Origin of the sequence: Rickettsia monacensis (assembly GCF_000499665.2) — a bacterium.
Lineage (GTDB): Bacteria > Pseudomonadota > Alphaproteobacteria > Rickettsiales > Rickettsiaceae > Rickettsia > Rickettsia tamurae.
In genome coordinates this window covers 115,343-230,685 of record NZ_LN794217.1, presented here as the reverse complement: position 1 = coordinate 230,685, position 115,343 = coordinate 115,343, and the positions used below count along the sequence as shown (strand labels likewise).

Here is a 115,343-nt window from a genome sequence, read left to right as displayed (position 1 = left end):
CAATGTATTACCGATGAAACATTATACACTGAAGCTATAGCCAAAAATGAGGAATATTTTCCTGAAGAATTAGTACAAAAAATCCTGGACGGTGAAAATCCTATTAAAGTTTATCGTGAATATAGAGGGTTATCTCAAGAACAATTAGCTATTAAAATCGGTAAAACTAAGCAATATATATCATCTATTGAAAAAGGATTACGAAAAGGCATAATAGATACACTAAAAAAACTAAGTACCGTTCTAAATGTTGATTTAGATATGTAATAATTCATTAAATTATTACTAATAGCAAATTACTTATGTAATTTGCTATTAGTAAGTGGATTTTTAGAAATTTACTTTAAGTCTTAGCGTACCGGATTGAGCATAGTATTTTTTAGCTAAGTTCAACCCGTAATGCACTCCGTACTCCATTCTGCCTTTCTTAAGTACTACCCCTGCTCCTAAATCATACAGCATTTTAGTAGGTTTAGGTGACGGTACCGGTAGAGGCTCATTAAGACCGTTAAGATCTGCAATGATTGCCGGTGTTTTACCTTTAAAGTCGTAATTAATAAAGGCATGAACTTGCGGTCTAATTATGAACTCATCCTTATAGAAAGTTGTTTTAATTTCACCGCCGAGTATACCCTCAACCTTATTATATTGACGCTTCTGAATAGTTAGATTTTGGAAAGAAGTATCGTATTCCTGATAACCGAAATCTTTAATCTTAGTAAGTCTTAAACCTGCCATCGGTGCAAATGAAGTTTCTTTCCATAGATAATTATAACCCCCAACTACTTGACCGCTATAAGAAGTTGAATGATACTTACCGTGTGCCGTTTCATAACCGCCTATAATATTACGTAGTTCATTAGTTTTAATATCGCTTCGTGAATAGGTAGTTACGCCTTCTACAAACCAGTTATTTATAAAGTTATATAAACCGTATATAGAACCCATGTTAGTTCCGACCTTAGTAGTATTACCGGCTTTAGCATTTTGGTAACGTAACTTCGTATCGACTCTAGTATAAGCAGCACCAAGAACTATATTATCGTTTATAACGGTATCGACCCCGATTGAACCACCGGTAGATTTAGCTTTATACTAAGTCCGTTAAAGGCTTTTTGTACCGCTTTGCCGTAATATGGGCTAACCCATACTCCGTAAACGGAATTATTAGCATTACCTTCATCGAGTTCACTGTTTGTCCTCCAGCTAGTGCTTCTATAATCAATTGTGAGCCAGCAGTAGCTATATTAATCGTACCTCCTAAGGCAAAATTTCCTGGAACGGTAACCGTAAACTCTCCGTCGACCGGACCTACAACATTACCTATATTAATTGTTGCAAGTGTTCCGATACTCGCATTAGTAGCAAGAAGGTTAGTATAAACGTCTAATATACCATTATTAGCCTGAAGAACCGGACTTGCAAAAGTATAAGGATTTATGCCTACAGCACCGTTAAATTGAAGTCTAGCTGCTGCATTGTTATAATCAACTCCTGCTGTTGCAGTTAATGTTCCTCCTACTGCAGCTATCCCATCACTAGTAAAATTAAAGTTATTAACTGTAACATTACCTCCCAAATCAACAGCTGTAGTATTATGTATTAATCGCATTATTGGCTCCTATATTTCCGGTAACCGTACTACCCGGCAAAATTTAATGTATTATTTCCTTCGGCTACGGAATTAATTATATTCCCACCGGTAGCTCCGCCGACATTCGCATCGGCAGCTATTGTTACTTGTGCGGCAGTACCTTTAAAATCTATATCAGAAATTACGCTTTTTTGAAAGCGTGTTAACGAGTTGTGCGTAAATTGTACTAACCCTCCATTTCCTGTATCAATTCCCGTTTCCCAATCTACACCATAATGGGTGTCACCTCCAACAAGAGGCTGATACTGGTTTCCTATCTGAATAGTTTGTGCAAAGATAGTTCCTGTAATTGTAACCGGATTTTGATTTAGAAGTTGTCCCGGCTCATCGGCTATCCCATCGGTACTAAATATGTTAAGCCTTTTTGTTCCCCCTGTTCCGTTGCCACTACCTGCATCAAGTGCAATTTCTCGTTTACCAGAAGCCACGTGTACTCCTAATTGACCCCATAAATCCTGTGCCGGAATTAGTTTCACAGTAGCTATAAATTTTGCTTCATTTTTGATCCATTACTTACTATATAACTAGAATTTGAGCCGGAAAAATTGATATTTTTTGTAGGTTGTATATCTACAACTTCATTTCCTGGGGAGTAAACTGAAGTATCGGTTGCAAGATTATATCTTGATCCATTAAGGTTACCAATATTAATAGCATTCGCTTTATTCCAATTTGGATTTTTAACAACGAATGGCGTATTAGTAGCTATTGTAAGATTATTTTGACCCTGAACATCAGTTATAATAGTGTGTTCATCCAAGTAAACGGTAGGATCAGCAGGAGCAACAACTGTAGAAGAAAGTACTAACAGTGTTGTTAAAATTCATATTATTAACGTAATAAGTGTTACCTGTTAAAGTTAAAGCCGCCCCGTTATTAGGACAATCGATATTTAGTCCACTTCCGGCACCGTAACATTACCGAGATTTATTGCGGTATTGGCCGGTACAGTCATAACTGCGTTATTATTGGCACCTATATTTAAAGAGCCAATTGAAACATTAGCAGTGAAATTAAACACTCCTCCAAGTGCTAAATCATCCCCTGGGGCAAAAGGCGTTCCACCATCAAGGTTAAAGCCTGTGGATAACACAGCATTTGGACCTATGACGGTTCGAACCCCGAGTGCACTTGTGCTAGCAAGCATCACTGCCGCAGTTGATGCGAACATGCCTTTTTTTATTAAATTTTTTAGAGTATTTTTTCGTTGACTTGACATAACATCTCCTAAATTTGGACTTAATTTTCTAAATTATAAATTTGAGACTAGTATTCATTAACAAATATAAATTTTATGTATTTTTGGAAGATTTTTAAAAATCTTTAGTTAAATGAGATTAAGATAAAAATTCTTAATATTTTCGTTATGTTGCACTTTTAAAAAAAGTTAATAATAAAATTAAATTTTTATTCAGGTCTTTAATTAATATTAAATAATAAAAGAGGGTAAGAAGAAATGATTAATAATTATTAAAAGAACAAAAAATTTTCTAACTTATGATTTTGTTATATAAATAACACGTTACTTTTAGTTAAAAAACATTAATTAAATACTAAAATATCTATAAAAATTATAAAATAAAGTATTTTCTACATATAGAAAGTAATCATAAGTTACTTTTCTTGTTTAAAATAAATTAAACTTTATATATTGTTTATAGAAATTCAGTAAATCGTATATAAATATAAAACTTAAGAAATACACATGGACCATAAAGCACGCTCGGTGTCATACCATGGCTTGACCACGGTATGACACCGAATGCGTTTTTCGATCCACGCAACAATGTCTGCTCGCAATGACGATATCTTTCTTTATTGAGCAAAATCTATAAATTTTTACATAAACAAATTGATTTGCTACGAATAATAGAGTATATATTATAGACATAATTAATTCTCGGGGCGTAGCGCAGCCTGGTAGCGCATCTGGTTTGGGACCAGAGGGTCGGGAGTTCGAATCTCTCCGCCCCGACCATAAATATAAATTTAAACCTAATGTCAAAAGACGACCTCATTCAGTTTACAGGTACAGTACTTGAACTTTTACCTAATGCTACTTTCAGAGTAAAGCTTGAGAATGATCATGTAATTATTGCTCATACTTCCGGTAGGATGCGTAAAAATCGTATCAGAATATTACTAGGAGATAAAGTTATGGTAGAAATGACTCCTTATGATTTAACTAAAGGGCGTGTGATTCATCGTCACTAGTCTTTATAAGTATGAAGCAGAACAAAAAAAACCTACCGATTATATTAGCATCAAGCTCTCCTGCAAGAATTGAATTACTACACCGAATAAGAATTACTCCTTCACAAATTATTCCAGCAGATATAGACGAAACACCTAATTTGCGTGAATTACCCGCTCCCTTAGCCATAAGACTTGCTTACGAAAAAGCTATAAAAGTTGCATCTCAAATAGAGGAATCAGCTATAATTATAGCTGCCGATACCGTAGCGGCAGTAGGTAGAAGAATATTGCCGAAAGCTACTACTTACGAAGAAGTCAAGAATTGTATTAAGATGTTATCCGGACGTCGTCATCGTGTCCATACCGGTTTATGTATTATCAAAAAAGAGAATGATCAGCTTACAGTTAGACAAAAAATAGTTCAGACTATTGTTAAGTTCAAAAAATTAAGTGATGAAGAGATTAATTTTTATTGTTCTTTGGATGAGGGAATAGATAAAGCCGGCGGGTGCAAAATTTCCGGTTATGCAGAAGCTTTTATCTCATTTATTTCCGGCTCATATTCAAATGTTATGGGATTACCTTTATTTGAAACGGTAAATGCTCTAACTTCTTTAGGTTTTAAGGTATATAAACGCTAATAGTCGTGAACATTGTTGCGTGGAGACAAAATCGTCATTGGCGAGCGGTCAAAGACCGCGTGGCAATCTAGAAAAATAATAAAAATGCTACGCATTTTAGTGGATTGCTTAGTCGAAACTTATAGTTTCTTCTCGCAATGACGACTCAGTATCCACTACATAAATTACTTAGCTAACCCCGATTATGGATAAGGAATAGAGAGGAAGGAAGGTTGCAAGAGTTATTAAACCTTATATAAATAGGGCACTGAAGGAGTAAAATAAAGGTTTAATAACATGTGTAAATATACTACAATATTTTGTATAGTAGATAAATTTTGTAAAATTTATGAGAAATGGGTAAAACATCAATTGCTGAAAAGTAATAAGCAAAGATTTAGAGAAGGTAAGCTTTCCTTAAGTGAAGAACTCTCAATAATGATTTTTACCATTTTAGTGCATATAAACATTTAAAAGCTTATTACCAAAACTTTATTATTAATGGTAATTTGTTCAGGAATCCACCTTGTTATGAGAGATTTGTTCAGCTTATTCCTTCATTATTTCTGCCATTGATTGTGATGTTACATTACTTAAGTGGGAAAAGAACGGGAATTTATTATGCAGATTCCACACATTTTGCAGTATGTAAAAATATCAGAATTAATTCTAACAGAACTTTTAATAATCTTGCAAAAATGGGACGTAGTTCTGTCGATTGGTTTTTTGGATTCAAGCTTCATATGATAATCAATGATAAGGGAGAAATTATTGCTGTTAAAATTACCAAAGGTAATGTTGATGACAGAATTGCATTTGAAGCAATGGTTATCAAAAAGGTCTAAAAGGTAAGTGTTATGATGATAAGGGGTTTATTTCAGAAAAAATGTTTACAAAACTTTATAAGCAAGGTTTAATAAAAATTACCGGAATAAGAAAGGATATGAAAAACTATTTATTACCTCTTTTGGATAAAATCCTTTTAAGGAAGAGATTCATTATCGAAACCATTTTTGGCTACATAAAAGAGAATTTTAATATTACTCCTTCCAGACATCGATCACCTATTAATTTCTTTACTTCTCTATTCTCTGCTCTTATTGCTTACCAACTTAAACCTAATAAACCATGTATTTCTTATCCATAATCGGGGTTAGATACTCAGTTTCCAGGCGCATCCAAATGACTTCTCTCATAATTTTCATGACGCTCTTGAGCTTCAATACATAATGCAGCAATAGGTCGTGCTTCTAATCTTTTTATACCTATTGGGTCGCCTGTTTCTTCACAGTAACCATATTCCCCATTTTTAATACGTGATAATGCTTCTTCTATTTTACTCATTAATTTACAATATCTATTTCTACTACGAAGCTCAAAAGCTCTTTCTGTTTCATGAGTAGCACAATCGTTAAGATCGGATTCTTTTAAATTTTCTTCCTTTAAATGATCTAAAGTCTCTTGAGATTCCTTTAATAAATCCTCTTTCCATCTTAAAAGTTTTTGTCTAAAATATTCTAGGTGATTAGGACACATATATTCTTCATCTTTAGAAGGTTTATATCCCATAGGTAATTTAGGTGTTTCTAACATATTAATATCTCAATATTAGCTTTAATATATTATGTTTATAAGGTTTTTAAAATAATATAATATATAACTTAAAATTAACGCAAGAAGATTATGAATATTAATATATTTTATTTTTTAATTGGATATGCGGTAGTATATACAGCCTCTAAATGCTTTATACTTGTTTTAGTATAATTTTGTGTAGTAGATAAACTTTTATGACCTAATAGCTCTTGAATAGAGCGCAAATCTGCACCATGCTCAAGCAAATGTGAAGCAAAACTATGTCTAAATGAATGAGCAGTTAAATGCTGCGGTAAACCATAAAAATGCTTTAATTTAATTAATTCACGATTAAATACCGGTGGCTGCAATTTCTTACCCTGCTTTCCTCTAAATATCGGTTCATTATCCCCTAGCTTATACGGCAATATTTCTAAATATTTGGTAATTAAATTTTTAGTAATCGGTAACCACGGAATTATTCTTTCTTTACTACCTTTACCTATTATTCTTATAAATTCTAGATTTTGTAGATGAAGTTTCGTAATTGATAATGCCTCCGATATACGTAGACCTGAAGCATATATAAGAACAAGTAGGGCTTTATTTCTAAGTTCTACCCACTTAACATTCCCATATTCTTCAATATGTTCAAGTGATATTACTACATCATCCTCCGATAAAGCTTTTGGTAACAATTTAGTTTTTTTAGGAGATTTTATAGAAAAAATTATATGACTATTTAATTGTGTTGTTTTCTCTAAAAACCTATAAAAATTTTTTACTGCAGATAAACCACGTGAAATTGAAGAAGTGGTAAAATTATCACAGTTACGTTTTGCAAGCCAACTTCGGATTAATCTTATATCTGCGGTTTTAATATGATTTATCGTTACAAGCTCTGAATTATAATAATTCATAAACTCAAGGAAATGCTTAAGGTCATTATTATAAGAAATTACTGTATGATTAGAGTAATTTCTTTGCAAAACGAGGTATTTTTGCCACTTATTTATTAATTCTTGAATTGATATATCTAACATTTATAAAAACTTAACTATTTTCAATATTATTCTTAATGCTAACAATTATTGACTCATAATTTTATAAATGTTAGCATGAATTGAGGGTTTATGTTTACATATACGTAACCTATAAAACACAAAAAATTTTTTAAGTAAAAAATTTAATTTATTTTAGGAGAATGAATAATGTTAAATAATACACAATTTTTAGATTTAATGAAATCCTATTATGAATCCGGAATTTTATATGAGTTCTATGAAAAATATCCCTAGTGTAGATCTTTCATCTATCACAAATACAATGCAAAGAGCTATGAATATTCTTTTAACAACTAACCAAATTGCTACAGAAAGCATGCAATCTTTGCTTAAGAAAAATTCCGAGATTATACAAAATAATGTTAATACTATTTTGAATACTACTAAAGAAGCAGCAAATTCTAAAGATTTCAAACAAGCTAGTAAATGTCATCAAAAATGTTTAAAATCTATTTATGAAACATCTATGGATAATTCTAAGGAATTAGCAAGTATTGCTTATGAGTCTTCAACCAAAATATTAGAAGCCGCAAATAAGCATATTGCCGAGAATGTTCATCATGCTTCTAATAATATGCAGAATATGGCAGAACAAGTACAAAAAAACTTCAATAAGAAATCTGCTTAATTTTCAACGTCATTGCGAACGACTGAAGGCATTGTTGCATGGATCGAAAAATGCGTTTGATGTCATTCCTGCGAAAGCGGGAATCCAGAAAAAAGCGAAATTATTTGAGCTTTTAATATAAAAAATTAAATATATTTATATCTTTTATTACTAGATTCCTGCTTTCGCAGGAATGACATCGTGGAAATCTCCTCTCAGTTGCTCGCCTTTCTGTTTAGCCAATTTTGTAAATAAGACTCTGCTAGTTCTTGATCTTCTATAACAATCACATTTTCAGCATTACGTTTATCGGCAGCAGCCGTGAAATTAAACGAACCGGTTATTACTTTCTTTTTATCGATAATTATAACTTTATTATGAGCGATTCCGGGTACTTTATCTATACCTACATCAATTTTTGCTCGTTGTAATTTGTGTAATTTAGAAAATTTTTGCTTTAAATTACTACGATCAAGTAATATTCTAACTTTTACTCCTCGCATCTGTGCATTAATAAGTGCAGTAGTAATTAACGCATCGCTCATACCGTATGCCTGCATATAAATAGATTCTTCAGCTTTATCTATCTGATTGGCTATAAACTTTAGTACAACCGGCAGGCGGAGTTAACTTTACTTCTTGAAAGCTCTGAAATATTGTAATGCTTTATTTGAGGTGCAGATAAAGCTAATGATTTTTGATTTATTAGATTAGTAAAATAATCCGGATTCTGTCCATAAATACCTAAAGCAACTCCCAAGATAAAGGCAATAGATATTTCTATAAATTTATTATTTTTTCTCTTCATGACTTATTTATATTTTAGGCGTTATCTGCATGGTTTGCATTCCGCTATGTCATACCGTGGCTTGACCACGGTATCCATAAAAAAATAAAGAAGAAGACTGGATACCGCGATCAAGTCGCGGTATGACAATAAAAAGATCCAACACCTATCTTCTTACATAACTTCCCGGTGCTTCTTCAATAGCCTTTAGATTCTGATAATCTAAAGAATCTACTAGCTTATTATCATTATTTTTTATAAGCCAATCAAGCCAATAATTCCACCATGAGCCTTCATATTCCGTAGGCTTTATAAGCCACTCATGACTACTTAAACTTAAGTCGTCATTTAAAGCCGATAATTATATTTAGCAATCGCAGGAGGATTAACTACACCTGCTACATGCCCTGAATCCGTGAAACAAAAAATCTTATGTCCGTTTAATAATTTTACTCCATCATATATTGAACGCCATGGAGCTATATGATCTTCTTTTGCGGCTACAAAAAAAGAGTTACAATCAACTTTTCCAAGATCTATTTTTGTTCCGAGCGCCTCTAAATTATGAGACTCTTTTAGCAAGTTATTGCAATATGTATTTTGTAAATATTCCTCATACATTTTTGCCGGCAAGTTAGTAGAATCCGCATTCCAATATAGTAAATCAAAAGGCATCGGTTTTTTACCGAGTAAATAATTATTGACAAAAAATGTCCAAATTAAATCATTAGCCCTTAGCAAACTAAAACTATTTGATAAATACTGCCCATCAAAATAGCCTTTTAGTTTTATATCTTCCTTAATGTAGTTAATCGTAGCTTCATTAAAAAATATTCCAAGCTCATCGGGATGAGTATAATCAAGCAAAGTAGTAAAGAAAGTAGCACTATGAACGGAATCTATTTTCTTTGCTTTGAAGTATGCGATAATTATAGCAAGGAATGTACCTCCCATGCAATATCCGACAAAATCAATTTTTTAAAAACCAAGATTTCTCACATACTCAAAAGGTGCTAAAATACCGTCTTTTAAGTAATCCTCGAAGCCTTTTTCCGATAGAGAGATATCAGGGTTAACCCATGAAATAAGAAAAACTTGAAAATTATTTTCTACCAAAAAAGATACTAAAGAATTATGCGGAGATAAATCGAGTATATAATATTTATTTATGCATGGCGGAATAATAAATATCGGAATCTTATGAACTTTCTTTTTCGGTTCATAGCATATTAATTGCATTAAATCATTTTGAAATATGACTTTTCCTTTTGTTGCAGCAATATTCTTACCGAGTTTAAAAGCAGATTTATCAGTAGTTTTGATATTTAATATATCACCGGAACTTTTTATATCTCTTAAGAAATTTTCTAATCCCTGTACTAGATTTTGACCGCCGCTTTCTAATGTCTCACGTAAAACTTTTGGATTACAAAAAGCAAAATTTGAAGGTGAAAAAGCATCGATAAAATGTTTAGTTACAAACTCTAAATGTTGCTTGAGATCATTTGATAGCTCATACTGTTCTATATTCTTCTTAAGCCACTCACTAGATAGTAAATAATATTGTTTAACAAAGTCAAAATAAGCATTATCCTCCCATGAAGAATCTTTAAATCTTTTATCTCTATTATCCGGAGAAAATACAGCTTTTGCCGGACTACCGACAAATTTTGCAAAGCTACTTGCTGTAAGCTCTCTTAACTTATCAATATATTCAATATTAAGCAAAATTTTTCAGGATTTACCCAAAACTGTTCTACCATTAAAGAAGCTATAATTCTGTTTTTATCACTATCAATTAGGCTCCTAGGGATCATACTCCCCCTACCTTGCATGAAATGTAAAATAAGCTCTTGATATTTTTTTGAAATTATTAATTATCGTCTCGTTCGGGAATGTTATACATGTTTAGTTCCAAGATACTTCTAAAAAGTTAACAATTAATATAAACGTAGACGAAGTTTAATTTGGAAAAAGCAAGGCGTTTTATATTTTTTGATCCTCACGTACATACTATGTACGTGAGGATCAAAAAATATAAAACAACGACGCCAATTTTTCAAATTAAACGAGTATACCTTATGTCATTAAACTATTCCATATACTATCAACCTTGTCGATAACTTCCTGACTCATTTCTATTTTTTTACCCCATTTTCTATTTGTCTCAGGGTATATTTTATCGGTTGCATCTATTCCCATTTTACTACCAAGCCCTGAATCAGGTGATGCAAAATCCAAATAATCTATCGGGGAATTATCTATGAAGCTCGTATCACGCCTTGGATCACTTCTTGTTGCTATTGCCCAAATTACTTCTTGCCAATTACGAACATCAATATCGTCATCTACAACGATAATAAATTTACTATACATAAATTGCCGTAAGTAAGACCAAATCCCAAGCATTATTCTTTTAGCATGACCGGGATAGGATTTTTTAATCGATACTACTGCAACTCTATATGAACAACCTTCAGGTGGAAGCCAAAAATCGACTATTTCCGGAAATTGTTGCTGCAAGATAGGAATAAAAATTTCATTTAATGCTTCACCTAAGATTGACGGCTCATCAGGCGGTTTTCCAGTATAAGTACTTAAATATATGGGATTTTTCTTCATCGTTATTGCCGTTACGGTAAATACCGGAAACTCCTCAACATCATTATAATATCCGGTGTGATCTCCAAAAGGACCTTCAGGCAAATACTCCTCTAAACTTACATAGCCTTCCAGCACTATTTCACTATGTGCAGGTACTTTGAGGTCAATAGTTTTGCATTGCACCAGCTCTACTTTTTCATTACCGAGTAAACCTGCAAAATGATACTCTGAGATATTCTCAGGTATCGGCGTAACCGCTGCCAAAGTTACCGCCGGATTTGCCCCAATAACGATAACAGCAGGAAACGGTTCTTTTTTTGCTTCTTTCCAACGTTTATGATGCTCTGCTCCACCTCGTAACTTTAACCAACGCATCAATAGCTTATTTTCTGAAATAACCTGCATTCTATATATGCCAAGGTTGTAATTATCGATTTTATCTTTTGTTGGTCCTTTAGTAACTACTATCCCCCAAGTAATTAAAGGCGAAATATCATCAGGCCAACATCTTTGAATCGGCAATATATTGATATTCGGTTTGTCAATGACGATTTCATGAAAAGCTGCTTTTGATACGGTTTTAGGAGACATAGCAAATATACGCTTAGCTAGCGGTAGCATTGACAATGTTTCTTTAAAAGATGCGGGAGGTTGCGGCTGTTTAAGGAATGCTAGTAAAATACCAAGCTCTCTTAATTCTTTGGGTGACTTAAGTTTAAGCCCCATACAAATACGATTTATACTAGCATAAAGATTAGTTAGAATAGGTATGTCGGACTTAATGCCGTCGGCTTTTATAACATTTTCAAAAAGTAATGCAGGTCCGCCTTGTGCTAATACTCTTCTACTAATTTCAGTAATTTCTAGGTCAGTTTTAACTTCAACAGAAATACGCTTTAACTCACCGTTTTTTTCTAAAAATTTTAAAAACTCCGGTAAATCTTTAAAGCTCATAGTTCTATTTTTTTGTTTATAATGTGCGGCTTATTTTATAGTCATTGCGAGCAAGGCGTAGGCTGCATGGCAATCTCATCAAATATCATGAGATTGCTTCGTCAATTACTTCGTAATTTCCTCGCAATGACGATACGGTATGACTCGATGGGTTTCCCTACTTACTAAAATTAGCCTTTACCTGGATATCATTCTGAATAATTGTGTAGTTAATTAGTTCGTCAATTACAGAATTTTTAATATTATATATTATATTTTTTTCTGAATTGACATGAATATTTTTAGCCGTTAATTCATCTATACTTCTAGATTTAATATGTGCAAAATATACTTCATCACCTACTTGGAATACAGGCGTATTACTTCCTATTTTAGTATTAAAAATTGATAATAATATTTCAGGAGCTAGTGTTAAATCATTTTCCATTTCGGATCTAATATAATTTTTTTTGCTTATTTTTATTCCGTTAGCTTTAAGCTCTTTTATATTCTCTTGCTCTGAATTATATTCCTTTGCTAAATCCTTGATAATCTTTAAGTTTACATCTGCGATATTCTGCTTTATCCAAACTTTATTTACCTGTTCTTTAATAGCATCAAATTCAGGTATTTTTGCTGGCTGAATAGATTTTAATTCTACCAATATAAGATAGCTTTTATCTTCTGCTTCTATAGGATAAGATAATTCTCCTTCCGAAAGCTCAAAAATACTATCGGCATTTTCGGCAATTATTTTATCTTCAATAAGTTCTGCATAACTGACATAGTTAATGTTTTGTATCGGTAGCTTATATTTTTCGGCAATTTCAACTAAGCTAGAACCAGCTGCCGTCTCATCTTCCAGCTTTTTAGCAAACTCCATATTAAGTATGTCGATTTTTTGAGCCTTTAATAAATCATGTAATTGTTTTTGTACCGATTCAAAACTTTGATTCCCAAACTCATCTTTATTTTCATTATAAAATTCTAACAACTCATCTTGAGTAACTGAGACTTTTAAATCCTTAATATTAGCTTTAATATAAGAAAAGCTGCGTTTCTCAGGTACCTCAAACGAGGTTTTATTATCTTGGTAAAAATCCTTTAATTGCTGATCGGTAGGAGTAGGGATTTGTAAATCTTTTGGTTTATTTTGTAAATCTATTTGTATTAATTCTACCTCTCTTTTTTCAGCCATATAATCTACTATATTGTCAATCATAGCTTTAGGAACATAGAAACTTTCTACAAAAGTACCGACAAAAATATTTTTTAGAGCTTTTTCTTTGAAGTTTAATAAATATTTTTCTTCATCCATATAAGAATTTCTAAAATAAGTTTTAAAAATTTTTATATCGAAAACACCTTGCTCATTTTTAAAAACCGGTGATTCTTTAACTAAAATTTTAACTGTATCATCACTTAGATCTAAGTCATAATAGCTAACTAGATAATCTAAGACATTATCATAAACAAGCCTTTTTAGGATTCGGTTATCAATATTTAACTGTGCTATTTCTTCATCGGTTAAACTTGTTCCCGTTTGCTTACTTATAGCATTAATTTCTAAAGATTTTGCTCTCAAAAAATCTTCCTGGGAGATATTTTTCACATGAGAAAAAGTAACAATATCACCGCTTCTTCTTCCGTTTAATACATCTTTAATACCAAAGCCGACAAAAGCAAAAGCTATCATTGCGAATAAAACCCGCATTATAAAACTATCGGCAGTTTTTCTAATATTATCTAACATAATTTTTTATTTAAGATCCTCAGTGTCATCCCGTGGTCAAGCCACGGGATGACACCAAGCATATTAGAAGTTCACACGAACTTTTACACTACCTTGCTGAGCGAAATACTTACTTCCGATATTTGTATCGTAGTTAATACCGTATTCCATCATTTTGTGCTTAGCAGTAATACCAACGCCGACATTAAAGCTTGTTTTGCTTTGCTTAAAGCTGTTGGTTGGGAAAGGAGCAGTCATACCTTGTAATCTTGCATCAATCGCCGGAACTTTATTCTTGAATGCATAATCAACCATTGCGTAAAGCTCAGGTGTTAGCACTACTTCACCTACATTGATATTACTTGATACTTTAGCACCGAGTAAACCGTCGAAAGTGTTATAGTTCTTGCCTTTAACGGTAAGATTTTGGTAAGTAGTACCCGTTTCTTTATAGCCCTTATCTTTGATAGTCGAATATCTAAGCCCAGCTAGCGGTGTTAAGTTAATGTTCTCAGGCATTGCATAAGTATAACCAGCCATTAACTGACCTGTATAGCTTTCGGATTTATACTTACCGTTTGCAGTTTGATAAGCAGTAGTCGCTAATGCCGTTGCAATAACACGTCTTGATTTGCTTCTTATCTTATTATCCGAATAAGATGCTATAGCTTCAACGAAAAGATTTTCATAAGGTACATTATATAAACCGTATACGGAATAGATGTTACTCTCTACCTTATTATCGCCCGTCTTATTATTTTTCAGTTTGATATCAGTATCGGCTCTTGTATATGCAAGCCCGAGTGCTAGATCATCGTTAACTAAGCCGTCAAAACCTATAGTGCCACCAGTTGTATCAGACTTATAACCGCTTATATTGTTACGCATCTTCTGCGTTGCATTACCGACAAACGGACTTATCCATGCACCAAACTTAGCATCTCTGTCCTCATCACCGGCAGCTACAGCAACCGGCTGTATTGCATCCATTCTAGCATTTAGATTAATTAAGCTACTTGAGATATTACTTAGTATAACTTGATTATTAATAGCAGTTATAGTATCGCTAGGTTTTACAACGTCTTGCATGAGGTGAGTTACAGCATCTGCTTCTTGGATTGGAGTCAGTTTTCCCCAGTTACCGAAAGCTAAACGTGCATCCGAACCGATTTGTGCTTGCTCCATTAACTCAAGCGATTTCTTTACATTTGCAGCATTTGGGATATTTGTAAGTGGCCCGCCCGGTTTGAAGTTGTTATCTATCACTTCTTGAGATACATCCTTCGCAAATAGCGTTAAAGTTGATGCATCAAAAGTAAAGTTGACAAAGCGGTTGTCATTATTAACGGTTACTTTAACATTATCTGCGGGAGTAGGCTTTAAACCGCCTGCTGTTTCTGCAGATATTACCGTATATTTGGTATTTGGATCTATATTATTAATGTCGAAATTAGTAGCAGTAACAACAAGTGCTAAAGTTGAAACACCTGATAAATCAAGAGTACTGCCTGATTTAATTAAGATATTACCGCCTGACTTAGCTGCTCCGTCAAAAGTAGTATTTAAGGTTAGCATATCGGTAAAGCTACCGGTGCCGGTATATGTTACTTGATTTGCACCTAAAGTAAGTGTAGTACCGCTACCTGTTATATTACTATTAAAGGCTAGGCTATTGCCGAAATTAATAGTAGCACCGTTAGCTGCAAAGCTGGTAGCCGTTACATTTTTAGCAAAATTAGTGATAGAACCTTTGGCTAAAGTAACAGCACCTGTATTAGTAAATGTATCGGCAAAACTTGTAGTACCGCTGAGCGTCGCCGTACCTTTTGCGTTAACACTGCTTGCAAAACTTGTAGCACCTGCTGTTGTGATATCACCAACCGAATTAGCCGCAGTCCCTACAACACCACTAACACTGCCACCATTTGTGAAGTTTAGCTTCAGAGCCTGACCGCCGGTTTTATTTATGCTGCCTGTTAAGTTAAAGTTTGCAGGTAATGTTAAGAGTGCAGTACCGTTACCTTGGATCTCGGTGATGCTAGTATTACCGCCTTTGATTATGCTTACAGCTCCTGCACCGACTTTTAACATAGCAATCCCGTTTACACTATTAAGATTACTTGCACCTAAAGCTATTAACGTACCGTTAGTACCACCGGTATTTTGGACTGCTCCCGCAACATTTACATTGTTATTTAATGTTACCGTACCGTTTTTTGCATTAAAATCTAAGAAACCGCCAATATTACCGGTTTGAGTTAACTGAACGGCATCATTAATTAATGTTACATTCGCCGTAGTAGCTCCAAGCTCTAGCACCCCTGTAGTATCAAGCTCTATATTTGCTGTATTAAAAGTGATACCTACTGTACCCAAATTTCCTGCTCCTTGAAATTTTATAGCTTGTAACCTCTTAGCTCTACCGAATGTAACCCCTCCGTCTATTGTTAATTTTCTTCCTGCGTTTACGGAATTTAAGGTTACTATACCTTCATCATCATTATTAGGATCTATATCTGCACCTAATGTGATTGTACGGTCATTTGCATTTGAACTATTTTGTAATACTAACTCTGCATCTGCATGGGCAAATTCAATATTTGCTGCCGGTACATTTAAATCACCGCCATTTGCATCAATCCTATAAGTAGCATTGTTTATTTGTATAGCATCAGCATTAAATGCTGTACTACTAGTAAAATCTGCATTATCGTTAATAACCAAGTCATGTATACCTAAATTTACATCGTCGGTTATTGTAACCACATGATTAATAAATAAATTTTCAAATTTATTACCGCCTGCATTACCAATATTTCTAACAGTACCTGCTACATTACTTCCGATATTCAGTCCATTAACCCCACCATCAAAGATTAACTGACCTTCATTGGCACCAGGTGCCGCTAAATCAGCTGCTAATAATATATTATTTACTCCGCCTCCGGTTAGGTTAGAAAGAGTTAAAATAGAATTTGCATCTTCAAAAACAATCGCTTGACCATTTAATATGGTAACATCACCGGCACTTGCATCAAATGCAAAATTATTATCGGCTTTAATATTGATTGTTGCGATTGTTCCCGCAGTTGCATCATATGCTATAAGTAACTTTGTATTAACATTTAATGTAGCATTATTACCGTTTACTATAGCTCCTTTAAACCCATAAGTAATTATGTTACCACCACCATCAAGAGGACCGTTAAACTCTAACGTACTGCCTGCTCCAAAATTTATATTATTTGTAATTAAGTTTCCTCCGGCTTGTAATGTTATTCCTGCTCCTACACTTAACTCTGCTAATGAGTTTGTATTACCTATATTCCCGGTTACCGTACTTGCTCCGGTAAATGTTGCTACACCGTTACCAGCATTACCAGTATTATCTATCGCTCCGGTCACTACTACAGGATTCGTAAATGTCACTGCTGACGCATTATTCGTTAAGTTTATTGCATTCGCTTTTACTACTCCACCTTGTATTTGTAGCAAACCTGCTCCTACACTTAACTCTGCTAATGAGTTTGTATTACCTATATTCCCGGTTACCGTACTTGCTCCGGTAAATGTTGCTACACCGTTACCAGCATTACCAATATTATCTATCGCTCCGGTCACTACTACAGGATTCGTAAATGTCACTGCTGACGCATTATTCGTTAAGTTTATTGCATTCGCTTTTACTACTCCACCTTGTATTTGTAGCAAACCTGCTCCTACACTTAACTCTGCTAATGAGTTTGTATTACCTATATTCCCGGTTACCGTACTTGCTCCGGTAAATGTTGCTACACCGTTACCAGCATTACCAATATTATCTATCGCTCCGGTCACTACTACAGGATTCGTAAATGTCACTGCTGACGCATTATTCGTTAAGTTTATTGCATTCGCTTTTACTACTCCACCTTGTACTTGTAGCAAACCTACTCCTACACTTAACTCTGCTAATGAGTTTGTATTACCTATATTCCCGGTTACCGTACTTGCTCCGGTAAATGTTGCTACACCGTTACCAGCATTACCAATATTATCTATCGCTCCGGTCACTACTACAGGATTCGTAAATGTCACTGCTGACGCATTATTCGTTAAGTTTATTGCATTCGCTTTTACTACTCCACCTTGTACTTGTAGCAAACCTGCTCCTACACTTAACTCTGCTAATGAGTTTGTATTACCTATATTCCCGGTTACTTGACTCAATGCACCATTTAAATTTAAGACACCTACATTATCACCGCCTGTGGTGTTATCAATAGCACCTGTTAATACTGCATTTGCATTTGTAAGGGTTAATACCGACGCAGCATTTGTTAAGTTTATTGCATTCGCTTTTACTACTCCACCTTGTATTTGTAGCAAACCTGCTCCTACACTTAACTCTGCTAATGAGTTTGTATTACCTATATTCCCGGTTACCGTACTTGCTCCGGTAAATGTTGCTACACCGTTACCAGCATTACCAATATTATCTATCGCTCCGGTCACTACTACAGGATTCGTAAATGTCACTGCTGACGCATTATTCGTTAAGTTTATTGCATTCGCTTTTACTACTCCACCTTGTATTTGTAGCAAACCTGCTCCTACACTTAACTCTGCTAATGAGTTTGTATTACCTATATTCCCGGTTACCGTACTTGCTCCGGTAAATGTTGCTACACCGTTACCAGCATTACCAATATTATCTATCGCTCCGGTCACTACTACAGGATTCGTAAATGTCACTGCTGACGCATTATTCGTTAAGTTTATTGCATTCGCTTTTACTACTCCACCTTGTACTTGTAGCAAACCTACTCCTACACTTAACTCTGCTAATGAGTTTGTATTACCTATATTCCCGGTTACCGTACTTGCTCCGGTAAATGTTGCTACACCGTTACCAGCATTACCAATATTATCTATCGCTCCGGTCACTACTACAGGATTCGTAAATGTCACTGCTGACGCATTATTCGTTAAGTTTATTGCATTCGCTTTTACTACTCCACCTTGTATTTGTAGCAAACCTGCTCCTACACTTAACTCTGCTAATGAGTTTGTATTACCTATATTCCCGGTTACCGTACTTGCTCCGGTAAATGTTGCTACACCGTTACCAGCATTACCAGTATTATCTATCGCTCCGGTCACTACTACAGGATTCGTAAATGTCACTGCTGACGCATTATTCGTTAAGTTTATTGCATTCGCTTTTACTACTCCACCTTGTATTTGTAGCAAACCTGCTCCTACACTTAACTCTGCTAATGAGTTTGTATTACCTATATTCCCGGTTACTTGACTCAATGCACCATTTAAATTTAAGACACCTACATTATCACCGCCTGTGGTGTTATCAATAGCACCTGTTAATACTGCATTTGCATTTGTAAGGGTTAATACCGACGCAGCATTTGTTAAGTTAGTCGTAGTGGCTTTAATAACCGCCCCTCCAAGAGAAAGGGTACTTGCCCCAACGCTTATTTGAGCTGCTGGATTAACATTACCTATTGTTCCGTTAATGGCAGTATCTGTATTGGCAGTTATTATACCTCCTCCATCTATATTTCCTGTAAGTGTTATCTTTGCCGGAGTTGCAGATTGCATAATTAGTTCAGCATTCGCTCCCCCTAAAGTTATATTTCCTAAACCCGTATAAGTATCAGCAAAAGCACCAACACCATGACGTGGAACAAACGCAGCAGTACCGGTTAAAGTTAAACTTTTGCCGGCAGTAATATTAACAGGCAACAAGTTATGATCTGTAACAATAGAACCGACGCTGGTATTTTCAGCAATCTTTAGGCCTATAGGATTAGTAGCCGCAACATTTATAGCCGTAATAATACGACCGACTTTATCTGCAGTGATAATATGACGACCACCGTAAGTAAATGCCTTATTGTCTTGAGGACCGTTAACAGAAGTACCATTAGCTACTCCTCCAGCCGTTATCTTATTCCAATTACCGGCAGCAGCAAGATCACTAAATGCTGCATCATTAATAGAAATAACACCCGCAGCAACACCCAACGCCCCGCTACTACTCAGCATTAATGCTGCGGTTGAGGTGGTGAATAAAGCGGTTTTAAGACCTTTTTGAATTGCCTTTTGAAATAATTTTGGAGAAATATTCGCCATATGTAAACCTTAATAAAAATTAAATAACTTATAAAGTGTTATAATTTAATACAATTTTTTAAATATGTCTATGTATAATTAATAATTTAGATGATATTTTTACAAATTTAGTATGAATATGTGGCATTTGTATAGATTATATGTCATTCGTTGCCTGCGTGGACCGGCCTTCGTCATTACGAGCAGACCTTGTTGCGTGGACCGAATCGTCATTGCGAGCGAACGTAGAGAGCGTGGCAATCTCGTCAAATATCCTGAGATTGCTTCGTCAATTACTTCGTAATTTTCTCGCAATGACGACTCGGTAGTATCCACACAGGCAATACCTCTTGCAATGACGATTAGTATCCGTACTCTCTCTCCCTAACACCTTAATAACATCATCTTCTTTAAAAGGTAATTTTGGATGAGTTTCATCAATTAAAAACTCATAATCATAACCCATTAAACTTATAGCAATTTTAAATGTTGAGCATGGAGCATAACGAGACTCGCAATTACCTTCCCGTTTAATAAATTTATCATTTTCTTTAACTAAAAAACAATCCGCTTGAGTTATAAAAGGTACAGTAAGTGATATTAGGGCAGTTAGGTGTAAAATAATTTTTTTCATATAATTAAAATTCCAAATAAATGAATAAGTAGGTAGGTAGCTTTGTTGTATGGATCAAAAAATGTATTTAGTGTCATACCGTGGCTTGACCACGGGGTCCAGAAAACAACTTAAAATACTAATAATTTTAGTATTTTAAACTGGATCCCGCTACAAGCTTGCGGGATGACAGAGGGAAATATTGATCCATACAACAATGCTGTACGAGAATGACATCCACTTAAACTAAGTGTATACAATTTAATAAATTTCTTGAGACTGATCTTCCTTACTCGGTACATAATCAAAAATATCATTATTATTGTGATTATCGATCATATCTTCATTCTCAAGCATCTGAAAATTATTGACTTTAAATGCTTCTATAACCGTGCCGCTTGGCGTAATTTTACCGGTTGCTCTATCTACTGCTAATAATTTTATTGAATCAGGAACTTTGAAAGGCAGCGACGGTTCATCCTTATAAGCATTACTCATAAAATCAATAAAAATCGGCAATACTACGTTTGAACCTGTTGCTCTTTTTCCAAGCTCTTTCGGTGTATCATAGCCAACATAACTGCCAACTACTATCTTGGGCGTAAAACCTACAAACCATGTATCTTTACTATCGTTACTAGTACCGGTTTTTCCACCGATAATTTTCCCTAGCTTCTTCGCAGCATAACTGGTACCTCTATCTATTGCTCCGGTTAAAAACGAAGTAATTTGATAATCACTAGCTTCATCCGTAACTCTATAGATATATTCTTTCGGTATTTCTAATATTGCGGTATCTAAATTGCTATCTGAAACATTACAAGAAAGACATTCTCTATCATCTCGCCTATAAATAATTTTACCGTTACGGTCTTTAATTAATTCTACAAAATGAGGCTCAACTTTTTTACCGCCGTTAGCAATAATTGCATAAGCATTAGTCATTCTGCTAAGTGTGGTTTCAATTGAACCAAGTACCATAGAGTAAACTTTTTTCGGTTCATTATTAATACCGAATCGCTTAATTATATCAACGATTTTTGTAAGCCCTACAGTAGTCGCAACTCTTACGGTTATGAGATTACGAGATTTTTCAAGCCCGGTACGCATAGTGATTTCACCTAAAAACTTACCTTCATAATTTTTAGGACGCCAGCTAGGCATACCCGGACCTTGCAAAATCTCAATAGGTCCATCGTTAAAAATCTGATTCGGCTTAACACCGTTTTCAAGGGCTGCTAAATAAACAAAGGTTTTACTCAAAGAACCCGGTTGACGAAGTGCTTGAGTTACTCTATCAAATTTACTTGTGGAAAAATCATACCCCCCGACGCTTGCAAGTACCTGTCCGGTATTTGGGTTCATAACCATAATAGCCCCATTTACTTCAGGAATCTGACGAAGAGCATACCCCTCTTTTATAGCCTCAACCACTATCACGTCACCTTTTTTAAGCAAAGCCTTAACTGATTTAAGGTTACTTCTTGCCCATTTCATTTCAGCAATAGGAATTTTAGATTTGCTGCCGTCTATAAGTCCAATCTCTGCATGGTTATCAGTCACATCTAGAACTACAGCTAATTTATATTCTAAAAGCGATTGAGGTGTAGGTAATTTTTTAAACTCTTCCCAATTATCAAGAGAAATATTGGCAATAGGTTTTCTAAAACCACGCTTCCTATCAAACTCCCTAAGTCCTTTTCTTAGAGAGTTTTCGGCTAATTGCTGCATCTTTGCATCTAAAGAAGTAATAATAGTAAGACCTCCTGTATAAAATTCCTCTTTACTATTTAGCATCTTAATTACTTCTTCTCGCACCTGCTCGGCATAATAATCAGCCGTAACAGTTTCTTCTTTAGCTCGTTTACGTAAAACTATCGAGCTATCCATAGCTTCTTTCGCAGTATCTCTTGTTATATAACCATCTTCAAACATACGCATTATTACGTAATCACGACGAGCTTTTACTCTAGCGTAGTTTCTCTCCGGATTAAGTTTGGAAGGGGCTTTAGGCAGTGCCGCAATAAAAGCTGATTCTGCAATGGTAAGTTCCTCTACGGATTTATTAAAATAATTTTGTGCAGCTGCCGCAACACCGTATGCACCGCGACCAAAGAATGTTTGATTAAGATATAATTCTAAGATTTGATCCTTAGTAAATACTCTTGAAATCATATAAGAAAGAATCGCTTCTTTAATCTTACGTTCAGGAGAAACCTTGTTAGTTAGCAGAAAATTTTTAACCACTTGCTGAGTAATGGTAGATGCTCCTTCCATACGCCTATGATGTAAATAATTAGATATATTTAAAAATGCCGCTCTAACTATTCCAAGCAAATCAACGCCGGGATGGTTATAGAAATTCTTATCCTCAGCTGCAATAAAACTTTCTATTAGCGAACTCGGTACGCTATTAATCGGTACAAATACACGATGTTCAAAAGCGTACTCCTCCATTAATTTGCCGTCACGGGAATAAATACGCGTTACCGACGGTGGATAATAACGTGCAAGCTGTGAGTAATCAGGCAAATCACGTGAATAGTGATATATTATATAAGCAGTAATCCCGCAACCTATTAAAATAAGGAAGGCAAAAATTTTTAAACAAAAAAATAGAGATTTATACATGACTTATAATATTTTGCCGGTTAAACTATTAAGTGAAGCCTTAGTAATTTTTACATCAATGATTTTACCAAGTAAAGATTTATTAGGGTTTTGGATATATACGGACTGCATGTATGGAGTTTTACCTATTATCTGGTCGTCGAATTTACCATCGCGATCAAATAGAACTTTCATAGTACTACCAACACAACTTTCATTAAAAGCTAGTTGCTGAGCCATAAGTTCTTTTTGCAATATAGTTAATCTCTCTGATTTTATATGTTCAGGTATTTGGTCGGTTCTAGTTGCACCAGGTGTGCCGGGACGTGGGCTATATTTAAACGAATAGCACTGACCGTATTTTACTCTGCGGACCAAATCTAAAGTATCCTCAAAATCTTCATCTGTTTCACCGGGAAAACCGACAATAAAATCAGAGGATAAAACTATATCGGGTCTTGCTTCTCTTAAGCGATTAATTATATCAAAATAATATTCCCGATCATGTTTGCGGTTCATGGATTTTAATATTTTATTTGAACCTGACTGCACCGGTAGATGTAGAAACGGCATTAATTTAGGTTCGGTGCCGTGCAGTTTTATTAGATCATCATTCATATCTATCGGGTGTGAGGTAGTATAACGTAATCTCTCTAAATTTGGAATTTGTGCTAGATGTTTGAGTAAATCAGCTAGACTAAATATTTTATCTGCAGGACCTTTACCGTGATATGCATTGACATTTTGTCCAAGTAACATAATTTCTTTAGCACCGCTACTAACTACTTTTAGTGCTTCTCTGTAAACTTGCTCTACATTCCTTGAAAATTCAGCACCTCTTGTGTAAGGCACTACACAGAAAGTACAAAATTTATCGCACCCTTCCTGTACCGATATAAAGGCACTTGTTCCTTGCGGATATAATTGCTCAGGTAACTGATCAAATTTTGCTTCTTCAACAAAATCAAGATCGATTAAGTGCTTTTCGTGTCTAACGACTTTTGAGATTAATTCCGGTAGGTTATAATAAGATTGCGGACCGACAACAATATCAACATAAGGAGTTCTTGTGAAAATCTCTTCACCTTCCGCCTGTGCAACACAACCGGCTACAACTATTATTGCAGAGTTTAAGCCTTGTTTTTTTCTGGTATCTTGTATTTTCTTAATACGACCGAGTTCAGAATAAGTTTTCTCGGCTGCTTTCTCTCTGATATGACAGGTATTTAGAATAATAACATCAGCATCTTCAATATTTTCCGTGGGTTCATAGCCAAAGGGGTAAAGCAAATCCTGCATCTTAACGGAGTCATAAACATTCATCTGACATCCGTAGGTCTTAATATAAAGCTTCTTACTCATAAAATTTTTAATATTATAAATAAGTTCTATACTATATTTAGATAATTTTATCAAATTTTAAATAAACCGAAAGCACTATCCATCTGCTTTTCTTAACTTAATTAATTCATCTACTAGAGAAATTTTTTCTCCTGTAGTATCTATATAATCTTGCACTTTTGCTTGTAATTTTGCTAAAGCTTGATTTGAAGTGTAGTACAAATCATACTTTCTTTTTTATGAGCCTTATCTTTTATTTTCTTTTTTACCATATTAATAATACTTGTATAATGATTGAGCGTTTTTTAGCAAAAGATATTAAATCTTTTTTAAATGAGTTTTCAGCTGTAGCTATTTTAGGCCCAAGACAAGTGAGAAAAACTACTTTGGCAAAAGAAATAGCCGCACAAATATCCCCTACCCCTTTATATTTAGACTTAGAGAAGCCTTCAGATTTGGCAAAATTATCTGATCCTGAGCTTTACTTTCAAACTCATTCTAACCATTTAGTTATTATTGAAGTTTTACGTAGCGTTATTGATGAAAGACGTCAGCAGGGGCAAAAGGTTAAACAATTCTTACTTCTTGGTTCTACTTCTAAAGAATTATTAAAGCATTCCTCAGAATCGTTAGCAGGTCGTATAATTTATACTCAGCTTTGTGGTTTTAATATTCAAGAAGTTAGAAAAGCCGGATATATTGATGATAATTTATTATGGCTTAGGGGCAGCTTTCCCGATAGCTTTCTTAGTGCTTCGGATAATAGTAGTATGAATTGGCGGCAATCTTTTATCATGACTTATTTAGAACGTGAAATACCGCAACTCGGCTATAATATATCTACAGAAGTTTTACGTAGAACATGGACTATATTTGCTCATTGTCAAGGCGATTTACTCAATGCTAGCAAAATAGCAGCAAGCCTTGGGATATCAGTCCCTACTATAATGAGATATATCGATCTCTTTGAGGATTTATTCCTTATAAGATTGCTAAGACCTTGGTCTAGTAATGTAAAGAAGCGATTAGTCAAAGCCCCCAAACTATATATTCGTGATAGCGGTATCCTACATGCATTATTAAGTCTTAGAGCTACTCGGACATTATATTCTCGGAGGAAGTTTTGAAGGATTTGTAATAGAAAATATTTTATTTAACCCTGATTATGGATAAGAAATACATGGTTTATTAGGTTTAAGTTGGTAAGCAATAAGAGCAGAGAATAGAGAAGTAAAGAAATTAATAGGTGATCGATGTCTGGAAGGAGTAATATTAAAATTCTCTTTTATGTAGCCAAAAATGGTTTCGATAATGAATCTCTTCCTTAAAAGGATTTTATCCAAAAGAGGTAATAAATAGTTTTTCATATCCTTTCTTATTCCGGTAATTTTTATTAAACCTTGCTTATAAAGTTTTGTAAACATTTTTTCTGAAATAAACCCCTTATCATCATAACACTTACCTTTTAGACCTTTTTGATAACCATTGCTTCAAATGCAATTCTGTCATCAACATTACCTTTGGTAATTTTAACAGCAATAATTTCTCCCTTATCATTGATTATCATATGAAGCTTGAATCCAAAAAACCAATCGACAGAACTACGTCCCATTTTTGCAAGATTATTAAAAGTTCTGTTAGAATTAATTCTGATATTTTTACATACTGCAAAATGTGTGGAATCTGCATAATAAATTCCCGTTCTTTTCCCACTTAAGTAATGTAACATCACAATCAATGGCAGAAATAATGAAGGAATAAGCTGAACAAATCTCTCATAACAAGGTGGATTCCTGAACAAATTACCATTAATAATAAAGTTTTGGTAATAAGCTTTTAAATGTTTATATGCACTAAAATGGTAAAAATCATTATTGAGAGTTCTTCACTTAAGGAAAGCTTACCTTCTCTAAATCTTTGCTTATTACTTTTCAGCAATTGATGTTTTACCCATTTCTCATAAATTTTACAAAATTTATCTACTATACAAAATATTGTAGTATATTTACACATGTTATTAAACCTTTATTTTATTCCTTCAGTGCCCTATTTATATAAGGTTTAATAACTCTTGTAACCTTCCTTCCTCTCTATTCCTTATCCATAATCGGGGTTAAATAGATTAATAATATTTCCCAATGCCTAATTACAAATCAGAGGAATATATAATATATTAGACCAAACTTTATCCCAACCTTTTGCATGAGAAATATTAGGAAAAGTTTGTTTTTTTACACATAGTGAGTTACTTGTTTTTACGTAAAGTTCTGCTATGAAAGGCGGGACTCTTTTGTCCTCCATGCCGGAGAGATGTAATTGAGGGATATTATTAACCTGCTTTGCATAATTTATCGGGTTTAACGATTTAACTAAGTAACCACGATAATTATGATATTTATCAAATTTTTCAGTATCTAAATTACCGGCAATCGTTATAATATCTTTAACATTACTATTTTGAGCGGTAATTAATATTGTAAGCCCGCCGCCACCGGAGAAGCCGACTAAGCTAAATTTTTGTCCGTTATTGATAATATTTATGACATTGTTAATTGAATCTACGACTTCCTGCCCCATTCTTTTATCTAACCAATAATCGCTAATGCATTTTGAGTTCATTTCTAAAGGAGTATATTGGCAAGGTCTTGCTATATAAACAATATTCGGTCTTTTATCCATTGTAGCAAGCTTTAAGAGCATCGGATTAACGGGAGTAGGGTTGTTGGAATTAGCAGATCTATCCGCAAGATGTCCATCTCCCTCAATATAGAATACAAAAGGTAGGTTACGGTCGGTAATACGCTGATAAGTCGTAAGAGTAAAATCACCTCCGTTTACTAGCTGCATCTGAAAGTTATTTTGAGTTGCTATATCTTGCGAATGCTTTACCCTACTAGCTACATCATTGGTAGTAGAACACCCTGAAAGAAATATTGATGTAAGGAATATTATACAAAGAAGTTTTTTCATAATATTTAAGGTTATATTTGGTAGGAGTTATTTATATGGCTTTAATGACATTCCTGTGTGGACATCAAATCGTCATTGCGAGTGGGCATTGTTGCGTGGATCAATTGCACCTCTGTCATCCCGTGGCTTGACCACGGGATGACACAGTGGATTTTGTCGAACCACGCAGGGCAGGCAATACCTGCTCGCAATGATGACAGAAAATAATTAAAACGGTATTTCGTCGTCTAAGTCGCTATGATCAAAGGAATGATTTTTAGTTTCAGGATGTTTATATTCGCTATGCCCTGAATCTTGAGTATGATTATTAGAGTTTTTACTATCTAATAATATTAATTGTGAATTAAAGTTTTGTAACACAACTTCCGTGGTATATTTTTCTTGACCTGAATTATCATTCCACTTACGGGTTTGCAATGAACCTTCAATATATAATTTACTACCTTTTGTGACATAGCGTTCTACAACAGATACTAACCCTTCACTAAATATCACTACTCTATGCCATTCAGTTCGTTCTTTTCGTTCGCTGGTAATGCGATCTTTCCAAGTTTCGGTTGTTGCTAAGGAAAGATTAATGATTTTTTTCCCTTCGCCCGTAGTTCTAATTTCCGGATCACGCCCTACATTACCTATTAATATTACTTTATTTAAACTACCTGCCATAGATTACTACCTATTTTAAAATATTATTATTGCAATAATAAAATAAAAGAGCCTATAATACTACAGGTTTTTTAAAAAATATCTCAAAAATTTTGTAGTGAAGTGATTATGAACCAAGAATATATTAAGGTACGCGGTGCTAAAGAGCATAATCTAAAAAATATAAATGTTGATATTCCAAGGAATAAATTTGTTGTTATCACCGGTCTTAGCGGTTCAGGCAAGTCTTCTTTAGCTTTTGATACTATTTATGCAGAAGGTCAAAGGCGATATGTTGAAAGCTTATCTTCATATGCAAGGCAATTCTTACATTTACAAAATAAACCGAATGTGGAATCTATTTCCGGATTATCGCCTGCTATTGCAATTGACCAAAAAACTACTTCTAAAAATCCTCGTTCTACGGTTGGAACTATAACGGAAATTTACGATTATCTTAGGTTATTATATGCAAGGGTGGGTATTCCTTACTCTCCGGCAACCGGTCTTCCGATACGTAGCCAAACGGTTTCCGAGATGGTAGATATAATTAATGAACTACCTAAAGGTACGAAAGTATATTTACTCGCTCCTATTGTTAGAGGACATAAGGGTGAGTTCAAACGTGAAATTATGAATCTGAAAAAACAAGGCTTTCAGAAATTAATAGTTAACGGTGAGGTTTGCGAAATTGATGATTTACCGAAACTTGATAAAAATAAGAAGCATAATATAGAAGTCATCGTTGATAGAATAGTTCTAGACGAAAGTTTAGGTAATAGGCTTGCAGATAGCTTAGAGAGTTCGTTAAATCTTGCCGAGGGTATTACTTATTTGGAAATTGTAGAATTGCCGCCGGCAGTTAAGACCGAGTTTGAAAAAAATCAGCATATTATTTTTTCCGAAAAATATTCTTGTCCGGTATCGGGTTTTCAGCTTACTGAAATAGAGCCTCGAATCTTTTCTTTTAATAGCCCTTTTGGAGCATGTCCTAAATGTGAAGGAATAGGTAAAGAGTTTTTCTTTGATAGAGATTTAATAGTTCCGGATCAAAGAATTTCTATTAAAGACGGTGCAATAGTGCCTTGGGGTAGTACATCTTCTAAATTTATCCTAGAGACATTAAAGGTTCTTGCCGATCATTATAAATTTTCTATTGAAGTACCTTTTGTAAGTTTATCACAAAATGTTAAGGATATTTTATTTGAAGGTTCAGGAGAAGAGGCAATAAAGTTTGAATTTCACGACGGTTCTAAAACGCAAATAATAAAACAACCTTTTGCCGGTATAATACCAAGTTTGCAAGAAAAGGACCGTACTATAGAATCGGTTTTAATTAAAGAAGAACTAGCTAAATTTAAGTCAGAACATAAATGTACTGCCTGCTCAGGGTTTAGATTAAAAGACGAAGCATTATGCGTTAAAATAGCGAATCTTCATATAGGCGAAGTAGCAGGTATGAGTATTGCAGCCTTGCAAAAATGGTTTAGTCACTTAGAAGAAAAATTAAATAAAAAGCAATTATTTATTGCCGAACGTATACTCAAAGAAATTACCGAGAGATTAAAATTTCTTATGAATGTTGGGCTTGATTATCTAACGTTATCACGAGAAGCAGGTACTTTATCGGGAGGGGAAAGTCAGCGTATTCGTCTTGCATCTCAAATAGGTTCAGGGCTTAGCGGTGTTTTATATGTACTTGATGAGCCGTCTATCGGTCTTCATCAACGAGATAATACAAGATTAATTGAGACACTAAAAAGGCTTAGAGATCTGGGTAATACCGTTTTGGTAGTCGAGCATGACGAAGAAACAATGTATGAAGCAGACCATATTATTGATATAGGACCGGGAGCCGGTATTCACGGCGGTCGTGTTATTGCGGAAGGAAATGCTGAAGAAATAAAGAATTTTGAAGAAAGTATTACAGGTAGGTATCTAAGCGGTCGTCAAACAATCAAAGTGCCTTCTGAAACAAGAGTAGGGCATGATAATAGGGCAATTGAATTACTTGGGGTGGTTTCCAACAATTTAGATAATGTTGATATCAAAATTCCGCTTGGTACTTTTACTGCTATAACGGGAGTATCGGGAAGCGGTAAATCAAGCTTGATGATTCATACTCTATATAAAGCGGCTCTAAAGTATTTAGAGCCAACTAGCAAAGTATTTCCCGGCAAATATAGAGAATTAAAAGGACTTGAATATATTGATAAAATTATCGATATTAATCAATCTCCGATAGGTAGAACTCCTCGTTCAAACCCTGCGACTTATACAGGTGCCTTTACCCATATTAGGGATTGGTTTGTGGAATTACCTGAATCAAAAGCTAGAGGGTATAAAGTAGGCAGATTTTCGTTTAACGTTAAAGGCGGTAGATGTGAAGCATGCCAAGGTGACGGGCTGATTAAAATTGAGATGCATTTCCTACCTGACGTATATGTGAAATGTGATATTTGTAATGGTCACAGATATAATAGAGAAACGCTTGAAATAAAATATAAAGGCAAGTCTATTGCTGATATTTTGATGATGACGGTAGAAGATGCAATGCAATTTTTTGAAAAAATACCGTTAATCTATGAAAAACTAATTACCTTAAATGAGGTGGGTCTAGGTTATATCAAAATCGGTCAGTCTGCTACTACTCTTTCAGGAGGCGAGGCACAACGTGTTAAGCTTGCTAAAGAATTATCAAGACGTTCAACCGGTAAAACGCTTTATATACTTGATGAACCGACTACAGGACTACATATAGACGATATTAATAAATTGTTAAAAGTATTACATAAACTTGTTGATATGGGCAATACCGTTTTAGTTATCGAGCATAATTTAGATGTTATAAAAACGGCAGATTATATTATTGATGTCGGTCCTGAAGGCGGTGACAAAGGCGGTAAGATAGTTGTATGTGGCACTCCTGCCGATATCGCTGCTTGTGAGGAAAGCCATACCGGTAGATATTTAAAGCAATATTTGGAATAAGTATAATGCCGTTAGCGTTCACGGGTGTTGCGTGACCTATTATTCCTCTCTGTCATCCTGTGGCTTGACCAGCCTTGTTTCATAGATATCGAATCGTCATTGCAAGCAGCCGTAGGCTGCGTGGCAATCCAGAAAAATAATAAAAAATTTTTACTGGATTGCTTCGTCAAAACTTACAGTTTTTCCTCGCAATGACGAAAAAACCCATGCATGCAACAAAGCCGGTTTGACCACTGGATTCAGTAAACATATAAAAATTTAATTTTATATGTTTACTGAATCCAGTGAATAAATCACGGGATGACAGAGAGGAATAATAAGCCACGCAATACTCGTGAACGGTTATCTAATGCTTATGATCGTGGTGGTGGGTATAGAAGCCTAGAGAAGAAAGTGCATTTGAGAATTCAGAGTTAGGAGTTATTTCGTTTGGTATTCCGCTACAACATATATGACCGTTTAAGCATATCACTTGATCGGAGTTTTTTATTACGGTAAATAAATCATGAGAAATCATAAAAACCGTAATATTTAGCTTTTTACGAATCAAATTAATAAGCTGATAAAATTCTTGTTGGCTTGTTACGTCTAAAGACTGTAACGGTTCATCTAAAATAATTAAGTCGGGATTATTAACTATTGAACATGCAAGAACTACCTTTTGAAACTGCCCTCCTGAGAGCTTAGAAATTTCTTGATCTTTTATATGTTCCAAATCAATAAATGATTTAATCTCTTTAATATTGTTATTAAAATTACTAGGTGCTAACAAATCTAAAAATTTTTTTACTGTAATAGGTAGATCAGGGGTTAATCCGAACTTCTGCGGTACATATCCGATTTTTAATTTGGGATCAATTATAATCTCGCCGTTTGTAGGTTTTTCAAGGCCAAGCATTAATCGTACTATGGTAGTTTTTCCTGCACCGTTAGGTCCAATTAAAGTAGTTATATTATTTTTTTTGACAGTGAAACTAATATTATTTATCGGCAATTTATTACCGAATTTTTTAGATACGTTACGAAACTCGATTATAGGTTTTTGCATGTATCGGTTCACTCCTGTCATCCCGTGGCTGCATTATGTAGAATAAATGCTGATTAGTTCTGCTTCGGCAAGTAAATGTTTTTGCAAAGCCAACACTAAATCTTGTTTACTAGCATTCTCATCAAGCTCAAGATAATCATTTAGAGCGTATAGTTTAAAAAAGTAACGATGAGGTTTGCCGGCAGGTGGACAAGGACCGCCGTATTTTTTTTCTTTTCAGCTATTATTTAAAATTTTAATATTGCTATCTATTTGTCCTTCTGAAAGCTTAGTAACAGAAGCAGGAATATTATAGATTATCCAATATACCGTGCGGTGGTGCTATTTCTACCGGTGCATCCGGATCATCCATGATAAGTGCAAAAGATTTAGTATCTGCAGGAGCATTATTCCATTCTAGATGCGGTGAAACATTTTGTCCTTTACAAGTAAATTTATCAGGAATGCGGTCATTATGTTTAAACGTCGTACTTGTTATTATGAAAGTCATGATTGCTCTCTTAGTTTAAGGGATGTCATCCCCGTGGCTTTACCACGGGATCTTGTGTCACAGGCTGAGTCCTGAGATACCACGATCAAGTCGTGGTATGCACAGGAATTGATCCACGCAGGCAATGCCTGCTCGCAATGAAGTTTGGTCTATCAATTCACAACTTGCCATTGTCCGTCAGGTTGGCGGCATGCATTACCGTATGCTTTTTGTTGTTTTCCGCCTATTACAACTGTTTGAGTGTACTCACGGCAATATTGACCTGTACTATTTCTATAAGTTTTATTAGGTGTTACGTAACCGTAATTGCCGTTATCCGGATTACGCCATTCTGTACTACTACCGCTAGGAGCTGCTTCTAAAGCTCTTTGTGAGGTGAGTTCTGCAAGTCTTCTATCCTGCTCATCCATACCTGCACCGATTTGTCCACCAAGAACTGCTCCAAGTAATGCACCTACACCTACTCCGACAAGCTGTCCTTTACCTTTACCGAATTGAGAGCCAAGTAATGCGCCGCCGGCACCGCCAAGAAGTGTTCCTGTACCTTGTTTATTCATACCGCCCGGACCGTTACAGGCTTGTAATATAGAAGCTGCAAGAGCTATAATCATAATTTTAGATAATAGTTTCATATAATTCTCTCTAAATTAATATATTATTTAATAAGTATATGGTTTTTAGAATTTTGTAAAGTTAAAACCAGATTCTGTAAACAAAATTTAAATTATTTGTATTTTAAAATATTATTTTTAATTTTGTTCACGGAACCTAATTATAATTGAATTTTATATTTTCTTTGTTAAACTATAAAAAATAAATTGGAAAGATTTGTCATGGATACTAATAGCCGTAATCGGTTAATAAAATCGGCATCTTATTTATCGGTTACTACGGCATTAATTATTTTAAGTATAAAATTATATGCTTGGGTTGTTACCGATTCGCAATCAATCCTTGCTTCTTTAATTGATTCGATGCTTGATATAACTTCCTCCTTTATTAATTTAATAGCTTTAAGATTTGCCCTGCAACCGCCGGATCATCATCATCGATTCGGGCATGAAAAAATGCAGGATTTAACAATTTTTTCTCAATCGATATTTTTCTTTGCTTCAGCTTTTTTTGTAGGCTTTTCTTCGGTTAAATCGTTATTTGAAAAAACAAAACCGGAGAATATTAGCGACAGTACTACTGTAATGTATGTATGTATATTCTTAACAATTATTTTAGTACTTTATCAAACTTATGTAATTAAAAAAACAGGATCGGAAATAGTAAAAGCCGATAAGCTTCATTATTTCACAGACTTAATAACTAATGTTATAGTAATTATCTCTATAAATTTAAGTGATTATTTTTGGTTTGTTGACCCATTATTTGGTGTAGTTATTTCGTTATATATATTTCACTCTTCTTATTCTTTATTTAAAAAGGCATTTAAAAATTTAGTAGATCATGAATTACCCGAACAAGATAGACAAAAAATTATCTCGATAGTTAATAACCATTTAGGCGTAAAAGGTATGCACGAAATGAAAACTAGATATGCCGGTCAAAAAGTTTTTATCCAGTGCCATTTGGAAATAGATGGCAATATGTCGCTTTATAATGCTCATAAAATTAGCGATGAGATTGCTTTTGAAATATTGCAGGAATTTTCGGAGGCTGAAATAATTATCCACCAAGATCCTTTTGGAATCGAAGAACACGTAAATTACCGTGAATATATTGTTAGATAAAGAAGCTAATTTTAATAATTTTTTCATGGAGCAAGCTTTAAAACAAGCACGGATTGCTTTTGATAAAAATGAAGTTCCGGTCGGAGCGGTGATTGTAGATAGGTTAAATCAGAAAATTATTGCTAGTACCCATAACAATACGGAAGAAAAAAATAACGCTCTTTGTCATGCTGAAATTATTGCTATTAATGAAGCATGTAATCTTATATCTTCTAAAAATTTAAATGATTATGATATTTATGTTACTTTAGAACCTTGTGCTATGTGTGCGGCAGCTATAGCTCATAGCAGGTTAAAACGTTTATTTTACGGGGCTTCTGATTTCAAGCACGGAGCAGTCGAAAGTAATTTACGATATTTTAACAGTAGTGCTTGTTTTCATAGACCGGAAATATATAGCGGAATTCTTGCCGAAGATTCGGGGCTATTAATGAAAGAGTTTTTTAAAAGGATACGATAATCATGGTAGAGCATTGCCTGCGTGGATCATAAAGTATGCTCGGTGTCATACCGTGGCTTGACCACGGTATCCATAAAAATAACTTAAAAATACTAATAAATTTTAGTATTTTTAACTGGATCCCGCGATCAAGTCGCGGGATGACAAATGAAAAACCTATACACGCAACAATGCTTTTGCGGAAATGACATAGAGGATTGCAAGAATGAAATAAAGAAGTAAGAAAATATGCTAAAACTATTAACCCCCTATTTTTTTAATAAATTATCGAAGGTTATAATACTTATATTAGCTATATCTACTTTCCTAATGATGATTATAGGTCTTTATTTAGCCCTCATAGTTTCGCCGGTAGATTATCAGCAAGGTGAGTTTGTACGCATTATGTATGTTCATGTTCCTGCTTCTTGGATGGCCCTTGGTGTTTATGTTTTCATGGCAGCATGCAGCTTTAGCTATTTAGTATGGAAAACTACTATTAGCTATTTGCTAGCCGTAGCTTCTAGTTACGTTGGAGCTACTTTTACTTTGATTAGTTTAGTAACAGGTTCTTTATGGGGAAAACCTATATGGGGGACATGGTGGGTTTGGGATGCAAGACTTACCTCCATGCTCATATTATTTTTATTATATTTAAGCTATATTATTATAGTGAATAGTGCGGATAATATAAGAAAAGCACAAAATCCTGCTTCGATTATTGCTATTATCGGACTGATTAACATACCGATAGTAAAATTCTCGGTAAATATTTGGTATAGTCTGCATCAGCCTGCTAGTGTTTTAAGGTTTGGTTCTCATACTATTCATTCTTCAATGTTAAAGCCTTTAGTTATTATGTTTATAAGTTTTATACTATATTTTTTGTTAGTATTACTTTTAAGAACCTCTATATTAATCGATAAAATTAAGAATCGATAACAAAATGACCTATGTTGTAACCGATGAATGCGTAAAATGTAAATATACCGATTGCGTTGAAGTATGTCCCGTAGATTGTTTCTATGAAGGTGAATTTATGCTAGTTATCAATCCTGATGAATGTATAGATTGTGGCGTGTGTATTCCTGATTGTCCTATAGATGCTATTAAACCCGAATCACCGGAGTTAATAGAATGGGTAGAACGTGCCAAAGATTTTATAGAAAATAAAGGATGGAAAAATATTACCAAAAAAAAAACTGCTTTGCCTGATGCCGATAAATTTAAAGATGAGAAAGATAAGTTTAATAAATACATATAATGTGTTTATTTTGTCACAAAACTTAATAAAAGCTTTATTATATGAATCTAATTGCCGATTAAATATAGAACTAAAAAATATAATATGTTATATATGCTATTAAGATAATGTTTAATTATTTAATTTTGAGGTGCTAATCATGAAAAAGTTACTTTTAATAGCTGCAAGTGCAACAATTTTATATTCTAGCGTATCATTTGCCGAGGGCATGGATAATGAGTGGTATTTAAGAATAGATGCCGGTGCAGCAATGTTTAATAAAGAAAAAGATAAGGCAACCGGTGTTAAATTAAAATCTAATACAACTGTTCCAGTTGATTTAGGTATCGGTTATTATATTTCCGAAAACTTTAGAGCCGATTTAACTTTAGGTACTATAATCGGTGGGAAGTTAAAGAAATCCGGAGCTGCGACTAATGCACCTTTTACCGGTACTAATGTTTCAGCAAGCCATAAACCTACTATTACACGTTTACTTATTAACGGTTATGTAGATTTAACTAATTTTGATATGTTCGATGTTTTTGCTGGTGCCGGTGTTGGTCCTGCATTAGTTAAAGAAAAAATTACATATAATGGGATAACCGGTCTTTCATCTAACACTAAAAACAGAACTAATATCTCTTACAAGCTAACTTTAGGTACTTCTGCGCAAATTGCCGACGGTGTTAAAGCAGAACTAGCTTATAGCTGGATATATGATGGTAGAACAAAAAGTAAGAATGTAATTTACCAAGGAACAAGTGTACCAACCGGTGGCATGCGTTATCAAAGCCACAACTTAACAGCCGGTATAAGATTTGATATATAATTAACAAGAATATATTAATAGTTTTAGGTAATAACCTAATGTCATTCCGTGGCTTGACCACGGTATCTAGAAATACAAAAAAAAGACTGGACTCCGTGGTCAAGCCATGGAGTGACATTAAACGACAACTCAGAAATGTCACTTGAAACTATTTTTTATCGAATTTAGGTAAAAATTGTAAAATTATTATCTAATATCGTTTTTACTAACAACTAATAAAATTTAAAGGAAAAATTTAACAATATGAAAAAATTACTTTTAATAGCAGCTGCAAGCACAGCACTTTTAACTTCCGGTCTTTCATTCGCTGATTGCGATATGAATTCTTCTGTAGATTCATCTACTAATTCATCGATGTCATCATCTCTGGAAAATCAATGGTATTTAAAACTTAATGCCGGTGGCGTGATTTTTGATAAAGCGAAATCTTCAAATAGCAGTGTTAAGTTAAAATCCAATACAGGTTTTACCGGTAATATTGGAGCAGGTTATTATATCATGGATAATTTAAGAACTGATTTTACAATTGGAATGGTAACAAATAACTACATGAAAAAGTCTACAAATGTTTCAACCTATAGCTCTACTGTTACTACTGTACCATCGGTTATTTCAGCAGGTGGACAACTTATTATTAATGGTGTTGTGATTCCAGGAGGTGTGTTTACAAGTGGTCCTGGCGGCACTGCTACAGTATCAGTAAAACATAAACCTACTATTGTAAGTGCATTACTTAACGGTTATGTAGATTTTATTGATTTAAGTATGTTTAAAGTTTTTGCAGGAGCAGGTGTCGGTGCTGCGTTAGTAAAGGAAAAAGTAAATATTTCAACTAAGACTGTTGCTAATAATGGTACTAATTTTTCAGGAACCACTAAAAACAAAACCAACTTTGCTTATCAATTATCTTTAGGAACTTCATTTGAAGTAGCACAAGGTGTGAAAGCAGAACTCGTTTATAGCTGGACAGATTACGGTAAATCAAAAACTAATACTAAAAATGTTGCCGGAAATAAAGTTAAATTTGGTGGAACCCGTTATAAAGGTAATAACTTAATGGCAGGATTAAGATTTGATATGTAATTAACTCTCAAATCTTTTTACAAGCTAAAAAGGAGTCTTTAATCAAAGACTCCTTTTTTTGTTTGTGTGCCTTGGTATTGCCTACGTGGATACTGAGGCGTCATGAGCTAAGCGACTGTAAGGTATTATCGCATGATTCAGCTTTTTCGTCATTGCGAGGAAAATTACGAAGTAATTGACTAAGCAATCCAGTAAAAAATTCTGATTTACAGAATTTTTTTAATCATTTTCTAGATTGCCGCGTCGCCTACAGCTCCTCGCAATGACGACTTGGGTATCTACGCAACAACGCCTGCTCGCATTGACGATTGAGTATTCACGCAGGCAATGGTCATAAGATTTGGGGGAACGCATGCAGAATATGATAAGATAAATGTTAAGGAGATTTGAGTATGGAAATAAATATTATAAAAACAGAAAAAGAATATAAAGAAGCATTAAAAGAACTAGATAATTTATTATATGCAAAAGAAAATTCCTCAAAAGCTGAAAAATTAGAAATATTATCAATATTAGTAGAAGATTATGAGAATAAACATTATAAAATAGAAGCACCTGACCCAATTGAAGCAATTAATTTTAGGATAGAACAGCTTGGACTTTCTAGAAAAGATTTAGAAAAGAGCATAGGTTCAAGAAGTAAAGTATCTGAAATTCTTAATAAAAGAAGACCTCTTACTTTATCTATGATTAGAAAATTACATAAAAATTTAAATATTCCGGCGGATATTTTAATTCAAGAAATCCACACGAAGAGAGCATGACTTAATTCTCATACTTTAGGCTTTTGCTTATAAAACGTTACGTTCATTTGATGTATTGCTTCAAAGCCTAAATAAATTTTAATACGTTCTAGAATAATATCTTGATAATAAGGTAATTCTGCTGCCGTAGCATTATCTTCTGCTTGTATAAACAGCGTATTAATCTTTTGTTTTTTATAAGTATAGGTGGTGATTTTTAAAGGTAATGCTTTAGTACTGAAGTTAAACCCGACTATTTTATTCCAGTTAATCATGATTTCAGGCAGCAATGGATGTTGTTTGGCAAATATACGTCTAACTATTTTATCAATATCCTCTTTAATTAGCTTCATTTTAATAAACTTTGCACTGTTAAAGTTATGACGGCTAAAGCAAGCATTATAGATATTACGGGAAAATGTAAAGATGTAACCGATATGATCATTAAAAATATATTACAAACTGCTATAATCGATACTACTTGTTTATGAGACTTACCTTTTTGTACTGCTTTTTGGAAAAAATGCTTTAAATGAGGCTGCCAAATTTTTTCTTTATTGAGTAGCCGAATTAATATGGTTAGTACGGCATCGGTAATGTAATATAAGCTAGCAATAGCACAAGCTATAAATAAATTAGTGCTTGTAAGAGCAAGCAGGAGCAAGCAAAGACCCGTTAAGAATCCAAGGCTAATACTTCCCACATCTCCTAAAAATATTTTTGCCGGATGCCAATTAAATATTAAAAAACCACAAGAACAACCAAGAATAATAACATTTACACTAGATATAAAATACGAGTTATCAATAGTAGGAAATTGTAAAAAACATAATATAAGCATAGTGCTAGATAGATGAATAGATTCTATGCAGCTCATACCGTCTATACCGTCCATAAAATTATATATATTAATAAAGCCGCTTAAAGCTATAACTAAAATAGAATATATTAGTATATGGACGGAATTTACCTGTGAAAAAAGAAAAATAGCAAAAGCTGCACAAATTAAGTGGACTATTAAACGAATTAGAATAGGTACGGCTTTTAAGTCATCTAAAAAAGAAACCGAGGAAATTACCAATAATAAAGGTAGTATTTTTGTTGAATTAATAAGATTATTGCTTGTTATATATTCAAATCCGCTCAAAGCAATCATTACGACAATTACAATAGCAAGACCGCCGCCGCGCGGTGTTATCTTATCATGAGAGCGACGACTACTCGGTACATCAACTAAACCGATTGCAGGAAGATATTTAGTTAATATATATGTTAATATAGCGGTTGCTATAAAAGAAAAAATAAATAGTAGACTTCCTGCATAACTTGCTCCTAAAGGTAATTTGTGCGTCAATCCGGTACTCGCATCCTCACGTACTAAAGTGTACGCTGCGGCGGCAAGCGCTCCCGTGTTTCCTGCAAATTCCTCTTTATTAGCTACGTTATGCAGGAAGTCTAAAGTGCTATAGCTATTTATATTCATAGTAACATATTAGATTTAAAACTATAATATTTGTTATTACTTATAATGACGTGATCATGTACTATAATATTTACGGTTTGGCATGTCTCTACTATCTTATTTATCATATGAATGTCGGCTTTTGAAGGTTCAGGGCTACCGCTTGGATGATTATGCACAAGTATAAGGCTGCTTGCTTCGTTAAATAAAGCTCGTTTAATTATCTCACGTGGATATACCGCAGCTTGGTCTATAGTTCCTTGACTTAAAACCTCATCGGTAAAATATTTTTCTTATTCAAAAATAATATACGAAATTGCTCGAGTCGCATATTGCCCATATTAACTTTTAAATAATCAATCAAAGAACTCCAAGAAGCAATAATATTTTTATTTATTATTTTTTGTTTCAATACTCTATTTATCAACTCACGTATTAGAGCAAAATTAATATATAAATTTTCATTAGTACCTTTAATACTAAGTAGCCTTTCTTTATCAAGATTAATTAAATCCGTAATATCAAAATGGTCAAGTAACTTTTTAGCAAGAGGCTTTACGTCTTTACGAGGGATAGCCGAAAATAACATTACTTCAAGTAATTCGTAATCGGAAAAATGTTCTGCTCCGGCGGTAACGAAGCGTTCTTTTACCCTTTTACGGTGACCTATATAATGAGGCGTACCTATTTCATCATTACCGAATTCTATCAAATTATTTTCTAACATTGTGTGAATCAAATTGAATATGGAGGGTATTTTAATTTTTTCGGTGATAACGTAAATATTTCAAAACCGTCTTTAGTCACGCCTATAGTATGCTCAAATTGAGCCGATAATGATTTATCACGTGTAGTAACCGTCCATCCATCTAGTTTACTTAATATAGTGTCGTAATTACCGGCATTTATCATAGGTTCAACGGTGAAAAACATCCCTTCTTCTAACGTTATACCCGTGCCGCTGCGACCGTAATTTAATATTGACGGTTGGTCATGAAAAACTCTTCCGATACCGTGACCCGTATAATCTCTAACCACAGAATAATTATGTTTCTCGGCATAGCTTTGAATAGCATGTCCGATATCACCGAGTTTAGCACCGGGTCTAACTACTTCAATCCCTTTCATCATTGTATCATAAGTTACTTGAATAAGACGCTTTGGCTTAATTGCTACGTCACCAACATAATACATACGGCTAGTATCACCGTACCAACCGTCTAAAATTACCGTAACATCAATATTTACTATATCACCGTTTTTTAATGGCTTATCGTTTGGAATGCCATGACAAACCACATGATTTATAGAAGTACAAATCGATTTCGGAAAGCCTTTGTAATTTAACGGTGCAGGAATGGCATTATTAGAAGTAATAAAATTATGACAAAGGTCATTTAAACTATTAGTAGTGACGTTCGGCTTTACGTAATCAGTAATAAAATCGAGTGTCTCTGCAGCTAATTTCCCAGCTGCTCGCATCTTTATGAAATCTTTTTCCGTATGGATTTTTATAGTCATGAATTTTGGTTACCTTTCACTCAAGTAAAAAAATGTATTTTTTATAATACAAAATGGTTCTTTTAATGTAAATAATTTATCCTATTATTGAGAAGTGCTGCTATGTTACTTGATTTAGGTTTTGGATATTATATAATTGCTAATATAATTATTATTTAACATAATGGGTGTAGTTAGGTTATTAATTTGCTCTTTCTGTTGTGGCTGCACATTCAAATTCTCATCCATTTCTTAAATTTGGTTCAGAAATCGCAGTACAATCTTTTTTCATGATTTCCGGCTTTTATATGGCTATGATTCAGAGCAATTATACAAGCAAAATAAAATTTTGGAAAAGTAGATATTTAAGGCTTTATCCTACTTATATCTTTTGTATTTTAGCTACTTTCCTCTTGCAGCAAAAATTTTCTTTTTTAAGGCAATTGTATAATCTTCCATTTCCGGCTGGTTTTTTTTAATTTTTACAAACCTAACAATGTTGTTTCAAGATGTAACAATGTTTATTGGAATTAATAATAATACAAGTACATTTTACAAAATACTTTACTGACTCCATGCCTCCTCTTTATCAATTTTTGTTGATACCTCCTGGTTGGTCAATTGGGTTAGAAATTTCTTTTTATTTAATAGCACCTTGGATTCTAAAAAAGAAAAATATCTATATTTTATCCATAATTTGTATATCTTTAATTACTAGAATTATTCTTCAGTTTAACGGATTTATAGGAGATCCTTGGTCTTATAGATTCTTTCCTTCTGAACTTGCAATTTTCTTAATCGGTAGTCAAGCATTTTATATTTATTCTAGTAAAGAAATAAACGAAAAAAAGCCTTGGCTTAGTCAATTACTCTATTTATATATTATATTAATAATTATTACTTTTCCGTTTATCCCAATAGAGCCTCAACTAAAAAATTACTTTTTTATTGTTTATTTGCTCTATCTTTAGGAAAAATATTTGACTTAACCAAAGATAATAAGATAACCCCGATTATGGATAAGAAATACATGGTTTATTAGGTTTAAGTTGGTAAGCAATAAGAGCAGAGAATAGAGAAGTAAAGAAATTAATAGGTGATCGATGTCTGGAAGGAGTAATATTAAAATTCTCTTTTATGTAGCCAAAAATGGTTTCGATAATGAATCTCTTCCTTAAAAGGATTTTATCCAAAAGAGGTAATAAATAGTTTTTCATATCCTTTCTTATTCCGGTAATTTTTATTAAACCTTGCTTATAAAGTTTTGTAAACATTTTTTCTGAAATAAACCCCTTATCATCATAACACTTACCTTTTAGACCTTTTTTGATAACCATTGCTTCAAATGCAATTCTGTCATCAACATTACCTTTGGTAATTTTAACAGCAATAATTTCTCCCTTATCATTGATTATCATATGAAGCTTGAATCCAAAAAACCAATCGACAGAACTACGTCCCATTTTTGCAAGATTATTAAAAGTTCTGTTAGAATTAATTCTGATATTTTTACATACTGCAAAATGTGTGGAATCTGCATAATAAATTCCCGTTCTTTTCCCACTTAAGTAATGTAACATCACAATCAATGGCAGAAATAATGAAGGAATAAGCTGAACAAATCTCTCATAACAAGGTGGATTCCTGAACAAATTACCATTAATAATAAAGTTTTGGTAATAAGCTTTTAAATGTTTATATGCACTAAAATGGTAAAAATCATTATTGAGAGTTCTTCACTTAAGGAAAGCTTACCTTCTCTAAATCTTTGCTTATTACTTTTCAGCAATTGATGTTTTACCCATTTCTCATAAATTTTACAAAATTTATCTACTATACAAAATATTGTAGTATATTTACACATGTTATTAAACCTTTATTTTACTCCTTCAGTGCCCTATTTATATAAGGTTTAATAACTCTTGCAACCTTCCTTCCTCTCTATTCCTTATCCATAATCGGGGTAAGTTATTCCTGCACCTATTATAACAGCTATGGAGGCAACTACAGCTGTGCCAATGCTTATATATGGAGCAACTAAGGAATTATCGTTATCACTCTCATCAAACATATTTTCTTGAGAGTTGTAAGTTGTATTGAAATCAGTATTAGTAAGGTTTGCTACGGTGTTATTAATTAAATTTATTCCCGTTTCAGTCCAACTTTCAGTGTTATTGGAAAAGATTGATTCAGAAATTTTGGCAGTAGAGCTTGTTATTGTGTTATTAATCGTATTAGCTGCTATTTCAGGTAAGTCTTTTGTTATGAGTTCTACTAAGTTTTCTATTGTGCTAGTACCTTGAGTAGTGCCTAGATATCGGGTTAGCTATTAAATCCTTTATTTCTGAAGAAATTCCATTCAAATTATTTCCTTTAAGTACCTCAAATATTTCGCATCCTTTACCCTATAGTAATAGGGTTATTAGTTGCTGCAGTATTAAGTATATACTCAATAGTAGGGTTTAAAATTTTAGTATAATTTTGTGGATCAGAATAATAACGAAAATTTTCTTGACATATTTTCATCAATGCTTCCTCATACACAAAAGTATTATCACCTTGTTTTTTAAATATATAATCTCGTATATCATCTCCATTATCATTAACTGCAGTAATAATAGCCTCGTCTATAGTTAACGCTTTCTTTACTTTGAAAAACCCTCTAAATATTAGGTTCATGATATCGCTATTTAATAATTCAATTCCTTTGCTACACTCCATCGCTGCCATATTGTTTTTAAGACAATTCGATACAATTAAATTTTTTGTAGTAGGATCTTATAATAATTTTCTCCGTTATATCCTATTTGAAGCATATTATATTCTTGGTCTCCAATTGTTGCTCTTGCTGTAGTAATTCTTGCCACAGTGGTTAAAAATGAAGTTAATTGATGTATCTATTTTGCTATTCTTTTGGATTTTTAAAATTGAAGTGAATGATAAGCAGTACTTATTTGATAGTCAAGAAATTATTAACAAAAATTAATAATTAATATATAATCATTGCAATTAGGTGAAATTATATAAATTTCAATATTGCTTGAAGTATATAAAGAAATGTTATAAACTCAAAAAGTTCATAGAAATTTGAGGGTATTATGCAAGTAGTAAAAGCTTTAGAACAAATTTTAGCAGATAGTTATGCTTTATATTTTAAAACACAAAATTATCATTGGAATGTAGAAGGAGCAGAGTTTAGAAGTCTACATTTATTATTTGAGGGGCAGTATGAAGATTTAGCTGAAAGCTTAGATGAGCTTGCTGAAAGAATAAGAAGTTTAGGTGCTAAAGTCCCCGCATTATCAGATTTAATAAAACTTGCATCTGTAGATGAGGCAAATCCAAACGCAACAGCAAATGAAATGCTTAAAAGTCTAACAAAAGATCAAGATATTATTAGAGATACATTATATAAGGGACTCAAAGTAGCACAAGCAGAGGGCGATGAGGGTACAGCCGATATGATTATTGGACGAATTAAAGTGCATGAAAAAAACAGATGGATGCTGAAGAGTAGTATACTCTAGTGTCATTTTCTTCGTCATTGCGAGCAACTGAAAGGAGCGTGGCAATCTCAGGAGATAGTGTATGATTCCTGAGATTGCCGAGTCGATGCTACGCATCTTCTCGCAATGACGTTAATGCTCATAACAAACAAACTAACAAAATAAAAATAAAATGGAACAATACGATGTAGTCGTTATAGGCGGTGGTCCAGGTGGATATGTTGCAGCAATTAGAGCAGCACAATTAAAGAAAAAAGTTATATTAATAGAAAAAGAACATTTAGGAGGGGTGTGCCTTAATTGGGGATGTATACCGACTAAATCCCTGCTTAAATCTGCTGAGGTTTTTGAATATATAAAACATGCTAAAGATTATGGAATTGATGCTAAAGGTGCTGAAATCAACATTAAGAAAATAGTCGAACACTCAAGAGAGATTTCAAATAAGCTTGCAGGCGGTGTTAAGTTACTACTGAAAAAAAACAAAGTTACCGTGGTAGACGGAGTAGCAAGTCTTGCAGGAAATAAGGTAATAAATATAAATGATAAACCTACAGTAAAAGCAGAAAATATTATTATAGCTACCGGAGCAAGATCTAGGGTTTTAAAAGGCTTTGAGCCTGACGGTAAACAAATTTGGACGTCTAAGGAAGCTATGATACCACAGCATGTGCCGAAATCTATTATTATTGTCGGTTCAGGTGCAATAGGTATAGAATTCGCTTCATTTTATAATAGTATCGGTGTGGATGTTACCGTAATTGAGGCACATAATAGAATATTGCCGGCTGAAGATACGGAAATTGCCGGAATCGTTCATAAGAGCTTTGAGAAGAAAGGTATAAAAATTATTACAAATGCTAAGTTAATTAAGCAAACAAAAACAAAAGATACGATAGAAGTTGAGTTAGAGTTAGCAGGTAAAACACAAAAATTACAAGCTGAAATTTTACTTATGGCAGTAGGTATTACAGCTAATACGGAAAATTTAGGTCTTGAGAAAACAAAAATTAAAGTAGAAAACGGCTATATAACTACTAACGGGTTAATGCAAACTACGGAATCAGGAATTTATGCTATAGGCGATGTAGCAGGAGTGCCTTGTTTAGCTCATAAAGCAAGCCATGAAGGTATTATTGCAGCGGAAAGCATAGCGGGCTTAAAACCGCATGCTATTAATAAACATAATATTCCCGGTTGCACTTATTCTTCGCCGCAAATAGCAAGCGTCGGTTTGACTGAAGAAGCAGCAAAAACCTTAGGTTATGAGCTTAAAATAGGCAGATTTCCTTTTATAGCTAACGGTAAGGCTTTAGTAAGCGGTGATAGTGATGGCTTAATTAAAACTATATTTGATGCTAAGACGGGTGAGTTGCTCGGAGCTCATATGATAGGTTCGGAAGTTACGGAATTAATACAAGGATATGTGGTTTCAAAAAATTTAGAAGGAACGGAGTTGGATTTAATTAACACTATCTTCCCGCATCCGACTTTATCGGAAATGATGCATGAATCAGTACTCGCCGCTTATGATAGAGCAATACATATTTAAATATAATTAAAAAAATGAACAAAGGTAATTTAATCGAGAATTATGCAGTAGCATTATTTAATAACGCTATGATTGATAATATACAAGATAAGATCTTTGAAGAAATTACTTCTATAAACCTTATAATTACTGATAATTTTGATATTAGAGAGTTCCTATTTTCTCCTATAGTAAATAAGAACGACAAAATTAACGCAGTCAATTCGTTAGCAAAAAATATCAAAATTAGCACAATAGTACAAAATTTTTTATTGTTATTGGTAAAAAATTCTCGTACTGCTATTTTATCTAATATAGTAGATGCTTATAGTACTTTACTATATGAAAGTAAAAATATAAAGATAGTTCAGGTTATTTCTGCAAATAAGTTACAACCTAAAGAGCAGGAGTGGATTAAATCTCGTATAGAAAAAGAATTAAATCAAAAAACAGAAATATTATTTGATATAGATAGTACTATTATTGGCGGTATTGTAATTAAATATGATAGTATGTTGCAAGATTACTCAATAAAAGGTAGTTTAGAGAAAATAACGAAAGCTTTAAAGAAAGTTAATATTGCTGCATAGATATTTATATAGTCATTGCGAGGAAATTACGAAGTAATTGACGAAGCAATCTCAGGATATTTTATGAGATTGCCACGCAGCCTACGGCTGCTCGCAATGACGACTTAGTATCCACATGGGTAATGCTCGTTCGCAATGACAAGAAAATTAGGAGACGTAAACCACATGAAACTAAAGCCTATTGAAGTAGCTGAAATATTACAAAAGGAAATAGCTAATATTAATTGCTTAAGTGAGTTTGAGGAAATAGGGCAGGTAATAACCGTCGGTGACGGTATAGCCAAAATTTACGGTCTTGCTAATGTAAAATCTGGTGAAGTGGTAGAATTTAAATCCGGTGTTAAGGGGCTTGTTTTAAATTTGGAGAATGATAGCGTCGGTGCTGTAATTATGGGGGATGATAACCAAGTACAGCAAGGCGATAATGTCAAAAGAACTAAAGAAGTTTTAGAAGTACCGGTAGGAAAAGTTTTGCTTGGTCGTGTTGTTGATGCTCTAGGTAATCCTATTGACGGCAAAGGCGATATTGCAAGTAAAGAGTACAGACATATCGAGATGAAGGCTCCGGGAATAATAGAAAGAACGAGCGTAAGCGAACCCGTACAAACCGGAATAAAGGCTATAGATTCGTTAATCCCAATAGGTAGAGGGCAAAGAGAGTTAATAATCGGTGATAGGCAAACCGGAAAAACAGCTATAGCCGTCGATACTATTATCAATCAAAAACAAGCCCATTCACTTACTAATGAAAGTGATAAAATTTATTGTATTTATGTAGCTATTGGGCAGAAAAGATCAAGTGTTGCACAGATAGTAAAGAAATTAGAAGATGCCGGAGCCATGGACTATACAATCGTTGTTTCGGCTACTGCATCAGAAGCTGCGGCTCTTCAATTCATTGCCCCTTATTCTGCCTGTAGCATGGGTGAATATTTTCGTGATAACGGCATGCACGCACTTATTATTTATGATGATTTAAGTAAGCATGCCGTTGCATATAGACAAATCTCATTATTACTTAGAAGACCTCCCGGGCGAGAAGCGTATCCCGGTGACGTGTTCTACCTGCATTCAAGATTGCTTGAGAGAGCTGCTAAAATGTCAGAGGAAAAAGGCAGCGGTTCACTTACTGCTCTTCCTATAATTGAGACGCAAGCAGGTGACGTATCCGCATATATCCCAACAAATGTTATTTCAATTACCGACGGTCAAATTTTCTTAGAAAGCGAGCTATTTTATAAAGGCGTAAGACCTGCCGTTAATGTCGGCATTTCGGTAAGCCGTGTTGGTTCTGCGGCACAAATAAAGGCTATGAAGCAGGTAGCAGGTTCGGTAAAGCTAGAACTTGCTCAATTTAGAGAGCTTGAGTCTTTCTTGCAATTTGGATCAGATCTAGACCCTGCCACTAAAGCACAAATCGATCACGGTAAAAGATTAGTTGAGATATTAAAACAAGCTCAATATCATCCTTTTCCGGTAGAAGAACAAATAGTAAGTATTTATGTCGGGACTAAGAAATATTTAAATGATGTACCGCTTCAGAAAGTAAAAGAATTTGAAGATAAAATGCTTACGGAGATAAGGTTAAATAAAAAAGATATTTTGGAATCAATAAAAAACGAGCAACGTATAACCGAAGAAACCGAGCAAAAACTAAAAGCATTTTTAGAAAATTTCGTAAAAGCCTACTGTGTCATGCCGTGACTTGATCACGGCATCCAGTAAAATAAGTTAAAAATACTGGACCCCGTGGTCAAGCCACGGGGTGACAATGGAAAAACCAAAAAACTATTATGTTAAATTTAAAGCAGTTAAGAACTAGAATTAAAAGCGTTAAATCTACACAAAAGATTACTAAAGCAATGCAACTAGTATCAGCTTCTAAAATGGCAAAAATAAAAAGTCAAATAGCCAATTCAAATTTTTATATTGAGGCTATTAGTAAAATGATGTCTGCTATATTATCAATTGATATGTATGAGTTATCTATAGAAGAGCAGAAATTTTTTAATACCGTGCCGAATAAAGCAAATTTATTGATAGTTATGACATCACAGCGTGGTTTATGCGGAACGTTTAATTACAGTATAATTAAACAAGTTAAGAATGATATTAAAGAGTTAGAAAATAAAGGCGAACAAATAAAACTTATCATTATTGGAAAAAAAGGTTACGAAGCACTAAAAAGGCACTATGTAAATTATATTGATAGTTATTTTGAGTTACCCAAAATTCATGATGAAAATCTGATGCTACAAGTAAAACAAAAAATTATGTCGGCAGTAGAAAATCTAGAAGTTAGTAATTGTGTTATATATTTTAATAAATTTAAGAACGCAATGACTCAAATTATGACTAAGCAGCAGGTTTTACCGGTAGAAAAATATCAAGATGATTCTGCAGTAGAAAATGATCATTATGAATATGAGGGGGAGAATCTAATTTCTAATCTAATTAATTTATATGTGAATTCCCAAATAAATTATGCTTTACTACAAAGTAGAGCAAGTGAGGAGGGAGCTAGAATGACCGCTATGGAAAATGCAACAAATAATGCTAATGATTTAATAAGCAAGTTAGTTTTAAAGTTGAATAGATCAAGACAGGCTATTATTACTACGGAGTTGATAGAGATTATAGCTGGTTCTGAGGCGGTTTAGGTATAAGGCTGTGTCATCTCCCGTGGGCTTGACCACGGGATCCATTAAAAAGTAAAGAGAAGCCTGGATCCCGCAATCAAGCCACGGGATGACAAATTATAACAAAAGAAAAAATTATGACAAAAAATATCGGTAAAATTACTCAGATTATTTCAGCGGTGGTGGATGTAAAATTTACGAATAACGGTGAGTTACCGGAAATTTTAAATGCTCTAGAGTGCTATAACGATAAACAAAGGATAGTACTGGAAGTAGCACAACATATAGGCGATGATACGGTGCGTTGTATTGCTATGGATTCTACTGAAGGATTAGTGCGGGGCGTAGAAGTAATAGATACAGACAGTCCTATTCGTATTCCTGTAGGTACTGATACGCTTGGGCGTATTATGAATGTTGTAGGTGAGCCAATTGACGGTAAAGGAGACATTAAAAGCTCAAATATTTCTTCTATATATAAGCCTGCTCCTGATTTTACCAATCAGTCAACCGAGCGTAATATATTAGTAACCGGTATTAAAGTTGTTGATTTACTTGCTCCTTATACTAAAGGCGGTAAAATAGGACTATTCGGTGGTGCAGGAGTAGGTAAAACCGTGTTAATTATGGAGCTTATTAATAACGTAGCTAAGGCCCACGGCGGTTATACGGTATTTGCAGGAGTCGGTGAGAGAACTAGAGAAGGTAATGATCTTTACCATGAAATGATTAACTCGGGTATTATTAACCTTGAAGAGCCTGAAAAGTCAAAAGTAGTTTTAGTTTACGGGCAAATGAACGAGCCGCCTGGAGCAAGAGCAAGAGTTGCGTTAAGCGGCCTGACCATTGCAGAAAGTTTTAGAGATATGAATGAGGGGCAAGATGTTTTATTCTTTGTAGATAATATTTTCCGTTTTACTCAAGCAGGTTCTGAAGTATCGGCGTTGCTTGGTAGAATTCCGTCAGCGGTAGGGTATCAGCCTACTCTTGCTACTGATATGGGAGAGCTACAGGAGCGTATCACCTCTACTAAGCACGGCTCAATAACTTCCGTGCAAGCTATATATGTACCGGCAGATGATTTAACCGATCCTGCTCCTGCTACTTCTTTCGCACATTTAGATGCTACAACAGTACTTAGCCGTCAGATAGCCGAGCTTGGAATTTATCCGGCAGTTGACCCGTTAGATAGTAATTCTCAGGTACTTGATCCGATGATTGTTGGTGAAGAACATTATAGTGTAGCAAGACAAGTGCAGCAAGTTTTACAAACTTATAAATCGTTGCAGGATATCATCGCTATTTTAGGTATGGATGAGCTATCCGAAGAAGATAAACTAACCGTATTGCGTGCTAGAAAAATACAGCGTTTCTTATCGCAGCCTTTCCATGTCGCCGAAGTATTTACCGGAGCTGAAGGCAAATTTGTGAACTTAGCTGATACTATCGCAGGCTTTAAAGGACTTGTAGAGGGTAAATACGATGATTTACCGGAAGCTGCTTTTTATATGGTCGGAACTATGGACGAGGCTATTGAGAAAGCAAAGACGTTGAAGATGTAGACATTGTCACCCCGTGGCTTGACCACGGGATCCAGTGAAAGTAGCAATATAGCAAGTCGTTTTTCTGGACCCCGTGGTCAAGCCACGGGGTGACATTAAGGATAAACCAAAATATGAACGAAACAATTCTAGTCAAAATAATTACTCCTTTAAGTATTGCATTTGAAAAGCAAGCTAAAATGGTAACAATGCCGGGTGAGGAGGGTATGTTTGGAGTGCTGCCGGGTCACGCTCCGATGATTGTTAATTTAAAAGCCAGTTTAGTGCAGGTTTATATAGATGATATGCATAAATCTGAAAACACTTATCTTATTTCCGGCGGTGTAACCGAAGTAACGGCAAATTATATTAATATAGCTACGGAAACGGCTATTAACGTTACGAATTTAAGTGAAGCAGAAATAGCAACTAAGCTTCTAGAACTTCAAAAACCTTTATCAGATCAACATTAATTTGTTTGAAAAATCTACGTTTTGGGATAAGGTTATTTTGATGTCATTGCGAGGAGAATTACATAGTAATTCGACGAAGCAATCTCAGAATATTTGACGAGATTGCCACGCAGCCTACGGATGCTCGCAATGACGATGTTCATTCCACATAATCAAGTGAGAAACAAATGTCAAAAGTGCATAATTCAGAATATCTTAAAGAATTATCAGTCGATAATACTTCATACAAAATTTACGATATAAATAAAGCGGCAAGCGATATCGAACTTCCCTTAAAAAAGCTTCCATATAGTTTAAGAGTATTATTTGAGAATGTATTACGTTCTAATGGTTCAAAGCAAAACTTACTTGTATTTAAAGAATGGCTAAAAACTAAAAAATCTAATGCGGAAATAGATTTTATGCCGGCAAGAGTTTTGATGCAGGATTTTACTGGTGTGCCTGCTATTGTGGACTTGGCTGCTATGCGTGATGCGATGAAGAAAATAGGAGGCGATCCGTTAAAAATTAATCCGCTTATTCCTGTTGATTTGGTAATAGACCATTCCGTAAGCGTTGATTCTTACGCAGCTAAGGATTCATTCGATAAAAATGTTCAAATGGAAATGAAACGTAATATAGAGCGTTATGCATTTCTTAAATGGGGGCAGCAAGCATTTAATAATTTTAAAGTAGTGCCGCCAGGTACGGGTATTTGCCATCAAGTAAATTTAGAATATTTAGCAAAAGTCGTGTGGCATAAGGACGGGCTTGCTTATCCTGATAGTTTAGTTGGAACGGATAGCCATACAACTATGGTAAACGGATTATCGGTGCTTGGTTGGGGAGTCGGCGGAATAGAGGCGGAAGCTGCAATGCTTGGACAATCTCTTACTATGATTCTACCGGAAGTAATCGGTGTAAAACTAACAGGAAAATTAATAGGTATAGCTACCGCAACCGATTTAGTTTTAACCGTTACTGAAATGCTACGTAAAAAGAGAGTAGTAGGTAAATTTGTTGAGTTTTTCGGTGAGGGGCTAAAAAATCTAACGATTGCCGATCGTGCTACCATTTCTAATATGTCGCCTGAATACGGTGCTACTTGCGGCTTTTTCCCGATTGATCAAGAAACTATAAAATATCTAGAGCTAACAGGTAGAGAAAAAACGCAAATCAAATTAGTAGAGAAATACGCAACCGAGCAGAATCTTTGGTATGATTTTGAGCATGAGGCAGAATATACTGAGGTTTTAGAGCTAGATTTATCCACGGTACATAGTTCACTTGCCGGTCCAAAACGTCCGCAAGATCGAGTAAACTTAAACGATGTAGCAAGTAATTTTAAACATGAATTATCGAATTTTGCTTTAGAAAATAAAGACATTGATAAAAAATATGCCGTAGCAAATCAGAATTACGAAATCGGTAACGGCGATGTGGTAATTGCAGCAATTACTAGCTGTACTAATACTTCTAATCCTTCGGTTATGATTGGTGCAGCACTTCTTGCTAAAAAAGCACTAGAATACGGGTTAAAGGTAAAGCCTTGGGTTAAAACTTCTCTTGCTCCTGGTTCAAAAGTCGTAACGGAATATTTGAATCTTAGAGGTCTTGATAAATATTTAGATGAATTAGGGTTTAATCTAGTAGGTTACGGCTGCACTACTTGCATCGGTAATTCCGGACCTCTAAATCCGGAAATAGAGGAAACTATTAACAAAAACGGGCTAGTTGTTGCTTCTGTTTTATCTGGTAATAGGAATTTTGAAGGGCGAATTAATCCACTTACTAAAGCAAGCTATCTCGGCTCGCCTATTTTAGTCGTAGCATATGCACTTAGTGGCACTCTTAATATAGATCTAACAAATATGCCTATAGGAGAAAATATTTATTTAAAAGATATTTGGCCAAGCAAAGAAGAGATAGATGAAGTTATTGCAACTTCAATTAATTCCTCTATGTTTATAGAAAAATATTCTGATATATTTAGCGGAACAAAAGAGTGGAAAGATTTACAGGTTACTACTAGCTCTAATTATAATTGGGATAAGAATAGTACCTATATTAATAATCCACCTTATTTTGAGGATATAGGCAGCGAGAATAGTATAAAAGATATAAAATCTGCAAAAATTCTAGCAATTTTCGGCGATTCTATTACTACCGATCATATTTCGCCGGCAGGTAGTATTAGTAAAACCAGCCCTGCTGCTAAATATTTAACGGACCATCATATAGAGCCTCTAGATTTCAACTCTTACGGATCACGTAGAGGAAATCATAAAGTGATGATGCGTGGCACATTTGCTAATATCCGTATAAAAAATAAGATGTGTAAAGGTGTAGAAGGCGGTTTTACTATAAATCAATTAAGTGGCACGCAGCAAACTATCTACGATGCAGCTATGGATTACAAAGCTCATGATGTACCGGTAGTGATTTTTGCAGGTAAAGAATATGGTAGCGGCTCATCTAGAGACTGGGCAGCAAAAGGACCTGAGTTGCTTGGTGTAAAGGCAGTGATTGCCGAGAGCTTTGAACGAATACATCGCTCAAATTTAGTAGGTATGGGTATTTTACCGCTAACTTTTACCGGCAATAATACAAGATTAGATTTAAAGTTAGACGGTTCAGAAACTATTGACATTATAGGCTTAAGCGAGAATATAAGACCTTATAATCCTGTTAAATGCGTGATAAAAAAACAAACCGGTGAAATAAGAACAATCGATTTAATATTGCAAATATTTACGGATAATGAGATAAATTATATAAATCACGGCAGTATTATGCATTTTGTGGTAGAGAGTTTGAAGGGGTAGTTTGCTGGTATCGTCATTGCGGAGAAATTGCGTAGCAATTGACGAAGCAATCTCGGGAGTTTGTTTTATTTCATGAGATTGCTACGCAGTCTACGACTGCTCGCAATGACGACTCAGATATCCATGCAACAACGCCACACGGGAACGACATAAAGAGGTAAAAATATGGACAAGCATCTTAAAGAATATACCGAGAGTGGTAAGAAAAATTTAATAGTGGTATATATATTATATCTATGCGGGATAGTAGCACCGATATTACCGTTAATTGGAATATTTTTTGTATATCTCAATAAAGATAAAGGTGATAACTTTGCTACTAGTCATTACGTGTTTTTATTTCGTACTTTTTGTCTTGGAGTTCTTGGGTGGATTGTATGTTTCATATTTACGTTTATCATTATTGGAGTAGTATTGTATTTTGCACTCGCTGTTTGGTATATACTTCGTGTTGCTATCGGTTTTAAATATATGATAGAGGATCAAGCTTATCCGAACCCTATGACTTATTGGATAAAATAAAAGATGATAAAACTTACTATAGACGGTTCTGAAATAGAAGTATCAGAAGGCAGCACCGTTTATCAAGCCTGTACACAAGCAGGTAAAGAAATTCCTCATTTTTGTTATCATGAGCGTCTAAAAATCGCCGGTAATTGCCGTATGTGCTTGGTTGAAATGGAAAAATCACCAAAGCCTATAGCTTCTTGTGCAATGCCTGCCGGTAACGGTATGGTTATTCATACCGATACGCCTATGGTAAAAAAAGCACGTGAAGGGGTGATGGAGTTTTTACTTATTAACCATCCTCTAGATTGCCCTATTTGTGACCAAGGTGGGGAGTGCGACCTGCAAGATCAGGCTTTTAGATACGGCAAAGGTACTAATAGATTTCATGAAAATAAGAGATCTATTAAAGATAAATATATGGGGCCGCTGATTAAAACAGCAATGACTAGATGTATACAATGCACTAGATGCATTAGATTTGCGAGTGACATAGCGGGAATAGAAGAAATGGGAGCTATTCATCGAGGCGAGCATATGGAGGTAACTTCATATTTAGAGCAAACTTTAGACTCTGAAATTTCCGGTAATATGATAGATATTTGTCCGGTCGGTGCTTTAAATTCCAAACCTTATGCTTTTAAAGCCCGTAAATGGGAACTAAAACATACCGCTAGTATTGGAGTGCATGATGCTGAAGGCTCTAATATTTGCATTGATAGCAGAGGCGATGAGGTAATGAGAATATTACCTCGTGTTAATGAAGAAATAAATGAGGAGTGGCTTTCGGATAAAAATCGCTTTAGTTATGACGGTTTGAAATATCAGCGTTTAGATCGCCCTTATATCAGAAAAAACGGTAAGTTAGTAGAAGTTAGCTGGAGTGAAGCTTTAAAAATTATAGCGGATAAAATTAAATCCGTAAAACCTGAGAAAATTGCCGCTATTGCCGGCTCTCTTGCTTCTGTCGAAGCAATGTTTATGCTAAAAGCATTACTGCAAAAGCTTGGCTCTAATAACTATAGTGTTAATCAGTTTAACTATAAAATAGATACAAGCGAGCGAGGAAACTATTTATTTAATACAACTATTGCCGGCGTAGAAAAAGCTGATTTATGTTTACTAATCGGAGCGAATCCAAGACAAATAGCACCTATATTAAATAGCAGAATAGGCATGCGAGTACGTGCCGACTCATTAAAAATAGCAAAAATAGGCGAAGGACATAATCAAACTTATAGAATTCAGGATTTAGGAAGCAACCCTAAAATAATTGAGGAGTTAGCTAGCGGTAAACATGAATTTGCAAAAGCCTTTAAAGCAGCAAAATATCCGATGATTATACTAGGTGACGGCGTATATGCAAGAGATGACGGATATGCTATATTGTCGCTTATTTATAAGATAGTGGCTGAATATAATATTATGCGTGATGATTGGAAAGGTTTTAATATATTGCATAATCACGCTTCTATAGTTGGCGGTCTTGATATCGGTTTTAATACTCCTATTAAGCTCGAAGAGTTGGAACTTGCTTACCTGCTTGGAGCTGATGAAGTCCCGTTTGATAAGCTGAAATCGGCTTTTATAATATATCAAGGACATCACGGGGATTCAGGTGCTGCGAGTGCTGACGTAATTTTACCTGCGGCTGCTTATACTGAGCAGAGCGGAATTTATGTTAATTTAGAAGGAAGACCGCAAATAGCAGAAAAAGCAGTATCGCCTGTAGGAATAGCTAAAGAAGATATAGAAATTATTAAAGAGTTTGCCAGTTCTCTAAAAATAGATATCGGAATGGATAATTTGCAAGAAGTAAGAGCCAAGCTTGCTAAAGAATATAAGATATTTGCTAGTATTGATAAAATTACAGAGAATAAATTTACTAAATTTAGCTCTAAAGATAAGTTATCAAAAGAGCCTATAACTGCGGAACCTATTAATTATTATATGACAGACATAATTAGTAAAAACTCAGTCACTATGGCTAAGTGTGTTGAGGCTAAGGAAGCAAGAGACGAGGAGGCAGCATGACAATAATGTCATACCGTGGCTTGACCACGGTATCCAGCAAAAATGTTGATATAGCGTGTATTGTACTACTGGATACCGTGGTCAAGCCACGGTATGACACCGAGGTACTCTCATGACAGAACTCTTTTTTGAATATATTTTTCCGTTAATTATCATCGCTCTAAAGGTAGTTGCAATCACTATCCCTTTAATATTGTGCGTTGCGTATTTAACATATGCAGAGCGTCGTGTTATTGGATTAATGCAGCTCCGACGAGGACCTAACGTTGTCGGTCCGTTTGGATTACTTCAGCCTATTGCCGATGCGGTTAAGCTCTTATTCAAAGAGCCGATCATTCCAACCAATTCCGATAAAATATTATTTATTTTAGCACCGATGATAACTTTTATATTAAGTTTAATCGGCTGGGCAGTTATACCTTTTGCAAAGGGCGTAGTTCTTGCAGATATTAATGTCGGTGTTTTATATATCCTTGCTATATCTTCATTAAGTGTTTACGGCATTATTATTGCCGGTTGGGCTAGTAACTCAAAATATGCATTCCTTGGTGCTATACGCTCATCTGCTCAAATGATTTCTTATGAAGTGTCGATGGGGCTGGTTATTATTACCGTGCTACTTACTACCGGTACTCTCAATTTAAGTGGGATCATTGAAGCACAAAGAACAATGCAGTGGTGGATTGATTTAATGCTACTACCTATGGGCGTCGTGTTTTTTATCTCAGTGCTTGCTGAAACAAATAGATTACCTTTTGATTTACCTGAAGCAGAATCGGAGCTAGTCGCCGGCTATAATGTTGAATATTCCTCTATGGGATTTGCTTTATTTTTCCTAGGGGAATATGCTAATATGATATTAGTTAGTGCAATGACTACGACTTTCTTTTTAGGAGGTTACTTGCCGCCCTTTAATATATCGTGGTTAGATTGTATTCCGGGGTTCTTTTGGTTTGTATTTAAGGTCGGATTCTTATTGTTCTGCTTTTTATGGATTAGAGCGACCTTACCAAGATATCGTTATGATCAATTAATGCGACTTGGCTGGAAAGTATTTTTACCTCTAACTTTATTTTGGGTGGTGTTAGTGTCAAGCGTGCTTATGTATACCGATAATTTACCGAGTATTTAGAGGGGGAGAGTATCATTGCTCTCTATTGTCATCCCGTGGCTTGACCACGGGATCCAGAAAAAATATACGAATTAAAAGCACTATAAATTGTTTTACTAGATCCCGTGGTTAAGCCACGGGATGACAGGTATTTTTTTAATATTATGATAAACTATTTAAAATCGTTTTTTCTATATGAGATAGTACGAGGGATGGCTTTGACTTTAAAGTATTTCTTTAAGCCCAAAGTTACCATAAATTATCCTTATGAAAAAAGTCCTGTTAGCCCTAGATTTAAGGGTGAGCATGCACTGCGTCGCTATGAAAACGGCGAAGAGCGTTGTATTGCTTGTAAGCTCTGTGAGGCGATTTGCCCGGCACAAGCGATAGTGATTGAAGCGGACGAACGAGATGACGGCAGTAGACGTACTACTCGTTATGATATCGATATGACAAAATGTATTTATTGCGGGTTGTGTCAAGAAGCTTGTCCTGTAGATGCGATAGTTGAAGGACCTAATTTTGAGTTTGCAAGTCTAACTCATACCGCACTTATTTACGATAAAGAAAGATTACTGCAAAACGGCGACAAATGGGAGCAGGCACTTGCTAGTAAACTACACAAAGATTACGAGTATCGGTAATATACTCGTTTAATTACTTTTCATTTATTCGGAATATATACGTATTATGCTATTGTGATTCTGTTAATAGGTTCATTTCAAAAAAGTTAAATTAAAAAAATATATCATGAAAATTCGAACCTTGCATTCGAGATTTCATAAACCTTTGTAATTTAATTATTGCTTTTCTTTTTTTGACTTTTATTCTCTTAATTGTAAATAATTATAAAAACTAAAAAATTTAAAAAATTATGTTTATAAAACAGATTTATAGTATGGTAGTTTGTTTTGTTACTACTATAGTTTTATTGATAACGCTCTCTATTATATTTAATGCATTCATTACATTATTTCTGCCGGAATATACTAATAAAGAGGAACTTATAGTACTAATGAGCAATATTTAAAGCTAAAATCATATGATAAGGATTTATATGAACAATTAAAGGGTTGCCTCCAAAAGAGCTAGAAGAAAAGAGAATTAGTTATAAGAATGATAGAAGTTACTAAAGCACGTGCTGTAAGTACAAGTTCAATTTGGATTATAGTTAGCCTTATATTTTTTATTGTACATTGGAAGATTTATAAAAATACGCAAAACAATAATACTTAATCAAGTTGTAATGTCTGTGCAGATTTTATAGAGCTTTCTAGATGAGAGGATAGAAGAACAATACCACCGCTATTTGCTTTCATAACAATTAAATTATTTAGTAAATCCCTATTTTCTTTGCTTAAATTAGTTTCAACTTCATCAAGTAGCCATAAGTCAGATTGGCAAGCAATAAGCCTTGCTACAGCTACGATTTTCTGCATCCCGCTAGACAGACTATAGCATTTTTCATCTAATAAATCGTGTAATTTGAAGTAATGAATAGCAGCGTATAGGGTTTCAGCGGAATTATAAATTTCCGACCAAAATTTTAGATTCTCAAAAACAGTCATTTCGAGTTTTAGACCTAAATTATGACCGATATAAGTACAATAGGGTTTAGCGATATTGTTAATATTACAGTTTCTATAGTAGATATTACCGCTACTAGGTTGCATAATTCCCGCTATCATTCGTAGCAGTGAGCTTTTACCGCAACCGTTAGCTCCTTTTATATAGGTGATAGAAGAAGGAAGAAAAGTAATATTTAGATCAAATAAATTTCTTTGTGCCAAGTTAAATTGTAATTGATGAAGTGATAGCATGCCCTTGTCATACCGTGGTCCCGCCACGGTATCCATAAAAGCAATTTAAAATACTAATAATTTTACTAGATACCGTGGCGGGACCACGGTATGATATCTGTTGCTTTTCAATAAATTTAATTTTCATGATGCTCTTCTGGTGTGGTCCCAGTTAATTCTGTATTATCTTGTTGATTATTATGACCAATTCCAAGTGTGTCACGAGCACCTCTTAAAGCTTCTTTATGATCTGATGCATCAGGATTTACCACATGACTTATATCTATGCCTGTTACCTTATAGCTTCTTGACCTAGTTTTTTAGTTGCGTTGTCTAAGTCATGATTTACTTTTTTAGCTTCTTTATCTATTCTTTTTTTCATATAGACCTCACTTTTAAGTTCTATAATTAGAGTAGCATTTATATTTTTTATAAGCAATTAAAATTTTACTAGCAAATTCTCCACCGATAAACGAAATACGTTTAAAATAGAACTCGGCATTAGACCAAAGTAAATAATTAGTAGTATTAAAGGAGTTATTGAGATTATTTCATATTTATATAAATCTCTGAAATGCATAATTTCTTTATTGATAATCTCACCGAGCATTACTTCTTTATATAATTTCAGCATATAAACCGCCCCAAGGATTATGCCGAGAGCTGCTATAAAGGTTGCTATTACGTTCACCTTATAAATCCCAAGTAGGCTTAAAAATTCACCGATAAATCCGCTAGTTCCGGGTAGCCCGACAGAGCCGAGCATAGCAATCATAAAAAATGTGGCAAGTACAGGCATTTTACTTGCTACACCACCATATTTAGCTATTTCTTTAGTATGCAATCTTTCATATAAAGTACCGACTATTAAGAATAAGCATGAAGAAATCATGCCATGGCTAAGCATCTGAAATATTGCTCCGCTAACTCCGGCTTCAGTAAAGCTAAAAATACCTATCGTAACATATCCCATATGTGCAATTGATGAATAGGCTATCATCTTTTTCATATCTTTTTGAGCAAAAGCAACAAGGGACGCATATATTATAGCAATAACGCTAAGGTAAATTACGTAAATTGCAAATTCTTGTGATACACTCGGAAATAGCGGTAATAATACTCTTAAAAAACCGTAACCACCGAGTTTTAGCAAAATACCGGCAAGAATAACCGAGCCGCTAGTTGGAGCTTGTACGTGTGCATCGGGTAGCCAAGTATGAAACGGAATCATAGGAATTTTAACGGCAAAAGCAATAAAGATAGCCCACCATAAAATTTGCTGAGCAAATAACGGGATGTTATAGGTAAGTTCAGAAATATAGGTTAAATCAAAACTATGAATTTTGCTGTAAATATAAATTAATGAAAGTAGAAAAAATACTGAACCAAAGAAAGTATATAAGAAGAATTTAAGAGCTGCATATATTCTATTCTCACCACCCCAGACGCCTATAATGATATACATCGGCACTAATATTGCTTCAAAAAAGAGATAGAATAATAATAAATTTACAGAGGTAAATGCCCCTATACAAAAAGATTCCATTAATAAAAAACATACTAAATATTCTTTAATATATTTTTTAACGGTAAATAAGCTTCCGATTATACAAATAAGAGTAAGAAAGGAAGTTAGAGCCACGAAAAATATTGATATACCGTCAACGCCAACATGAAATTCAAGCCCGATTTTATCAAGCCAAGCGTAGCGTTCAACAAATTGATAAGCGGGGTTTGAGGAGTCAAACTCTATTAAAATATAAATAGTTGAGATGAATGTTAAAACAGAACTAAGCACTGCAACATACATTACATATATCGGTTTATCTGCCTTTTTACTTTGACTAATAAACAGCAAAATATATAGCACGCTTATTAGCGGCAGAAAAATACTGATAGATATAATAGGTAATTCTAACATTCTTTTAAGATTTTATGAGTTTTTTTATTAGTATATGTCATTCCCGCGAGGTATTGTTGTGTGGATCAATTCCAACGCTGTCATCCCGCGGCTTGATCGCGGGATCCAGTCCTTTTTTAATTTTTTTCTGGATACCGTGGTCAAGCCATGGTATGACACTAAAAACCTTTCCAAACAAAATAACTAATTGTTACAACAATAAATGATACTATATACAAAGCATAATTAAAAACATATCCTGTTTGTGTTTTGCCGGTAAGAACGCTAAAGCAATTAACGACTCGTGAAAAACCGTTCGGTCCAAAACGATCGATTATTTTCTGATCGCCAAGATAAAATAAAGAAGCTAAACAGTTAATAGGCTTCACAATTAAGAAATTATATATCTCGTCGAAGTAATATTTATTTCTTAGAATGTTGGAAATTAATCCAAGGGGTGTCATCCCGCAGCTTGACTGCGGGATCCATTTTTTTTGGATTCCGTGGTCAAGCCACGGAATGACAGTACTTGACTTATATAAGTAAATCCCAATAACAATTCCCACTATACCGACTGCCATAGGTAGTAATTTTATATATAAAGGCGGGTGGCTAATTAGTAATTTATAAATATGTAAATTAAATAGGCTTTCATGGAAATAACCGTTTGGTTTGTCCATAGAGAGTAAATAATAGCCGATCATACCGCTAAAAAAGCTCCCAGCGACAAGTAATATAAGTGGATTATTCATTACTTTAGCCGGTTCGTGAGCATGCTCAAAAACATCTTTTTCTAACTTAGTTTTGCCATGAAATACCAACATAATAATCTTCATTGAATAAATAGCGGTAAGTATTGCTGCTACTATCCCAAAAATGAACATAAATGAGCCGCTACTATAAGCCGCTTCTAAAATCGAGTCTTTAGAGTAAAACCCTGCTAAAGGATAAATCCCTATTAGTGCAAGTGAGCCGATTAAGAAATTTCCGTAAGTTACCGGCATTTTATTTCTTAAATCACCCATTTTAAAAATATCCTGCTCGTGAACGGCATGTATTACGCTGCCGGCTGATAAGAATAATAAGGCTTTAAAAAAGGCATGAGTTACTAAGTGAAATATCCCGCTATTATAGGCAGATACCCCGCAAGCCATAAACATATAACCAAGCTGGCTACAGGTAGAGTAAGCAATAATCTTCTTGATATCGCTTTGCATAATAGCAATGCTTGCAGCAAAAAGACAAGTAACACCGCCGATAATCGTAATAAATTGTAGAATTAAAGGGCTATATTCAAACAAATACGAGCAGCGTGCTACTAAGAATACTCCTGCCGTTACCATGGTTGCTGCGTGAATAAGTGCGGATACCGGAGTCGGTCCTTCCATCGCATCAGGAAGCCATACATGTAAACCAATCTGTGCAGATTTACCCATACAGCCGATGAATAATAAGAAGCAAATAATATCTAGAATAGAAAACTGTAACCATATTTTTGTATTAGATAATAATTCTGCAGATGAAAATACATCTTTGTAATTTGCCGAATCACAATAAACAATAATCGTTATTACGCCTAAGATAAAAGCAAAATCGCTGGCTCTATTTGTTATAAAAGCTTTAATCGCTGCTTTATTGGCGGATTCTTTTGAATACCAAAAACCAATTAGTAAATATGAGCAAACGCCGACGCCCTCCCAACCGAAAAATAACTGTAAGAAATTATCGCTAGATACTAGCATTAACATAAAAAAAGTGAATAAAGAAAGAAAAGACAAGAAGCGTATAATCCCCTTATCTTCGGCCATATAGCCAAGCGAGTAAATATGCACGACGCTAGATACCCATGTTACGGCTATAAACATTATGCTAGTTAGCTGATCGATATAAATCGACCAATTTACTTTAAAATTTCCAACCTCAATCCATGGTAATAATTTAATATGGATTATATTTCCGTCTAAGCCCGCATCACAAAATATTATTAATGAGAATAAGGCAGATAAAGATAAAAAGCCGGTTGCAATTACTTGAGCTAATTTTTTGTCTATTATCCTTACGAATAACTCGTTTATTATTGCAGAGGCAAGCGGTAACATGATGATCATTATGGAAATATTTTGATACATCATTATCCCCTCATCTGATTAATGTCGGTAATTTCAATTGAGCCTTTATTACGGAAATATATTAGTAATATTGCAAGCCCGATTGAGGTTTCGGCAGCTGCTACGGTTAAGATTATAATACTAAAAATTTGTCCCGATAATTCTTGCATATATACGGAAAATGCAACAAAATTTATGTTAACTGCAAGCAGCATTAACTCAATAGACATTAATATATTGATAATATTTTTGCGATGCATAAATAATCCAAACATTCCGATAGTAAAAACTAAGCTGCTTAAGATTAAATAATGATTAAGTGAAATATATTCATTCATATTTAATATTCTCAACACCTTTATTTAGAATAGGCTTTGTCATTAATACGGTATTTTCTTTATTGTGACGTAGTTGTTTTGATATATCTTGACGTTTTACTCCCTCACGCTTCTTTAGCGTTAACGTAATACATGCAATCATAGCGACAAATAAGATAAGGCCCGCCATTTGAAACGGTAGCATAAAGTCTGTGTAGAGTACGCCTCCTATTGCTTTAGTATTTGAGATATTATTTGTTATGGCAAATGATATATCGGAGCTGAAATTAATATTTTTGGTGCCAAGTAAAATAATTGTTACTAAATCAGCAAACATTATTAGAGCTATAAAAATACTTAAAGCAAGATTTTCTTTTAACTGTGTTATTGTCTTATTAAAATGCATATCTAGCATCATTATCACAAATAAGAATAATACTGCTACAGCTCCAACATAAATCACTATCAGCATCATAGCTAAAAATTCTGCTCCAAGCAAAATCATAAGCCCTGCACCGTTGATAAATGCAAAAATTAACCATAATACCGAATATACGGAATTTTTGCTTAAGACAACGCATAAGCCACTGATAGTTATTAATGTTGCAAATAAATAAAAAAATATAGGCATGGTTTTTATATAGGTTGTGTCTTATCTCTATTTTATCCTCGTAAAACTCGTTTTACAACATTAGGTTCTTTCTCAATAATCTTAAGAAGTAATTTTGCAGCTCCGGTAGGTAATCTTCTGCCTTGTTCCCAGTTTCTTAAAGTTGCAACACTAACTCCAAATGTTGTAGCAAATTGTTGTTGTGTTAATTTTAACTTATCTCTTGCTTCATGCACGTCTATATTAGATGATTTTATATCATGTTTATTTGCTTTTAATTTTCCTTTAGCGTATAAAACAGCCTCTTGCATTCCAATTAATATACTTTTTTCGGTTTGATTAGTATTTTTATTATTCATTTTTGCCTCTTCCGACATGTTTTTTGCATGATTTCGATATCATCCCCGCGAAAGCGGGAATCCAGAAAAATAACCTTAATATAAATACATATTTGACAAAGTAAACCTATAAAAACTTGTTTTTATAGGTTTTACAGGATTCCTGCTTTCGCAGGAATGACATAGTAAATGCCTATATTCAAACATCAAACCAACAAAGCATTAGAAGAAAATTTCTCGATCATCGGAGTAAATAAGCTTTCTAGTTCTTTGCGTATTTCTTCTTTGTTTTCTACCTTTTGACCTTCTTTACTTAAAGTTAGCTCGCCTTTTTCTACATGACCAAGTACAGCCTCAATGATTGCTTTTTTATCATGTTTACCGTCCATATATCTAAGTGCAAACTTCTCAAAGAAATTAACGCCGATCGGTTCATGTTTTAAATTTGTAACCCACATAGAAGGTGTATGGGTTGCTTGATGTATTACCATTTTTGTTGTTTTAGGCTTATCAAGCTCAGGTTTATTTCGATGTTTCTGATTTGTAATACTAATATAACCTTGTAATACTAGCTTCATTGCATTATTTAAAAGCTCAGCTTTAATTTCGTTTAATTTAGTATTATGTAGCTTTTTATTAGCTTTAGCGGTTATTTTCTCAAAGCTTAACGGATTATTTAGATTCTCGCTGAAAGTGTATAAAATAGCTTTCATATAAGGCGAACTAGTTGTTAAGTGAGAGTCTTTATTACCGTTTAAGAAGAATTTTAAGGATTCTGAAGCATTATTAAGATCTACTTCTTTGAGTGGTTTTTCAGGCGCTATATTAAAGATCATATTAAATTTCGTTATATCATCATTGTTAATATTTCTATTAATTTTCACATCACTATGACATAACAAAGTGGTTCTAAAACGACGATTCGTAATGAAATCCATATATTGTTCAGTTCTAACTATATCGTTCACCGCTTTTAACTGCTCTACTACTTTTGGTGGCATATTACCAAGATACATAGTCGAAAGATTACAATCGGCTAAATATTGTAAATTGTGCTTTCTTGCTTCATTCATAAATTCATGGAAGTAGAATTGAGCATTTTCTTCTTCTAGATGATCATGACGTAAATAATGATCGGTTTGTTTAGCAAGCAGCTCTGCCTCGGTTTTTAATACTTCTGCATAAGGAGTTTTAGAATTCTCTAAGCTATCCTTAACAAATTCTAGTAACAATCTAGATTGAGCTATTCTATCCCGTACATTTGCAAATGAGCTAGAATGATACATCATCATATCTCTAATAGTACGGACCATATTCCAACCCGGTAGCGTATTATAGCTAATATATGCTATTCCGTTTGGGCTAAGATTTTTATTACAAACTTCAAAAATTTTATCTCTAACGGTTTTTGGCACCCAAGAAATTACGCCATGGCAAATTATATAATCAAACTTACCGAAAGAATCATCAATATCGGTTATCGAACAATGATGAAATTCTATATTTTTCAGTCCAAGTTCTTTGACATTTTTATTTGCTTCGTCAATTTGTACCTTAGACAAATCAACCCCAACAAAATGAGCTTTTGGATAAAGAACTGCGTGTGGTATTAAATTACCGCCTGCTGCACAACCAAGCTCTAATATTTTTGCATTCTCGACTTCAGGAGCATTTACATTGAAAAGAGTTGCAAGTGTACTTAAGTGATAGGGGTGGGTAGTGGTATACGGGTAGCTCTCATATGGTACTTCATCATAAGTGTTATGATCTGAAACCACACCGTTAAGAACTGATTGTATGGAATGTGATTTTTTTGCCGTCTTATCATGACCGTTAGGGGTAGAAGAAGAGTTAGTAGCTTTTGGGGACATATTTTTTCCTTATATAGTTGGATTATTCGTGTCATCCCGCGGCTTGACCGCGGGATGACATTGCAGCTTTCATATAAATATTTCACAGAATTATTAAAATGGCAATCTATAAGTAAATCCTACGCCAAATTCTCCAATGGCTATAGTTTTTTTTGATAGGATTTGCCGGCACAAATTGCCCCGTTTTCATATCAAGCGTATCATAATTAATTCTTACTTTATATGCCGTTTGTAATTTTGCAGTTGCATCAATACTTAAATTTGAAGTTACATCTTGTGAAATCCCAAGACCTGCTTGCCAAGCAACACAATTTTTATGGGTTCTTCTTACTTTAAAATAATCGCTATTTATAACACTCCACCTAGAAGAGGTAGGCTTAACTTTTATTTGTGCTATTCCACCTCCAAGTATTACAAAAGGTGTGAAAGTTTTTATTTTTTCTAAATCATAAATAAGATTTAGCATATATATTTGATAATACGGTAGTATTACCTGGGGTTTTAGGAATAGTGAGACCATTACTTAAATTTTGCTGAGGTAATACGTAATGCAGACGATATTTAGGTTGATAAGTTGCTGAGAATTCAATAGCTATCTGTGGATATATTATATAGCCTATTTCCCCACTATACATACTTGATTTTTTTAAAATTATTTCGGTATTTGAGTGTTTATGTCGGAATTTACTAACGACCGGTTCAACTATTCCGCCTTCTGCTCCTATATAGAACCCTGTTTCTTTTGCAAAAGCAATGTTATTAAAAATGATGATAGTAATAAAGAATAATTTTAGTAATTTAGTCATTATAATTTCTTAAAAAATAAAAAAATATTATATACCCCCTTTATTAATGGTCAATCATATTTTTCCTAATTATGGAAGCAATTATACTAAATAGTAATAAAGTAATAGTTACAGTGAGCGAAACATATGCCGGAATCGCTATATAATGATGAATAAATATTTTAAAGCCGATAAATATTAAAATTAAAGCCAAAGAATATTTTATATAACTGAAACGTTCTACAATTTCTGCTAAACAAAAGAATAACGCTCTAAGCCCTAAAATAGCAAAAATATTTGAAGTATAAATTATATAAACATCATTAGTAATTGCGAATATTGCTGGTATACTATCTATAGCAAAGACTAAATCTATTGCTTCTATCAGTACTAGAGATATAAAAAGGGGGGTAAAATATAGTTTGTTATTACGTTTAACAACAAATTTATCCTCTTCAAGATTAGGAGTAATATTTAGATTTTTTACTATTGACTTGTAAATATAAGAATTCTGTATATCAAAAGTTTTATGTGATACATAAAAAGTTTTTATACCGGTAGCAATAAGTATTACGGCAAAAATATATAATAACCAGGCAAATTTATTTATAAGAATAATACCGCCGTAAATCATTATGGCTCTGAATATTATTACGCCTATTATACCGAAAAATAAAACACGATGTTGATATTTCCCGGGAATTTTAAAAAATTGAAAAATAATAGAGATAACAAAAATATTATCAAGTGACATAGCTTTCTCAATGAGAAAGCAAGTATAATATTCACGAGCATGATCTACCCCCGTATTATAGTAAACATAGATACAGAATAAACAAGCTATTACAAAATAGAAAAGACTAAAAAGTACACTTTCTTTAAAGCTCATTACGGTATTTTTTTTGTGTATTATTCCCAAATCGAGAATCAGTAAAGCAGCGATTACCGTATAAAAAATAATCCAACTCATTTATTTATCTCTTCATTTTATATTGCATGTGGAAATATAACCCCCCGCCAAACATAACTCTTAGCTGGAATTTTATAGTATTTTCTCCTTGTTTTAAATAACGCTTTATATCAATCGGTAAATTCTTAGCTTGTAATGCTTGACCTTGGTCATTTCCATTGTTACAGTACCTTTTCTCATCTAGAGAATCAACGTTAGTAGGGAGGCTAAGTAGCTTTGTGCCGTTGACATATATTAATGTGCAATCATCATACCATAAATCTTTTACTTCAAAATACTCAATATCGTCCATTATTGCATCTAAAGTTACTTTGAATTCTACAGTATGCAATATTGTATTGCCCGGTTCATTTGTTGCATCTATAAATGCCCCATCCTTTGGAAATGCCATAATGCTCTCCTGTGGTACCGGTTTTTTGTTTAAGATATAGTCACCTATTTTAGTTACCGGATTATAAGGGGTCTCAGGTAATTGGCTTGATGGAAAGTCGTTATAACCAACTTTTATAGGTAATCCTGTAGATTCTCTACAGCCGACATCTTGACCTAAAGGTTCAAACTCGACAACCTTTCTATCAGAATATGACAAACAATGGCGTTCTAAAGGTTTACTAGGATCAATAACTATCCAATTCGTTGGACATTTTCCTTTTGCAAGTTCTCCTATATCGCTTTCAGGCCATTCTGCATTACCGTGATTGTTACCGGAAGGAGCTTCCGCTGTGCTAGGAATTTTAGCACAAGTAGGTACTAATATAGGAGCACAAAGATTCAGCTCTTGCCAAGTTTTATCTCTTACATCCTCAGTCTCAGCTTTATATGTCGGCTCAGGACGAGTGTTTTCATCTCCTTTTGTATATGTCACTGTATAATATTTTGAAGGATCTACTGGTACTAATATTGGTCCTATGTTAGGTTCCGGCTTAATTCTATCCGTATAATCCCTACTTAAAACACATATTGGAGTATTAGCCTTATCGTTATTGGTATAGCATTTACTCGGGATCTTATTTATATTGCAAGTATAAATTGTAATACCTCTTCCTGGACCTGACACTGTTTCTTCTAGAGTACAGCTCGTTAGATCTGTATCTTTTTGACATAAGCCAAGATTTGGATATTTAACGCTATATTTATTTTTAAAATCCTTACAATTTATAGTATCGTTGTTGTTTAGTTTAGCAAGTACACAATTTGTCGAGTCATTATTGTAACCGGGAATAGGTGATCCATCAGGTAAAGTAGGAAGCGGAATAGGATTACAATGTTGGAAATTTTTCGGCATCAAGCAGGCATGTGTTCCACCTTGGATATATTTACCGTTTATATATTCTAAATATTTTAAATATACCGCACTTGAGTCAGGATTTCCATTACTATCATAAGGTTCTTTATCGTCTTTATATTTACCGTGAATAGTCAACTGATTTAGAGCATTTTCTCCTGAAAACGGCATAGCAATATATTTATCTTCCTTCGGATCTTTTGGTGGATCTTTAGGTATAAACGCAACGGAAGAACTATACTTATAACCGGCAAGCATTACTATGCTTTCTGTGTCAGTGGGGTTGGGAGGTGGAGGTCCGGCGTATGCTAACGGCGTTACAAGAGTGCTTGTTTCATCTATGATATTGTTGCCTTCTCTTACTTGTAATGAAGCAATGAATTGCGGTTTATAATAAGCATCGTTGAGATTGCTATTATTAGCACAGGTAATTCCGGCATATTGTTTTGCACATTCATAAGCAGCTAAGCTGTAAGAATGATTTGCTCTCGGTACGCAATCTATTAAATTACCGGACTCAAATAAGCAAATATTATTAGGATTTTGCTTATCGTCTTCAGTATTACTAATAGAGACATAAAGCTTTCTATCTTTACCGTTATTGTCTTTTAAGGTGACATCTGTCTTTATAGGCATTAAGCTAGTTGTATCTTGTTTTTGTACCTCAGGAAATTTTACGCTTACATCCTTAAATTCGCCGATATTAACTCCCCATACTTTTTGGCAGGTAGTTGAATTAGAACTTGGACAGTCCGGTATATCGCTTATGTAGTAATCGCTAGGTGTTTCTACATTTCCAATTTTCTGCGAATATACTATTCTAAATCCCTCATTACAACCGTTAGCCGTAACACTACATGGCGTAGGAATTTCTGTATTAATACATGGAGTGCCGCCTGAAGTATTCTTACACGATTTGATTAAATCTTTAAAAGCCGTATTAGTATGAGTAATTTTTGCTGAAGAAAAATCTATATTACGTGGTTCTACACAAGTTTTGAGGTCAGAGGGAGAACTCGTGCAAAGTGGAACAAGATTGCTAAAGCTAACACGTATGGTATTATTAACAATATTGTTTTTAACATTAATATTAGACGGCACTACACAAGCCGGACTAGTAGAAGATTGGTCAAACTTGCCGCTTGCATCTTTTATGCTACATACATTATTAGCACTAGCATTAATGCTAATATAATCTAAATTTGGACAATATGGCGGTGGAAAAGGTCCTAAAGGTAATTGTACACAACCAAAAGAATAGCTATCTACAGAACCGTTTAATGATCCAAGTGCTTCAATAATTTTTATTATTAAATCAGGAAAAAAATTAAAAATCTTTCCTATTGCATTAAGTATTGATTGAAGTACTTTTATAAATTCTGAATCTTGATCTATCATACCAAGAAGCTGCCCTAATAAACTTGGTAAACTTGCTCCTTTTACCATTTCAACTAAAAATTTTAATACTTTTGCAATAGGGCTAAGTTCATTAGTTTGATGAAGAGGTTGACGATTAGGATTCCAGTCCATCGGATCAAGATGTACACCGGAATCTGAAACAAGGTTAACAAGTCCAGGATCGCTATAAGCACAAAGTTTAGGAGATTTTAAAGTAACTATTTTTCCGTCTACACCGATTATCTTATTATCACTTTGCGTGTAACCGACTTTATTGAGATGTACTCCATCGGTATAACCTGGATCTGCAGGGGAAGGTGTAGTATTTATTCCGGGAGGCGGAGGCATATCCGGTACGGCAATTCTAGCACAAACTCTAGTTAGAGGTAGACCGTAACCTGTAGGCCATAATACACATTCTCCATCCCAATTTAAAGTAGAGTTTTGGTGCCAACAAGCTGCGGCATTACAGCTTTGAACTCTAATACGAATTTTTGGAGTAAAGTAACTACTATCAGGGGCTTCTTCTGCACATCTATTGAGTAAAAAACCGATAAATGTACCTGGGTAATCAAATTTTAATAAACAAGTATCATTATCGCGACCGTCGCTTTTATTCCAAGGAGGACACAATCTGCCTGGTTTAAAAGGTCCTCTTTTTACTTCATTTTTGCTGCCCTTATTCCAAATTTCCGTTCTCTCACTTTGACCGCAATTACATGGATCGTTAAGACAATCGACTATATCACCCCAAATAGATGCATATACATTAAATGAGAAAAATGAAAATAAGAAAAATAGTAAATATTTTTTTAACACTTTGAGTATTCTTTATGCTCGTTGTTTTTATAGTTCATAATAAATTATTGTCATCCTGCGAGCTTGTAGCGGGATCCAGTCCTTTTTAGTTTTTTTTGGATCCCGTGAATAAATCACGGGATGACAGAGTGAAATATTAGTTCGTATTTAACTCATTATATAGGTAATTAACCCAATTATCCGGAGGACCTTGGTGTTGTTCAAGTATTTTTTTATAAATATCCATTTCCTCTTGTCTGCTTGATAAAATACGGACAATTCCTATTAAAGCGGCAATACTTAATTCAGAAGCTATCGATTCATTATCCTTACTAATTAAGAACATTCTTGCAGAAAGTATTAGCTGTGATAATTTTCGTGTTTCCGGCTCGCTTAAACCTAAAATTTTATCTAAATCTTCTATTTTAACGTCAGACGGTAAAATAATTTTAGTATTAATTAAATCAAGCCAAGGTTTTATAGTATATTTTGGATATGACTTAAGATAAATAAAATTGAAATTACTGACGAAAATACCGTTATTTTGAGATAAATTATTATAGATTAAATTTATATTATCATAATAAACCTCAGGTCTGTAAAGTTTATCAAAATTATCGGCAGCAAATATTTTAGGTTTTCTGCCAACTAGGCTTAAATGATAAGTAAAAGCATAAATTACTGCTGCACTAATACTTTGGTGCTTCTTTAAATTATTATTAAATTGTTCTAAAAATTTTCTCTCCGTCGGGTAAAATTGTTTAGAAAACGGCTCATCAGAAAGTTTATATAAATTAAACCCTATAACTTTCCCTTCTTCAATGTTAAGAGACGGTCCATCAAATAATCCATAATATAATTGTTCTTCGGTAAAAACTTTAAGTTTATCAAGTATTTGTATTCCTCCTTCCTCCTTAAAATCTTCTAATTTTAAAATATCGGAAAAAATACGTTTTTCTTTTTCAATTGATAAAATTTTATTTTTTAATTTCTCTAGAAAGGATAGCTCTATTTCACTAAGAGGTGAAATATAATGACCACTGATTAATTTTAAAAATTCTAAAATGAAGGCTTGTGATTTTTCTGTATCATCTACTAAAAATGGATTGATAATTTGTTTGTCCGGTTCTAACCATTTGCCTTCTATTGCCTCGATAAAAATTTTAGAATCATTATTATTAGAGATATAAATTATTGTTGGATCGTATTTAGTCGATTCTGATATTAAAAAGTTCAATAATACTGTTTTGCCGGTTTTCCCCGTACCAAAGATGCAAGTATTACCTTTATTCGTTTTATCATGAAAATTCATGAAATATGGAGTACCTTTCTCGGTTCGTAGTAAAGTTATAGCCTTACCCCAAGGATTATATTGATTACCGAGTGTAGTATTATGAAGAGCGGTAAGAGAAGCAATATGTTCTACGGATAATGGTGACATTCTACGTATAAAGGCAAAGTTAGCAGGTAATTGCGACCAGAATATTTGCTCAATATTAAGATCTTCTTTTACATGAATAATACCAAGTTTAAAAAGTTCGGTTGATGCTTTAGTTACGGCTGCATCTAGTTTATTTTCATCTTCTTCTATAACGGCAATTGAAATTTGCTGATTACAAAATTGAAAATCTAAATTAGCTGCATCAAGCTTATTAATCCCTTTGTGATTAAGTAAAGTTGAGTCGTTAGTAATTTTTAGAATATAATCTTGACCACGCAATTTGGATGTTACTTGTTTTTTGCTAACAAAGTAAAATATTTCAGTTATTATTAATTCAATCGGTAACTGTAAAAATTTATCCAGTGTATTAGAAGGAGTTTCTTGATATTCTTTTATAGATAGTAAAGAAGCTAATTTATTATTTTTCTCATGATCCGTAACTACCATTTTATCGCCGCTAATTGTATAAATACTTCTACCTAGTGCATCGGATAAATCTATTATAGGTACCAAACAATCATTATTATTAAGATTAGCTATTCGATTATATAAAAATAAAGGATTAGAAAAAACATTATCATTTTCAAATATTATACTGAGTTTTTCAGCACCGAATTCGTTTAAATCGTTTAAAATATTATTAGTGATATTTTCTAGTTTTTGAAAAGCTGAATCTAAGTAGTTATTTTCAAAATCAGTAATTAATTTATTAGATAAAGAATTTATTAAAGAGTTAAAATTTTTGATGTCAACTTTAGCAGAATCATGTACTATAGATATATATAAAGTATTAACGAATTTATCATTCCAATGGTTTTTTCTTTGCCATAGTGCATGAATATTTGCCGGTAATAATTTTTTGTAAGGAGTGGAATCGTCTAAATTTTGTTTTTCTCGTATTGTATGTAGCCAAAAAGCAAAATCATAATCGGTTATATTCTTTTTTATAGAAACTCTAACCATTTCACGCAAATTTTGTATGTTATCGCTTATTTTCTCTGAGTTAATGCCGTGTATTTTGATAATTTGTAGTAATTTACCGTCTTTGGTAAGTAAAGTATTTTCATTATAATGACATGCTATAGGTATAAAATTAGGAGCATTATAATTATATATATCTTTGTCAAATTTTCGTAAATCACTAAACACAAATAACCTGAATTTAAATTATCGTTTTGTATACTATGTAACATTTGGGATATCATCCCGCGACTTGATCGCGGGATCTAGAAATAACTTAACAATACTAATCATTTTATTATTAGTAATTGGATACCGTGGTCAAGCCACGGAATGACACAGAGTCACACAACGCCGTTTCCTACATGACGATGCCAATTTTTCAAATTAAACGAGTATACCACAAAACTTTACCTTATTATTTATATTTAATAAACAATTATTCACTATATGTAGTGATTTTTTGTAACCCTCCCATGTAATTTATCAAGACATCAGGTATAGTTATTGATCCATCTTCATTCTGATAATTTTCAAGTATTGCAACCATAGTTCTTCCGATAGGTAATCCTGAAGCATTTAAAGTATGAACTAAGGTAGTTTCGTTACTGCCGAATTCCTTATATCTTGCTTTCATTCTACGTGCTTGAAAATCTCCACAATTAGAACAGCTAGCAATTTCGCGATATTGCTTTTGTCCCGGAAGCCATACTTCTATATCATAGGTTTTTTTTGCCGTAAACCCTATATCTCCGGTGCAAAGTAATATAACACGATAAGGAAGATTCAGTTTTTGTAAAATAGTCTCTGATGCATTAGTTATATATTCATGTTCGGTTTTTGACTCTTCCGGAGTAGTAATAGATACAAGCTCTACTTTACCGAATTGATGTAATCTAATCATACCTCTTGTATCTCTACCGCTACTACCTGCTTCTGATCTAAAGCACGGGGTGTAAGCAACATAACGCATCGGTAATTTTTCTCTCGGTATAATAGTATCGGCGACTATATTTACTAAATATACTTCTGCGGTTGGAATTAGTCTGTAACCATTTGTTGTTGCAAAAGACTCTTCGGCAAATTTAGGTAGTTGTCCTGCATTATACATAGCATTATCTCGAACTAATACCGGAGGTGATATCTCAAAGAAGTCAAACTCTTTAGTATGAACATCAATCATAAAATTAATTAAAGCACGTTCTAGCTTTGCTAAATCACCTTTTAACGTTACAAATCTAGCTCCTGAAATTTTAGCAGTTTGTTCAAAATCCATTAAATTTAATTTTGTACCTAGTTCAAAATGCTGCTTATTCAAAGCATTTGGATTTGTCTCTCCGTAAGTACGAACTAATTTATTCATACTTTCATCAATTCCGTAAGGTACTTCTTCGTCCGGAATATTAGGAAGCATATTTAATAGTTCATTTAATTTGTTATTATTATTTAGATCCTGTTCGAGTTCTTCCAATTTCTCATTTATATGTTTGACATCTCTTTGTAACCCTTCAAACTCTTCGCCGCTTTTAGAGGCCATATTACCTAAAATCTTTGATTTTACCTTACGTGCATGCTGAAATTCTTGAATTAAACTTGTAATTTTTCTTTTCTCTCCGTCGAGCATAGCAATTTTACTAGACATAGGTTCAATAAATCTTTGGCTAAGCTTTTCATCGAATAATTCTTGATTTTCTCTAATCCATTTGATATTTAACATTTAGTGTCCTCGATTTTTCTATAAAATTACATATCATTATTGAAGTTTCATATAATAAAAGTAGCGGTATTGCAAGAGCAAACTGGCTTAAAATGTCAGGAGGCGTTAATATTCCTGCAATAATAAAGTTAATTACCACGGCAATGCGTCTTTTTTGCTTAAGTGTTTGTACCTTAACTATTTTTAGTATATTTAATATTATTATCACGACCGGTAGTTGAAAAGCAACTCCAAAAGCAATAATTAAATGAATAACTAAATTTAGATACTCGCTAATTCTTGCTTCCAAAACTATCGGTACTATCATATCACGTTTTTCAAAACTAAGAAAAAAATTCCAAGCTTTCGGCATTACAAAGTAAAAAACAAAAATACTACCGCACCAAAATAAAATAGGCGACATAAAAAGAATAAAAGCGATAATTTTTTTTTCATGGCGGTGTAACCCGGGACTGATAAATAAATAACACTCCAAAGCAATTATAGGTATAATAATAGTAAAAGCAGTAAAAGCTGCAAGTTTAATATAGGTAAAAAATGCTTCTGTAAGCCCTGTATAAATTATATTTCGTACCGTATCACCGCTTAGCTTAGCAAGTGGTTTTAATAAAAAACTATAAATATAGTCGCTAAAATAATAGCAAATAGCAAATATAATTATAAAAGCAGTAAATATTCTAAGAAGCCTTGTTTTTAATTCTAATAAATGTTCTTGAAAACTATATAGTTTCATAAAAATTCTGACTCTTCATTTCGCAGAAATATATATAATATATATATATTATAAACCTTTTTTAATAATTGTCATATCTTTTTAGAAATATTCACAAAGCCTAGTTTCTTTCTATATATTTTATAAAATATCGGTATAAATAACATGCTAAACAGAGTATTACCTAAAAAGAATACAGGCCAAGTAAGATATTTTGCACAAATACCGCCAAGGCTAGCTAGAATAATACGGCTAAGAGAGCTAAAAGATGCAATAATAGAATATTGTGTGGCAACAAATTCACTATTGCAAAGGCTAGCAAAATAGATAGAGATAATAGTTCCTGCAAAGCCTGCACAAAAATTTTGTACTGTAACGGTTATTATAAATGTCTTTATATCATAGCCGATAGTAGCAAGAATCATAAACATAAGAGGTGATAATAATTGAATAACTCCACCAATTAAGACACTATGAAATATACCCATTTTTGTAGCTAAAACGCTGCCTAAAGCTCCTCCGACGATCATGATTAGTAACCCGTAAGCTTTGTAAATAACGGCAATTTCATGAGTAGTAAAACTTAAATCTAGAAATAAAGGAGAACTCATAGCCATAGGTATAGAATCCGCAGCTTTATATAAAAAGATAAACAATATAATTAGCAGTAAATATTGCTGTTTATTTTTTAAGGAGATAATACTTTTTTTAATAACTTCAAAATATTGTTGTAATCCTATTAAATTAGTAGTTGTATGACGTATTTCTTTTGATTGTGGTTCTTTGATACACAAAATTACTATAGGTCCAATTAGAGTAATGAATAGAGCAAATTTATATACTGTATTCCAGCCGAAAATAATTGATGAATATAAAGCACCGACGCTACCAAGTAACATACCTAAACGAAACCCTATGCTACTAAAGGTAAAAGCCATTGAAAGCTCTTCTTTCGATGTAGGTCTCTCAATTCTATATGCATCAAGTACAATATCTTGAGTAGAACTGCAGAATGAAATAATAAATAAGATAACGGCAGTAATATATAAATTATTACAAGGGCTTATGTTTAAGAACCCCGTCATTGCTAGGATTAAACATATTTGTGCTACTAATGCCCAGCCACGTCTGTGACCGAATTTAGAACATAAAAAAGGTATAGAGTATTTATCTATAAAAGGTGACCATATGACCTTTAAGCAATACGGAAAAGCAGCTAGTGATATCGAACCTATTATATCAGTGGTGTATGTTGCTTCGGATAATTGATATGGAACTGTAAAAAAAATTAAATTGAACGTAAGACCGGAAATTAAGCCTAAAAGTAAAATACCGATTAAATATGTATGGTTATTTATGTCATTCCTGCGTGAATTGATCTTCAACGTCATTGCGAGGAGAAACTGTAAGTTTCGACGAAGCAATCCAGTAAAAAATTCTGATTTACAGAATTTTTTATTATTTTTTCTGGATTGCCACACTCCTTTCAGTTGTGGCTTTGTTGCATGGCTCACTTCTACCTCTGTCATCCCGCGAGCTTGTAGCGGGATCCAGTGAAAAATACTAATAATATTAGTATTTTTAGTTGTTTTCTGGATACCGTGGTCAAGCCACGGTATGACATCGAACACGTTTTTTGAGCCATGTAACAACGCTTTCAGTCGCTCGTAATGACAATTAGGTACACACGCAATAATGCCTCGCAGGAATGACATAAAGGAATGATTAAAAATTTTGTACACGAAATCTAATAGCTTTAAATAGTTACTTAATATTTCATTTTTAGGGAGTAAGGGGCTACTTTGGAAAATATTTTACCGACTACCGGTATTTTAGTTACAATAGTGCTGATTAAGAAAAAAGAAGGAATAACATTTCCTTTAACCATAATTAATTGCTGCTTGGTATCAATATTACCTTTCATAGTAAAATCAAAGAACGGTCCATGTGCTTCCGTATCAAAAATTGTAATTATATTTCCTCTATAATTAAATTTACCGGTCATATCTTCAAATAAAATATTTTTATTATTAGTTATTGAACTAAGAAAACCCGGCAATGAAACAAAGGAAACAAGGCGTGTTAAAAAAGGAGTATCGACTACCGTAAAATGTTTTATAGAAAATTTGCCGTCTAATATCGGCACTATTTCACCTTTTTTTACTTCATATCTTTTTGTATTTAAGTTGATATTAATCTGACCGTTTTGCATAGTGGTATACATTCCGAGTCCCTTAAGCAATGCTCCGGCATTATCGGATTCAATTAGCCATTGTTCAAAAGTGTCCTTAGCGGTAAGCGACATCTTAACTTTTTTATTGTCGATATTAGCATTTAGAAAACCGGAGAAACACCGCACTTTATCACATTTAATTGCTAAATCAAGATTACCTAGAATTATATTATTTTTTAAAAGTATTTTTGATATATTAGTTTTTAAATTAATATTACGTGTAGAATCTCCCTCTTTTTCTAAAAACTGCATCATATTAGCATTTGATAAATCTAATCCGCTTCCATAAAGTTCCGTATTAAGATTATGGTTATCTATGATTATTTTTCCTTTTAAATCCGTATGATTATGTTTAACAGAGGCTAGATTAATATTATAAATATTTTTCTTAATTAAGGCATTACCGTTAATTTTTAGATTATCCTGCCCTGAAAGGTTAAATTCAATATTTCTATCGAAATTTTTATCATTTAATTTAGTATATAAATATAAATTGGCTTTTTTATATAATTTTTTATGAATGGATACTTTATCTATATAAAATTCTAAATTATCAAGATTAGAATTAACGGTAATAAAACTCTCATTATTATGCTGTTTTTTATACTCAAAATTTAAAACGGTGCTGCCTGAAATTAATTTAAATACTCCTAATCTTTGATTATTTGCCGCAATATTACTTTTTATTTTAAGTAAACACTCATTATTCTTATCCGATATATCATGATCATAAGTAAAGCTGCTTGCATAATTATTAATTTTACCTTTACCGCTAATATTTAGTTTATTGTCTTTAAAGCTACCTTTGGCTTCACCGTTTTGTAATAGGATATTATTGTCTAAGGTGTTAAAAGAGATATTTGTTAATGTCGACAAAATATTATAGCTATTAGGGATATTTGGGCTAATAGGAATTATTAGCTCTATTATTGAATTTGCCGTTCCTTTGATTTTTTTAAGATCAATATTTTGATATGCATCATTTGGAACAAAGGCAATTAAGTCGTTAATTTCACCTTTAGCAGTAGCATTAAAAACAAATTGCGATTTATCTGGTCCTTCCCATTTGAAAGTCATAATACCGTCTGAAACGACACTTTTACCGCTATATGCTTCATTAATTAGAAATTTTATTTCCGGTCCTGAAATGATTATATTAGTATCAACTTTAGTTAAAGGCGGTAAATCTTTATGATATTTATATTCAAAATTCGAGATATGTAAATTTGCTTTTAAATTATCTTCTACTAAAATATTTTTTTTAAAAAATTTTTTATCTAATTTAATATTTAATTCTCCGTTTTGGATGTAACCTTGTTTTATATGTTCTTGCAAATATGAGATTATAGGATTATCCGGAATAATTTTTTCGACTGTTTGATAAATTATTAAAGGCATATTTGCGGCAGCTGCACTTGCGTCGATATTTTTATCGGTTATTATACCGTTTAGTGATAAAAAAGCTTTATCCCCAAAGGTAAGTTTGCAATTAACGGTCTTTGGATTATCTTTAGAATAGGTGGTTTTATATGAGCATAAAGCATTTCCTAGCGGTAAGCCCGCTCCTTGCTCATCGGTTAAGATATCACTTTTTATTGAAGTTAACCGTATGTCGGTTAGGGAATCTTTTTTAATTATATTTAACGAATAATCACCGGTCGTTGAAGTATTTATAATCTCTTCATCGTTATTTGAGATTACGGAAATTTTATCAATATTAAAATTAGCTTCTATTAATGAATTAGAAAAGAAATTTTTGAAATTAAAGAAAAGATTAAAATCGTTAATTTCTCCTCTAGCATTATCTATGAGAATTAAGGAAATTTTATCTATGGATAATCGGTTTTCTTTAAATTCTAAATTATGTAGTACAGCCTTTATATCATTTTTACTTAAATAAAATTCAATTATTTTTTTCAAAGGTTCATTTAAGTGTCCTTTATTTGCACTATAAACAGTTAGAGTTATAGCCAAAGATAATGAAATTAGAATTATAAAAATACTAGTAAAGGTTTTTTTAATCAAATTCATTTGAGCTTGTAAATCTATTGAAATATGATAAAAGCTTTATATACTCGATCAACTTCAAAAATTGGCTACGTCATCCTACAAGTACTACGGTACTCACGTATTAAGTATACGCTCCATTCCTCGTCTTGTGGATTCCTTGCTCTTTTTGAAGTTGATCTTCGTCTATACTACTCTTCATTTATTTGAGGTATACACTTGGAATATAACGTATAATTTTAAAATTTAATATAAAAATCACAAAAAATTATGAATATTACATTTATCGGTAGCGGATATGTGGGATTAGTCTCAGGTATTATTATGGGCTATTTAGGTCATAATGTTACTTGTCTTGATAATGATGAGGTTAAAATATCCAAATTAAATAAGCAAATATTACCGATTTATGAAGCTAAACTTGATGAGTATCTTAAGCAAGTTTTAGAATATGATAGGTTAAAATTTACAAATATTTATAATAATGAACTTCAAAATGCCGATGCAATATTTATTACGGTCGGCACGCCTTCAAAAGAGTCGGGAGAAGCAGATTTAAAATATGTCTATGATGCTATTGATAAAGTTTCTATGCATATAAATAAAGATTGTTTAATAGTCATAAAATCTACTGTTCCGCCTGATAGTTGCAGTAATATTATAGCTTATTTAAAATCAAAAGGCTTTTCATTTAATGTTGCTTCTAATCCTGAGTTTTTAAGAGAGGGCAGTGCGGTAGAAGATTTTTTATATCCTGATCGTATAGTTATCGGTGTAAATAATAAAGAATCAGAGGAAATATTACGAAAAATTTATGCACCTTTAATAGAACAAGGTGCAAAGTTTGTGGTTACCGATTTAGTGACGAGCGAACTTATTAAATATGCTTCAAATAGTTTTTTAGCTACCAAAATTGCTTTTATTAACGAAATGGCTGATTTATGTGAAAAAATCGGCGGTAATATTAAAGATTTATCTAAAGGTGTAGGACTTGATCAAAGAATCGGTCAAAATTTTTTAAATGTAGGACCGGGTTTTGGTGGTTCGTGTTTTCCAAAAGATATTCTAGCATTAAATAATCTTGTAGAAAATCATCATATCGATTGTAAGATTCTTAAGGCAGTAATTAAAAGTAATAAGCAGCGTCCAAGTAATATGGTAGATAAGATAGCTACTTTGTTAGACGGAGATTTAAAAGGTAAAAATATAGCAATTTTAGGCTTAACATATAAAGCAGGAATAGATGATGTTAGAGCAAGTCCTGCCATCGAAATTGTAAAGATCTTATTAAATAAAGATGTATATGTTAAAGCATTTGATCCTATCGGTCTTGAAAATGCTAAAAAGAATTTGGAACATAAAAATTTGCTATATTTAGATTCGGCAGTTGAAGCTTGTAAATCAGTAGATATTATAGTTATTGCAACTGAATGGTCAGAATTTAAAGAACTTAATTGGCAAGAAATTTATGATTTAGTAAAATCTCCGATAATCATTGACCTTAGAAATATACTAGATAATGAAGCAGTGAAAAAAATCGGTTTTAGATATTATGCAGTCGGAAGTAAAATTTAGTCTTTGTAATTGTCATCCCGCGACTTGATCGCAGGATCCAGTCTTTTTAAATTTTTTTCTGGACCCCGTGATCAAGACACGGGGTGACACAATGACATGAATACAATAAAAACTTTAACATTAATTTAAAATGCGACCTGAATTTATTCATTTAAGAACTCAAAGCTCTTATTCTTTTCTAGAAAGTGCATTAACGATCGAGAAGGTAGTAGAGCTTGCTTCATCGAATAAAATGTCTGCTATTTGTTTGGCAGATAAGGGAAATTTATTCGGCTCATTAGAGTTTGCATTATATGCAGTAAAAAAAGGAGTGCAGCCGATACACGGAGTTATTCTCAACATAAAATATAATATACAGCTAAATTCAGCAAGCTTCAGACAAGATGAATTTAAGGGCAAGCCTGCGGAGCGTACAAAAGTACGTGAGCAAAGGCTTGACTCAAAAAATTCGCTTGTATCAAGCTTGCTGAATGATGCTGGAGATATTTTTGCTCAAATTTTACTTATAGCTAAAGATGAAACCGGCTATAAAAATTTACTCAAACTATCAAGCCTTACTTTTACTAAGAATGATCGTAAGATATGCGATCACATTGATTTTGAAGATTTAATCGAATATCAAGAGGGATTAATAGCGTTATGCTGTTATACCGACGGTATTGTCGGGAAATGCTTGCTAGCTCGCAACGAGGAGCAAGCGATGCTATTTGCACGTAAATTACAGGAAATTTTAGGAGATCGTTTTTATTTTGAGATTATGAGACATGATCTACCTGAAGAACAGTTTATTGAGGATAGTTATATTAGAATTGCTGCCGAGCTTGCTATTCCGCTTGTTGCTACTAATAAAGTTTTGTTTAGTGAGAAAAGCATGCATGATGCACATGATGTATTGTTATGTATATCAGCTGGTGTTACTAAAGAATATCCGGATCGAAAAACAGTTAGCGAAAATTGTTATTTTAGATCACCGCATGAGATGATAGAGCTTTTTTCTGATCTACCTAGTGCCATCCAAAATACCGTGAATTTAAGAGAGCGTTGTTATTTTGCAGCACATGCAAACCCGCCGATGCTGCCTAATTTTGCCACCAAAGATAGTGAAACGGATTTAATTAGAAAAGATGCAAAAGAAGGGTTGCTTGCAAGGCTTGCTACAAAGTTTAAATCTGAAAATATTTCGTTAGAGAATCAAGAAGAATTGAAAACCGAATATTTTGCTCGTCTTAATTATGAGCTGGATATTATCTGTAATATGAATTTTGCCGGTTATTTTTTGATTGTATCCGATTTTATTAAATGGAGTAAAAAAGAGGGTATTTTAGTCGGACCAGGTAGAGGTTCGGGAGCAGGTTCGGTTGTTGCTTGGAGCTTGCTTATTACTGATCTCGATCCGATTAAATTTGGCTTATTATTTGAAAGATTTTTAAATCCTGAACGTATTTCAATGCCTGATTTTGATATTGATTTTTGTCAAGAAAGGCGTGAGGAAGTAATTAATTACGTACGCTCTAAATACGGTAATAATAGAGTAGGACAGATTATAACTTTCGGTAAGATGCAGGCAAAGGCTGTAATTAAGGATGTCGCTCGTGTTCTTAGTTTACCTTATAAATTCGCTGATTATCTAACAGAACTTGTACCTTTTAGTGCAGTTAATCCCGTTAGCCTAGAACAGGCAATACGTGAAGTTCCGGAGCTTGCAAATGCCGCTAAAGGTAATGGACTGTATAATTTAGAGGGTGAGGCGGAGTTAATTAAGCTAGTGCTTGATACTTCGTTAATTCTTGAGGGGTTACATAGGCATTCCTCAACTCATGCCGCAGGAATCGTAATAGCAGGTACTGATTTAGTCGATATAGTACCGGTATACAAAGATGCTAATTCCGATATGCTGGTAGTCGGTTATTCTATGAAATATTCTGAAATTGCCGGTTTAATTAAATTTGATTTTTTAGGGCTACAAACCCTAACGGTTATTACCGATTGTAAGAAACTGCTTAAAGAGCAAGGGATAGAAGTGGATTTTAACAATATGACGTTTGATGATAATAAGACTTATCAAATGTTGTGTAAAGGTAAAGGAGTCGGCGTTTTCCAATTTGAAAGTATCGGGATGAAAGATGCACTTAGACGCCTTAAACCTGATTCTATACATGATTTGATAGCTCTTGGTGCGTTATACCGTCCCGGTCCTATGGAAAATATCCCTACCTATATAGCTTGTAAGCATAAATTACAACAGCCTGATTATTTACATGAGCTATTGAAGCCAATCTTAGAAGAAACTTACGGAGTGGTGATATATCAGGAACAGGTACAAAGAATTGCTCAGGTTCTTGCAGGTTATACGCTAGGAGCTGCCGATTTACTTCGTAGAGCAATGGCTAAGAAGATAAAAAAAGAAATGGAGGAGCAGGAAGAAATTTTTGTTAAAGGAGCAATTGCTAATAATATTTCGGAATCTCAAGCTAAATCCATTTTTGCAACCGTGGCTAAATTTGCCGGATACGGTTTTAATAAGGCACATGCTGCGGCTTACGGTGTTATTTCATACCAAACTGCATATCTTAAAGCTAATTATCCTGCTGAATTTTTAGTAGCATGCTTAAATCTTGAATTAAATAATCATGATAAAATTAATTTATTTCTGCAAGAAGCAAAAGATAACGGCATAAAAATTATTGCACCTAATATTAATATTTCTGAAGGATATTTTAGCGTAAAGTCTTCGGACACTGTCATCCCGCGAGCTGCGACTTGTCATCTCCAAGGTTCTCTATGTCATCCCAGCGAAAGCGGGGATCCAGAAAAGGTAGAAACTGCTCTGAATCATAAAAGTATGAAAATGGATTCCCGCTTTTGCAGGAATGAAATAGAAGGTATTGGATATGACAAAGAAGAAAATGCAATAATCTTTGCCTTAGGTGCTATTAAGGGAGTCACGCCGAATTTCGGTAAGTTAGTAACGGATGAGCGAAAAGCAAGAGGAATGTTTAAATCAATTACTGATTTTATTGAAAGATTACCCCCAAAATCTATTAACAGTAAATTATTGGAAAATTTAATTAAATCAGGCTGTTTTGATGAGTTACATGATAATAGATTGCAATTATTTTCAAGTATTTCAAAATTGCTTTCTTATTCAACTTCATATCACGAAGAGCAGGAATCTAATCAATTTAGTTTAATTAAAGTTTCTACTTTAAGTCCAACTATTTTAGTATCAAGTGATTATGCCGATAAAAATACCTTAGCTTTTTACGAATTTGAGGCTATGGGTTTATTTATATCTAATCATCCTCTTATGCAGTATCAAGAAATATTTAGTCGTTTAAATATTTTAAATATTGCGGATTTACATAATAACTTACCTGAAGGTACTAACCGAGTAAATCTTGCCGGTGTAATACAAAAAAAGGATTCTCGTATGTCAGCAAGAGGTAGATTCGTTACACTCGTGCTTTCCGATCCTGAGAATATCTTTGAGCTTAGTATTTTTAGCGAAGAAGTCTTAAAAGATTATGTACATTTACTTGACGTTAAAAGTTTGGTAGTCGTTAATTGTGATATAATCAAAGATGAAGGAGGAATAAAACTAACGGCAAAAAGCTTTTTATCAATTGAGGATGCAATTAATAATAAACAATTCGAACTACAGCTTTACCCACAAAATCATGAAGAATTACTGCAGATAGTAACCTTGCTTGCAACCCGCACTAATAACGGGGATCAGAGTAATGCTAAAGCTACGATCTATTTACAAAGCGAAGATGTAAAGAATTTTGTAGCAAAAATTACATTACCGGAAAAGTTTTTTCTCCAAGGGCAAGATTTTGAGATTTTAAAAGGATATAGTAAATAGCGGGGTTGTTGCTCGGCTTTCTGTGTCATTCCCGCGAGGCATTGTTGTTTTGATACCGGGTCGTCATTGCGAGCAGCCATAGGCTGCGTGGCAATCTCATGAAATAATAACAAACTCCTGAGATTGCTTCGTCAATTACTTCGTAATTTTCCTCGCAATGACGAAAAAACCGAGCCATGCAACAAAGCCAATGCCTCACAGGAATGAAATCGAAACCTTGAGTCAATTTTTTATAGGCAATACCTGAATTGACGGTAAAATGAATCTATAATTGAGTAATATTCTTTGATGTTTTTTTATCGCTAAATACTGCATTATTATTTTTATTATCGCTAAGTTCCATATATTTTGTTAGTCGATGTTTGTCTGCTATTAACTTTGCTTCTTTTTCTAAATTGATATTTTGCTCAAGATTTGGATCTTTAATTAATTCTTTAAAATAATTACTTATGGATTTTAATCCCAATTTTCCCGTTAATTTACTTAAATATTTATAAAATTTATTTTGGATCGTTTGTTTTTTAGGTTCTGAATTTTTATTGAATATATTATCGGTTTTAACTTCTTGTTTTTTATCGTCTACCACTTTCGTACTATCAGGTGGATTTTTATTAGCTTCAGTTATTAGTTCATTTACTAAATTTTGTTTTTCTTCTTTAAGTACAGCGTCATTCAAAAAGCTTGATACAAGCGAATTTTTTGAGTGTATTGTATCCAAGTTAAGGTTAGTAGTTTCTTGTTTTTCTACATTCGGGAGCGGTATATTAATATGCTCGTTTTTTGTTTCAATTATAGGTGAATCTATTAATTTATTCTCTCCAAAAATATCATAACTTACCCCGATTATGGATAAGGAATAGAGAGGAAGGAAGGTTGCAAGAGTTATTAAACCTTATATAAATAGGGCACTGAAGGAGTAAAATAAAGGTTTAATAACATGTGTAAATATACTACAATATTTTGTATAGTAGATAAATTTTGTAAAATTTATGAGAAATGGGTAAAACATCAATTGCTGAAAAGTAATAAGCAAAGATTTAGAGAAGGTAAGCTTTCCTTAAGTGAAGAACTCTCAATAATGATTTTTACCATTTTAGTGCATATAAACATTTAAAAGCTTATTACCAAAACTTTATTATTAATGGTAATTTGTTCAGGAATCCACCTTGTTATGAGAGATTTGTTCAGCTTATTCCTTCATTATTTCTGCCATTGATTGTGATGTTACATTACTTAAGTGGGAAAAGAACGGGAATTTATTATGCAGATTCCACACATTTTGCAGTATGTAAAAATATCAGAATTAATTCTAACAGAACTTTTAATAATCTTGCAAAAATGGGACGTAGTTCTGTCGATTGGTTTTTTGGATTCAAGCTTCATATGATAATCAATGATAAGGGAGAAATTATTGCTGTTAAAATTACCAAAGGTAATGTTGATGACAGAATTGCATTTGAAGCAATGGTTATCAAAAAGGTCTAAAAGGTAAGTGTTATGATGATAAGGGGTTTATTTCAGAAAAAATGTTTACAAAACTTTATAAGCAAGGTTTAATAAAAATTACCGGAATAAGAAAGGATATGAAAAACTATTTATTACCTCTTTTGGATAAAATCCTTTTAAGGAAGAGATTCATTATCGAAACCATTTTTGGCTACATAAAAGAGAATTTTAATTGTACAAGTTACGACTTAATCTGACAGAGTTGAGTAATCAGGCAGCTTGATGGGCAATCATCAAATTGTCTGATATTCTCTCTATATTACCAATATTTTTATCTATATTACCAATATTACCAATATTTTTATCTTTAGCAATATAAAGTGAATCTGTAAAAGATTGCATTGGTGTTTTACCAAAGCAATGTTTACCGGAATGAGGTCTTGCATTATTGTAACTCACAAGCCAGTTATCTATATCTGTTTGCAATTCATCAAGTGAATTATAAAATTTTTTGCGGAATAGAATGTGATAGCACTCTTCCTGCATAGTTTTATGGAAACGCTCACAGATACCGTTGGTTTGAGGACTATATGCTTTAGTTTTGGAATGATCGATATTCTCAATGCCAAGATATAGTTGGTAAGCATGGTTTTCTGGTTTTCCACAATATTCCGTACCTCTATCAGTTAATATTCTAAGCAGAGGGATATCATGGTTTGCAAAGAATGGAATAACCTTATCATTTAAGTGGTCTGCAGCTGTAATAGCCGTCTTTTCGGTATAGAGTTTACAAATAGCTACTCCTCAATAGGTATCGACAAAAGTTTGCTGATAAATACGGCCTATGCCTTTAATATTACCAACATAGTAAGTATCTTGTGAACCAAGGTAGCCAGGGTGCATAGTTTCTATTTCACCACTAGCTTCACGTTGGTTTTTAACTTTTTCAAGAACAGCAAGTTGATTATCACTTAAAACAATACCATCATTTGCTACTTTAGTCTCTAGAGCTTTTAGACGTTTTTTGAAACTTTCTAAATCATGACGTAACCACACAGATCTAACTCCGCCACCAGAAATGATTATCCCACTTTTGCGTAATTCATTAGCAGCACGTTCCTGACCAAATGCTGGAAATTCAACAGCTATATTAACTACAGCATCCTCTATATTTGCGGGCACACGATTCTTAATGCAAGCTTTACGTCTAGTCATCTCATATAGAGCTTCCCCCCTCCCCACCTTGATCATGGAGCTCTTTGTAACGATAAAATGTATCCCTGCTATAACCCATTACTTTGCAAGCTTGTGATACATTCCCTAATTGTTCAGCGAGTTTTAATAAACCGATTCTTGGCTTTATGATTTTTTCTTGATATGTTGTCATCTGACAGTCTCCTTTTTAGTAGGTTGTTAAAACTTGCCAGGTACTATCTTATCTTTTTTCTTCGTACCCAACAATCCTTAACTGTCAGATCAATTCTTTACTTTTACAATTAAACCTTGCTTATAAAGTTTTGTAAACATTTTTTCTGAAATAAACTCCTTATCATCATAACACTTACCTTTTAGACCTTTTTGATAACCATTGCTTCAAATGCAATTCTGTCATCAACATTACCTTTGGTAATTTTAACAGCAATAATTTCTCCCTTATCATTGATTATCATATGAAGCTTGAATCCAAAAAACCAATCGACAGAACTACGTCCCATTTTTGCAAGATTATTAAAAGTTCTGTTAGAATTAATTCTGATATTTTTACATACTGCAAAATGTGTGGAATCTGCATAATAAATTCCCGTTCTTTTCCCACTTAAGTAATGTAACATCACAATCAATGGCAGAAATAATGAAGGAATAAGCTGAACAAATCTCTCATAACAAGGTGGATTCCTGAACAAATTACCATTAATAATAAAGTTTTGGTAATAAGCTTTTAAATGTTTATATGCACTAAAATGGTAAAAATCATTATTGAGAGTTCTTCACTTAAGGAAAGCTTACCTTCTCTAAATCTTTGCTTATTACTTTTCAGCAATTGATGTTTTACCCATTTCTCATAAATTTTACAAAATTTATCTACTATACAAAATATTGTAGTATATTTACACATGTTATTAAACCTTTATTTTACTCCTTCAGTGCCCTATTTATATAAGGTTTAATAACTCTTGCAACCTTCCTTCCTCTCTATTCCTTATCCATAATCGGGGTAAGTTATGATATTTTTTTTCAAAATGTAATAGATCTACTTCCATAATTGTATTTTTTTAATTTTTAATGTATACTCGTTTAATTTGAAAAATTGGCGTCGTTGTATGGGGCGATGTCGTCCCCGCATGAATCGAAAAATGCGTTCGTTGTCATACCGTGGCTTGACCACGGTATCTAGAAAAAAATTAAAAAAGACTGGATACCGTGGAGGGGCCAAGGTATGACAGTGAATAATATAATTATATAATTACAAAAAAGTAAAAGTGCAAAATTATTTTCAATTACTAGGGCTTCCGCAAGAGTATAATATTGATTTAAAGATATTAGAAAAGCAATATTTTGCTATGCAGGTAAAATATCATCCCGATAAAGCAAAAACTTTGCAGGAAAAGGAACAAAATCTAATTACTGCGGCTGAATTAAATAATGCTTATTCTACTCTTAAAGATGCCTTAAAGCGTGCTGAATATATGCTGCTTTTGCAAAATATAAATTTGAATGACGAAAAAACACGCAATTTACTTTCGCAGCTAAAATTAAGCATATTCTGGGATGAAATGGAAATAATTGAAAATACTATCTTATTTAGTGATTTAGAAAAAATAAAAGACAAATATGAATTAATGAAAAAGCTTGAGATTGATTCTTTAAAACAAGCTTTTGAAGAACAAAATCTATCAGACGCAACTATAAAAACTAGCAAGCTTAAATATATTGGGACATTGCTGCATAAACTGCAAGAAAAAATAAAATCATGCAAATAATAGAAATTAGGGAACCGGAGCAAGCTGATTTTAAGCAAGAACGGCAAATAGCAGTCGGTATCGATTTTGGTACTACTAACTCATTAATAGCTATCTCTAGCAATAGACAAGTTAAAGTTATTAAATCTATAGATGATAAAGAATTAATCCCAACTACTATAGATTTTACAAATGAAGATTTTATAATAGGTAATAATAAAGGACTGCGTTCTATTAAAAGACTATTTGGTAAAACACTAAAAGAAATTTTAAACACTCCGGCACTTTTTTCGTTAGTTAAAGATTATCTAGATATAAATAGTAGTGAGCTTAAGCTAAATTTTGCCAATAGAAGAATACGGATTTCTGAAATTGCAGCAGAAGTTTTTATTTACCTAAAAAATCAAGCAGAAGAACAATTAAAGACTAATATAATTAAAGCAGTAATAACAGTACCTGCACATTTTAACGATGCAGCAAGAGGCGAAGTAATGCTTGCAGCTAAAATAGCAGGCTTTGAAGTATTAAGGCTAATTGCAGAACCGACGGCAGCTGCCTATGCTTACGGCTTAAACAAAAATCAAAAAGGCTGTTATTTAGTATATGACCTAGGCGGCGGCACTTTTGATGTATCTATTCTTAATATACAAGAAGGTATTTTTCAAGTTATAGCAACAAACGGCGATAATATGCTTGGTGGCGACGATATAGATGTAGTAATTACACAATATCTTTGTAATAAATTTGATTTACCTAATTCTATAGATACTTTACAACTTGCAAAAAAAGCAAAAGAAACTTTAACATATAAAGATAGTTTTAATAATGAGATTATATCAATTAATAAGCAAACATTAGAACAATTAATTTTACCTTTAGTAGAACGTACTATCAATATAGCTCAAGAGTGTTTAGAACAAGCAGGAAATCCAAATATAGACGGAGTTATTTTAGTAGGAGGTGCAACCCGCATTCCTTTAATAAAAGATGAATTATATAAAGCATTTAAAGTAGATATTCTATCAGATATCGATCCTGATAAAGCAGTTGTATGGGGGGCTGCATTACAAGCAGAAAATTTAATAGCACCCCATACAAATTCATTATTGATTGATGTAGTACCTTTATCGCTGGGCATGGAATTATATGGCGGTATAGTTGAAAAAATCATCATGCGTAATACTCCGATTCCTATTTCAGTAGTAAAAGAATTTACGACTTATGCCGATAATCAAACCGGTATACAATTTCATATATTGCAAGGTGAACGTGAAATGGCTGTAGATTGCCGTAGCTTGGCTCGATTTGAGTTAAAAGGATTACCTCCTATGAAAGCAGGGAATATTAGAGCCGAAGTTACTTTTGCTATTGACTCAGACGGTATATTATCCGTTTCTGCTTATGAGAAAATCAGCAATACATCACATACTATAGAAGTAAAGCCAAATCACGGTATTGATAAAACGGAGGTTGATATTATGTTAGAAAACGCTTATAAAAATGCTAAAATAGATTATACTACAAGATTATTACAAGAAGCAGTAATTGAAGCAGAGGCTTTAATCTTTAGCATAGAACGTGCTATAGCGGAATTAACAGCTTTATTATCGGAAAGTGAGATATCTATAATTAATTCTTTATTAGATAATATAAAAGAAGCCGCACACGCTAGAGATCGGATCTTAATTAATAATTCTATTAAAGAGTTTAAATCCAAAATAAAAAAATCTATGAATACAAAGTTTAATATAATAATTAATGATTTGCTAAAAGGCAAAAATATCAATCAAATTAAATAGCCTCAGTTATATATAATCGAACTAATTTAGATAAGGAAAAATAAGAAGAATGTCAGGAAAAATAAAAGTAACATTTATTATAAATGATGGAGAAGAAAAAACAGTAGAAGCACCGATAGGGCTTTCTATTTTAGAAATTGCCCATAGTAACGATCTAGACCTTGAGGGAGCTTGTGAAGGATCGCTTGCTTGTGCTACTTGTCACGTTATTTTAGAAGAAGAATTTTACAACAAATTAAAAAAACCTACGGAAGCAGAGGAAGATATGCTTGACTTAGCCTTCGGTCTTACCAATACTTCTAGATTGGGATGTCAAATTATTTTAACCGAAGAATTAGACGGCATAAAAGTACGCCTTCCTTCTGCTACTCGTAATATAAAATTATAATGGATTAAAAAAGTGATACGTAAAATACTTCTTTTTGTGTTTTTAGCCTTTACTATAATATGGTTTGCAACTGCATATACTATAAAAAATAACGTTGTAAGTTTAATTAAGAATTCTGAATCCGATAATCTTAAAATATCTTATAATACGGTTAAGTTTTCAGGCTATCCTTTTAATTGGAAAATTACCGTAACGGATCCTAAAGTAAAATTAATTGATCATGTAAATTCTAAAGAATTTACTAGCGAAAATATTGTCCTAAATATAGCTTTTAGTACTAAAAGAGCCGCTCTTAATTTCGGTCCTTTTATTAAAGAAGTCGATAATTACGGCGACAAAACATTTACCCATGATGTACGCAGCGATGATGACATAAAGGGTATAGGAAAATTTAATAAACCTTTATATAAAATATCAAAAGATGATAATTTAAAAGAAATATTAAAATCAATTCAGTTAAATAATAAAGCATTATCGATATTTAAAGATAATCAAGAAATCTTTAAAATTAATGATTTAGCATTTCTTATAAGAAAACAGAATTTAGCAAGTGAGGAAAATATATCCTTATTTTTAAATATCAATTATTATTCAGAAAAAGATATTTTGAATTTTAAAAATGCTAATTTAGATATTGCTGCTTCTTTAAAATTTGCTGAAGACGGAGAAGATTCAGCTATTTTACAAAATTTTAATATAGAAAGATTTATTTTTACTTGTGATAATGATTCTAAAGTTAATTTAAACGGTGCTTTACAATTCTTTGCCAATAAATTACCAGAAGGAAAACTATATTTTGAGCTGGAAAATTATAATTCCATAGTTGATAAATTATTACCGAATAATATTATTCTTTCTAAGAAAATAATTAAAACAATTATTGCTAAAGCAATTAATAAAGCTTCCGACGAGCAATTAAATATAGATCAAAATGATGTAAATTCGGCTTACAATAATATAGAAAAAGCTAAGTTTGATATTGAGTTTTCAGACAAAGGAATAAATATCGGTTCTATTAATTTATTAGAACTAAAACTTGGTGAACATAAAGAAGACCAAAACACCGGAAATAATCCAAATTAGTTTTATGAACAATTTTAAACTAACTACCATTATTAGCATATTTCTTATTTGCAGTAATATTTATGCTGCTCCAAAAGTCATTAAAATCAGTACCGGCTCTATTTTAAAAGGATATTATGCTATTGGACTTGATTTATGCAAGACTATTACAAATGATGATAAAAATAATGAACATATTAAATGTGAAGTTGTTGCAACAAACGGCAGTATAGAAAATTTAAAATTATTACAGCAAGGCAAAATTGATTTAGCCTTAGTGCAAGCTAATATTGCAGTAGAAGCATATGAGGGCATAGGTTATTATCACGATCAAGAAAAAATGCAAAATTTACGTCAGGTGCTTAATCTACATGATGAGTTTTTTACGGTTATTGTAAAAGATGAGGATAAAATAAAAGTTTTTGTTGATATTGACGGACAAAAAATAACTAACGGTCCGGCATTTTCCAGTAGTAATATTACTTATGATGCCGTACGTTCTTTATATAAATTTTCTAAGGAACCTGAAGAGCTACACATTAATTATGAAGATTCTATTGATAAATTCTGTAATAAGGAAATAGATGCTATAATAATGATGGTTGGACACTCTAACCCCTTAGTAAATTTAATAGCTAATAAGTGTGAAGTTGATTTCGTTTCAATTGAAAATGATAAAATAGCAGAATTAATAAAACAAAATAGAGCTTTTCATAAAGCTATACTTCACAAAGGCTTATATCCAGGGATTACCGATGATCAAACTACCGTAAAAGTATCGGCAATCCTAGTAACTAGAGATGAGGCGAATCGTGATATTTTAGATAAATTTATCGGAGCTTTTCATAGAAACGTAGCAAATTTTAAACTTTCTAATTACTTATTAAATAACCTCGACATTAACTATTTCGCCGATACTAAAAATTTTGTTCTACCAAAACATGATTCAGTAAGAAACAAAAACTAACAATATCTTATGTCTGAAAATACTATATTTAAAAATATACTTATACCTATAGATTTAAATGATAAAAAATCTATAAAAGGTATTCTTTCTAAGAGTTTAATGCTTGCGACGAACTTTCAAGCAAAATTACATTTTATGTATGTAATTCCTGAATTCGGTACGAAAATGTTTGAAGATTATTTACCTAAAAATTGGAGAACGGAGAAAAAAGAAAAGTATAAAGCTCAAATTAAAGAGCTTATCAAACAATATATTTCCGATGAAATTGAAACAGATTATTATGTAGGTAGCGGTGCCGTTTATGATGAAATAATTAAGCACTCTAATGAAATTAAAGCCGATTTAATAATAATCTCTGCAGTCAGACTACAATTAAAAGATTATATGCTTGGACCTAATGCTTCTAAAATCGTCCGTCATTCAGATATATCAGTTTTGGTAGTAAGAGACGAGTAATAAGTATTATTTACGACTCTTGGGAATGCATTGTTGCGTAGATCGAAAAACACACTCGATGCCATACCGTGGCTTGACCACGGTATCTAGAAAAAAATTAAAAAAGGACTGGATCCCGCGATCAAGTCGCGGGATGACAGCAGTGAAATTGATCAACACAACAATACCTTGCGGGAATGACATCTTAATTTATTTGTACAAGTTACGACTTAATCTGACAGAGTTGAGTAATCAGGCAGCTTGATGGGCAATCATCAAATTGTCTGATATTCTCTCTATATTACCAATATTTTTATCTATATTAACCCCGATTATGGATAAGAAATACATGGTTTATTAGGTTTAAGTTGGTAAGCAATAAGAGCAGAGAATAGAGAAGTAAAGAAATTAATAGGTGATCGATGTCTGGAAGGAGTAATATTAAAATTCTCTTTTATGTAGCCAAAAATGGTTTCGATAATGAATCTCTTCCTTAAAAGGATTTTATCCAAAAGAGGTAATAAATAGTTTTTCATATCCTTTCTTATTCCGGTAATTTTTATTAAACCTTGCTTATAAAGTTTTGTAAACATTTTTTCTGAAATAAACCCCTTATCATCATAACACTTACCTTTTAGACCTTTTTGATAACCATTGCTTCAAATGCAATTCTGTCATCAACATTACCTTTGGTAATTTTAACAGCAATAATTTCTCCCTTATCATTGATTATCATATGAAGCTTGAATCCAAAAAACCAATCGACAGAACTACGTCCCATTTTTGCAAGATTATTAAAAGTTCTGTTAGAATTAATTCTGATATTTTTACATACTGCAAAATGTGTGGAATCTGCATAATAAATTCCCGTTCTTTTCCCACTTAAGTAATGTAACATCACAATCAATGGCAGAAATAATGAAGGAATAAGCTGAACAAATCTCTCATAACAAGGTGGATTCCTGAACAAATTACCATTAATAATAAAGTTTTGGTAATAAGCTTTTAAATGTTTATATGCACTAAAATGGTAAAAATCATTATTGAGAGTTCTTCACTTAAGGAAAGCTTACCTTCTCTAAATCTTTGCTTATTACTTTTCAGCAATTGATGTTTTACCCATTTCTCATAAATTTTACAAAATTTATCTACTATACAAAATATTGTAGTATATTTACACATGTTATTAAACCTTTATTTTACTCCTTCAGTGCCCTATTTATATAAGGTTTAATAACTCTTGTAACCTTCCTTCCTCTCTATTCCTTATCCATAATCGGGGTTAAATAGGCTATGTGAAAGAAAATTAATTTTTAAGCGAAAATTAATAAGATTTTTGCAGTAATAGTTGTCCCTATTTCAAAAAAATCTTATAATTTGTAGCCAAAAAAAGCAAAAATAGATTAAATTGATTTTCCTTTACACAGCCTAGGCTTAATTTGAAATACTTTTAACCACCAATGAGCATAATTTTTGGTGGTCGGGGAGGTCGAAAACTGCCAAAAGTCAGCCACACTAGGTTTTAAGCTTACAGTAACCCTTAAGCTCTGGACATACCTAATATCTCCCCGACCGTGAAGTCGAGGATTACATCAGTTTTGTGAGAAATGCTCTCACTTTTGGCAGAGGTTTCGACACCCCGAAATAGCACTTTGCTACTCCAAGTATCATTTTATATATAACTTTCAAAAAGTCAATGATGGTTTGTTATGGTACTAACAACGTTCTATGCTTCTATACCGTAAGAGTCAGATGGTGATGATACATCGGCTAATAACGGCATTTTGCAATTTTGATAGTCAATATCTGTGTAACGAGGGTTAAATATCTCAAATATTTCTGTAATGCTTTCTTTATATTCTTCAGACTTGGGATTTGCTGTTCGTATAATTGTTATTAAGCTTGCAAAGTTGCTGATAGTCTTAAAACTATCATCACCGCCAAGACTCTTACATATTTCATGCAATATTCCGCTTGAAGAATCTAAGTTTATTGCTATAGCGGATGGGGAATTTAATTTTACAATTTCATTATTTAAATTAGTTAGTGGTAGTATTGAGAATTCATATTCCTTAATAGATTTTGCTAGTTTTATAATATCATCTAAATTATTAATTTTTATAACTTCATCTAATATAACTGCATTATTCTTAAAATTTTCATATAGTAGTTCTACAAATGCTAATTCTTTATTCTTCATTACTAAATCTAAATTTTCATTTTTTATATTTCTTCCCTTATACCAATCCCATCCATATTTAGCTGCAAAACCTAGACTTATTACTCCAAATACCGTAGCGGTGATATAAGCACCGGTATATCCACCATAGTCGTTAGGTTTTTCTTTAGTGGAAGTGGTTGCCTCAATGAAAGGTTTACTTAGTAGATCTAAAATATTTTTACCTACTTCTGTAGGGAATATATCGTCCAAAGTTACGTTGAAAGCATCTAGAATAACCTTAAGATTATCAGTAGTGAATTTGACTGGTATATTCAATAAATTAAAAATTTCTACCCCTGCTTCTTGAGCATTTTTCAAAGTTATTTCCGAATGATTTAAAATATCTCTCAAATTATTAACAAACATTTTGGCATTATGCTCTTGTAAAACAGCTTCGCCTTCAGTGGTAGTGCATTCCTTTAATTCTACTAGGGTATTGTTTTGAAGTAAGTGCTTACCTTCTTCTAAAATAACGCTAGTACTGTTTCCATAAGTAACAATAGATTTTATAGGGATTTTAATGCCTGTACACTCCCTAATTACTGCTGATAAATCGTTAGGTACATCTGTTAAATGATTATAGATTCCTGCCCAATTACATTTTATATTCTCAACTAAATAACCGTTAGTGAAATTTCCTTTAACAGTATTATATACTGATGAAAGTATAGTATTGCCTAACTTATAAATAATATACTTTGTATTTCCAGGTAAGCTACTCACCATTTTATTTGCAAATATAGGCATGAAACAGTTTAAATTTATATTTAATATAGGTGCCATAATATTACTCCTTTAATTAATAAAACCATAAAACATGGTTTTTAGAGTATGTTAATGTTTTTGTCAAGATAAAGTTAAAATAAATTAATATATGAAAAGACTTGAGAAAGATGATTGTTATGCTGTAATGTTTCGTTTTTTCGTCATTGCGAGGAGAGGCAAAGCCTCGACGTGGCAATCTCATGAAACAGTAGACTTCTTGCATAACCTCCTTCTAAAGGTAATTTGTACGTCAATCCGGTACTCGTATCCTCACGTATTAAGTGTACGCTGCCGGTGCTGCGTTCCGTGTTTCCTTCAAATTCCTCTTTATAAGATAGGTTATGCAAGAAGTCTACTGTTTCATGAGATTGCCACGTCGAGGCTTTGCCTCTCCTCGCAATGACGATTTGGTGTCCATGCAATAATACCTTGCGGGAATGACATAGAACGAGCTATACAATATTACTTACCTATACAGAAATTTTTAAAGATCTCGCATAGTATTTCTTCTACGTTGATAACACCCGTAATTGCACCGATGCAGCGTGCCGTCATTCTAATATCTTCAGTTGCTAGGACTAAATCATTATCTAAGCTAAAAGCAGTTAAATGTGAGAGAGCTTGTTTTAAATAATGACGATGACGCTGATTTGTTATATAAGGAGTTTCGGTAAATCCTGCCATATTTTCGGCAATATTTTCAATATTTTTTAATATACTTGAAAGAGCAATATTATTTTTTACTGAAACTCTTAAGCATTTATATTTATTTTCAATAGAAAAGATTTTACTAGCTTCGATTAAATCGATTTTATTAATTATTGTGATAGTATTTTCATCAATTAAATTAATAATATCTTCATTTATAGAGGAGTCTAATTTTTCGGCATCAAACATTATAATTTTAATATCCGCTGTTTTAGCCGAATTAATAGCTCGTTTTATACCTTCTTGCTCTATAATGTCACTACTTTCTTCTCTTATACCTGCTGTATCCTGTAAAATAATAGGATAGCCGCCAATGTCTAAATGCCCCTCAATTATATCTCTAGTAGTTCCTGCGATATTTGAGACAATCGCTATATCTCGCTGCATTAAAAAATTTAGTAAGCTAGACTTACCAACATTTGGTGGACCGATAATTGCAAGCTTAAGACCGCTATTTAGTAATTCTCCCCGTCTATTATCGTTAAGATAATTAGATATTTCATTTACAAGGTTTTTATGAGTGTTATTAACGTCATTAAGGACGCTATCCGGTATATCTTCATCAGGGAAATCTATATAAGCTTCAAGCAGAGAGATAATTTTTAAAAGCTGACTACGCCAGTTATTATATAATTCTTCAAGCCCGCCGCTTGCTTGTCTAATTGCTTGCCTATGCTGCATAATGGTTTCGGCATTAATTAGATCAGCTATCCCCTCTGCTGCCGTTAAATCGAATTTGTTATTTAAAAAAGCTCTTTTGGTAAATTCTCCTGCTTCTGCCAAACGAATATCAGCTATATTTAACAATGCATTAATAAGCATTATAGAAATAGCTTTACTACCGTGCGTATGAATCTCAACTACGTCTTCACCGGTAAAGCTACCTGGTGATTTAAAATAAACAACCATAGCATTATCAATTAGCTCCTTAGTTTCAGGGACTGTAATTTGTTGATAATACATTAATCTCGATTTAAAGTCCTTTCTACCGGTAAGTAGTTGTAAAACTTCTAAGCTTTTAGGACCGGAAATCCTAAAAACCGCTACACCTGCTTTACCGAATGCAGAGCTTTGTGCAAATATCGTTTCCACTTATTCTCTATGCCTCTTGCTTAAGTTATTTTATATAATATAATAACAAAAGAAATAATCATATTATTATTACTTGAGAAAATCATGACCCCAAAAACAACCTCTTTAAATTTTAGTCGTTTAAATTGTCAAATTCCGAATTATAAAACTAAAATTCTAGAACTTAGCAAGGAACGTGAGTCAAGTTCCATATATATAGATTTTGTTCAAAAGTTTTTAAATTATATTCCGATAGATTATGATTTTGAGAATAGAGAAAAATTATTCCAAAATTTTGCAGATGAAGCCTTTAAGTTTTTTAAGCAAAGGGTAGAAAGAGCAAGAAAAATAGCAATAACAAAGGCAGTTATCGAAAATGATCCGGCAATAAATGTCTTGATATTACTTGATAATAAGCCGCATATTGTTGATTTTATCATATGTCTGCTTAAAAACATGAATTTGCAAACTAAGTTTTTACTCCATCCGGTAATAAACTGTGTCCGAAATAGTAAAGGAGAATTAGAAAAAATATTAGAAAATTCTGTGTCGGATGAAAAATCAGAATCGATACTACATTTAACCATTTTAGGAAACTTTGATGATAAAACTGCTACATTTTTAACTGAGGCTATAAATGGAAGATTAGAAGAGTTAGAGCAAAGCTATAGCCATTTACCGCAATTACTCACAAAATTACAAGATTTATCTAAAAATATAATTGATAATGATAAATTAAATTTTGAAGAGGCTAAAGAATTCTTAAATTGGTTACAAAACGATAATTTGGTTTTATTAGGGACTCTTGATTTTGAGGTAAAATCTTTAAAATTAAGCAATGAAATAGGAGCAGCAAAAATATGGCAAGAAGTAAAAGATGAGATTGATGATATTATAAAATGTTCTGCTAATCCTTTATATCAAAATCAATTAATAATACTCGGTAAAATAAATAGTGCGTCGCTTATCCATTCAGATAATTTAATCGACTATATCTTAGTGAAAAAATTTAACTCTTCGGGTGAATATATTTCGGGAAGTATAATTTTCGGCATATATAATTCAAATATGTATTACCATTCAATAAGTAATATTCCAATCCTACGACAAAAATTTAATTTTGTAATTGAGAAAGCCGGTTTTGCATTATCCGGTTATAATGCCGATAAGTTAAGAATTTTAATGGAGTCGTTACCGAGAGAAGCTTTAATACAAATTGATCAAGGCGATTTATATTGTATGTGTTTACATATGCTCTCAAGTATGATGAGTAAGAAGCTTAAATTATTTATTCAATATGATTGGTCGAGTTCTTTTCTTAATATCATAATTTTTCTGCCACGAGAACGTTTAACGTCTGAAATACATAATATGATAGATTGTTATTTAGCGGAAAAATTCGGCAGTAAAATTTTATCCAACTATATCACCGAAGTAGCCGGTAATTTTTCTTATCTTTTTGTAACGCTTGAAGCACAAGGAGAACATAAAATAAATTTTGAAGCAGAAATAATACAGCAAGATTTAGATCGTATCTCTACACGTTGGAGTGAAGATTTTTATTTTAAGCTTTCTAAAAAATTCGGCGAATATCAAGCAGGTATTAATTTAAAGCTTTTTGATAATGTTTTTCCGGCAGACTATAGGCAAAAATTTTCTCCAGAGATAGCTTTAGTAGATATTGAATATTTAACGGAAGCAAGCAAGTCACAAGAATGTATGTTTAATCTAGTTTCTGTAAATGAAACGGAATTTTACTTAAAAATATATAGTCCAAAAGTAAAACTTGCCCTTTCTAACATATTGCCGTCAATCGAAAATTTAGGTTTTAAAGCAATTGATGAACAAACTTTTGCAATTAAGGAGGCTTTGGGAATTAAAGAAAGCTGGATATATAATTTTATCTTAACTTCTATTGTACCTGTAAAGGATAATATTACCGAATTAAAAATAAATGTTGAAGAAGCTTTAGATAAAATGGCACTTGGGATGCTTGCTAATGATTCTTTAAGTAAATTAATAGTACTTGCCGGTTTTAATTGGAAGCAAGTTAAACTCGTCAAAGCTTTAACAAGATATTTACATCAAACAGGATTTAGTTACGGTAAAGGTTATGTACAGTTAACGTTACTTAAACATCCCGAATATACAAAAATGTTGGTAAATCTATTTGATATAAAATTCAATCCTAAATACTCCAATGATAGAAATCTTTCTAAACCAGCTTATAGAGAGGAATTGAAAGGAGACACGGAAGCACTTGCCGCCGCAGCGTACAAAGAAGTACGTGAGGATGCGAGTGCCGGTTCGACGTCTAAATTACCTCTAGAAGCGAAGCTTGGGAAGATGTCTAATAATTGTGACGTAATTAAAGACAAACTAAATAACTACTTAGTAACCGTTGAGATGAGTAGTGAAGATAAAGTACTACGTAATATGTTTGGTATAGTTAATGCTATTACTAGAACAAATTACTATCAACCACATAAACATATTTTTTCATTTAAGTTTGATTCTTCAAAAGTACCGGATTTGCCTAAACCTGTTCCGTTTGCCGAAGCATTTGTTTATTCTAGAAATTTTGAAGCTGTTCATTTAAGAGGCGGTCCCGTATCGCGCGGGGGGCTTAGATGGTCGGATAGAGCAGAAGATTATAGGCTTGAAGTCCTTGGGCTTATGAAAGCACAAATGACGAAGAATTCCGTTATTGTCCCTGTCGGTTCTAAAGGCGGCTTTTATGTTCATTTTACTGAGGAAGGGCTTACTCGTGATGAATATATGGAAAAAGTGGTAGAATGCTATAAGAATTTCCTGAGAGGTTTATTAGACATAACCGATAATATCATTGACGGTAAAGTAGTACATCCGAAAGAGGTTATTATTTATGATAAAGAAGATCCTTATTTAGTGGTTGCTGCCGATAAAGGTACAGCTTCATTTTCGGATTATGCTAATAGTGTGGCAAGAGAATATAATTACTGGCTTGATGATGCTTTTGCTTCCGGTGGTTCTGCAGGTTACGATCATAAAAAAATGGCTATTACTTCCAAAGGAGCTTGGATTTCCGTAACTAATCACTTTAAAACTTTAGGGTTAGATGTCCAAAAAGACCCTATTACCGTCGTAGGTATAGGAGATATGTCGGGAGACGTGTTCGGTAATGGTATGCTAAGATCAGAGACTATTAAGTTAGTCGCCGCCTTTAATCATAAACATATATTTATTGATCCTACTCCTGATCCTTTATCAAGTTTTAATGAGCGTTTGCGTTTATTTAATTTAAAGGGTTCTAATTGGTCCGATTATGATTCTAAGCTGATTTCTAAAGGAGGCAAAGTATTTGAACGCAGTAGTAAATTAATAAAATTATCACCGGAAATTAAAAAATTACTTGATATAAATGATAATGAGATGTCACCGGAAGAATTAATTAAAGCTATTTTAAAAGCAGATGTTGATTTATTGTGGAATGGCGGAATAGGCACTTATATCAAAGCTAAAACGGAAAATAATTTAGAAATCGGTGATAAAGCAAATGATAACCTTAGATGTAACGGTGAAGAAATTAGAGCAAAGGTTATAGCAGAAGGCGGTAATGTCGGTGTATCACAGAGAGGTAGAGTTGAATATGCTAAAAAAGGCGGACGCATAAATGCCGACTTTATTGATAATTCAGCAGGTGTTGATTGCTCTGATCATGAAGTAAATATCAAGATTGCTTTAAGTAGTGCGGTAACCTCAGGAAAAATTACTTTAGAGGAACGTAATAAACTTCTAAACGATATGACAAAGCAAGTTGAAGAGTTAGTATTGCTTGATAATTATAAGCAAACCGAAGCAATAACAATTATGCAACTATCTCCTACTTTAACCGTTAATATACTTAGTCAATTTATAGATATTTTAGAAGAAGAAAAAGTATTAGAGCGGGAAAATGAATTTTTGCCTAGTGCAGAAGAATTGAATAGAAGAGCTATTAGCGGTGAAGTATTAACTCGTCCTGAGCTTTGCTTACTGCTATCATATAGTAAAAGGTCGGCTTATCACGAGTTACTTAATTCTACTTTTTCCCATGATAAATATTTTGATGCATATCTTATAGATTATTTTCCTGAAATGATGCAAAAAAAGTTTTATAATGAAATTTTATCTCATCCTCTTAAACATGAGATTATTAAAACCGTTACTATAAATAAAATAATTAATCAGCTTGGAGGACCGCTTATTAGTATTGTAAAGCGTGAGATTGGGGCTCCTCTTTGTGATATAATAAGGTCATATACCATTATTTGTGAAATTTTTGATCTTGATGATATATGGGAAACGATAAGTAAGCTACCTACTAATATTGATTACAATGTAAAAATCGACATGTTTACCGAAATAACGAAATTAATGCGTCGAGGTATTTCGTGGTTTATTAAAAATTTAAAACATCCTATTAATATTAGTGAAACTATAGAAGAGTTTAGAGTTCCTGCACAAAACTTAAGAAAAACGGTAGGTACTTTATTAGTCGGAGAAACTAAAATAAGATTTGAAGAAAAATTAAATTATTATACAACTAGCGGGGTAGAGGAATCATTTGCTGCTACTATCGCTACATTTGACAATTTAATTTCAGTATTTGACATTATATATGTAACAAAACAGACTTCAGGAAATAATAAAGAGATAGCAAAAGCTTATTTTGCTATAAGTGATATGTTTAGTCTTGATTGGTTACGTAAAGCTTGTGATAGGCAATTGAACGATTCATTTTGGCGTCGCTTAGGTATTCAATCGCTAAAAGATGATTTATATGACAAACAACGTAGATTATTAATAAAAATAATTAATAAATCTAAAACAACTATTGATTTAGATTTATGGATTGATAATACTAATAACTTAGTTAGAAATTTTCTTGATTTTATTAAAGAAATTAAATCTCAAGAAACTATAGACTTAAATATAATTATTTTAGCAAATAAGAAATTTGAAATATTCTTACAAAAACTTGAGTAAATTATGTCGTCAATGCTTAAGCAAATTAGGTTAGATTCGGGTAAAACTTTAAATCAGGTATCTAGTGATTTAAAAATTAGAAAAAAATATTTAGTAGCTTTAGAAGAGGGTGATTTTGATGTTTTACCGGGAGAAGTATAAGTAAGAGGTTACTTAAAATTATACTTGGATTATCTTAATGTAAAAGATCGAAATGCAGAGCAGATAGAAGCTACTAAACAGAACGCAACCGAAAAATTATTAAGTAATAAAAGAGCTACGGCATTGATAAATTATAAACGTAAAAAACAATTAGTACTTATATCTATTATAATGTTATCAATTATTATTGTAAGTCATCCATTCATAATTAACGCTTAAACGAAAATGGATAATGAAATATTAGACTGCTTACAGAACGAAGCTAATAAAGAGGAATTCGAAGGAGACACGGAACGCAGAACCGCAGCGTACAAAGAAGTACGTGAGGATGCGAGTACCGTATCGACGTACAAATTACCTTTAGAAGCAAGTTATGTAAGCAGTCTAAAGAAATTAATGGAAGAAGTAGAGCATAAACTTGATGAGTTATTGAAGATTCATGAGTATGATCTAAATGAAATTAAAAAATTACAAAACGAAAATAAAGAATTAAAAGATAATTATATAAAAATGCTAGATCAAATTAACATTTATATTAATGAACTTGAAGAAATAAAAAAACAGCAAAAATAATTATGTCAATTGTTACGGTAACATTAAATAACAAGAGTTTTCAATTATATTGTAATAATGGAGATGAGGAAGAATTACTATCTTTAGCGAATAAATTGAATGATAAAATAGCGGAAATTAAACTTGGTAGTCCCACAGCCTCTTTTGAGCTATTATTAGTTATGGCATCACTTAATGCTCAAGCTGAAATAGCTAGTCTAACGGAAAAACTTAATAAAAACGGCCTTCAAAAAAATCATCCCGACGAAGAAAAATTCGCAGAAACCTTAAATACTATAGCAGGTTACCTAGAAAACCTTGCATGTAAAATGAGAAAGTGATATATTAGCTCTTGGCTGCTTGGTTCGTGAACTTAATATTAACCTAGGACTACCACTAACTTTTAGGACATCGTCCCTGTCTAATACTAATTCAGTTTAGATATATGAAGTCCACCTTTATATAAAGGTCTTTGAAGGATTTTAAGTAACGGCCAAAGCGGTCTCATGTATACCTATGTCATTCCCGTATGGATAATACCTAATCGTCATTGCGAGCGACTGTAAGGAGCGTGGCAATCCAAAAAAATAATAAAAAATTCTGTAAATCAGAATTTTTTACTGGATTGTTTCGTCGAATTACTACGTAATTCTTCTCGCAATGACGGGAAAACCTACCCATGCAACAACGTTGGACAAGCCACGGGATGACACCGAAAATGACATATACCTTTAAAATGAAACAAACAAAATCAAGCAATAAAGTTCTCGGTGCTTTTTTAGGTACTATCATTGAGTATTACGACTATAGTTTATATGGTTTTTCAGCGGCAATTATCGCCGATAAATTCTTTTCAGCCGGTACTGATCCATTAACAAAGCTTGTAAATGTTTTTGCCGTTTATGCAGTAGCATATTTATCAAAACCTATAGGTGCTTATATTTTTGGACGTATAGGGGATATATACGGTCGAAAAAAAGCCTTAAGTTTTACGATTATCGGTATTGTAATCCCTACCTTAATAATCGGTTTATTGCCCGATTATTCCTCGATAGGAGTTTGGAGTACAATAATTTTAGTTTTATGTCGCTTCATGCAAGGTATTTTTATTGGAGGGGAATATGATGGTGCAGCGATTTATGTTATTGAACATTTAGGAGCAAAATACCGATTTACTGCCTCGGCAATAACTAGATGTACAGGAGTAATGGGTTTATTATGCGGGATTGGTGCAACTAATTTCTTCAATTCTCATATTTTTCCGGAGTGGGGTTGGCGTATTCCATTTTTACTAAGTTTACCGCTTGCATTAATAACTCTTTATTATCGTCGGGAATTTGATGAAACACCGGAGTTTAAAAAAGCACACCATGGCCAAGATTCTATTGAAAAACTTAGCTCTATAATTAAAAAGCAATGGAAAAATATTGCACGGTTAATATTCTTAGCCGGAGGTTTTGGAGCAACATATCAAATTGCAATCATCTTTATGAAGCAATATTTACCGATTGTATTACCTTCAGTCGGTATTATTATGAGTTCTTTTTCAGTCTTAATAATAATATGCTTTGCTGTTTGTATGCCGATTGCCGGTTTTATTGCCGACCGTTTAAGAATTAATTCGGTATTAAAAATCGCATTTATATGTACTATTACAGCAAGTGTATTTTTTATAATAGCAGTAAAATATCAAATGACTAATTTAGGGCTTGCAGCTAGTTTAATGTTATCTGCATCGGTTGCTCCTTTTAATGCTCTTGCTCATAGTATAGTTATTAAGTCTTTTGTAGTTAAAGAACGCTATCGTGTTATAAGTTTAGGACATAATATCGGTTCAATGTTAATGTCCGGTACTGCTAATTATATTTGTGCAAAGGTAATAAAATCATTTGATTTTAACCTATTTCCGATTTTATATCTTTGCATGTTTGCCGTACTTGCTTATTCTATGACCATATTATTTAACCGTAATAGGTAAAAAATAAATCTTGACGGAAATAATGAATTTAAGTGTCTTTATTTGTGATTTTTTTAACTTTAAATTTAAATGTTATGCATAAAATTTTTCATAAATCTATAATTTTTATTATCTTAGCTACCTTTATTAGCGGTTGTGCTCGTGACCTATCTTCAAATGTATATACTAGCGATTCAACATTAAGTTTAACGTTAGAAGGAGAAGTAGTATCCGTACGTCCTGTAAAAATAAAAGAATCAGATCGTTTATCGGATAATGCAGGTGGTATGGCAGCAGGAGGTATAGCAGGAGGTGTACTTGGTAGTACAGTAGGTCAAGGAAACGGTACTACTGCTGCGATTGTCGGAGGTGCACTTGCAGGAGCAGCTGTTGGAACTATATTACAAGATAAACTTGGACAGAGTAAAGGGTATGAATATTTAATTAAAGTTGATACTTCTAAAATAAAAAGTGACTATTATGAAGGTAGTACTGCTATGCGTAATGTTATCTCTGCTGCATTTACAAGCGGTTTAATTACCGTAGTACAAGGTACAGACGTAAATATAGGTCAAAAAGTATATGTTATTTTTTCCGAAAAGCGTACTCGTATAATACCGGCTAATTAATAGGTAATAATTATGCAATTAAAAAACCTAGTATTGTATGTTTTATTAGTTTTTATTACTTCAGGCTTTACAAAAGTAACTTCTGTGCGTCATGTTAGCGGATATAATAAAAATATGATCGCTCACAAGGAAATATTAGTTTTACCGATGCAAATGGAAGTATATACGTTAGATATTGGTAATTGCAAAGAACGTAAATATGACTATGAAGATCATTTGGAAGAATTGTTGAAGCAAGAAATTTCTTTAGCAATGCAGAAGAATGTTTTAAGAGTTAAGCTATTGCACAAAAAAGATATTAGAACACAAAAGCTTGATGATTTAGTATCTCGTTTCCGTAGCTCCCTCCTATAATAATGCTTATACTGCTTTATATACGCCTTTATTATGGCCTGAAGAAAAAGCTTTCTCAATTACTCAAAATATAGGTGAACCTGTTATAATTTTAGGAGAAAAAACAGGAGCTGATATATTTGTATTACTTAATTATGTGCAAATGATAAAGACTAACGGAGCTCGTACACGTGACTTTTTAATTAGTGCTTTGGGTTGTTCAGTAAGTAATGCAGATAATATATTTATGTCTATAGGAATAGTAGAAGCAAAAAGCGGTAGAATATTATGGACTAATGCAACGCCCCAAGCACAACCATTTAGTAGCTCTATTTTCTCTTCTCGTGATAAATCAGAAATTGGCAATTTTTATTCAAGTAATAAATATGCTTTTATCTCCATTATAAACTGAATTTTGTGTCGTTCAGGGGTGGTTGGTGTGGCCTTATTATTTCTCTCTGTCATCCCGTGATTTATTCACGGGATCCAGTAAAACATATAGTATGGGTGACAATAATTCAAGTTAATACACTATAAATCGTTTTTATCAAATAGAAAAACTCACCTATTTCAGGAATAATAAATTTATTTTCATCAATATTATGTTTTTTTCCGATCTCTTTAAAAAGAGTATCGTTATAACCCGAATCACCTATAAAACAAATATCTCCTATCTTAGTTTTAATGATAAAAGTTCCCATAATGCTTCATTTTTATCAAATATTCCTCTAGCCGACCAATGCTGTGCCGGTTCTAAATAAAATTCTACATCGCCTTTAAATTCATCTTCTCTGAAACTTTTTGAATTTAGCTGTATTTCTTGTTCTTTATATGACTCTCCCCATCCTAAGGTAACCCCGATTATGGATAAGGAATAGAGAGGAAGGAAGGTTGCAAGAGTTATTAAACCTTATATAAATAGGGCACTGAAGGAGTAAAATAAAGGTTTAATAACATGTGTAAATATACTACAATATTTTGTATAGTAGATAAATTTTGTAAAATTTATGAGAAATGGGTAAAACATCAATTGCTGAAAAGTAATAAGCAAAGATTTAGAGAAGGTAAGCTTTCCTTAAGTGAAGAACTCTCAATAATGATTTTTACCATTTTAGTGCATATAAACATTTAAAAGCTTATTACCAAAACTTTATTATTAATGGTAATTTGTTCAGGAATCCACCTTGTTATGAGAGATTTGTTCAGCTTATTCCTTCATTATTTCTGCCATTGATTGTGATGTTACATTACTTAAGTGGGAAAAGAACGGGAATTTATTATGCAGATTCCACACATTTTGCAGTATGTAAAAATATCAGAATTAATTCTAACAGAACTTTTAATAATCTTGCAAAAATGGGACGTAGTTCTGTCGATTGGTTTTTTGGATTCAAGCTTCATATGATAATCAATGATAAGGGAGAAATTATTGCTGTTAAAATTACCAAAGGTAATGTTGATGACAGAATTGCATTTGAAGCAATGGTTATCAAAAAGGTCTAAAAGGTAAGTGTTATGATGATAAGGGGTTTATTTCAGAAAAAATGTTTACAAAACTTTATAAGCAAGGTTTAATAAAAATTACCGGAATAAGAAAGGATATGAAAAACTATTTATTACCTCTTTTGGATAAAATCCTTTTAAGGAAGAGATTCATTATCGAAACCATTTTTGGCTACATAAAAGAGAATTTTAATATTACTCCTTCCAGACATCGATCACCTATTAATTTCTTTACTTCTCTATTCTCTGCTCTTATTGCTTACCAACTTAAACCTAATAAACCATGTATTTCTTATCCATAATCGGAGTTAAATAGCTTAAATTTATTATTTTCATTATAATTATCTTCTATTTACTATTTATTAGTTATATATTAATAAATAAGTCTACTTTAATTATCAATTAAAATAATTTCATAGATAGCCTCTTAAAAATCATAAATTCTTATCATTAAAAAAAATTATTTTAACTCTCAATTTTTAGGAGTAAATTTTACAGGAAAAAATAATGAGCGAAGATATAAGATCAAAAGAAAGATTTAATCGGATTAACGATATATCAGAAACAAATAAAGATGGTCCAGAAGAAATTAGAAATAATTTTAAAAAATTTGTACTGAATATATTAGAAACAGACAATATAACCCCGTATAAGTTAAGTGAAAAAACAGGCACCCATGAAACAGCGTGGAAAAATTTTCTAGACGGTCGTACAAAAATGCCTGACATGGGAGCAATTGTTGCTCTTGCAGATTATAAAAATGTTCCACTAGATGAAGTAATAGGCAGAGATATAAATAAAGAAAAAAAGATAACGGTAGAAATAAAACAAACTCCGGAAATATCAGCATCTATAGCTAAACTACCAAAAGACATACTTCAAGAAGCCATGTTGATAGGAGAAAAAACTAGAGGATTTATTCATAAACCAACAAATAAAGATACAAAATCCTTTGCTGAACAAGTTAAAAGCTCTAATAAACCGAAAGGAAGGTCTATCTAAGTAAAAATATGTTTTTCAATATTGATCCCTAAAACCTTACTTGATATTCTAAAATGGAAAATAACTTCAAAACGACCAAAATGGCCGACAACACTGCCACTTACTTCTACTGATATTCCACCTCAAAAAATAACTAGCAACGAAAATATATATTCCTGTGAAATGAAGAGTTGGGATACGAAGATCAACTTGGAAAAGAGTAATCGGTCTGTAAGACGAGGAGCGGAGCATACAGAAGTACGTGAGCATCTGAGGACTTACAAAGACGACGCTGCCAATTTTTCAGGCAGAAAGAGTATAGTCAATTCAGTTGGATTTGCATACAAGGAGCGAGAAGCAAAGCCTATAACTAATAGGAGAGCGACGAGCAACGATGTAAGGGCAAGTCCAAATCAATTGACTATATACGAGTAAGTTATGTAGGGCATGTAACCTTTTTAATTCAAATAGAAGGTTTAAATATCTTAACCGATCCGGTATGGTCGGAGCGGGTTAGCCCTTTTACTTTTGCAGGACCAAAGAGAGTGGTAAAACCCAGTATTAATTTTACCGATTTACCTAAAATAACCCCGATTATGGATAAGAAATACATGGTTTATTAGGTTTAAGTTGGTAAGCAATAAGAGCAGAGAATAGAGAAGTAAAGAAATTAATAGGTGATCGATGTATGAAAGGAGTAATATTAAAATGTACAAGTTACGACTTAATCTGACAGAGTTGAGTAATAAGGCAGCTTGATGGGCAATCATCAAATTGTCTGATATTCTCTCTATATTACCAATATTTTTATCTATATTACCAATATTACCAATATTTTTATCTTTAGCAATATAAAGTGAATCTGTAAAAGATTGCATTGGTGTTTTACCAAAGCAATGTTTACCGGAATGAGGTCTTGCATTATTGTAACTCACAAGCCAGTTATCTATATCTGTTTGCAATTCATCAAGTGAATTATAAAATTTTTTGCGGAATAGAATGTGATAGCACTCTTCCTGCATAGTTTTATGGAAACGCTCACAGATACCGTTGGTTTGAGGACTATATGCTTTAGTTTTGGAATGATCGATATTCTCAATGCCAAGATATAGTTGGTAAGCATGGTTTTCTGGTTTTCCACAATATTCCGTACCTCTATCAGTTAATATTCTAAGCAGAGGGATATCATGGTTTGCAAAGAATGGAATAACCTTATCATTTAAGTGGTCTGCAGCTGTAATAGCCGTCTTTTCGGTATAGAGTTTACAAATAGCTACTCCTCAATAGGTATCGACAAAAGTTTGCTGATAAATACGGCCTATGCCTTTAATATTACCAACATAGTAAGTATCTTGTGAACCAAGGTAGCCAGGGTGCATAGTTTCTATTTCACCACTAGCTTCACGTTGGTTTTTAACTTTTTCAAGAACAGCAAGTTGATTATCACTTAAAACAATACCATCATTTGCTACTTTAGTCTCTAGAGCTTTTAGACGTTTTTTGAAACTTTCTAAATCATGACGTAACCACACAGATCTAACTCCGCCACCAGAAATGATTATCCCACTCTTGCGTAATTCATTAGCAGCACGTTCCTGACCAAATGCTGGAAATTCAACAGCTATATTAACTACAGCATCCTCTATATTTGCGGGCACACGATTCTTAATGCAAGCTTTACGTCTAGTCATCTCATATAGAGCTTCCCCCTCTCCCCACCTTGATCATGGAGCTCTTTGTAACGATAAAATGTATCCCTGCTATAACCCATTACTTTGCAAGCTTGTGATACATTCCCTAATTGTTCAGCGAGTTTTAATAAACCGATTCTTGGCTTTATGATTTTTTCTTGATATGTTGTCATCTGACAGTCTCCTTTTTAGTAGGTTGTTAAAACTTGCCAGGTACTATCTTATCTTTTTTCTTCGTACCCAACAATCCTTAACTGTCAGATCAATTCTTTACTTTTACAATTAAACCTTGCTTATAAAGTTTTGTAAACATTTTTTCTGAAATAAACTCCTTATCATCATAACACTTACCTTTTAGACCTTTTTTGATAACCATTGCTTCAAATGCAATTCTGTCATCAACATTACCTTTGGTAATTTTAACAGCAATAATTTCTCCCTTATCATTGATTATCATATGAAGCTTGAATCCAAAAAACCAATCGACAGAACTACGTCCCATTTTTGCAAGATTATTAAAAGTTCTGTTAGAATTAATTCTGATATTTTTACATACTGCAAAATGTGTGGAATCTGCATAATAAATTCCCGTTCTTTTCCCACTTAAGTAATGTAACATCACAATCAATGGCAGAAATAATGAAGGAATAAGCTGAACAAATCTCTCATAACAAGGTGGATTCCTGAACAAATTACCATTAATAATAAAGTTTTGGTAATAAGCTTTTAAATGTTTATATGCACTAAAATGGTAAAAATCATTATTGAGAGTTCTTCACTTAAGGAAAGCTTACCTTCTCTAAATCTTTGCTTATTACTTTTCAGCAATTGATGTTTTACCCATTTCTCATAAATTTTACAAAATTTATCTACTATACAAAATATTGTAGTATATTTACACATGTTATTAAACCTTTATTTTACTCCTTCAGTGCCCTATTTATATAAGGTTTAATAACTCTTGTAACCTTCCTTCCTCTCTATTCCTTATCCATAATCGGGGTTAAATAAGTTACTAATCTTGCAGGATCAGCTAGTTTTATTATAGCCTGTCTTGTAGTAATATTAGATTTGTTAGCTTCAAGTTCAACTAAGTTTTGAGTAACATAATTTTCAAATTGATTTAATAATTTACGCTTTGTTTCCGGGGCCGCTACGCTTTTAAACTTTTATAATAAATTACTTTGTCCTGATTTATAATAGTTAACACTAACATCTTTGCCTCTTATTAGGATCAGTAATATTAGTGCCAAAAAATACATGTTCAAAAGCTTCTTTTGTTAAAGGAACATCAACATAATTATTTACAACTTTTAAATCATCATTAACATCTACACCTCCTGTCATAGCTATATATTTTAACTGCTCCAAAGGTGTATTTAAATTTTCTATGTTATTAAAATGTATAGCTTTTTTGATTTTATCATTGACACTTACAGCATTTACCGAGTGGCTAACGACTCATCCACAAGATATTATTTATAATAAGTTAATTAGTTTGCTGATTAAATTTAATCAAAATAAAAATCTTCCTTTTATCGCACCACATTTTACTTTAGATATACTAACCGGTAATGATAGCCCTATTATATATACTACTATCGATAAAAATCTACAAACTACTATAGAGAAGCAAGTTCGGCTATATATTAATGATCGGGAAAAATACG

Annotated in this window: 101 protein-coding genes, 1 tRNA gene, 1 other RNA gene and 16 pseudogenes (2 of these 119 running past the window's edge); 59 read left to right on the top strand and 60 right to left on the bottom strand. The window is 33.1% G+C overall.

Annotated features, from left to right (window positions below; translation table 11 throughout):
* Positions 1-267: the 3' portion of a helix-turn-helix domain-containing protein gene (locus RMONA_RS01120; RefSeq protein WP_023507258.1), read on the top strand. It extends 90 nt beyond the left edge of the window; the window shows 267 of its 357 coding nt (coding positions 91-357); its start codon lies beyond the left edge, outside the window; its stop codon occupies positions 265-267.
* 63 nt (positions 268-330) lie between these two features.
* On the opposite strand, the gene RMONA_RS01115 is transcribed toward RMONA_RS01120, so the two are convergent.
* The 5 genes from RMONA_RS01115 to RMONA_RS01090 form a co-directional block, all read right to left on the bottom strand.
* Entirely contained in the window at positions 331-1,038 is a 708-nt protein-coding gene (locus RMONA_RS01115; RefSeq protein ID WP_242402837.1) for an autotransporter outer membrane beta-barrel domain-containing protein, read from the bottom strand.
* Between the two features lie 52 nt (positions 1,039-1,090).
* Positions 1,091-1,612, bottom strand: a complete 522-nt coding sequence (locus tag RMONA_RS01110) for a hypothetical protein (protein WP_037230923.1) — start codon at positions 1,610-1,612, stop codon at positions 1,091-1,093.
* 29 nt (positions 1,613-1,641) lie between these two features.
* Entirely contained in the window at positions 1,642-2,130 is a 489-nt protein-coding gene (locus RMONA_RS09995) for a hypothetical protein (RefSeq protein ID WP_242402825.1), read from the bottom strand.
* A 5-nt stretch (positions 2,131-2,135) separates the two neighbouring features.
* A complete protein-coding gene (locus RMONA_RS01095; protein ID WP_037230920.1) occupies positions 2,136-2,414 on the bottom strand; it encodes a hypothetical protein in 279 nt (92 codons plus the stop codon).
* A 132-nt stretch (positions 2,415-2,546) separates the two neighbouring features.
* On the bottom strand, positions 2,547-2,873 hold the full coding sequence (locus RMONA_RS01090) for a hypothetical protein (protein WP_242402824.1): 327 nt from the start codon (positions 2,871-2,873) through the stop codon (positions 2,547-2,549).
* Positions 2,874-3,555: 682 nt separating this feature from the next.
* Here RMONA_RS01090 and RMONA_RS01085 point away from each other — a divergent pair.
* The 5 genes from RMONA_RS01085 to RMONA_RS10755 all read left to right on the top strand — a co-directional run bounded on the left by RMONA_RS01085 (position 3,556) and on the right by RMONA_RS10755 (position 5,617).
* Positions 3,556-3,632, top strand: a tRNA-Pro gene (locus RMONA_RS01085).
* A 20-nt stretch (positions 3,633-3,652) separates the two neighbouring features.
* Positions 3,653-3,868, top strand: a complete 216-nt coding sequence (infA, locus tag RMONA_RS01080; protein WP_010977828.1) for a translation initiation factor IF-1 — start codon at positions 3,653-3,655, stop codon at positions 3,866-3,868.
* Between the two features lie 11 nt (positions 3,869-3,879).
* The gene (locus RMONA_RS01075; protein ID WP_023507257.1) at positions 3,880-4,491 is read left to right on the top strand and encodes a Maf family protein; all 612 of its coding nucleotides are present in this window, start codon (positions 3,880-3,882) and stop codon (positions 4,489-4,491) included.
* Positions 4,492-5,051: 560 nt separating this feature from the next.
* On the top strand, positions 5,052-5,315 hold the full coding sequence (locus RMONA_RS10760) for a transposase (protein ID WP_023507103.1): 264 nt from the start codon (positions 5,052-5,054) through the stop codon (positions 5,313-5,315).
* Between the two features lie 41 nt (positions 5,316-5,356).
* Positions 5,357-5,617: a transposase gene (locus tag RMONA_RS10755; RefSeq protein ID WP_023507102.1), complete on the top strand. Its 261-nt coding sequence runs from the start codon at positions 5,357-5,359 to the stop codon at positions 5,615-5,617.
* A 14-nt stretch (positions 5,618-5,631) separates the two neighbouring features.
* Here RMONA_RS10755 and dksA read toward each other — a convergent pair whose 3' ends face one another.
* Positions 5,632-6,063, bottom strand: a complete 432-nt coding sequence (dksA, locus tag RMONA_RS01060; protein ID WP_023507256.1) for an RNA polymerase-binding protein DksA — start codon at positions 6,061-6,063, stop codon at positions 5,632-5,634.
* A gap of 107 nt (positions 6,064-6,170) precedes the next feature.
* The gene (locus RMONA_RS01055; protein ID WP_023507255.1) at positions 6,171-7,088 is read right to left on the bottom strand and encodes a tyrosine recombinase XerC; all 918 of its coding nucleotides are present in this window, start codon (positions 7,086-7,088) and stop codon (positions 6,171-6,173) included.
* A 168-nt stretch (positions 7,089-7,256) separates the two neighbouring features.
* Between RMONA_RS01055 and RMONA_RS01050 the strand changes: the two are divergent.
* A pseudogene (locus RMONA_RS01050) lies at positions 7,257-7,737 on the top strand (phasin family protein).
* A 194-nt stretch (positions 7,738-7,931) separates the two neighbouring features.
* Here the strand turns inward: RMONA_RS01050 and pld are convergent.
* The 10 genes and pseudogenes from pld to RMONA_RS10750 all read right to left on the bottom strand — a co-directional run bounded on the left by pld (position 7,932) and on the right by RMONA_RS10750 (position 24,669).
* Positions 7,932-8,524, bottom strand: a pseudogene (gene pld / locus RMONA_RS01045) (phospholipase D).
* Between the two features lie 327 nt (positions 8,525-8,851).
* Positions 8,852-9,457 carry an alpha/beta fold hydrolase gene (locus RMONA_RS01040; protein ID WP_023507253.1) on the bottom strand — a complete coding sequence of 202 codons (606 nt, stop codon included), beginning with the start codon at positions 9,455-9,457 and terminating at the stop codon, positions 8,852-8,854.
* A 24-nt stretch (positions 9,458-9,481) separates the two neighbouring features.
* Positions 9,482-10,231, bottom strand: coding sequence for a Poly-beta-hydroxybutyrate polymerase, N-terminal domain only (locus RMONA_RS01035; protein WP_023507252.1), 750 nt, complete (start codon positions 10,229-10,231; stop codon positions 9,482-9,484).
* A 351-nt stretch (positions 10,232-10,582) separates the two neighbouring features.
* Positions 10,583-12,061 (bottom strand): UbiD family decarboxylase, encoded by a 1,479-nt coding sequence (locus RMONA_RS01030; protein WP_023507250.1) that lies wholly within the window; start codon positions 12,059-12,061, stop codon positions 10,583-10,585.
* Between the two features lie 157 nt (positions 12,062-12,218).
* Positions 12,219-13,793: a SurA N-terminal domain-containing protein gene (locus tag RMONA_RS01025; RefSeq protein WP_023507249.1), complete on the bottom strand. Its 1,575-nt coding sequence runs from the start codon at positions 13,791-13,793 to the stop codon at positions 12,219-12,221.
* 63 nt (positions 13,794-13,856) lie between these two features.
* Entirely contained in the window at positions 13,857-19,904 is a 6,048-nt protein-coding gene (locus RMONA_RS01020; protein WP_046058377.1) for an autotransporter outer membrane beta-barrel domain-containing protein, read from the bottom strand.
* A 268-nt stretch (positions 19,905-20,172) separates the two neighbouring features.
* Entirely contained in the window at positions 20,173-20,517 is a 345-nt protein-coding gene (locus RMONA_RS01015) for a penicillin-binding transpeptidase domain-containing protein (protein WP_023507247.1), read from the bottom strand.
* A gap of 240 nt (positions 20,518-20,757) precedes the next feature.
* Complete coding sequence (locus tag RMONA_RS01010) at positions 20,758-23,127, bottom strand: penicillin-binding protein 1A (protein WP_023507246.1); 2,370 nt, start codon at positions 23,125-23,127, stop codon at positions 20,758-20,760.
* Between the two features lie 3 nt (positions 23,128-23,130).
* The gene (gene miaB / locus RMONA_RS01005) at positions 23,131-24,468 is read right to left on the bottom strand and encodes a tRNA (N6-isopentenyl adenosine(37)-C2)-methylthiotransferase MiaB (RefSeq protein WP_037230908.1); all 1,338 of its coding nucleotides are present in this window, start codon (positions 24,466-24,468) and stop codon (positions 23,131-23,133) included.
* A gap of 75 nt (positions 24,469-24,543) precedes the next feature.
* A complete protein-coding gene (locus RMONA_RS10750) occupies positions 24,544-24,669 on the bottom strand; it encodes a hypothetical protein (RefSeq protein ID WP_269429000.1) in 126 nt (41 codons plus the stop codon).
* Between the two features lie 68 nt (positions 24,670-24,737).
* Between RMONA_RS10750 and RMONA_RS09985 the strand changes: the two genes are divergently transcribed.
* Positions 24,738-25,574, top strand: a complete 837-nt coding sequence (locus tag RMONA_RS09985; protein ID WP_023507244.1) for an ATP-binding protein — start codon at positions 24,738-24,740, stop codon at positions 25,572-25,574.
* 36 nt (positions 25,575-25,610) lie between these two features.
* Here the strand turns inward: RMONA_RS09985 and RMONA_RS00995 are convergent, their stop codons facing one another.
* From RMONA_RS00995 to RMONA_RS00985, 3 genes are all read right to left on the bottom strand, one after another.
* On the bottom strand, positions 25,611-25,871 hold the full coding sequence (locus RMONA_RS00995) for a transposase (protein ID WP_023507102.1): 261 nt from the start codon (positions 25,869-25,871) through the stop codon (positions 25,611-25,613).
* A gap of 41 nt (positions 25,872-25,912) precedes the next feature.
* Positions 25,913-26,176 (bottom strand): transposase, encoded by a 264-nt coding sequence (locus tag RMONA_RS00990; protein WP_023507103.1) that lies wholly within the window; start codon positions 26,174-26,176, stop codon positions 25,913-25,915.
* 413 nt (positions 26,177-26,589) lie between these two features.
* Complete coding sequence (locus RMONA_RS00985; RefSeq protein ID WP_023507242.1) at positions 26,590-27,417, bottom strand: alpha/beta hydrolase family protein; 828 nt, start codon at positions 27,415-27,417, stop codon at positions 26,590-26,592.
* Here RMONA_RS00985 and RMONA_RS09535 point away from each other — a divergent pair.
* Positions 27,353-27,559, top strand: a complete 207-nt coding sequence (locus RMONA_RS09535) for a hypothetical protein (RefSeq protein ID WP_172643936.1) — start codon at positions 27,353-27,355, stop codon at positions 27,557-27,559. The two genes, RMONA_RS00985 and RMONA_RS09535, sit on opposite strands and share 65 nt — an antisense overlap.
* 65 nt (positions 27,560-27,624) lie before the next feature.
* On the opposite strand, the gene RMONA_RS00980 is transcribed toward RMONA_RS09535, so the two are convergent.
* Positions 27,625-28,083, bottom strand: coding sequence for a single-stranded DNA-binding protein (locus tag RMONA_RS00980; RefSeq protein ID WP_023507241.1), 459 nt, complete (start codon positions 28,081-28,083; stop codon positions 27,625-27,627).
* 108 nt (positions 28,084-28,191) lie between these two features.
* Here RMONA_RS00980 and uvrA point away from each other — a divergent pair, with 108 nt between their 5' ends.
* Complete coding sequence (gene uvrA / locus RMONA_RS00975) at positions 28,192-31,053, top strand: excinuclease ABC subunit UvrA (RefSeq protein WP_023507240.1); 2,862 nt, start codon at positions 28,192-28,194, stop codon at positions 31,051-31,053.
* A gap of 346 nt (positions 31,054-31,399) precedes the next feature.
* On the opposite strand, the gene RMONA_RS00970 is transcribed toward uvrA, so the two are convergent.
* The 3 genes and pseudogenes from RMONA_RS00970 to RMONA_RS00960 all read right to left on the bottom strand — a co-directional run bounded on the left by RMONA_RS00970 (position 31,400) and on the right by RMONA_RS00960 (position 33,223).
* The gene (locus tag RMONA_RS00970) at positions 31,400-32,101 is read right to left on the bottom strand and encodes an ATP-binding cassette domain-containing protein (protein ID WP_023507239.1); all 702 of its coding nucleotides are present in this window, start codon (positions 32,099-32,101) and stop codon (positions 31,400-31,402) included.
* Positions 32,102-32,134: 33 nt separating this feature from the next.
* Positions 32,135-32,591, bottom strand: a pseudogene (locus RMONA_RS11135) (YbhB/YbcL family Raf kinase inhibitor-like protein).
* Positions 32,592-32,743: 152 nt separating this feature from the next.
* Positions 32,744-33,223: an RT0821/Lpp0805 family surface protein gene (locus RMONA_RS00960; RefSeq protein ID WP_023507237.1), complete on the bottom strand. Its 480-nt coding sequence runs from the start codon at positions 33,221-33,223 to the stop codon at positions 32,744-32,746.
* Between the two features lie 201 nt (positions 33,224-33,424).
* On the opposite strand from RMONA_RS00960, the gene RMONA_RS00955 reads away from it, so the two are divergent.
* The 8 genes from RMONA_RS00955 (at position 33,425) to RMONA_RS00925 (ending at position 38,691) form a co-directional block, all read left to right on the top strand.
* Complete coding sequence (locus RMONA_RS00955) at positions 33,425-34,330, top strand: cation diffusion facilitator family transporter (RefSeq protein WP_023507236.1); 906 nt, start codon at positions 33,425-33,427, stop codon at positions 34,328-34,330.
* Positions 34,311-34,790 (top strand): nucleoside deaminase, encoded by a 480-nt coding sequence (locus RMONA_RS00950; protein WP_023507235.1) that lies wholly within the window; start codon positions 34,311-34,313, stop codon positions 34,788-34,790. Before RMONA_RS00955 ends, RMONA_RS00950 begins: the two co-directional genes overlap by 20 nt.
* Before the next feature lie 35 nt (positions 34,791-34,825).
* Positions 34,826-34,978: a hypothetical protein gene (locus RMONA_RS11350; protein WP_410526354.1), complete on the top strand. Its 153-nt coding sequence runs from the start codon at positions 34,826-34,828 to the stop codon at positions 34,976-34,978.
* 40 nt (positions 34,979-35,018) lie between these two features.
* Positions 35,019-35,711 carry a heme ABC transporter permease gene (locus RMONA_RS00945; protein WP_023507234.1) on the top strand — a complete coding sequence of 231 codons (693 nt, stop codon included), beginning with the start codon at positions 35,019-35,021 and terminating at the stop codon, positions 35,709-35,711.
* A 4-nt stretch (positions 35,712-35,715) separates the two neighbouring features.
* Positions 35,716-36,033: a ferredoxin FdxA gene (fdxA, locus tag RMONA_RS00940; protein ID WP_046058376.1), complete on the top strand. Its 318-nt coding sequence runs from the start codon at positions 35,716-35,718 to the stop codon at positions 36,031-36,033.
* A gap of 139 nt (positions 36,034-36,172) precedes the next feature.
* Entirely contained in the window at positions 36,173-36,844 is a 672-nt protein-coding gene (locus RMONA_RS00935; RefSeq protein WP_023507232.1) for an outer membrane beta-barrel protein, read from the top strand.
* 243 nt (positions 36,845-37,087) lie between these two features.
* Positions 37,088-37,927 carry an outer membrane protein gene (locus tag RMONA_RS00930; RefSeq protein WP_023507231.1) on the top strand — a complete coding sequence of 280 codons (840 nt, stop codon included), beginning with the start codon at positions 37,088-37,090 and terminating at the stop codon, positions 37,925-37,927.
* Between the two features lie 392 nt (positions 37,928-38,319).
* Positions 38,320-38,691 (top strand): helix-turn-helix domain-containing protein, encoded by a 372-nt coding sequence (locus RMONA_RS00925; RefSeq protein ID WP_023507230.1) that lies wholly within the window; start codon positions 38,320-38,322, stop codon positions 38,689-38,691.
* A gap of 8 nt (positions 38,692-38,699) precedes the next feature.
* Here the strand turns inward: RMONA_RS00925 and RMONA_RS00920 are convergent, their stop codons facing one another.
* From RMONA_RS00920 to map, 5 genes and pseudogenes are all read right to left on the bottom strand, one after another.
* Positions 38,700-39,023 carry a DUF721 domain-containing protein gene (locus RMONA_RS00920; protein WP_023507229.1) on the bottom strand — a complete coding sequence of 108 codons (324 nt, stop codon included), beginning with the start codon at positions 39,021-39,023 and terminating at the stop codon, positions 38,700-38,702.
* Positions 39,020-40,153 carry a palindromic element RPE1 domain-containing protein gene (locus RMONA_RS00915; protein ID WP_023507228.1) on the bottom strand — a complete coding sequence of 378 codons (1,134 nt, stop codon included), beginning with the start codon at positions 40,151-40,153 and terminating at the stop codon, positions 39,020-39,022. Before RMONA_RS00915 ends, RMONA_RS00920 begins: the two co-directional genes overlap by 4 nt.
* A pseudogene (locus RMONA_RS07735) lies at positions 40,140-40,544 on the bottom strand (JAB domain-containing protein). Before RMONA_RS07735 ends, RMONA_RS00915 begins: the two are co-directional and overlap by 14 nt.
* A gap of 6 nt (positions 40,545-40,550) precedes the next feature.
* Positions 40,551-40,859 (bottom strand): annotated as a pseudogene (locus RMONA_RS07730) (UPF0758 domain-containing protein); the annotation flags it as partial.
* Positions 40,860-40,867: 8 nt separating this feature from the next.
* Positions 40,868-41,653, bottom strand: coding sequence for a type I methionyl aminopeptidase (gene map, locus RMONA_RS00905; RefSeq protein ID WP_008581103.1), 786 nt, complete (start codon positions 41,651-41,653; stop codon positions 40,868-40,870).
* 200 nt (positions 41,654-41,853) lie between these two features.
* Between map and RMONA_RS11345 the strand changes: the two genes are divergently transcribed.
* Entirely contained in the window at positions 41,854-42,111 is a 258-nt protein-coding gene (locus RMONA_RS11345; RefSeq protein WP_410526353.1) for an acyltransferase family protein, read from the top strand.
* A 96-nt stretch (positions 42,112-42,207) separates the two neighbouring features.
* Positions 42,208-42,603: a hypothetical protein gene (locus RMONA_RS09970; protein WP_023507226.1), complete on the top strand. Its 396-nt coding sequence runs from the start codon at positions 42,208-42,210 to the stop codon at positions 42,601-42,603.
* Positions 42,604-42,645: 42 nt separating this feature from the next.
* Here RMONA_RS09970 and RMONA_RS00895 read toward each other — a convergent pair.
* Positions 42,646-43,335 (bottom strand): annotated as a pseudogene (locus RMONA_RS00895) (IS982 family transposase); the annotation flags it as partial.
* A 697-nt stretch (positions 43,336-44,032) separates the two neighbouring features.
* Complete coding sequence (locus tag RMONA_RS09965) at positions 44,033-44,362, bottom strand: hypothetical protein (RefSeq protein ID WP_023507224.1); 330 nt, start codon at positions 44,360-44,362, stop codon at positions 44,033-44,035.
* A 368-nt stretch (positions 44,363-44,730) separates the two neighbouring features.
* Here RMONA_RS09965 and RMONA_RS00885 point away from each other — a divergent pair, with 368 nt between their 5' ends.
* From RMONA_RS00885 to RMONA_RS09020, 13 genes are all read left to right on the top strand, one after another.
* Positions 44,731-45,159 (top strand): Dps family protein, encoded by a 429-nt coding sequence (locus RMONA_RS00885; RefSeq protein WP_023507223.1) that lies wholly within the window; start codon positions 44,731-44,733, stop codon positions 45,157-45,159.
* 151 nt (positions 45,160-45,310) lie between these two features.
* The gene (gene lpdA / locus RMONA_RS00880; protein WP_023507222.1) at positions 45,311-46,690 is read left to right on the top strand and encodes a dihydrolipoyl dehydrogenase; all 1,380 of its coding nucleotides are present in this window, start codon (positions 45,311-45,313) and stop codon (positions 46,688-46,690) included.
* A gap of 14 nt (positions 46,691-46,704) precedes the next feature.
* Entirely contained in the window at positions 46,705-47,259 is a 555-nt protein-coding gene (atpH, locus tag RMONA_RS00875) for an ATP synthase F1 subunit delta (protein ID WP_023507221.1), read from the top strand.
* A gap of 165 nt (positions 47,260-47,424) precedes the next feature.
* Positions 47,425-48,963 (top strand): F0F1 ATP synthase subunit alpha, encoded by a 1,539-nt coding sequence (atpA, locus tag RMONA_RS00870; RefSeq protein ID WP_023507220.1) that lies wholly within the window; start codon positions 47,425-47,427, stop codon positions 48,961-48,963.
* 89 nt (positions 48,964-49,052) lie between these two features.
* On the top strand, positions 49,053-49,919 hold the full coding sequence (gene atpG / locus RMONA_RS00865; RefSeq protein WP_023507219.1) for an ATP synthase F1 subunit gamma: 867 nt from the start codon (positions 49,053-49,055) through the stop codon (positions 49,917-49,919).
* Positions 49,920-50,035: 116 nt separating this feature from the next.
* On the top strand, positions 50,036-51,460 hold the full coding sequence (gene atpD, locus RMONA_RS00860; protein ID WP_023507218.1) for a F0F1 ATP synthase subunit beta: 1,425 nt from the start codon (positions 50,036-50,038) through the stop codon (positions 51,458-51,460).
* Between the two features lie 113 nt (positions 51,461-51,573).
* Entirely contained in the window at positions 51,574-51,912 is a 339-nt protein-coding gene (locus tag RMONA_RS00855; protein ID WP_023507217.1) for a F0F1 ATP synthase subunit epsilon, read from the top strand.
* A 167-nt stretch (positions 51,913-52,079) separates the two neighbouring features.
* Positions 52,080-54,716, top strand: coding sequence for an aconitate hydratase AcnA (gene acnA / locus RMONA_RS00850; RefSeq protein ID WP_023507216.1), 2,637 nt, complete (start codon positions 52,080-52,082; stop codon positions 54,714-54,716).
* A gap of 165 nt (positions 54,717-54,881) precedes the next feature.
* Positions 54,882-55,238, top strand: a complete 357-nt coding sequence (locus RMONA_RS00845) for a DUF4870 family protein (RefSeq protein WP_023507215.1) — start codon at positions 54,882-54,884, stop codon at positions 55,236-55,238.
* A 3-nt stretch (positions 55,239-55,241) separates the two neighbouring features.
* Entirely contained in the window at positions 55,242-57,257 is a 2,016-nt protein-coding gene (gene nuoG / locus RMONA_RS00840; protein WP_023507214.1) for an NADH-quinone oxidoreductase subunit NuoG, read from the top strand.
* 112 nt (positions 57,258-57,369) lie between these two features.
* Entirely contained in the window at positions 57,370-58,389 is a 1,020-nt protein-coding gene (gene nuoH / locus RMONA_RS00835) for an NADH-quinone oxidoreductase subunit NuoH (RefSeq protein ID WP_008579380.1), read from the top strand.
* A gap of 143 nt (positions 58,390-58,532) precedes the next feature.
* Positions 58,533-59,012 (top strand): NADH-quinone oxidoreductase subunit NuoI, encoded by a 480-nt coding sequence (gene nuoI, locus RMONA_RS00830; protein ID WP_023507212.1) that lies wholly within the window; start codon positions 58,533-58,535, stop codon positions 59,010-59,012.
* Between the two features lie 230 nt (positions 59,013-59,242).
* The gene (locus RMONA_RS09020) at positions 59,243-59,398 is read left to right on the top strand and encodes a hypothetical protein (protein ID WP_023507211.1); all 156 of its coding nucleotides are present in this window, start codon (positions 59,243-59,245) and stop codon (positions 59,396-59,398) included.
* A 202-nt stretch (positions 59,399-59,600) separates the two neighbouring features.
* Here the strand turns inward: RMONA_RS09020 and ccmA are convergent, their stop codons facing one another.
* From ccmA to RMONA_RS00755, 15 genes and pseudogenes are all read right to left on the bottom strand, one after another.
* A complete protein-coding gene (gene ccmA, locus RMONA_RS00825; protein WP_032139087.1) occupies positions 59,601-60,188 on the bottom strand; it encodes a heme ABC exporter ATP-binding protein CcmA in 588 nt (195 codons plus the stop codon).
* Positions 60,189-60,606: 418 nt separating this feature from the next.
* A complete protein-coding gene (locus tag RMONA_RS00820) occupies positions 60,607-62,088 on the bottom strand; it encodes an NADH-quinone oxidoreductase subunit M (protein ID WP_023507207.1) in 1,482 nt (493 codons plus the stop codon).
* Between the two features lie 158 nt (positions 62,089-62,246).
* Positions 62,247-64,166: an NADH-quinone oxidoreductase subunit L gene (gene nuoL, locus RMONA_RS00815; protein ID WP_242402823.1), complete on the bottom strand. Its 1,920-nt coding sequence runs from the start codon at positions 64,164-64,166 to the stop codon at positions 62,247-62,249.
* 32 nt (positions 64,167-64,198) lie between these two features.
* Positions 64,199-64,513: an NADH-quinone oxidoreductase subunit NuoK gene (gene nuoK, locus RMONA_RS00810; protein WP_010421133.1), complete on the bottom strand. Its 315-nt coding sequence runs from the start codon at positions 64,511-64,513 to the stop codon at positions 64,199-64,201.
* Positions 64,506-65,123, bottom strand: a complete 618-nt coding sequence (locus tag RMONA_RS00805) for an NADH-quinone oxidoreductase subunit J (protein ID WP_023507205.1) — start codon at positions 65,121-65,123, stop codon at positions 64,506-64,508. The genes nuoK and RMONA_RS00805 overlap by 8 nt, the downstream gene beginning before the upstream one ends.
* A gap of 32 nt (positions 65,124-65,155) precedes the next feature.
* Complete coding sequence (locus RMONA_RS00800; protein WP_023507204.1) at positions 65,156-65,479, bottom strand: helix-turn-helix domain-containing protein; 324 nt, start codon at positions 65,477-65,479, stop codon at positions 65,156-65,158.
* 167 nt (positions 65,480-65,646) lie between these two features.
* Entirely contained in the window at positions 65,647-67,311 is a 1,665-nt protein-coding gene (locus tag RMONA_RS00795) for a methyltransferase regulatory domain-containing protein (RefSeq protein WP_023507203.1), read from the bottom strand.
* Between the two features lie 93 nt (positions 67,312-67,404).
* Positions 67,405-68,117, bottom strand: a pseudogene (locus RMONA_RS00790) (outer membrane protein).
* Between the two features lie 43 nt (positions 68,118-68,160).
* Positions 68,161-69,066, bottom strand: a complete 906-nt coding sequence (locus tag RMONA_RS00785; RefSeq protein ID WP_023507200.1) for a TerC/Alx family metal homeostasis membrane protein — start codon at positions 69,064-69,066, stop codon at positions 68,161-68,163.
* A 4-nt stretch (positions 69,067-69,070) separates the two neighbouring features.
* Positions 69,071-72,568, bottom strand: coding sequence for a hypothetical protein (locus tag RMONA_RS00780; protein ID WP_023507199.1), 3,498 nt, complete (start codon positions 72,566-72,568; stop codon positions 69,071-69,073).
* Between the two features lie 136 nt (positions 72,569-72,704).
* Complete coding sequence (locus RMONA_RS00775; RefSeq protein ID WP_023507198.1) at positions 72,705-75,137, bottom strand: VirB4 family type IV secretion/conjugal transfer ATPase; 2,433 nt, start codon at positions 75,135-75,137, stop codon at positions 72,705-72,707.
* Between the two features lie 250 nt (positions 75,138-75,387).
* Complete coding sequence (gene serS / locus RMONA_RS00770; RefSeq protein ID WP_023507197.1) at positions 75,388-76,665, bottom strand: serine--tRNA ligase; 1,278 nt, start codon at positions 76,663-76,665, stop codon at positions 75,388-75,390.
* On the bottom strand, positions 76,643-77,398 hold the full coding sequence (gene tatC, locus RMONA_RS00765; RefSeq protein WP_023507196.1) for a twin-arginine translocase subunit TatC: 756 nt from the start codon (positions 77,396-77,398) through the stop codon (positions 76,643-76,645). The genes serS and tatC overlap by 23 nt, the downstream gene beginning before the upstream one ends.
* Positions 77,399-77,469: 71 nt before the next feature.
* Complete coding sequence (locus RMONA_RS00760) at positions 77,470-79,119, bottom strand: MFS transporter (RefSeq protein WP_096000998.1); 1,650 nt, start codon at positions 79,117-79,119, stop codon at positions 77,470-77,472.
* Between the two features lie 26 nt (positions 79,120-79,145).
* Positions 79,146-81,641 carry an AsmA-like C-terminal region-containing protein gene (locus tag RMONA_RS00755; protein WP_046058375.1) on the bottom strand — a complete coding sequence of 832 codons (2,496 nt, stop codon included), beginning with the start codon at positions 81,639-81,641 and terminating at the stop codon, positions 79,146-79,148.
* A 246-nt stretch (positions 81,642-81,887) separates the two neighbouring features.
* Between RMONA_RS00755 and RMONA_RS00750 the strand changes: the two genes are divergently transcribed.
* Both RMONA_RS00750 and dnaE read left to right on the top strand, forming a co-directional pair.
* Positions 81,888-83,192, top strand: a complete 1,305-nt coding sequence (locus RMONA_RS00750; RefSeq protein ID WP_023507192.1) for a UDP-glucose dehydrogenase family protein — start codon at positions 81,888-81,890, stop codon at positions 83,190-83,192.
* A gap of 130 nt (positions 83,193-83,322) precedes the next feature.
* Positions 83,323-87,057: a DNA polymerase III subunit alpha gene (gene dnaE, locus RMONA_RS00745; protein WP_023507191.1), complete on the top strand. Its 3,735-nt coding sequence runs from the start codon at positions 83,323-83,325 to the stop codon at positions 87,055-87,057.
* Positions 87,058-87,322: 265 nt separating this feature from the next.
* On the opposite strand, the gene RMONA_RS11130 is transcribed toward dnaE, so the two are convergent.
* Positions 87,323-87,523 (bottom strand): hypothetical protein, encoded by a 201-nt coding sequence (locus RMONA_RS11130; protein WP_032139081.1) that lies wholly within the window; start codon positions 87,521-87,523, stop codon positions 87,323-87,325.
* Positions 87,524-88,278: 755 nt separating this feature from the next.
* Between RMONA_RS11130 and RMONA_RS00735 the strand changes: the two genes are divergently transcribed.
* The gene (locus RMONA_RS00735) at positions 88,279-88,542 is read left to right on the top strand and encodes a transposase (protein ID WP_023507103.1); all 264 of its coding nucleotides are present in this window, start codon (positions 88,279-88,281) and stop codon (positions 88,540-88,542) included.
* Positions 88,543-88,583: 41 nt separating this feature from the next.
* Positions 88,584-88,760: a transposase gene (locus RMONA_RS07700; protein ID WP_242402797.1), complete on the top strand. Its 177-nt coding sequence runs from the start codon at positions 88,584-88,586 to the stop codon at positions 88,758-88,760.
* Between the two features lie 13 nt (positions 88,761-88,773).
* Here RMONA_RS07700 and RMONA_RS00730 read toward each other — a convergent pair.
* Together RMONA_RS00730 and RMONA_RS00725 are read right to left on the bottom strand one after the other, a co-directional pair.
* A pseudogene (locus RMONA_RS00730) lies at positions 88,774-89,890 on the bottom strand (IS481 family transposase).
* Between the two features lie 181 nt (positions 89,891-90,071).
* Complete coding sequence (locus RMONA_RS00725) at positions 90,072-90,335, bottom strand: transposase (RefSeq protein ID WP_023507103.1); 264 nt, start codon at positions 90,333-90,335, stop codon at positions 90,072-90,074.
* 648 nt (positions 90,336-90,983) lie between these two features.
* Here RMONA_RS00725 and hscB point away from each other — a divergent pair.
* Genes hscB through RMONA_RS00695 form a run of 6 tightly spaced genes read left to right on the top strand, consistent with a single transcriptional unit; the run spans position 90,984 to position 96,135 of the window.
* Positions 90,984-91,484 carry a Fe-S protein assembly co-chaperone HscB gene (gene hscB / locus RMONA_RS00720; protein WP_023507188.1) on the top strand — a complete coding sequence of 167 codons (501 nt, stop codon included), beginning with the start codon at positions 90,984-90,986 and terminating at the stop codon, positions 91,482-91,484.
* Positions 91,475-93,262, top strand: a complete 1,788-nt coding sequence (hscA, locus tag RMONA_RS00715; RefSeq protein ID WP_023507187.1) for a Fe-S protein assembly chaperone HscA — start codon at positions 91,475-91,477, stop codon at positions 93,260-93,262. The genes hscB and hscA overlap by 10 nt, the downstream gene beginning before the upstream one ends.
* Before the next feature lie 49 nt (positions 93,263-93,311).
* Entirely contained in the window at positions 93,312-93,650 is a 339-nt protein-coding gene (locus RMONA_RS00710) for a ferredoxin family 2Fe-2S iron-sulfur cluster binding protein (protein WP_023507186.1), read from the top strand.
* A gap of 12 nt (positions 93,651-93,662) precedes the next feature.
* Entirely contained in the window at positions 93,663-94,733 is a 1,071-nt protein-coding gene (locus RMONA_RS00705; protein ID WP_023507185.1) for an RP198 family tick cell line-upregulated protein, read from the top strand.
* 4 nt (positions 94,734-94,737) lie between these two features.
* Positions 94,738-95,679 (top strand): TAXI family TRAP transporter solute-binding subunit, encoded by a 942-nt coding sequence (locus tag RMONA_RS00700; RefSeq protein WP_023507184.1) that lies wholly within the window; start codon positions 94,738-94,740, stop codon positions 95,677-95,679.
* A 9-nt stretch (positions 95,680-95,688) separates the two neighbouring features.
* Positions 95,689-96,135: a universal stress protein gene (locus tag RMONA_RS00695; protein ID WP_023507183.1), complete on the top strand. Its 447-nt coding sequence runs from the start codon at positions 95,689-95,691 to the stop codon at positions 96,133-96,135.
* Positions 96,136-96,446: 311 nt separating this feature from the next.
* On the opposite strand, the gene RMONA_RS00690 is transcribed toward RMONA_RS00695, so the two are convergent.
* The 5 genes from RMONA_RS00690 to mnmE form a co-directional block, all read right to left on the bottom strand.
* Positions 96,447-96,707, bottom strand: a complete 261-nt coding sequence (locus RMONA_RS00690; RefSeq protein ID WP_023507102.1) for a transposase — start codon at positions 96,705-96,707, stop codon at positions 96,447-96,449.
* A gap of 41 nt (positions 96,708-96,748) precedes the next feature.
* Positions 96,749-97,012, bottom strand: a complete 264-nt coding sequence (locus RMONA_RS00685) for a transposase (protein WP_023507103.1) — start codon at positions 97,010-97,012, stop codon at positions 96,749-96,751.
* 828 nt (positions 97,013-97,840) lie between these two features.
* Complete coding sequence (locus tag RMONA_RS00680) at positions 97,841-99,118, bottom strand: DUF5460 family protein (RefSeq protein ID WP_023507181.1); 1,278 nt, start codon at positions 99,116-99,118, stop codon at positions 97,841-97,843.
* A 143-nt stretch (positions 99,119-99,261) separates the two neighbouring features.
* Positions 99,262-99,522, bottom strand: coding sequence for a palindromic element RPE1 domain-containing protein (locus RMONA_RS07690; protein ID WP_242402821.1), 261 nt, complete (start codon positions 99,520-99,522; stop codon positions 99,262-99,264).
* Between the two features lie 40 nt (positions 99,523-99,562).
* Entirely contained in the window at positions 99,563-100,900 is a 1,338-nt protein-coding gene (gene mnmE / locus RMONA_RS00675) for a tRNA uridine-5-carboxymethylaminomethyl(34) synthesis GTPase MnmE (protein ID WP_023507180.1), read from the bottom strand.
* 84 nt (positions 100,901-100,984) lie between these two features.
* On the opposite strand from mnmE, the pseudogene RMONA_RS11125 reads away from it, so the two are divergent.
* The 10 genes and pseudogenes from RMONA_RS11125 to RMONA_RS00635 all read left to right on the top strand — a co-directional run.
* Positions 100,985-103,081 (top strand): annotated as a pseudogene (locus tag RMONA_RS11125) (NAD-glutamate dehydrogenase); the annotation flags it as partial.
* Between the two features lie 150 nt (positions 103,082-103,231).
* Positions 103,232-105,886 (top strand): annotated as a pseudogene (locus tag RMONA_RS11115) (NAD-glutamate dehydrogenase domain-containing protein); the annotation flags it as partial.
* Between the two features lie 3 nt (positions 105,887-105,889).
* A pseudogene (locus tag RMONA_RS00665) lies at positions 105,890-106,246 on the top strand (helix-turn-helix domain-containing protein).
* Between the two features lie 6 nt (positions 106,247-106,252).
* Positions 106,253-106,600 (top strand): palindromic element RPE1 domain-containing protein, encoded by a 348-nt coding sequence (locus RMONA_RS00660; protein WP_023507177.1) that lies wholly within the window; start codon positions 106,253-106,255, stop codon positions 106,598-106,600.
* A gap of 2 nt (positions 106,601-106,602) precedes the next feature.
* A complete protein-coding gene (locus tag RMONA_RS00655) occupies positions 106,603-106,920 on the top strand; it encodes a cell division protein ZapA (protein WP_023507176.1) in 318 nt (105 codons plus the stop codon).
* A gap of 9 nt (positions 106,921-106,929) precedes the next feature.
* Positions 106,930-107,088, top strand: a non-coding RNA gene (gene ssrS, locus RMONA_RS11610) — 6S RNA.
* A gap of 227 nt (positions 107,089-107,315) precedes the next feature.
* Positions 107,316-108,557, top strand: a complete 1,242-nt coding sequence (locus RMONA_RS00650) for an MFS transporter (protein WP_037230875.1) — start codon at positions 107,316-107,318, stop codon at positions 108,555-108,557.
* A gap of 74 nt (positions 108,558-108,631) precedes the next feature.
* Entirely contained in the window at positions 108,632-109,165 is a 534-nt protein-coding gene (locus tag RMONA_RS07250; protein ID WP_157699802.1) for a hypothetical protein, read from the top strand.
* Positions 109,166-109,177: 12 nt separating this feature from the next.
* Entirely contained in the window at positions 109,178-109,519 is a 342-nt protein-coding gene (locus RMONA_RS09955) for a hypothetical protein (RefSeq protein WP_023507173.1), read from the top strand.
* Positions 109,520-109,655: 136 nt separating this feature from the next.
* Positions 109,656-109,910 (top strand): hypothetical protein, encoded by a 255-nt coding sequence (locus tag RMONA_RS00635; protein WP_242402820.1) that lies wholly within the window; start codon positions 109,656-109,658, stop codon positions 109,908-109,910.
* 106 nt (positions 109,911-110,016) lie between these two features.
* Here the strand turns inward: RMONA_RS00635 and RMONA_RS00630 are convergent, their stop codons facing one another.
* Both RMONA_RS00630 and RMONA_RS11110 read right to left on the bottom strand, forming a co-directional pair.
* On the bottom strand, positions 110,017-110,199 hold the full coding sequence (locus tag RMONA_RS00630) for a hypothetical protein (protein ID WP_023507171.1): 183 nt from the start codon (positions 110,197-110,199) through the stop codon (positions 110,017-110,019).
* Between the two features lie 92 nt (positions 110,200-110,291).
* Positions 110,292-110,354: pseudogene (locus tag RMONA_RS11110) on the bottom strand (MBL fold metallo-hydrolase); the annotation flags it as partial.
* 383 nt (positions 110,355-110,737) lie between these two features.
* Here RMONA_RS11110 and RMONA_RS10735 point away from each other — a divergent pair.
* The 5 genes and pseudogenes from RMONA_RS10735 to RMONA_RS11100 form a co-directional block, all read left to right on the top strand.
* The gene (locus RMONA_RS10735) at positions 110,738-111,001 is read left to right on the top strand and encodes a transposase (protein WP_023507103.1); all 264 of its coding nucleotides are present in this window, start codon (positions 110,738-110,740) and stop codon (positions 110,999-111,001) included.
* A gap of 41 nt (positions 111,002-111,042) precedes the next feature.
* Positions 111,043-111,303 (top strand): transposase, encoded by a 261-nt coding sequence (locus tag RMONA_RS10730; RefSeq protein ID WP_023507102.1) that lies wholly within the window; start codon positions 111,043-111,045, stop codon positions 111,301-111,303.
* 205 nt (positions 111,304-111,508) lie between these two features.
* Positions 111,509-112,003 (top strand): hypothetical protein, encoded by a 495-nt coding sequence (locus RMONA_RS00615; RefSeq protein ID WP_023507170.1) that lies wholly within the window; start codon positions 111,509-111,511, stop codon positions 112,001-112,003.
* 8 nt (positions 112,004-112,011) lie between these two features.
* Positions 112,012-112,150: pseudogene (locus tag RMONA_RS11605) on the top strand (palindromic element RPE3 domain-containing protein); the annotation flags it as partial.
* Between the two features lie 153 nt (positions 112,151-112,303).
* Positions 112,304-112,425 (top strand): annotated as a pseudogene (locus RMONA_RS11100) (palindromic element RPE2 domain-containing protein); the annotation flags it as partial.
* Between the two features lie 20 nt (positions 112,426-112,445).
* Here the strand turns inward: RMONA_RS11100 and RMONA_RS09850 are convergent.
* The 4 genes and pseudogenes from RMONA_RS09850 to RMONA_RS08995 form a co-directional block, all read right to left on the bottom strand.
* Complete coding sequence (locus RMONA_RS09850) at positions 112,446-112,595, bottom strand: hypothetical protein (RefSeq protein ID WP_206778315.1); 150 nt, start codon at positions 112,593-112,595, stop codon at positions 112,446-112,448.
* A 208-nt stretch (positions 112,596-112,803) separates the two neighbouring features.
* Positions 112,804-113,846 (bottom strand): annotated as a pseudogene (locus tag RMONA_RS00605) (IS481 family transposase); the annotation flags it as partial.
* 89 nt (positions 113,847-113,935) lie between these two features.
* Entirely contained in the window at positions 113,936-114,292 is a 357-nt protein-coding gene (locus RMONA_RS00600; RefSeq protein WP_052701310.1) for a transposase, read from the bottom strand.
* A gap of 590 nt (positions 114,293-114,882) precedes the next feature.
* Positions 114,883-115,044, bottom strand: a complete 162-nt coding sequence (locus tag RMONA_RS08995) for a hypothetical protein (protein ID WP_023507167.1) — start codon at positions 115,042-115,044, stop codon at positions 114,883-114,885.
* 70 nt (positions 115,045-115,114) lie between these two features.
* On the opposite strand from RMONA_RS08995, the pseudogene RMONA_RS09945 reads away from it, so the two are divergent.
* Positions 115,115-115,343 (top strand): annotated as a pseudogene (locus RMONA_RS09945) (penicillin-binding transpeptidase domain-containing protein); its annotated part runs 1,425 nt beyond the window's last position; the annotation flags it as partial.

Bases quoted from the DNA above. Each gene is read 5' to 3' on its own strand.
- RMONA_RS09970 (WP_023507226.1), top strand. From the start codon at position 42,208: ATGCCTCCTCTTTATCAATTTTTGTTGATACCTCCTGGTTGGTCAATT.
- RMONA_RS01020 (WP_046058377.1), bottom strand. From the start codon at position 19,904: ATGGCGAATATTTCTCCAAAATTATTTCAAAAGGCAATTCAAAAAGGT.
- atpG (WP_023507219.1), top strand. From the start codon at position 49,053: ATGTTAAATTTAAAGCAGTTAAGAACTAGAATTAAAAGCGTTAAATCT.
- RMONA_RS00800 (WP_023507204.1), bottom strand. From the start codon at position 65,479: ATGTCGGAAGAGGCAAAAATGAATAATAAAAATACTAATCAAACCGAA.
- RMONA_RS00710 (WP_023507186.1), top strand. From the start codon at position 93,312: ATGTCAGGAAAAATAAAAGTAACATTTATTATAAATGATGGAGAAGAA.
- RMONA_RS00655 (WP_023507176.1), top strand. From the start codon at position 106,603: ATGTCAATTGTTACGGTAACATTAAATAACAAGAGTTTTCAATTATAT.
- nuoI (WP_023507212.1), top strand. From the start codon at position 58,533: ATGATAAACTATTTAAAATCGTTTTTTCTATATGAGATAGTACGAGGG.
- RMONA_RS00980 (WP_023507241.1), bottom strand. From the start codon at position 28,083: ATGGCAGGTAGTTTAAATAAAGTAATATTAATAGGTAATGTAGGGCGT.
- atpH (WP_023507221.1), top strand. From the start codon at position 46,705: ATGAACAAAGGTAATTTAATCGAGAATTATGCAGTAGCATTATTTAAT.
- RMONA_RS00750 (WP_023507192.1), top strand. From the start codon at position 81,888: ATGAATATTACATTTATCGGTAGCGGATATGTGGGATTAGTCTCAGGT.
- RMONA_RS01010 (WP_023507246.1), bottom strand. From the start codon at position 23,127: ATGTATAAATCTCTATTTTTTTGTTTAAAAATTTTTGCCTTCCTTATT.
- miaB (WP_037230908.1), bottom strand. From the start codon at position 24,468: ATGAGTAAGAAGCTTTATATTAAGACCTACGGATGTCAGATGAATGTT.
- RMONA_RS00925 (WP_023507230.1), top strand. From the start codon at position 38,320: ATGGAAATAAATATTATAAAAACAGAAAAAGAATATAAAGAAGCATTA.
- RMONA_RS00680 (WP_023507181.1), bottom strand. From the start codon at position 99,118: ATGGCACCTATATTAAATATAAATTTAAACTGTTTCATGCCTATATTT.
- acnA (WP_023507216.1), top strand. From the start codon at position 52,080: ATGTCAAAAGTGCATAATTCAGAATATCTTAAAGAATTATCAGTCGAT.
- RMONA_RS07700 (WP_242402797.1), top strand. From the start codon at position 88,584: ATGTTTACAAAACTTTATAAGCAAGGTTTAATAAAAATTACCGGAATA.
- tatC (WP_023507196.1), bottom strand. From the start codon at position 77,398: ATGAAACTATATAGTTTTCAAGAACATTTATTAGAATTAAAAACAAGG.
- RMONA_RS00820 (WP_023507207.1), bottom strand. From the start codon at position 62,088: ATGTTAGAATTACCTATTATATCTATCAGTATTTTTCTGCCGCTAATA.
- RMONA_RS00700 (WP_023507184.1), top strand. From the start codon at position 94,738: ATGAACAATTTTAAACTAACTACCATTATTAGCATATTTCTTATTTGC.
- RMONA_RS00945 (WP_023507234.1), top strand. From the start codon at position 35,019: ATGCTAAAACTATTAACCCCCTATTTTTTTAATAAATTATCGAAGGTT.
- RMONA_RS01040 (WP_023507253.1), bottom strand. From the start codon at position 9,457: ATGGGAGGTACATTCCTTGCTATAATTATCGCATACTTCAAAGCAAAG.
- serS (WP_023507197.1), bottom strand. From the start codon at position 76,665: ATGTTAAATATCAAATGGATTAGAGAAAATCAAGAATTATTCGATGAA.
- RMONA_RS01055 (WP_023507255.1), bottom strand. From the start codon at position 7,088: ATGTTAGATATATCAATTCAAGAATTAATAAATAAGTGGCAAAAATAC.
- RMONA_RS00755 (WP_046058375.1), bottom strand. From the start codon at position 81,641: ATGAATTTGATTAAAAAAACCTTTACTAGTATTTTTATAATTCTAATT.
- RMONA_RS00630 (WP_023507171.1), bottom strand. From the start codon at position 110,199: ATGGGAACTTTTATCATTAAAACTAAGATAGGAGATATTTGTTTTATA.
- dksA (WP_023507256.1), bottom strand. From the start codon at position 6,063: ATGTTAGAAACACCTAAATTACCTATGGGATATAAACCTTCTAAAGAT.
- uvrA (WP_023507240.1), top strand. From the start codon at position 28,192: ATGAACCAAGAATATATTAAGGTACGCGGTGCTAAAGAGCATAATCTA.
- RMONA_RS01090 (WP_242402824.1), bottom strand. From the start codon at position 2,873: ATGTCAAGTCAACGAAAAAATACTCTAAAAAATTTAATAAAAAAAGGC.
- RMONA_RS00600 (WP_052701310.1), bottom strand. From the start codon at position 114,292: ATGTTACATTACTTAAGTGGGAAAAGAACGGGAATTTATTATGCAGAT.
- RMONA_RS00725 (WP_023507103.1), bottom strand. From the start codon at position 90,335: ATGTTACATTACTTAAGTGGGAAAAGAACGGGAATTTATTATGCAGAT.
- RMONA_RS00785 (WP_023507200.1), bottom strand. From the start codon at position 69,066: ATGAGTTGGATTATTTTTTATACGGTAATCGCTGCTTTACTGATTCTC.
- RMONA_RS01110 (WP_037230923.1), bottom strand. From the start codon at position 1,612: ATGCGATTAATACATAATACTACAGCTGTTGATTTGGGAGGTAATGTT.
- RMONA_RS10755 (WP_023507102.1), top strand. From the start codon at position 5,357: ATGTTTACAAAACTTTATAAGCAAGGTTTAATAAAAATTACCGGAATA.
- RMONA_RS01025 (WP_023507249.1), bottom strand. From the start codon at position 13,793: ATGTTAGATAATATTAGAAAAACTGCCGATAGTTTTATAATGCGGGTT.
- RMONA_RS00930 (WP_023507231.1), top strand. From the start codon at position 37,088: ATGAAAAAATTACTTTTAATAGCAGCTGCAAGCACAGCACTTTTAACT.
- RMONA_RS00855 (WP_023507217.1), top strand. From the start codon at position 51,574: ATGAACGAAACAATTCTAGTCAAAATAATTACTCCTTTAAGTATTGCA.
- RMONA_RS00695 (WP_023507183.1), top strand. From the start codon at position 95,689: ATGTCTGAAAATACTATATTTAAAAATATACTTATACCTATAGATTTA.
- RMONA_RS00920 (WP_023507229.1), bottom strand. From the start codon at position 39,023: ATGAAGCTAATTAAAGAGGATATTGATAAAATAGTTAGACGTATATTT.
- RMONA_RS00805 (WP_023507205.1), bottom strand. From the start codon at position 65,123: ATGCCTATATTTTTTTATTTATTTGCAACATTAATAACTATCAGTGGC.
- RMONA_RS00690 (WP_023507102.1), bottom strand. From the start codon at position 96,707: ATGTTTACAAAACTTTATAAGCAAGGTTTAATAAAAATTACCGGAATA.
- RMONA_RS00990 (WP_023507103.1), bottom strand. From the start codon at position 26,176: ATGTTACATTACTTAAGTGGGAAAAGAACGGGAATTTATTATGCAGAT.
- atpD (WP_023507218.1), top strand. From the start codon at position 50,036: ATGACAAAAAATATCGGTAAAATTACTCAGATTATTTCAGCGGTGGTG.
- RMONA_RS00985 (WP_023507242.1), bottom strand. From the start codon at position 27,417: ATGAAAAAACTTCTTTGTATAATATTCCTTACATCAATATTTCTTTCA.
- RMONA_RS00995 (WP_023507102.1), bottom strand. From the start codon at position 25,871: ATGTTTACAAAACTTTATAAGCAAGGTTTAATAAAAATTACCGGAATA.
- infA (WP_010977828.1), top strand. From the start codon at position 3,653: ATGTCAAAAGACGACCTCATTCAGTTTACAGGTACAGTACTTGAACTT.
- RMONA_RS01075 (WP_023507257.1), top strand. From the start codon at position 3,880: ATGAAGCAGAACAAAAAAAACCTACCGATTATATTAGCATCAAGCTCT.
- nuoL (WP_242402823.1), bottom strand. From the start codon at position 64,166: ATGTTACCGCTTGCCTCTGCAATAATAAACGAGTTATTCGTAAGGATA.
- RMONA_RS09965 (WP_023507224.1), bottom strand. From the start codon at position 44,362: ATGGCAGCGATGGAGTGTAGCAAAGGAATTGAATTATTAAATAGCGAT.
- map (WP_008581103.1), bottom strand. From the start codon at position 41,653: ATGACTATAAAAATCCATACGGAAAAAGATTTCATAAAGATGCGAGCA.
- lpdA (WP_023507222.1), top strand. From the start codon at position 45,311: ATGGAACAATACGATGTAGTCGTTATAGGCGGTGGTCCAGGTGGATAT.
- RMONA_RS00935 (WP_023507232.1), top strand. From the start codon at position 36,173: ATGAAAAAGTTACTTTTAATAGCTGCAAGTGCAACAATTTTATATTCT.
- hscA (WP_023507187.1), top strand. From the start codon at position 91,475: ATGCAAATAATAGAAATTAGGGAACCGGAGCAAGCTGATTTTAAGCAA.
- RMONA_RS00885 (WP_023507223.1), top strand. From the start codon at position 44,731: ATGCAAGTAGTAAAAGCTTTAGAACAAATTTTAGCAGATAGTTATGCT.
- RMONA_RS10730 (WP_023507102.1), top strand. From the start codon at position 111,043: ATGTTTACAAAACTTTATAAGCAAGGTTTAATAAAAATTACCGGAATA.
- RMONA_RS00615 (WP_023507170.1), top strand. From the start codon at position 111,509: ATGAGCGAAGATATAAGATCAAAAGAAAGATTTAATCGGATTAACGAT.
- ccmA (WP_032139087.1), bottom strand. From the start codon at position 60,188: ATGCTATCACTTCATCAATTACAATTTAACTTGGCACAAAGAAATTTA.
- RMONA_RS00845 (WP_023507215.1), top strand. From the start codon at position 54,882: ATGGACAAGCATCTTAAAGAATATACCGAGAGTGGTAAGAAAAATTTA.
- RMONA_RS09850 (WP_206778315.1), bottom strand. From the start codon at position 112,595: ATGTATTTCTTATCCATAATCGGGGTTATTTTAGGTAAATCGGTAAAA.
- RMONA_RS10760 (WP_023507103.1), top strand. From the start codon at position 5,052: ATGTTACATTACTTAAGTGGGAAAAGAACGGGAATTTATTATGCAGAT.
- nuoK (WP_010421133.1), bottom strand. From the start codon at position 64,513: ATGAATGAATATATTTCACTTAATCATTATTTAATCTTAAGCAGCTTA.
- RMONA_RS00660 (WP_023507177.1), top strand. From the start codon at position 106,253: ATGGATAATGAAATATTAGACTGCTTACAGAACGAAGCTAATAAAGAG.
- atpA (WP_023507220.1), top strand. From the start codon at position 47,425: ATGAAACTAAAGCCTATTGAAGTAGCTGAAATATTACAAAAGGAAATA.
- RMONA_RS00650 (WP_037230875.1), top strand. From the start codon at position 107,316: ATGAAACAAACAAAATCAAGCAATAAAGTTCTCGGTGCTTTTTTAGGT.
- nuoG (WP_023507214.1), top strand. From the start codon at position 55,242: ATGATAAAACTTACTATAGACGGTTCTGAAATAGAAGTATCAGAAGGC.
- RMONA_RS01015 (WP_023507247.1), bottom strand. From the start codon at position 20,517: ATGAAAAAAATTATTTTACACCTAACTGCCCTAATATCACTTACTGTA.
- RMONA_RS01030 (WP_023507250.1), bottom strand. From the start codon at position 12,061: ATGAGCTTTAAAGATTTACCGGAGTTTTTAAAATTTTTAGAAAAAAAC.
- fdxA (WP_046058376.1), top strand. From the start codon at position 35,716: ATGACCTATGTTGTAACCGATGAATGCGTAAAATGTAAATATACCGAT.
- RMONA_RS00955 (WP_023507236.1), top strand. From the start codon at position 33,425: ATGGATACTAATAGCCGTAATCGGTTAATAAAATCGGCATCTTATTTA.
- RMONA_RS10735 (WP_023507103.1), top strand. From the start codon at position 110,738: ATGTTACATTACTTAAGTGGGAAAAGAACGGGAATTTATTATGCAGAT.
- RMONA_RS09020 (WP_023507211.1), top strand. From the start codon at position 59,243: ATGTTTATAAAACAGATTTATAGTATGGTAGTTTGTTTTGTTACTACT.
- RMONA_RS11350 (WP_410526354.1), top strand. From the start codon at position 34,826: ATGCTCGGTGTCATACCGTGGCTTGACCACGGTATCCATAAAAATAAC.
- RMONA_RS00960 (WP_023507237.1), bottom strand. From the start codon at position 33,223: ATGAAACTATTATCTAAAATTATGATTATAGCTCTTGCAGCTTCTATA.
- nuoH (WP_008579380.1), top strand. From the start codon at position 57,370: ATGACAGAACTCTTTTTTGAATATATTTTTCCGTTAATTATCATCGCT.
- RMONA_RS09955 (WP_023507173.1), top strand. From the start codon at position 109,178: ATGCAATTAAAAAACCTAGTATTGTATGTTTTATTAGTTTTTATTACT.
- RMONA_RS00915 (WP_023507228.1), bottom strand. From the start codon at position 40,153: ATGAATATAAATAGCTATAGCACTTTAGACTTCCTGCATAACGTAGCT.
- RMONA_RS00970 (WP_023507239.1), bottom strand. From the start codon at position 32,101: ATGCAAAAACCTATAATCGAGTTTCGTAACGTATCTAAAAAATTCGGT.
- RMONA_RS00685 (WP_023507103.1), bottom strand. From the start codon at position 97,012: ATGTTACATTACTTAAGTGGGAAAAGAACGGGAATTTATTATGCAGAT.
- RMONA_RS09985 (WP_023507244.1), top strand. From the start codon at position 24,738: ATGATTGAGCGTTTTTTAGCAAAAGATATTAAATCTTTTTTAAATGAG.
- dnaE (WP_023507191.1), top strand. From the start codon at position 83,323: ATGCGACCTGAATTTATTCATTTAAGAACTCAAAGCTCTTATTCTTTT.
- RMONA_RS00735 (WP_023507103.1), top strand. From the start codon at position 88,279: ATGTTACATTACTTAAGTGGGAAAAGAACGGGAATTTATTATGCAGAT.
- RMONA_RS00795 (WP_023507203.1), bottom strand. From the start codon at position 67,311: ATGTCCCCAAAAGCTACTAACTCTTCTTCTACCCCTAACGGTCATGAT.
- RMONA_RS07250 (WP_157699802.1), top strand. From the start codon at position 108,632: ATGCATAAAATTTTTCATAAATCTATAATTTTTATTATCTTAGCTACC.